Consider the following 112,866-nt stretch of genomic DNA (forward strand, 5'->3'; position numbering starts at 1 on the left):
GCGCCATCGTGCGCAGCTGTTCGGTGTTGAGCCGGTCACCGACGCCTTCGAGATCCGTGCGTTCATGGGCGTGACGCAGTGCGTCGCCCAGGATCCGGGCGTACTCGGGACCGTCCTCGGCCTGCAGGTGCGGAGCGCTTGTCATCTGCATCCCCCGATGCTCCGTCGGGCCCGGCAGCCCGCGTTGACCGGGCGATCGGGCGGAAACGGAGGAGAGCCTGCTACTGATGAGCCGATGGTAGAGCGCTCACGGCACGGGGTGACAGGGTGTTTCCGGAAATAGGCCCGATGATCGGTGCTGCCCGATCCAGAAGCCTCTTCCCCGCCGAAGGTCAGTCATGCAGGGGAAGTTGGACGACCAGTAGTTTTCCGGCCATGGTCACTCCGCCGTCCATGGCGACGGCGAGACCGTCGGCGTAGACGTGCGGGCCGTTCACCACCGGCCCCGAACCGTCCTCGCCGTCCTCGGTGCCGACCTCGCCCAGGAGGTACGGAATCGGGCTGTGACCATGGACGACGCGCTGTCCGCCGTACGTCGTCAGCAGCTCGCGCACCGCTTCGGCGCCGCCCTCGTCGCGGAAGGCGAAGCGCTTGGTGAGCTTGCGGAAGAGGTCCCAGCACTCGTCGGCGTCGTTGCGCGTGAGAATGGCGGTGATGGTGTCGTTGACGTCCTCGATGGTGGAGCCGTAGTCGAGGTAGGCCGTCGTGTCGGAGTGCATCAGCAGATGCCCGTCCTCCTCGACGACCGCGTCGAGCCGGGACATCCACTGGAGGTGTACGTCTTGGAGGCGGTCCATGTCGCTCTTCTGGCCGCCGTTGAGCAGCCAGGCGGCCTGGAAGGTGGCGGTGCCCGCGCCGGAGTTGACGGGAGTGTCGGAGAACCGCTTGGCGCCGATGAGCAGCAGCTCGTGATTGCCCATCAGGGCCTTGCAGTAGCCGCCCGCCGCTGCCGCCTCCGCGGAGAGCCGCATGACGAGGTCGATGACCCCGATGCCGTCGGGGCCGCGGTCGGTGAAGTCGCCCAGGAACCAGAGTCGGGCGTTGCCCGCGGCCCAGTTGCCGTCGGCGTCGATGAGGCCCTGGGCGGCGAGGGCGGCCACCAGCTCGTCCAGGTAGCCGTGGACGTCGCCGACGACGAAGAGCGGGCCGCGCCCCTCCCCGGTGACGGGGCGGGGTTCGGGGACGGTCTCCATCTTGACGGTGTCGCCGCGGTTGATGACGGGGAGGTCGCGCTCGGTGGGGGTGTACCCCTCCGGGGGCTCGTCGCCGACGGTCGCGTTGCCGGGGTGCGGCAGGTGGGGCGGCGCCGGAGCGTGCGGGGGCACGGAGGCGTGCGGGACCGGGGCGGGCGGCGCCGGAGCGTGCGGGGGCACGGGCGGGTGCGGCGCCGCGCCGGGCGTCTGCGGTGGTACGGGCGTCTGTGCGTAAGGCGGAACTCTGAAGTCACGCAACGTCGCCGTCCGCACCACGGGTTCCTGACCGGCCCCCTGAGTCATCGACCCCTCCACCACCGTCGCGCCGCCGTACACCTGACGGGCCCTGCCTGGTAGAGGTGGTCCGCGGTGTCGTGCGCCCATCATAGGAATGCGGATCGATCTGTGTGACGCACCAGGGGTGGTGAATCCGGGCGCACGTACGGTTCACCGGCCGATTGGTCCGAAAAGAGGCGATCAGTCCCTGCTCGGTGAGCGTGGCGCGCTGACCGTGGTGCGCGGCGGACGTCGTTGCGAGGAGGTCCGGACGATGAGCTCCGTCGGTATCACCTGCTCCACCGGCCCGTCGTGCTCCACGCCTTCGATGGCGTCGATGAGGAGCTGGACGACGGCCGTGCCGATGCGGCGGGGCTTGAGCGAGAGCGTCGTGATGGGCGGTTCGGTGGCCGCGTACACGGTGGACTCGCTGCAGCAGACCAGCAGCAGGTCCTCGGGGACCCGCAGGCCGTAGCGGCGGGCGGCCGCGAGGAGATCGGTCCCGTTGGGGTCGAAGAGCCCGTAGACCGCGTCGGGGCGGTCCGGACGGGCGAGCAGTCGGTCGGCGGCGACCGCGCCCGCGCAGGGGTCGTGCGCCGGGTAGGACTCGTAGACGGGATCCTGGCCGACCCGCTCGCACCAGTGGAGATAGGCGGTGGTGGAGAGTCGGGTGTACGTGTCGGTGGTGGTGCCGGTCAGCAGGCCGATGCGGCGGGCTCCGGCGGCGGCGAGATGGTCGAGGAGGTCGAGCACGGCGGCCCGGTGGTCGTTGTCGACCCAGGCGGTGACGGGGAGCGTCCCGGCCGGGCGGCCGTCCGAGACGACGGGCAGCCCCTGGCGGACGAGCTCGGTGACGACCGGGTCCTGGTCGGAGGGGTCGATGACGACGGTCCCGTCGAGCGCGACGTTCGACCAGACGTCGTGCCGGGAGGTGGCGGGGAGGATGACGAGGGCATAGCCCCGGGCGAGCGCCGCCGAGGTCGCGGCTCTCGCCATCTCCGCGAAGTACGCGAATTCGGTGAAGGTGAAAGGTTCATCCCCGTACGTGGTCACGGTCAGGCCGATCAACCCCGACCTGCCCGTGCGGAGGGTTCGGGCCGCTGCGGAGGGGCGGTAGCCCAAGCGCTCTGCGACCTCGCGGACATGGCTGCGGGTGGCGTCCGGGAGCCTGCCCTTGCCGTTGAGCGCGTCGGAGACGGTCGTGATCGAGACTCCGGCCGCGGCGGCCACATCACGGATCCCCGCCCGTCCTGGCCGGCCGCTGCGCCGGGGGGTCTCCGTCCGGCTCACCTGGTGCTTCCCTGCTGCTGTCATGGCGAGCCGATAGTAGGGCTCCGGGGGGCGGTCGGTCCGGTCGCATATGCACCCATAGGCAGGCACGTTTCTGCATGATCATTAACCCTCAAATGCCTTGCAATGAAAGGTTGTTGCGAACTCGGGCATCAGTGTGTCAGGTGTTGATGGCTGACGGCCTGCTGAATGGTCGATGTCTCGAAGAGGTCTCAACTCACCACTTCGGGGGACGCGCGCCACGGCGTGAGACACGGGCGCGCGCCGGAACCGGAAACGCTCCCCCCAGGGGGAGGCCCGCCGTGCGCACCATTCCCGGCACTGCGGGAGATTCCGCGCCCGGGCCATTCGCAGCGGCGCCCAATCCTCATAAGGTGAGCAGTATTGATGTGTACGACGGTCGAGGAGGACCTGCGGTGAGCGAGACGAGCCCCAAGCTGCGCGCCGAGCTGGACGGCGTTCCTGCCTATGTGCCGGGCAAGCCTGCGGCGGCCGGCGGACCGGTCGCGTACAAGCTGTCCTCCAACGAGAACCCCTACCCGCCGCTGCCGGGCGTCCTGGAGTCGGCGCTCGCCGCGGCGGGCAGCTTCAACCGCTACCCGGACATGGCCTGCACCGGGCTGATGAACGAGCTGTCCGACCGGTTCGGTGTGCCGCTCTCGCACCTGGCCACCGGCACCGGATCGGTCGGCGTGGCCCAGCAGCTGCTCCAGGCCACCTCGGGCCCGGGCGACGAGGTCATCTACGCCTGGCGGTCCTTCGAGGCCTACCCGATCATCACGCAGGTGAGCGGTGCGACCTCGGTGAAGGTCCCGCTGACCACGGGTGAGGTGCACGACCTCGACGCGATGGCAGCGGCGATCACCGACCGGACCCGGCTGATCTTCGTCTGCAACCCGAACAACCCCACCGGGACCGTGGTGCGCCGGGCCGAGCTGGAGCGGTTCCTGGACCGGGTGCCGAGCGATGTTCTGGTGGTGCTCGACGAGGCGTACAAGGAGTTCATCCGCGACGCCGACGTGCCCGACGGCATCGAGATCTACCGGGACCGGCCCAATGTGGCGGTGCTGCGGACCTTCTCGAAGGCATACGGGCTCGCGGGGCTGCGGGTCGGGTTCGCCGTCGCCCACGAGCCGGTGGCCGCGGCGCTGCGCAAGACCGCCGTCCCCTTCGGCGTCAGCCAGCTTGCCCAGGACGCGGCGGTCGCCTCGCTGCGCGCCGAGGACGAGCTGCTGGGCCGGGTCGGCTCGCTGGTCTCCGAGCGGAGCCGGGTGAGCGAGGAGCTGGTGCGGCAGGGCTGGACCGTTCCGGAGTCGCACGCCAACTTCGTGTGGCTGCGGCTCGGCGAGCGGACCCTCGACTTCGCCGCGGCCTGTGAGCGGGCCGGTGTGGTGGTGCGCCCGTTCAAGGGCGAGGGTGTACGGGTCTCGATCGGGGAGAGCGAGGGCAACGACCTCTTCCTGAAGGCGGCGGAGGCGTTTCGCTCGGAGCTGTAGCGACCCAGCGCCTCGGCGCCTGTACGGCCGGTGGCCCCGGACCTCGATCGACGAGGTCCGGGGCCTTTCGCGTACGGCCGGGCGCGCCTCCGACTGAAAGGGGTACCCCGGCGAACGGCCCGAAAGTGTGTGCGTAATAATTGCTTGTGAATGTGAACGCGTTCACAAGCGTGCCCCGTTTGGTCCCATGATCAGTGGGATTAAAGGGGCGGAGTGCCCGGTGTGGCCACGGCGACGTGGTGTCACCACGGCGACGTAAGGAGAAAGACGACGTGGACCTCGCTCTGGCGCCGGAGACCCTGGCGCGCTGGCAGTTCGGCATCACCACCGTCTACCACTTCCTCTTCGTTCCGCTGACGATCTCGCTCGCCGCGCTCACCGCCGGCCTGCAGACCGCCTGGGTGCGGACGAACAACGAGAAGTACCTCAGGGCGACCAAGTTCTGGGGCAAGCTGTTCCTGATCAACATCGCCATGGGCGTCGTGACGGGCATCGTCCAGGAGTTCCAGTTCGGCATGAACTGGTCGGACTACTCGCGCTTCGTCGGCGATGTCTTCGGCGCTCCGCTCGCCTTCGAGGCGCTGATCGCCTTCTTCTTCGAGTCCACCTTCATCGGACTGTGGATCTTCGGCTGGGACCGGCTGCCCAAGAAGATCCACCTCGCCTGCATGTGGATGGTCTCGCTCGGCACGATCCTCTCCGCCTACTTCATCCTGGCGGCCAACTCCTGGATGCAGCACCCGGTCGGCTACCGCATCAACGAGGAGCGCGGCCGCGCCGAGCTCACCGACTTCTGGAAGGTGCTCACCCAGGACACCGCGGTGACGCAGTTCTTCCACACCATCACGGCGGCCTTCCTGGTCGGCGGGGCCTTCATGGTCGGGATCGCCGCCTTCCACCTGGCGCGCAGGAAGCACATCCCGGTGATGCGGACCTCGCTGCGGCTGGGCCTGGTCACGGTGGTCATCGCCGGACTGCTCACCGCCGTCAGCGGCGACTCGCTGGCCAAGGTGATGTTCCGCCAGCAGCCGATGAAGATGGCCGCCGCCGAGGCGCTCTGGGACGGCCAGGAACGCGCGCCCTTCTCGATCTTCGCGTACGGGGACGTCAGCGAGGGCCACAACTCCGTCGAGATATCGCTCCCCGGGGTGCTCTCCTTCCTCGCCGACAACGACCCGAACTCCTACGTCCCGGGCATCAACGACATCAACAAGGCCCAGCAGGAGAAGTACGGCCCCGGCGACTACCGGCCCAACATCCCGGTCGCGTTCTGGAGCTTCCGCTGGATGATCGGCTTCGGGATGGCCTCCTTCGGCCTCGGCGTCCTGGGGCTCTGGCTGACCCGGAGGAAGTTCCTGCTGCCACCGGCGATGCGGACCGGCGAGGACGAGGTCCCGAACCTGGTCCTCTTCCGGAACAAGGCGCTCAGCCCGAAGTTCACCAAGCTCTACTGGCTCACCGCGCTCTGGACCCTGCTCTTCCCGCTGATCGCCAACTCCTGGGGCTGGATCTTCACCGAGATGGGCCGCCAGCCGTGGGTGGTCTACGGGGTCCTCCAGACCCGCGACGGGGTCTCCCCCGGCGTATCGCAGGGCGAGATCCTCACCTCGATGATCTTCTTCACGCTCCTCTACGCCGTGCTCGCGGTCATCGAGGTCAAGCTGCTCGTGAAGTACATCAAGGCCGGGCCGCCGGAGCTCACCGAGTCCGACCTCAACCCGCCCACCCGGATCAACGGCCACGACGACGAAGACGCCGACCGGCCCATGGCCTTCTCGTACTGAGAGCACAGGAGCTGAGAGATGGAACTCCACGACATCTGGTTCGTGCTCATCGCCGTCCTCTGGATCGGCTACTTCTTCCTGGAGGGATTCGACTTCGGCATCGGAGTCCTCACCAAGCTGCTCGCCCGCGACCGCAAGGAGCGGCGGGTCCTCATCAACACGATCGGGCCCGTCTGGGACGGCAACGAGGTCTGGTTGCTCAGCGCGGGCGGCGCGACCTTCGCGGCCTTCCCCGAGTGGTACGCCACCCTGTTCTCCGGCTTCTACCTGCCGCTGCTGATCATCCTGCTCTGCCTGATCGTGCGCGGGGTCGCCTTCGAGTACCGCGCCAAGCGGACCGAGGAGCGGTGGCAGACCAACTGGGAGAACGCGATCTTCTGGACCTCGCTGATCCCCGCGGTCCTGTGGGGCGTGGCCTTCGGGAACATCGTGCGCGGGGTGAAGATCGACGCCGACATGGAGTACGTCGGCACCTTCTTCGACCTGCTGAACCCGTACTCGATCCTCGGCGGGCTCGTCACGCTCTTCCTCTTCACCTTCCACGGCGCGGTGTTCGCCGCGCTCAAGACGGCCGGGGACATCCGGGTGCGGGCGCGCTCGCTGGCCCTGAAGCTGGGCCTGGCCACGGCGGTGCTCGCGCTGGGCTTCCTGCTCTGGACCCAGGCCGTGAGCGGTGACCGCTGGAGCCTGGTGGCGCTGATCGTGGCGGTGGTGGCGCTGGTGGCGGCGATCGGCGCCATGGCCAAGGGGCGCGAGGGCTGGTCGTTCGCGTTCTCGGGGCTGACGATCGTGGCGGCGGTGGGGATGCTGTTCCTGACACTCTTCCCGAACGTCATGCCGTCCTCGCTGAATGAGGCCTGGAACCTCACGGTCACCAACGCCTCGTCCACGCCGTACACGCTGAAGATCATGACCTGGTGTGCCGGCATCGCCACACCCATGGTGCTGCTGTACCAGAGCTGGACGTACTGGGTGTTCCGCAAGCGGATCGGCACCCAGCACATCGCCGACGCGCACTGATCCGCACCGGCCCCGACGGGCGGTGTTTCACGTGAAACACCGCCCGGCTCGCTTAGTTGACCCTGCTGGGGGATGTTTCACGTGAAACCGATCGATCCGCGACTGCTGCGGTACGCCCGGGCCACCCGCTTCTTCCTGGCTGCCGTGGTGGCCCTCGGCCTGGTCGGCGCCGCGCTGGTGATCGCCCAGGCGATGCTCATCGCCGAGATCGTGGTGGGCGGGTTCGAGGACGGGCTCACGGTCACCGAGCTCGGTACCCCCCTGCTCCTGCTCGCGGCGGTCGCCGTCGGCCGCGCCCTGGTCGCCTGGCTCACCGAGCTGGCGGCCCACCGGGCGAGCGCGGCGGTCAAGTCCGAACTGCGCGGCCGGCTCCTGGAGCGGGCCGCGCTCCTGGGCCCCGGCTGGCTGAGCGGGCAGCGCACCGGCTCCCTGGTGGCGCTGGCGACCCGCGGGGTCGACGCGCTCGACGACTACTTCGCGCGCTATCTGCCGCAGCTCGGGCTCGCGGTGGTCGTGCCGGTGGCGGTGCTGGCCCGGATCGTCACCGAGGACTGGGTCTCGGCGGCGATCATCGTGGTCACGCTGCCCCTCATCCCCCTCTTCATGATCCTGATCGGCTGGGCCACCCAGTCCCGGATGGACCGGCAGTGGCAGCTGCTCTCCCGGCTCTCCGGCCACTTCCTGGACGTGGTCGCCGGGCTGCCGACGCTCAAGGTCTTCGGTCGCGCCAAGGCCCAGGCCGAGTCGATCCGCACCATCACCACGCAGTACCGCCGGGCCACCCTGCGCACCCTGCGGATCGCCTTCCTCTCCTCGTTCGCCCTGGAGCTGCTCGCAACCCTTTCGGTCGCGCTCGTCGCCGTCACCATCGGCATGCGGCTCGTGCACGGGGAGCTCGACCTCTACACCGGCCTGGTGGTCCTGATCCTGGCCCCGGAGGCGTATCTGCCGATCCGCCAGGTCGGGGCGCAGTACCACGCGGCGGCGGAGGGGCTCTCGGCCGCCGAGGAGATCTTCGCGGTCCTGGAGACCGAGCCCCGGGGAGCGGGCACCGAGGAGGTTCCTGACTCCACGCGCCTGGAGCTGGAGGGGGTGACCGTACGCCACGAGGGCCGCACCGCCCCGTCGCTGGACGCCGCCTCCCTCACCGTCGAGCCGGGGGAGACCGTCGCCCTGGTCGGCCCGAGCGGCGTCGGCAAGTCCACCCTGCTGAACGTGGTCCTGGGGTTCGCCGTACCCGACGAGGGGCGCGTCCGGGTCGGCGGCCAGGACCTCGCGGAGCTGGACCTGGAGCGCTGGCGGAGCCGGATCGCCTGGGTCCCGCAGCGCCCGCACCTCTTCGCGGGCACGATCGCGGAGAACGTACGCCTCGCCCGACCCGACGCCGACGACGAGGCGGTGGTGGCGGCGCTGCGGGACGCGGGGGCGTACGACTTCGTCGCGGAGCTGCCCGACGGCGAGCGGAGCCTGCTGGGCGAGGACGGTGCCGGGCTCTCGGCGGGCCAGCGCCAGCGCCTCGCCCTGGCCCGAGCATTCCTGGCCGACCGGCCGCTGCTGCTCCTGGACGAGCCGACCGCGAGCCTGGACGGGGAGACGGAGGCGGGGGTCGTCGACGCCGTACGGAGGCTGGCGGCGGGCCGGACCGTGCTGCTGGTCGTCCACCGCCCGGCGCTGCTGGCGGTGGCGGACCGGGTGGTGACGCTGGAGCCACGCACCGTCGGCGTTTCCGATCCCATCGGGACGACCACGTCGCCCGGACTGCCCGTTCCACAGCCGCTCGCAGGGGGTGAGCCGTTGGACGCGCGGCCACCCGGGGATGTGCTGGAAGCGGCGGACCTGCTGGAGCCCGTGGACGTACGGGAGGGCGCGACCGAAGTCCTGCGGGAGACCGACGCCCGCCCCGGACGCGTCCTCGCGCGGGTCCGTGAGGCGGCCGGCGCGCAGCGCGGTCAGCTCGCTCTGGCGCTGCTGCTGGGCAGCCTCGCCGTGGGGTCGGCGGTGGGGCTCATGGCCGTCTCCGGCTGGCTGATCTCCCGCGCCTCCGAGCAGCCGCCGGTGCTCTACCTGATGATGGCCGTCACCGCGACGCGCGCGTTCGGCATCGGCCGGGCGGTCTTCCGGTACGCGGAGCGCCTCGTCTCCCACGACGCCGTGCTCAGGCTGCTCGCCGAACTCCGGGTGGCGGTCTACCGGGGCCTCGAACGGGTCGCGCCCGCCGGGCTGCGCTCGGTGCGCCGGGGCGACCTGCTCTCCCGGCTCGTCGCCGATGTGGACGCGCTCCAGGACTACTGGCTGCGCTGGCTGCTGCCCGCCGGGACCGCGCTCACGGTCTCCGTGGCCGCCGTCGGGTTCACGGGCTGGCTGCTGCCCGAGGCGGGCGTGATCCTGGCGGTCGGGCTGCTGGTCGCCGGGGTCGGCGTGCCGCTGGTCAGCGGTGCCGTCGCCCGCCGTACGGAGCGTCAACTGGCCCCCGCACGAGCCGCCCTGGCCACCCGGGTCACCGATCTCCTCGGCGGAACGGCCGAGTTGACCGTCGCCGGGGCGCTCCCGGCCCGGCAGGCCCACATGCGGGCGGCCGACGGCCTTCTGACCCGGATCGCCTCCCGCGCGGCCACCGCGACGGCCCTGGGCGGCGGGCTCTCCGCCCTGGTCTGCGGGCTGACGGTGGTGGCCGCCGCGTCCGTCGCCGTCCCCGCCGTGAATGGCGGCCGACTGGCCGGCGTCGCGCTCGCGGTGGTGGTGCTCACCCCGCTCGCAGCCTTCGAAGCCGTCGCCGGAATGCCGCTCGCGGTGCAGTACCGCCAGCGGGTCCTGCGGAGCGCGGAGCGGGTGTACGAGGTGCTCGACGCCCCCGTACCCGTACGGGAGCCCGCGGCCCCGGCCGATGCGCCCGCCTCGCCGTTCCCCCTGGAGGTGCGGGGGCTGTCGGCCCACTACCCGGGAGCCCGCCACAACGCCCTGGAGTCGGTCGACCTGACGCTGGTGCCCGGCCGGCGTATCGCGGTCGTCGGCCCCTCCGGCTCCGGCAAGACGACGCTCGCGCAGGTGATCCTCCGCTTCCTGGACGCGTCCTCGGGGACGTACAGCCTCGGCGGTGTCGAGGCGACCGGCATGGACGGCGACACCGTGCGGCGCTCCGTCGGCCTGTGCGCCCAGGACGCCCACGTCTTCGACAGCTCCATCCGCGAGAACCTGCGGCTCGCCCGTACCAGCGCCACCGACGCCGAGCTGGACGACGCGCTCTCCCGGGCCCGGCTGCTGGAGTGGGTCCGCTCCCTGCCGGAGGGGCTCGACACCCCGGTGGGCGAGCACGGTGCCCGGCTCTCCGGCGGTCAGCGCCAGCGCCTCGCCCTGGCCCGGGCGCTGCTGGCCGACTTCCCGGTCCTCGTCCTGGACGAGCCGGCCGAACACCTGGACCTGGCGACCGCCGACGCGCTCACCGCCGACCTGCTGGCGGCGACCGAAGGGCGGACGACCGTCCTGATCACCCACCGGCTCGCCGGAGTCGAGGCGGTCGACGAGGTGCTGGTGCTGGACGCGGGACGGGTGGTGCAGCGCGGCCCGTACGCCGAGCTCGCCGCCGAGGACGGCCCGCTGCGCAGGATGGTGGAGCGGGAGGCGGAGACGGTGGCGACGGGGGCGTGAGCCCGCGGGGGCCCTGGTGGATATACCCGACTTTCCTCCCCAATCACCACTAACTAGGCTCAGGTCATGGTAGAGCCGGACCCGCAGGACCCACTCGATGCCGCTACCCAGGCTGCCCGCAGCCTGCAGGGCCTCTCCAACGAGCTCACCGCCCGGGTCCCGCAGCTCCTGGAGGCGATGCGTTCGGTCGGCACGGGGCTTCAGCTGCACTCCACCCTGGACCGCATCTGTGCGACCGCGGCCGAGCTCGCCCACGCCCGGTACGCCGCCATCGGCGTCGTCGGCGAGCCGGGCGAGGGGCTCTCCGACTTCGTCACCCACGGCGTCCCGGACGACGTGGTCCGGGCGATCGGGCGCGGACCCGACGGCCACCGGGGCCTGCTGGGCGCGCTGATCCACGACCCCGAACCCGTACGGCTGGCCGATCTGACCGGCGATCCGCGGTCCGCCGGATTTCCGGCGGGCCACCCCCGGATGCGGAGCTTCCTCGGCGTACCCATCCAGGTCCAGGGGGAGGTCTTCGGCAACCTCTACCTGACCGAGAAGCAGGACGGCGGCGAGTTCAGCGACTACGACCTGCACCTGGTGCGGGTGCTCGCCACCGAGGCCGGGATCGCCATCGGCAACGCCCGGCTGTACGAGGCGGCGCGCCAGCGGGAGCGCTGGATCGACGGGTCGGTGGCGGTGACCACCGCCCTCCTCTCGGGCGGGGACGCCGACGACGCGCTCTCCGTCGTCGCCGAGCAGGCCCGCCACCTCGCCGATTCGGCAGCCGGGATCGTGCTGCTGCCCACGGAGGACGGCGGTCTGGAGATCGTCGCCGTCTCCGCCGACGACCCCTCGGACTCGCTCGGGGTGATCATCCCGGCCCGCTCCACGGTGGTGGCGAAGCTGCTGGCGGGCGAGGCGGTCTTCATCGAGGACTCGGCCACCGACAGCCGGATGGTCACCAGGCTGGCCGGCCGGTTCGGGCCCAGCATGCTGCTGCCGCTGCAGAGCGGCGGCCGGGTGCTCGGCGCCCTGGCGACGCCCCGGGCACGGGGGGCGCGCCCGTTCAGCCGGACCGAGCGGACGCTGGCCACCCAGTTCGCCTCGCAGGCCGCCCTCGCGCTGATGATGGCCGAGGCGCAGCGCGACCGGGAGCGGCTCGCGGTCTACGAGGACCGGGACCGGATCGCCCGCGACCTCCACGACCTCGTCATCCAGCGGCTGTTCGCCACCGGGATGATGCTGGAGAGCGCCCAGCGCAGGTCGGTGGTACCCGAGGTGCGGACCGGGGTGGGCCGGGCGGTCGACGAGCTGGACGTGACCATCCAGGAGATCCGTACGGCCATCTTCGCGCTCCAGCAGGAACCGGCCGAGGCCCCTTCGGGGCTCCGCACCCGGGTCCTGCGGGAGATCAACATGGCGGCGGTGCCGCTCGGCTTCAAGCCCTCGCACCGCTTCCTGGGCGCCGTGGACTCGCTCGTCGGCGAGCTGACCGGCAAGAACCTCGTCGCCGCGTTGCGCGAGGCCCTGTCCAACGCCTTCCGGCACGCCGGAGCCTCGGTGATCGACGTGGTGGTCGACGCCACGGCGATCCTGCCGGACGGCCGGGCCGCGGTGCGTCTGTCGGTGTCCGACGACGGGGTGGGCATCCCGGAGGGCGGTCGCCGCAGCGGTCTGCGCAATCTGGCGCGCCGGGCCGAGTCGCTGGGCGGGGCGAGCTGGTTCGGCCCGGGCATCGGGGAGGACGGGGGCGGTACGACGGTGGTGTGGGAGTCGCCGCTGTGAGCCGGCGGCCCGTCAGCGGGCGGCGAGAATCCGCTCGATGACCACGGCCACGCCGTCGTCCTCGTTGGTGAGGGTCTGCCCCGAAGCGGCGGCCAGGGCGGCGGGGTGGGCGTTGCCCATCGCGTACGAGGTGCCGGCCCAGCCGAGCATCTCGACGTCGTTCGGCATGTCGCCGAAGGCGACCACCTCGGCGGCGGAGATGCCGCGCTCATCGCAACAGGCGGCGAGCGTACTGGCTTTGGAGACCCCGAGCCCGCTGACCTCCAGGAGCGCGGAGGGGCTGGAGCGGGTGATGGAGGCCCGCTCCCCGGACGCCGTACGGGCCAGGGCGAGGAAGGCGTCCGGGGGCATCTCGGTGTGGTGGGCGAGGAGTTTGAGTACGGGGGCGCCGTCGCCCGCCGCGTCCTCGTGCAGCAGCTTCTCCGCGATCGCGACCGTGGCGCCCGGGTCCAGGTGGAAGGGCGGGTAGGACGGCTCGTAGTTGATGCCGGTGGTCAGCTCGACGGCGAAGGAGGTGCCGGGGGCGGCGTCGCGCAGGGTGTGCACGACGTGCAGGGCGGCCTCGCGCTCCAGCGCCCGCACGGTGATCAGCTCGCGGTCCGCCCGCAGATCGGTGACCACGGCGCCGTTCGCGCAGATCGCCAGCCCGTGGCCCTGCACATGGTCGCTGACGACGCCCATCCAGCGGGCCGGCCTGCCGGTGACGAAGAAGACCTCGATCCCGGCCTCCTCGGCCGCGGCCAGCGCGGCGACGGTGCGCGCGGAGAGCGTCTTGTCGTCGCGCAGCAGGGTGCCGTCGAGGTCGGTCGCGATCAGCCGGGTCACGGCAGGCAGAGGCGCATCGGTAGCTGAGGTCACCCCGCCATTCTCGCCCACCGGGGTGCACGTGCGTGCGGAGGGGCGCACATTTGAGTGAGCGCGCGCCTGATCTGCGGAACATTCCTGCGGCATATGCCGAGAGGATGCGAGTGCGTCATCGGGCGGGTCCTGCCCACGCCTCCGCCGGTCCAGCTCCATCCCCCGGAGGTCTGGTCACCTCGGTCAAGCCTCGTTCACCCATCGCGGCCTGACCTGCGCAACTGCGGCAAGGGGGGCAGGCAGGCCCACGTAGGCGCTTAGATCGGCTGGACGGCGACGCGAGCGCCGCCAGACGTGAGGTCGACACCGTGCACAGTGACCTCGACGCCGAGAACCGCGGTGGTGAAGGGCAGCGTGTCGCCACGGTAGCGCCCTCCTCGCGGCGTCGGCGCGGTTTCCCGGACCTGCTCCCTCGACGCATCCGTGGCGGCGGAAAGCCCGCGTATCGTCGGGGTCATGCGTCTGAGTACGGTGATCCTCCCCATCCACCCATGGGGCAAAGCACAGAAGACCTGGCGGCGGGCCGAAGACCTCGGATTCCACGCCGCGTACACGTACGACCACCTCTCGTGGCGGTCCTTCCGGGACGGACCGTGGTTCGGTGCCGTCCCCACGCTCACGGCCGCAGCGACCGTAACGCAGAGCATCCGTTTGGGTACGCTGGTGACTTCGCCGAACTTCCGCCACCCCGTGACCCTGGCCAAGGAGCTGATCTCCCTGGACGACATCTCCGGTGGCCGGATCACCCTCGGCATCGGCGCCGGGGGCAGCGGGTTCGACGCCACCGCGCTGGGGCAGGAGGCGTGGACCCCGCGCGAGCGTGCCGACCGCTTCGGCGAGTTCGTCCCGCTCCTGGACCGCCTGCTCACCGAGGACGCGGTGACCCAGCCGGGGACGCACTACTCCGCCGTGGAGGCCCGCAACATCCCGGGCTGCGTACAGCGCCCCCGGCTGCCCTTCGCGGTCGCCGCGACCGGCCCGCGCGGTCTGAAGCTGGCAGCCCGGTACGGGCAGGCGTGGGTCACCACCGGCGACCCGAAGCTGTACGAGACCGGCACCCCCGAGCAGTCGGTGGAAGCTCTCCGGGAGCAGAGCAAGAGGCTCGCCGCCGCCTGTGAGGAGGTCGGCCGGGACGCCTCGGAGCTGGACCGGATCCTGCTCACCGGGTTCACCCCTGACCGCAACGCCCCGATGGAGTCGGTCGACGCCTTCGTCGACTTCGCGGGCCGCCACGCGGAGCTCGGGTTCACCGAGATCGCCATCCACGCCCCGATCCCGGACTCCGACTTCGACATCGATCCGGCGGTCTACGAGCGCATCGCGACGGAGGCGCCCGCCCAGCTGGCCTGACGGCCGGGAGGGGTCACCCGCGGAGCAGCAGGAACTCCGGCGGTACGGCGTCGGCGAGCCAGACCCCGTTGGCGCTGACCCGGAACACATGGCCGGCGCGGTGCATGGCGCCCGCGTCCACAGTGAGCACCAGGGGGCGGCCGCGCCGGGCGCCGACCCGGGTGGCCGTCTCGCGGTCGGGGGAGAGGTGGACGTGGTGGCGGGCCATGGGGTGCAGGCCCTCGGCGCGGATCGCGTCCAGCACCCGGGCCACCGTGCCGTGGTAGAGGTACCCCGGCGGCTCCGCGGGCGGCAGGTCCAGGTCCACGGTGACGGTGTGGCCCTGGTTGGCGCGGATGCGGTCGCCGTCCACCGTGAAGCGGCGCTTGTCGTTGGCGGCGACCACGTGGTCGAGCTCGGCGCGGGTGATGGCGAAACCGTGCCGAGCCGCCGCGCGCAGCAGCGTCTCGACGCCCACCCAGCCGTTGTCGTCGAGGGCGATGCCGATGCGCTCCGGATCATGGCGCAGATGCTTCGAGAGGTACTTGGACACCTTGACGGTGCGACGTTCGTCCATCCCGCCAGAGTGCCTGTGGGCTGTTCATCGGTGCATCCGGATTTCTTACAGGATTCTTTTCGTCTTTCTTCGCACCCATGTTTGATCCACAGCCAACTCCACTTATCCACAGACTATTTCACGGTCCTGTGGACAACTAGCCGATGATTTAACCCTTTTCATCAACTTTGATGGCCATTGCGGGAGATGAGGCGAGAGCGTCCAAAGTGCGTGCCTGCACCTCCCGTTCGGCGGCCGCGGCGACGAAGGCCGCCACCTGGTCGGCGCCGACGAGATTCTGCACGGCCTGCGTTGTCCTCGCCGGAAGCAGCACCGGGCGGGTCTCGCTCCCTTCGATGGCGCCTTCTGGTGAGCCGAGGTGGTGATGGAGGTGCCGGGTGGCGAACACCCTCATGGCACGTGCCAGTTCGGCGTCCACCGTCTGCTGCGCGAGCGGTCGCAGCCGGCGCACCATCGACGCCGCCTCGGCCGCGTCGGAGTCGGTGGGCGGCCGGTGGCCGAGATAGCGGGCGAAGACGTGCTCGGTGGTGAACTCCAGGAAACGGGAGGCTATGTGTTCGACCTGGCCGCGAAGTTCCTTGAGATGGCCGGAGATCGCGAGCAGTGGGACGCCGGCGGCGTGCAACTCCACGGCCACCGACAGCTCTTGCGGGCTCGGTACGAGGAACTCGTCGGCCTTGCCCGGGACGCGCTCCAGCACCCCGAGCTCCACCGCCTCGGCGATCGCCTCGTCGTCCTGCGAGCCGCCGAACCTCGCGTCCAGCTCCTCGCGGGTGATCCGGTCGGCCTCCTCGTCGGTCCAGGGCCCGTGTACCTCGGCTACCAGGCCGAGCACCCCGCCCAGCCCCCGCCCCGCGTCCCACGCCTCCAGCAGCTCCTTGATGCTGGCCAGGGTGTAGCCGCGCTCCAGCAGGTCCGCGATCTGCAGCAGGCGGGCCAGATGCGCCTCCCCGTACACGTTGGCCCGCCCGCGCCGCTCGGGCGTCGGCAGCAGCCCCCGGTCCTGGTACGCCCTGATCGTGCGCACCGTCGCCCCGCTGGCGTGGGCCAGGCCCTCGATCCGGTACTCGGTGGCGCTCCGGTCCCCCGCCGCCTCGCGCCCGCTCACAGCGGCGGCTTCAGTCGGGCGATCCGCCGCAGCGCGCCGGGGCTGACCCGGGAGAGCAGCCGGGCACCGCGCGCCTCAGGAGTCACCGGCACCACGGCCCGGTTGCGCACGACCGCCTCCAGGATCGCGTCGGCCACCCTCGTAGGCGGGTAGTTGCGCCGCCCGTAGAGCCGGGTGGCCCGCTTCCGCAGCCGCTGCTCCTCCGCCGCGTCGGTCCCGGCGAAGCGGGAGGTGGCGGTGATGTTGGTGTTGACGATGCCGGGGCAGATGGCGCTGACCCCGATCGACTTCTCCGCCAGCTCGGCCCGCAGGCACTCGCTCAGCATCAGCACGGCCGCCTTCGACGTGCTGTACGCGGGCAGGGCCCGGGAGGGCTGGAAGGCGGCGGCCGACGCGGTGTTGACGATGTGGCCGCCCTGGCCCCGGTCGGCCATCTGCTTGCCGAAGATCCGGCAGCCGTGGATGACACCCCAGAGATTGACGTCGAGGACCCTCTTCCAATCCTCGCTCGTGGTCTCCAGGAAGGAACCGGAGAGACCGATCCCGGCGTTGTTGACCAGCACGTCGACGGTGCCGTACTCGGTGGCGACCTTGTCGGCGAGCTTCTCCATCGCCGCCTCGTCGCTGACATCGGCCGCCTCGCCCCAGGCCGCCGGAGCTCCGACCAGCCGGGCCAGCTCCGCCGTCCTGGCGGCCCCCTCCGCGTCGAGGTCCACGGCCACCACACGGGCGCCCGCCTCGGCGAACGCGAAGGCCGTGGCCCGCCCGATCCCGGAGGCGGCACCCGTCACCAGGACCAGCTGACCGCCGAACCGCTCCGCGTGCCGCCCCTTCGCCGTCGGCTGCTGGACCACAGGCCCCTCCTGGCCGCCCGACTCGTGGGCTGCGGCGAACTCACCGATCCACGCGGCCAGCTGGTCGGGCCGGGTACGCGGCACCCAGTGCTTGGCCGGCAGCGACCGGCGCACCAGGCGGGGGACCCACTGCTCCAGGTCGTCGTAGAGCCGCTCGGAGAGGAAGGAGTCGCCGGTCGGCGTGATGAGCTGGACCGGTGCGTGGGCGTAGGCGTCGGCGCGCGGCCTGCTCAGCCGGGTCCGGACGTTGTCCCGGTAGAGCCAGGCTCCGTGCGCCGCGTCGTCGGGGAGGGAGGCGGTCGGGTAGTCGCCCGCGGGGACCTTCTCCAGCCGCTGGAGGATCCTGGGCCACCGCTTGCCGAGGGGGCCGCGCCAGGCCAGCTCCGGCAGCACCGGCGTATGGAGCATGTACACGTACCAGGACTTGGCGCCCTGGCCCAGCAGTTGCCCGACCCGGCGCGGGGTGGGCCGGGCCATCCGCTGCTTGATCCAGTGCCCGAAGTGGTCCAGGGACGGCCCGGACATCGAGGTGGAGGAGGCGATCCGGCCCTCGGTCCGCCCGACCGTGACGAACTCCCAGGACTGCACGGACCCCCAGTCGTGCCCGACCACATGGACCGGCCGGTCCGGGCTGACGGCGTCGATCACCGCGAGGAAGTCGTCGGTCAGCTTCTCCAACGTGAAGCCGCCACGCAGCGGCTTCGGCGCCGTCGATCTGCCGTGGCCCCGGACGTCGTACAGCACGACGTGCCACTCCTCGGCCAGCCGCACGGCGACCTCGGACCAGACCTCCTTGCTGTCCGGATACCCGTGGACCAGGACCACCGTCGGCCGGCCCCCGTCCCCCAGCTCGGCGACGCACAGCTCCACGCCACCCGTACGCACCCGGCGCTCACGCGCTTCCGGCAGATTCACGCCGCCACCTTCTCCTCGGCCCAGCGCCGCACATGCGGCAGATCGTCGTCCAGCCAGAAAGCGCTCTGCTCAGGGTCCTCGGAGTCGGTGACGACCAGGATCTCCTCGAACTTCGCACCCGTACCCCGGAATCCGAGGTGCGGTTCGACCGCCCACAGGCCGGGCTGCGGGGGATGGTCGGAGAAGCGGTACGGGCTCCACAGCGGCGACCAGCCGTCCCGGTGCCCGCGCACCGCGTCGCTCACCAGACCCTTGAGGGACTGCGTGCCGAACCCGAACACACTGGGGGACCAGCGCCGTTCGGGGACGCGGTCCACCTTGTGGGCGATCACGCCGAAGGGGTACGCCCGGTGCCTGTTGGCGTACCCCTGCGCGGTCATGAGGCGTTCGACGTCCTCATAGATCTCACGGAGCGGACGGCGCTCGCGCACCTCCCGCAGGATCAGCTCGCGGTGCGCCTCCAGGTCGGCAAGGAGCTTGTCGTGGAGCGGGTTGAGGCCGAGACAGCCCGAGTAACCGACGTCGGCGGTGTATCCCTTGTAGACCGGAGCCATGTCCAGGATGAACGGCATGCCCGGCTCCAGCTTCCGGTCGGTCGGGAAGAACTGGAGCGGCACCTTGAACCCGGCGAACGCCGTCCGGTCACCGAACCAGGCGAAGGGAAGGTGGAACCAGTCCCGCACGCCCCGCTCCCGCAGCCACACGCGCTGCATCCGGGCCGCCTCGCGCTCGGTGACCCCTGGTCTGAGCTGACCGGCGACGGCCTCGGCGCAGGCGTAGGCGAGGCGCTGCACTTCCCTGAACCCCCGCAGCTCCGGGGCGCTGAACCCCCGCGGCTCCGGGGCCCTGAACGCCCGGGGCTCCGGGGCGTTTTCGTCCTGCACTGCCGAGACCATGCCACCGTCCGTTCCCTGCCGTGTGCGGTACGTGCCCGTAACGTGACACTGATGAATGTGACAATGTCCAGCGGCTACGTCAAGGGGTGTGCACGGCCCTGTGGACAACTCAGGGCCGGGATATGGCCCCCAGGCACCCGGAGCCCGGAACTCCTCCTTCGCGGGGTCCCCCTACGGGGCCGTACGCCTGGAGTCTGATGCCGATCCAGCCGTCAGGGCTGACGATCCCTGTGGCCCGCGCCACTACCGTCATATCCGTGACTGCCGTTATCGCTACCGAAGCCCTGAGCAAGCGGTTCCCCCGGGTGACCGCGCTCGACCGGCTCACGTTGGACATCGGACCAGGTGTGACCGGTCTGGTGGGTTCCAACGGAGCCGGCAAGTCCACGCTGATCAAGATCCTTCTGGGTCTCTCCCCCGCCACCGAAGGCCGGGCCGCGGTGCTCGGGCTCGATGTGGCGACCAGCGGTGCCGCCATCCGGGAGCGGGTGGGGTACATGCCGGAGCACGACTGCCTCCCGCCCGACGTGTCGGCCACCGAATTCGTCGTGCACATGGCCCGCATGTCGGGGCTGCCGCCGACCGCGGCCCGTGAGCGCACGGCGGACACGCTGCGCCACGTCGGCCTCTACGAGGAGCGCTACCGCCCCATCGGCGGCTACTCGACCGGCATGAAGCAGCGGGTGAAGCTGGCCCAGGCCCTGGTCCACGACCCCCAGCTGGTCCTCCTCGACGAGCCGACCAACGGCCTGGACCCGGTCGGCCGCGACGAGATGCTCGGCCTGATCCGCCGCATCCACACCGACTTCGGCATCTCCGTCCTGGTGACCTCGCACCTCCTGGGCGAGCTGGAACGCACCTGCGACCACGTCGTCGTCATCGACGGCGGGGCCCTCCTGCGCTCCAGCTCCACCAGCGACTTCACTCAGATCACCACCACCCTCGCGGTCGAGGTGACCGACAGCGACACCCACCCCGACGGCACCGACGCCCTGCGCCGGATCCTCACGGAGGCCGGGGTCGCCCTGGTCGGCCAGGACGGGCTCGACGCGGAAGGGCTGCCGGGCGCGGGCCACATCCTGCTGGTCGAGGCCACCGGCGAGGAGACGTACGACCTGGTCCGCGACAGCGTCGCCGGGCTCGGGCTCGGCCTCGTCCGCATGGAGCAGCGCCGCCACCACATCGCCGAGGTCTTCCGTACCGAACAGGGCGCGGCGGGCGCCCCCGCCGTCCCGGCCCAGGCCGCCACCGCGGGAGCCGGGGCCGGTGCCGTACCGCAGGCCACCACGCCTGCGCCGTACCAGCAGAAGGGGAGCGGTCGCGATGAGCACTGAGACCGGCACCGCGACCGGGCGCGACACCTCCCGGATCCACAACATCGGCTACCGCTCCTACGCCGGCAGGCGGCTCGGCCGGGCCTACGCCCGCCGTTCCCTGTACTCGCAGACCCTGCGCGGCTCCTTCGGACTCGGCCGTTCCGCCAAGTCCAAGGTGCTGCCCATGCTGCTGTTCGGTGTGATGACCCTGGTCGCGGCGATCCTGGTGGCCGTCTCCATGGCAGCGCCGGACGCCACCAAACTCGTCGTCAAATACACCTCGTACGCGATCTACCTGCAGGCGGTCATCGGCCTCTTCATCGCCGCACAGGCCCCGCAGGCGGTCTCCAGAGACCTCCGTTTCAAGAGCGTCCCCCTGTACTTCTCGCGGCCGATCGAACGCGCCGACTACGTGCTGGCGAAGCTCGCCGCCACGGCGTCCGCGCTCTTCATCCTCACCGGGGCGCCGCTGCTCATCCTCTATGTGGGCTCTCTGCTCGCGAAGTTCGACTTCGTCGACCAGACCAAGTGGTTCGGCCAGGGGCTGGTGTCGGTGGCGCTGCTGTCCGTGCTGTTCGCCGGGCTCGGCCTGGTGATGGCCGCCCTGACCCCGCGCCGGGGCTTCGGCGTCGCCGCGGTGATCGCGGTGCTGACCATCTCCTACGGTGCCGTCTCGACGGTCCAGGCCATCGCCTGGGAGACCGGTTCGCCCGGGGCCGTGGAGTGGCTGGGCCTCTTCTCGCCGATCACGCTGATCGACGGCGTACAGACCGCGTTCCTCGGCGCCACCTCCGCCTTCCCCGGAGGGGAAGGCCCGGGGGCCGGTACGGGCGTGGTCTACCTGTTCGTTGTTCTCGCGCTCGTCGCCGGCTCGTACGCCGTGCTGATGCGCCGCTACCGGAGGGTCGGGCTGTGACCACCATCGAGATCGACCACACCTCCCGCTGGTTCGGCAATGTGGTCGCCGTCAACGACGTCTCCATGACGGTGGGCCCCGGCGTCACCGGACTGCTCGGCCCGAACGGTGCCGGAAAGTCCACGCTCATCAACATGATGGGCGGATTCCTCGCCCCCTCGACGGGGAAGGTCACGCTCGACGGGCAGCCCATCTGGCGCAACGAGAGCGTCTACAAGAAGATCGGCATCGTCCCGGAGCGGGAAGGGATGTACGACTTCCTGACCGGCAAGGAGTTCGTCGTCGCCAACGCCGAACTCCAGGGCCTGGGGGGAGCGGAGGCGCAGCGGGCGCTGGCCACGGTCCAGATGGAGTACGCGCAGGACCGCAAGATCTCCACGTACAGCAAGGGCATGCGCCAGCGCGTGAAGATGGCGTCCGCGCTGGTCCACGAGCCCTCGGCGCTGCTGCTGGACGAGCCGTTCAACGGGATGGACCCGCGGCAGCGGATGCAGCTGATGGAGCTGCTGCGACGGATGGGGGCCGAGGGCCGTACGGTCCTGTTCTCCTCGCACATCCTCGAAGAGGTCGAGCAACTGGCCTCGCACATCGAGGTGATCGTGGCGGGCCGGCACGCCGCATCCGGTGACTTCCGCAAGATCCGCCGCCTGATGACGGACCGGCCGCACCGCTACCTGGTCCGCTCCAGCGACGACCGGGCGCTCGCGGCCGCGCTCATCGCCGATCCGTCGACGGCCGGTATCGAGGTCGACCTGACCGAGAAGGCCCTGCGCATCCAGGCCGTCGACTTCGGACGGTTCACCGAACTGCTGCCGAAGGTCGCCCGCGAGCAGGGCATCCGGCTGCTGACCGTCTCCCCGTCCGACGAGTCCCTCGAATCGGTCTTTTCCTACCTCGTAGCGGCCTGAGTAGTGGCCTGAAAGGAGCTGTGCACCGTCATGTACGACCCCACAGTCGCCCGGCTCACCTACCGGGCCCTGCTCGGCCGGCGCCGGGCCGCCATCCTGTTCGTCCTTCCCGCGCTGCTGCTGCTCCTCGCGGCGGCGGTCCGGATGTTCGCCGGGGCCGATGACCAGGTCGCCGCCAACGTCCTCGGCGGGTTCGCCATCGCCACGATGGTGCCGCTGATCGGGGTGATCGCCGGAACCGGGGCGATCGGTCCCGAGATCGACGACGGTTCGATCGTCTACCTGCTGGCCAAGCCGGTGAAGCGCCCCACGATCATCTTCACCAAGCTGATCGTCGCCATCGCGGTGACCATGGTCTTCTCCGCCCTGCCGACCCTGCTCGCGGGGCTGATCCTGAACGGCAACGGACAGCAGATCGCGATCGCCTACACGATCGCGGCGCTGGTCGCCTCGATCGCGTACAGCGCGCTGTTCCTCCTCCTCGGCACGGTCAGCCGCCACGCGGTGGTCATCGGCCTGGTGTACGCGCTGGTCTGGGAGGCGCTCTTCGGCAGCCTGGTGCCGGGTGCGCGGACGCTCAGCGTCCAGCAGTGGTCCCTCGCCGTCGCCGAGAAGGTGGCCGGTCAGGGCATGGTCACCTCGGACGTGGGGCTGCCGCTCGCGACGGTCCTGCTGGCCGCCGTCACCGTGGCCGCCACCTGGTACGCGGGCCAGAAGCTGCGCGCGCTGAAACTGGCCGGGGAGGAGTGAGCCGGGCACGCTGACGCCCGGACGCCTTCCACGCAACCTCCGCCCCTCTTCGGGCGGGGGTTGTCGTATGTGCGGGACGGATGCGCGCCTGGCCGTACGTTTGTCGGGTCGTCGGGCGATGTCGCTGTGCGGGCCGCCCGGATCGGGAGTTGCCCCGCCGGCGTCGGCGGGGCAACTCCAGGAGCCCGGGCCGGTGCTCTGCCGGATGTCGGAGCGGCTGGACAGCCTGGACGGAGCCCCGCCCCCGAAGGGCTGGAACCCGCCCCGGCCGGGGGAAGGCCCTGCCCGCCACCGCTGTGGTCCAGCGGCGGCGGGCAGGGGCCACGCTCCTACGGTGGTCGAGCCGCCGTCAGCGGGGTGCGGCGAGGGAGCCCGTGCGGAGCAGCTCCTCCAGGACCACCGCGATCCCGTCGTGCTCGTTGGACGCGGTGATCTCGTGCGCCACGGCCTTCAGGGTGTCGTGGGCGTTGGCCATGGCCACGCCGTGCCGCGCCCAGCCGAACATCGGGATGTCGTTCGGCATGTCACCGAAGGCGATGGTGTCGGCGGCCTTCACCCCGAGCCGGCGGGCGGCCAGCGAGAGGCCGGTCGCCTTGCTCAGTCCGAGCGGGAGGATCTCCACCACGCCGGCGCCCGCCATGACCACGTCGACCAGATTGCCGACGGCCGCCCGCGCGGCGGTGGCCAGGGCGTCGTCGTCGAGGTCCGGGTGCTGGAGGTAGACCTTGTTCAGCGGGGCGGACCACATCTCCGTGTGGTCGTCCACGAAGACGTACGGGAGCGGCCCCTCCTGCACCCGGTAGCCCGGGCCGACGAGCACCTCCCCCTCCAGGCCGTCGCGGCTGGCGGCCAGCGCCAGCGGGCCGACCTCCGCCTCGATCTTGGAGAGCGCGAGCCCGGCGAGCTGCCGGTCCAGGGTCAGCGAGGTCAGCAGTCGGTGCTCGCCCGCGTGGTAGACCTGCGCGCCCTGGCCGCAGACGGCGAGGCCGTCGTAACCCAGGTCGTCCAGGATGTACCGGGTCCAGGGGACCGAACGCCCGGTGACGATGATGTGCGCGGCACCGGCCGCCGCGGCGGCGCCCAGTGCCTCGCGCGTGCGCTCGGAGACCGTGTCGTCCCCGCGCAGCAGGGTGCCGTCGAGGTCGGTCGCGACGAGCTTGAAGGGGAAGGTCACTTGGCGACCGGTTCCAGGACCTCGCGCCCGCCCAGGTACGGACGGAGCACCTCGGGGACCCGGACCGAACCGTCGGGCAGCTGGTGGTTCTCCAGGAGCGCCACGATCGTGCGCGGTACGGCGCAGAGGGTGCCGTTCAGCGTGGCCAGCGGCTGGACCTTCTTGCCCTCGCGCATCCGGACGGAGAGGCGGCGGGCCTGGAAGCTGTCGCAGTTCGACGCGGAGGTCAGCTCGCGGTACTTGCCCTGGGTCGGGATCCACGCCTCGCAGTCGAACTTGCGCGAGGCCGACGCGCCGAGGTCGCCGGTGGCGACGTCGATGACCTGGAAGGGCAGTTCGAGGCCGGTGAGCCACTGCTTCTCCCACTCCAGGAGCCTGCGGTGCTCGGCCTCGGCGTCCGCCGGGTCGACGTACGAGAACATCTCGACCTTGTCGAACTGGTGGACGCGGAAGATGCCGCGGGTGTCCTTGCCGTACGTCCCGGCCTCGCGGCGGAAGCAGGGGGAGAAGCCCGCGTAGCGCAGGGGCAGCTTGTCCGCCTCCACGATCTCGTCCATGTGGTACGCGGCGAGCGGCACCTCCGAGGTGCCGACCAGGTAGTAGTCGTCCTTCTCCAGGTGGTAGACGTTCTCCGCGGCCTGGCCGAGGAAGCCGGTGCCCTCCATGGCGCGCGGGCGGACCAGCGCGGGGGTCAGCATCGGGATGAAGCCGGCCTCGGTGGCCTGGGCGATCGCCGCGTTGACGAGGGCGAGCTCCAGGAGCGCGCCGACGCCCGTCAGGTAGTAGAACCGCGATCCGGAGACCTTGGCCCCGCGCTCCATGTCGATGGCGCCGAGCGCCTCGCCGAGCTCCAGGTGGTCCTTGGGCTCGAAGCCCTCGGCGCCGAAGTCGCGGATGGTGCCGTGCGTCTCCAGGACGACGAAGTCCTCCTCGCCGCCGACCGGCACGTCCTCGTGGACGATGTTGCCGAGCTGGAGGAGCAGTCGCTTGGCCTCGGCGTCGGCCTCGTCCTGGGCGGCGTCGGCCGCCTTGACGCCGGCCTTGAGCTGATCGGCCTTCTTGAGGAGCTCGGCGCGCTCCTCGGGGGTGGCCTTGGGGATCAGCTTGCCGAGCTGCTTCTGCTCGGAGCGGAGTTCGTCGAAGCGGACGCCGGACGACCTGCGCAGCTCGTCGGCGGAGAGCAGGGCGTCGACGAGCGCGACGTCCTCTCCACGGGCGCGCTGGGAGGCGCGAACACGGTCGGGGTCCTCACGGAGCAGGCGAAGGTCAATCACCCCCCCAGGCTACCGGTGCTCGGATCTCGCACTCGAACCGATATTGCCGAGCGCGTCACTTTGACCGAATTGCCGGAATTGATATTTCTGGGGGTGAATCGCGAGGTGCGATCCGGGGCTTGTGCCTTGGGCGTGCATCCGGGCCTGCGTCAATAACGGCGGTTAACTCCCCTGAATAGGGCAGAAGGTGCAGGCTCTCCTGACGTACGAGCCTTTGGCGGAGGGGGAGTTGAGGGCGCTCTCCCGTGCGTTGTCCACAGGAGGAGGTGTTTCGGAATAGTTATCCACAGGCTGTGAAGAAGTTCTGTGGATGATGGAACGGAATGTTCCGGGAGCTGGACGAAGACGCGCCGATCCCCTGTCCTCGCGGTCGAAACCTGCCCCGCACGCTCATTCGAGTGGCAATTCGTCGCTCTGGTGAGTTGATCAAGGGAATTCGCGCGACCCGGGAGGGCTCGCGCCGAGAGGTCCTCTGTGGACGCATCGAGGGCCACTGCGTTGATTTGTCGACGATGTCGCATTGGGGTGTCGACTTGTCCCCAGGTCGAGAAGCCGTCCTGTGGATAACTCTGTGGGTGGATGACTATCCGTAGGTAGGCCCACAGCGCAGCGCACAGGGCAACCTGGAACGGAGCGAGCGGAGCTGCCCGGAGCGGAGTGCTCCGCTCGGGGACGGGCCGCCGCCGACCACCGTCAGATCCGCCCGTCCTGGCTGCGCGCCAGCCAGTCGGAAGCCTCGGTGAAGGCGCTGTCCGAGGTGCCCGCCCGCAGCGGCCGGACCTCCTCGGCGGATACGCCCGCCCGCGGGTACGAACCGAGGAACCGCACCTTCGGGCAGATCCGCTTCAGCCCCATCAGGGCCTCCCCCACCCGCCGGTCCGCGATGTGCCCCTCGGCGTCCACGGCGAAGCAGTAGTTGCCGATCCCCTCGCCGGTCGGGCGCGACTGGATCAGCATCAGGTTGACGCCGCGCACCGCGAATTCCTGGAGCAGCTCCAGCAGCGCACCGGGGTGGTCGTCGCCCAGCCAGATCACCACGGACGTCTTGTCGGCTCCGGTCGGGGCGGACGGCCGGGCCGGGCGGCCCACCAGGACGAAGCGGGTCTGGGCGTTCTCCGCGTCGTGGATCTCCGTGACCAGCGGTTCGAGCCCGTAGGTGGCGGCGGCGAACTCACCGGCGAACGCGGCGTCGTAGCGCCCCTCCTGGACCAGCCGGGCGCCGTCCGCGTTGGACGCCGCCGACTCCCACGCGGCCTGCGGGAGGTGGGCCGCCATCCAGTTGCGCACCTGCGGCTGGGCGGCCGGGTGCGCGGTGACCGTCTTGATGTCCGACAGCTTGGTGCCCGGCCGCACGAGCAGCGCGAAGGTGATGGAGAGCAGCACCTCACGGTAGATCATCAGCGGCTCGCCGCTGGTCAGCTCGTCGAGCGTGGCCGTGATGCCGCCCTCGACGGAGTTCTCGATCGGCACGAGAGCCGCCGCCGCCTCCCCGTTGCGTACGGCGTCCAGGGCCGCCGGTACGGAGACCATCGGGACGAGCTCGCGGGTGGCGGCTTCCGGGAGCGTGCGGAGGGCGACCTCGGTGAAGGTGCCTTCGGGACCGAGATAGGCGTAGCGCGTGGCTGACATACGCTCACCCTATTGCGCCGTACGGCGGGGGCCTCGCCGTCTCAGAATCCGGTCGGGGCTGAGGAATCCGGTCGGGACCCGGCGCCCCCAGGCCCACGAGGCGCCCAGCTTCAGGGCGGGCCCCTGACGTGCCCGGCATCTCACGACTCCAGCAGCCGCTGTCCCACGTACTCGCCCTCCGCCGCCCCGCCCGGCACCGCGAACAGCCCGCTCGCCTCGTGCCGGATGAACGGCGACAGCGCGTCACCCCGGTCGAGCTTGCGCTGTACGGGCACGAACCCCTTGAACGGGTCGGCCTGCCAGCAGACGAAGAGCAGCCCGGCATCCGGGGTGCCGTCCTCCGAGATCCCGTCGTGATACGAGAACGGCCGCCGCAGCATGGCGGCCCCGCCGTTCTTCTCGGGGGAGGAGATCCGGGCGTGGGCGTGGTCGGGGATCAGGAGCCGGCCGTCCGGGCCCGCCTTGTCGAGGTCCATCGGCGTGGTCTCGCTCCCGCCGCTCAGCGGGGCCCCGTCGGCCTTGCGCCGCCCGATGACCCGCTCCTGCCGGTCCACCGGGAGCTTCTCCCAGTCGTCCAGCAGCATCCTGATCCGGCGGACGACCGCGTACGAACCACCCTCCAGCCACTCGTGCGGGGTGCCGGGGGAGGCCGGCACGAACACCCGGCGCTCGAAGTCCTCGTCGGCCGGCTTCGGATTGCCTGTCCCGTCGATCTGGCCCATCAGGTTGCGGGCGGTCATCGGGCGGGCCGTGGCCCCAGGGGTGCGGTTGAAGCCGTTCATCTGCCACCGCACCTTTACTGTTCCCGCGCCCTCCTTCTGTACGGCCCGCAGGGCGTGGAAGGCGACCAGGGCGTCGTCGGCGCCGATCTGCACCCAGAGGTCGCCGTCGGAGCGCCTGGCGTCCAGCTGGTCGGAGGAGAACGCGGGCAGCGGGTCGAGTCCGGCGGGCAGCCGGGAGGTGAGGCCCGTACGCGCGAAGAACGTACGGCCGAAGCCGAAGGTGACCGTGAGGGACGAGGGCCCCGCGTCCAGCGCGATGCCGGTGTCGTGGCCGGGCCCGTCCGCCGAGCCCGCCGCCGGGCGGCCCGCCATCAGCTCCCTCGCCACCGCCGACCAGCGCCGCATCAGGGCCACGGCCTCCTTGCGGCCCGCGCCCGCCACCAGGTCGAAGGCGACGAGGTGGCCCCGGGCCTGAAGCGGAGTGGTGATCCCCGGTTGATGTTTCCCGTGAAACATCGTCTCGGTGGAGCCGACGCTGGTCAGAGCGGTCGGCGGATCGGAGCGGGTCGCGGCGAACCCGGCCGCCCCGCCCGCCGCACCGAGCACCAGCCCGGTGGCACCCGCCGCGCCCACGCCGCCCAGCAGCCGTCGCCGCGAGACCCCGCCCACCGCGGGGTCCGGAGTCTTTTCGCCGTTCTCAGTCCTGCTCACGTACTCAGCCGATCTTCACGTTCTTGTCGATGGTGACCTGGTCGATGTCGGAGGTCCGTACCGTCACGTCGACCTTCCACTCCCCCGCCATCGGGATCTGGACGCCGCTCGCCGCCCAGTGCCCCTCGGCGAGCCGGTCCGGCACGACCGGCAACGGGCCGATCTCCTGCGCCTCCAGGGTGAGGGCCACCTTCAGCTCCGGGACGTCCATAGGCTTGCCGTCGCGGCCGTCGATCCACACGTGCAGCTCGTTGGAGCCGGTGCGCCCGGGGTCGATGTCGATCCGGACGGTCCCCTCGCCGTTCCGGCCGCCGGTGTCGAAGGGCATGCTCAGGTTGACGGGCCCCGCCGCCGGCACGGATGCCGCGGTGGAGGCGCCCTTGGCCTCCTCCTCCGTACGGCCCGGCTCGGTCGACGTCAGCATGGTGGTGACGGCCAGCAGGACCACGGCGATCGCCGCCTCGGCCAGGACCGAGCGGCGCAGCCCGGAACGCTCCGGGTCGGCGTCCCGTATCCGCTTCTTCTTCGTGGCGGTCAGGACGGCCTGCTGGCGGGCCAGTTGGGCGGCGCGGGCAGGGTCGACGTCGCCGGCGGTCTCCACCGGATCGGCCGCGTTTTCGGGAACCTGGGAAAAGTCCTCGGAAGCCCCGGAAGCCCCGGAAGCCCCGGAAGCCTCGGAAGCCCCGGAGGTCACGGGGACATCCGTCAGCAGCCCCGTCCACCGGCGCGAGAACCACGCCACGGCGAGCAGGAGGGCGATCAGTGCGACCTTGAGGATCAGGAGCTGCCCGTACCGCGTCCCGGTCAGCGCCGACCAGGAGCCGACCTGCCGCCACGACTGGTAGATCCCGGTGGCCGCGAGGACGAGGACGCTGCCGAACGCGACCCGGGAGAACCGCCGTACGGCATCGCTCCCGATGTCCGGCGTCCGGTACAGCGCCACCAGGAGCGAGACGAGCCCGCCGAGCCAGGCGGCGACGGCCAGCAGGTGCAACACGTCCACCGGCATGGCGACCCCCGCCTGGATGCCGGTCGAGGCGTGCTCGGACATGGCCCAGGTGGCGGCGATACCCGCCGCGACGACTCCGCCGCCGACGGCCAGGCCGAAGGTGAGGTCCTTCTTCTCGACGGCGTCCTCGCGTCGGGCGTACGTACCGAACAGGACGGCGATGAACAGGGCTGCCGCGCCGAGCAGCAGGAGCCGCGAGACGAGGGCGGCGCCCGGCTTGGTGTCCAGGACGGCCTGGAGCCCGTCCAGGTCGAAGGCGTCGGCGAACTTGCCGCTGCCGGTGTACGGGTCGCGCAGCAGCAGCATGAGCAGGGTCGCCGCGGTCAGGACGATCCAGCCGCGCACCACGACCCGCTGCATCGGCCGGACGGACGCGCCCCGGGGCCAGCAGCCCAGGACGAAGGCGGCGCCGCCCACGAGCAGGGTGAACCCGGCGTACGCGGCGTACCGCGCGATGCCGTAGACGGTGCCGACCGGGCCACCGCCCACCTCGTCGGAGGGCAGGGCCACGGTGGTCTCGGAGGGGGCGCCGATGGAGAAGGTGAAGGCGCCGGAGATGGGGTGGCTGTCGGCGGAGACCGCCTGCCAGGCCACCGTGTAGGTGCCGTCGGGCAGGCCGGAGTGGAGCTCGACGCCGTACCGGACGGTGGAGCCGTCGGACAGGTCCTTCGGCTCGGCCCCGGTGTCGGCGCGCTTGCTGCTGGGGTCCAGGACCCGGATGGACCCGTCGCCGACGGCGATCGCCTCGGAGAAGGTGAGGGTGACCTCCTTCGGCGCGGTGGCCACCACCGCCCCGTCCTGCGGGTCGCTCCCGGTGAGGGCGGCGTGCGCGGACGCCGGCCCGGCGCCGGCCAGCATCAGCCCGAACACCAGGCTGACGAGGGCGGCGACGAGCGCGGCGGCGGTGAACGGCCGCCGTATCGGGGACGCTCCGGGGCGCGGGGCGGTGGCAGTCATCACGGTCGGACCCTCACTGCTTCTTCGGGTTGTGGGTGGTTTCCTTCACCGGCAGGTCGACCGTGATGGGGCCGGCCTTCTCGAAGTGCAGCTCGACGGAGACCTTCTCGCCCTGCTTGGGCTTCTTCTTGAGATTCATGAACATGATGTGGTTGCCGCCGCGTTCGAGGTCGAGCTCGCCGTTGGCCGGCACCTCGAACGACGCGACCTCGCGCATCCGCTGGTTCTTCGTCTCGTGGATCGTGACGTCGTCGGAGAGCGGGCTGGTCACCGAGGTGAGCCGGTCGGCGGAGGACCCGCTGTTCTGTACGACGAGGAAGCCTGCGGCCATGTCGCTGACGGGCTGCGGCAGATACGCGCCGACGACCTTCAGCTCGGGCTCGTCGCTCCCGGTGGAGCACCCCGCCAGCGCCAGCCCCGTGGTGAGGGCGAGGACGCCGGCGAGGACCGTGCGGCGGTTCACGGGTTCTCCCCCTTGATCAGCTTGGGGAGATCCTTCGCGTACTCCTCGGCGGTGGTGTCCTCGCCGTACAGCACGTATCCGCCGTCCGTCTTCGGGGAGAAGGCGACGACCTGTGCCCCGTGCATCGAGACGGGCTTGCCGTTCTTGTCCTTCGTCGCCGGCTCGATGCCGATGCCGATCTGGCGCGCCCCCGCCTGGATGGCGGGGAAGTCGCCGGTGAGACCGGTGAAGGTGGGGTCCTGGGCCGTGAGCCACTTGCCGAGCGAGGCGGGGGTGTCGCGCTCGGGGTCGGTGGTGACGAAGACGACCTGGAGCCTTTCCTGGTCGGCCTTGGGCAGGTCCCGCTTGGCGATGGAGATGTTGCTCATGGTCAGCGGGCAGACGTCGGGGCAGTGGGTGTAGCCGAAGTAGATGAGCGTCGGCTTGCCCTTGGTCGCCTCGCGGAGGTCGTACTCCTTGCCGTTCGTGTCGGTGAGGACGAGGTTCGGCTTGGTGAACGGCTGGTCGAGAACGGTCGCGGCCCGGGTCTTCGGCGAGGCCTCGACATCGGCGACCGACGAGGAGCCCGCCTTGTCACCGCTGCTGCCGCAGGCCGAGAGGGCCAGTGCGGCCGCGGCGGCGAACGCCAGGGCTGTCACTGCTTTTCTGTTGCGCATGAAGGGGTGTCCTGAATGTGGTGCGGGTGGTGGGACCGGCAGGTCAGGCCGTACGGCGACGGCCTGACCTGGGCGGGTGGTCCGTACGGGGGCGGCCGGACCGGGTGGATCAGACCGTACGGCGGCGGCCGGCGAGCACGCCGAACGCGACGCCCGCGATGCCGATGAGGATGCCGATGATGCCCAGGGTGCGGGCCGTGGTGTCGCTGGAGGAGGACGCGGCGTGCGTCTCCTTCTTGTCGCCCTCCGCCGACGCGGCCTGGTCGTCGGCCTTGTGGTCGTCGTCGCCGGCCTGGTCGGCCGCGCCGCCGTGGTGGTCCTCGGTCGCGGCGGTCAGCTTCAGGACCGGGGCGGGGCTGTCGGGCTCCTCGCCGCCCTTGGGCTCCTCGATCCAGCGGACGACTTCCTTGTTGTCGTACGTCTGGATGGCCTTGAAGACCAGCTGGTCGGCGTCCTCGGGCAGCTGGCCGACGGAGACCGGGAACTGCTGGAAGTAGCCGGGCGCGATCTTGGAGCCGTCGGCGGTCCAGGTCACCTTGGTGACGGCCTCGGTGATCTTCCGGCCGTGCACCTTCAGGGGCTTGTCGAGCTTGCCCTTGGTGATCGCGATCTTCCAGCCCGGCACGGCCTCGGGGGTGACGGAGGAGAGCGGGTGGTCGGCCGGGAAGTTCACCTCGAGCTTGACCGTGGAGGCCTGGTCCCGCTCGTTGGGGACCTTGAAGTTGAGGGTGGCGTAACCGCCCTTGGCGGCCTCGCCCTGCGGCTGGACGCTGACGTGCGCGGCGGCGGGGCCGGCGAGCAGCAGGACGGTGGACGCGGCGACGCCGGCGGCGATGGCGATACGGGAGACATTGGTGGCGCTCATGGCAGGAATCACTCCACGGAGGAAGAGGAATACGGAAGAGGAAGACGGTGGTCCGGCGCGCGGGTGTGCGACGGCGGCACGACACCTCGTCCGGTCCGTGGGGAATCCGGCCATGTCCGCGAGAGCCGTCCATGAGGAACGGCCCGTTGTGCACGGTGATGGTCCGTACGGCGGTGGGCGCAGGTGTCGCGTCAGGCTGCGAGGGCGTACGCGGCCGGAGGCCCGCGCCTGATCACCAGGTGCTGCAGAGGGTCCCCGGTGGCGGGTGCCGGATCGTCGTCGGCCGTACGCAGGGCGCGCGGGCCGCTCGCGAGCTGCACACGCGCTCCGGCGCGCAGGGCGTGTACGAGCGCGAGCGCCGCGCGCAGGGAGCGCAGCCGGGCGCCGGCCGCCAGTGCCTGGGCGCCGTACGCCGAGAGCCGGGCCAGCCGGAAGAGGGCGGCCTCGCCGCGCCGCAGCAGCCAGCCGGCGGCGAGCGCGGCCAGCAGGTGGGCCAGGAACATCGGCAGGCCCGGCAGCAGTGCGGCCACCGAGGCGTACGCCGCGCCCATGCCGGATCCACTGTCCGCAGCCGCCGCGGTGGCGGCTCCCGACGCGAGGTGGCTGTGGCCCGCGACCGTGGAGGGGTCTATGCCCGCCGTCGTGACGATGCGGTGGGCGTCGGCGGCGTCGATCTGCGCCGGCCCTGCACCGCACACCAGCCCGGCTGCGAACCGGATCAGCGGGCTCTCGCCGCTGCCCGGGGTCGCGGCGGCGGCGACGGCCTGAGCGCTGCCGTGGCTGCCGTACGCGAAGAGGACGTGCAGGGCGACCTGTCCGCCCGCCAGCGCACCCGCGATCGACGGCAGGGAGCGTTCCCGTCCGGCGAGGGCCGAGGCCACGGCGAGGACGCCGAGGAATCCGGCGAGCAGGGTCCACGCGGGGACGGGCGCCCCGGCGGCGAACGCGTGCCCCGCCGCGGACAGCACGACGCAGACCGCGGTGAACACCGCGGCCCTCATGAGCCGCAGACCGGCTCCGGCGTGTGCGACAGGCGTGGACATGGCCGGAACATCATCGCACTGCGCACCCTCTCGCGGTACGGCAGGTCCGGAAGTTCAGCCTCCGTCCCCAAGCGTGAGTCTCCGTCCGCAAAGTGCGCTTGTTGTGGCTGTTGGCGGGGGATGTACGGACTGTGGACGCACCGCTCCCGGAACCCGCCCCCGCCCGCCGCCTCCGCCGGGGTGGTCCCCGGGGCGGCCATACACCGGTGCGCGGAATATCCGCGTCCGCCGAATGAGGGCTCTCACAGCCGATCCGTGCTTACGAAGTGCCTTGTGCGGCAATACGTATCAGTACGTCGAGCCGCAGCCAGGAGGCTGGAGCATGAGCATCTGGTGGTCACTCCATTTGCGGCGCGAAGCTGCGAGCGTTCCGCTCGCCCGTCGTTTTCTGCTCGGCACCATGGAAACCGCGGGGGTGGATCCGGACATCTCCTTCGACCTCTCGGTAGCGCTCAGCGAAGCCTGTGCCAACGCCGTCGAACACGGCGGCGACCGGTCGGGCCTGGCGGAGCACGGGGATCGCGGAACCGAGAGGGCGCCGGCGGACTCCGGGCAGTACCGGGTCACGGCCTATCTGGACGGCGAGAAATGCCGTATCGAGGTGGCCGACTCGGGGCCGGGCTTCCCCGCCCGGCGCGCGCTTCGCCCAGCCGCGCACACCGAACACGCGGAGCACGTCGAGCGGGCTCAGCAATCGGAGCACGTCGAGCGGGCCCAGCAACCGGAGCAGGTCGAAAAGACGCAGCACCCGGGATTCGTGGGCGCGCAGCCCACGTTCGCCCCCTACATCCCGTGCGTCGCCGAGAGCGGCCGGGGGCTGGACCTCATCGAGCAGCTCGCCGACCACGTCCAGTTCGGCAACCGGCCGGGCCGGGGCGCGGTGGTCAGCTTCGACAAGGTCCTGAAATGGCGGGAGGGCGCGCTGCTCATGGTGTGAGCGGCGCGCCCTGTCATCAGGCGGAAGAGGGTCAGTCCTTCAGCTGAGCCATCCAGGCCTCGACCTCGTCGGCCCGGCGGGGCAGCTTGTCGGACAGGTTCCGGTTGCCGTCCTCGGTGACGAGGATGTCGTCCTCGATCCGGACGCCGATGCCGCGGTACTCCTCGGGCACGGTCAGGTCGTCGGCCTGGAAGTAGAGGCCCGGCTCCACGGTCAGGCAGACACCCGGCTCCAGGATGCCGTCGACGTACGCCTCGGTGCGCGCGACGGCGCAGTCGTGGACGTCCATGCCGAGCATGTGACCGGTGCCGTGCAGGGTCCAGCGGCGCTGGAGGCCGAGCTCCAGGACCTTGTCCACGGACAGGTCGCCGAGCAGGCCCCACGCGACGAGCTTCTCGGCGAGCACGCGCTGCGAGGCGTCGTGGAAGTCGCGGAAGGCGGCACCGGGCTTCACGGCGGCGATGCCCGCCTCCTGGGCCTCGTACACCGCGTCGTAGATCTTGCGCTGGAGCGGGGAGAAGGTGCCGTTGATCGGCAGGGTGCGCGTCACGTCGGCGGTGTAGAGCTCGTCGGTCTCCACACCCGCGTCCAGGAGCAGCAGCTCGCCGGCGCGGACGGCGCCGTCGTTGCGGACCCAGTGCAGGGTGGTGGCGTGCGGTCCGGCGGCGCAGATCGAGCCGTAGCCGATGTCGTTGCCCTCGATGCGGGCGCGCAGGAAGAACGTGCCCTCGATGAAGCGCTCGCTGGTCGCCTCGGCCTTGTCCAGGCTCCTGACGACGTCCTCGAAGCCGCGCGCGGTGGCGTCGCAGGCCTTCTGCAGCTCGGCGATCTCGAAGGCGTCCTTCACGAGGCGGGCCTCGGAGAGGTAGACGCGCAGCTCCTCGTCGCGTTCGGCCGTGACCTTGTCGGTGAGGGCGGCCTCGATGGACGCGTCATGACCGCGCACGTTGCGGACCGGGCCGGTGGCCTCGGCCAGTGCGGCGGCGATCTCGCGGACGTCCTTCGCGGGGATGCCCAGCAGCTGCTCGGCCTCGGCGAGGGAGTGGCGGCGGCCGACCCACAGCTCGCCCTGGCCGTCCAGCCAGAACTCGCCGTTCTCCCGGTTCGACCGGGGCAGCAGGTAGATCGTGGCCTGGTGGCCGCTGTCGCCGGTCGGCTCCAAAACGAGGACGCCGTCCTGGGTCTGGTCACCGGTGAGGTACGCGTACTCGGTGGAGGCGCGGAAGGCGTACTCGGTGTCGTTGGAGCGGGTCTTCAGGTTGCCCGCGGGGATGACCAGGCGCTCGCCGGGGAAGCGCGCGGAGAGCGCGGCGCGGCGGGTGGCGGTGTGCTCGGCCTGGGCGATCGGTTCGAGCCCGTGCAGCTCGGTGTCGGCCCAGCCCGACTTCATGTTCTCGGCGAGCTCCTCGGAGACGCCCGGGTACAGGCCGTTCTTCCGCTGCTTGATCGGCTCCGCTGCCTCGTTCTCTTCGGTCTCCTGCTCCGGGGTCTCCGGGATGAGCTCCTCAGACACGATGTGACTCTCCTTGATACGACACTGGACCACCACCCATCGTACGGGCGTACGGAAGGGGGCCCAGGGCCGAAGGACCTGTTACCGGGCCTGGTGCTCAGCGGGTCTCAGTCGAAGTGCGCGGCGAGGATCACGACGTCCTCGGTGGAGTCGCTCCGGTCGAGCCCGTCGGGCAGCATCGTGCGCAGGACGTGGTCGGCGACGGCGGCCGGGTCGTGCCGGCCCGCCTTGGGTACGGAGGCGGCGGCGGAGTGCAGCCGGGCGAAGGCGCGGTCCATCGCGTCGCCGGTGCGGCGCAGCAGGCCGTCCGTGTAGAGGAGCACCGTTTCTCCCGGCGCGGGGGAGAACTCCACGCTCGGCGCCTCCCAGCAGGCGAGCATCCCCAGCGGGGCGGAGAGCGTGGTCTCGACGAACTCGCAGCGCCTCTCGCCGAGCACCAGCGGCGGGGTGTGCCCGGCCCCGGCGAGCACGACCTTGCGGGCGGCGGGCTCGCAGTAGGCGAAGAGGGCGGTGGCGGTCCGCGCGGGCTCGGTCAGCCGGAGCAGGAGTTCGAGATCGGAGAGTACGGCGACGGGGTCCTCGCCCTCCATCACGGCGTACGCCCGCAGACTGGCGCGCAGCCGGCCCATGGCGGCCATCGCGCTCGGCCCCGATCCGCCCACCGAGCCGACCGCGAGCCCGAGCGCGTGGTCGGGCAGCGGCAGAGCGTCGTACCAGTCGCCGCCGCCTCGGGGGCCGGTCCGGTGCCGGGCGGCCAGCTGCACGCCGGGGATGCGGGGCAGCCGGCTGGGCAGCAGCCCCTCGGCGACGGTCGCGACGTCGGCGCGGGCGCGTTCCAGCTCGGCCAGGCGCGCCAGGTGCTCGGTGGCGTACCGCGCGTAGAGGCCGACGAGGTGGCGCTGCTTCTCCGACGGCTCACCGGGTTCGTCGTAGAGCCAGACTGCCGCGCCGAGCCGTCCGGCCGCCTCGGAGGCGAGAGGCAGGGCGTAACTGGCGGCGTAGCCGAGCCGGGCGGCGACCTCGCGGTGGCGGGGGTCCAGGTCGGGGTCGCCGAACAGGTCGGGGGTGGTGAGCCCGTCCACGGTGCCGGGGCGCCCGTCGAGGACGCGGCCCAGGGCGGTGGCGTCGCGTTCCACGGTCTCGATGTGCCCGAGATCGGCGTGGCTGAGCCCGAGTCCGAGGGTGGTGGACGGCGTCCCGCCGTCCGCCGGTTCCAGTACGAGGAGTCCGCGGCGGGCGCCCACGAGGGCGGCTCCGGCGTGCAGCAGCTCGTTCAGGGCGGCGTCGAGGGTGGCGGTCCCGGCCAGCCGCTCGGTGAGTTCGTGCAGGGTCGTGAGATCCGATACCCAGCCCGCGAGCCGGTCCTGGATGAAGGCTCCGGGCGCTGCCGGAACCTCTCTCAGAGGAGCGGCAGTGTGCGTTGAAACCGGAACTTCTGGATTGATTCCAGCCACTTTCGGCAGGTGTGGGGCGCTCATAGCAGCCAGCCTTTCGGCTGGTGCGATTCGTCGAATAGCATCGCAAACCCCCATGTGATTCTGCGCCACTATCAATGCATCCACATGTACACGCACAAGTAACCTGATGTCCAGCATTGTCCCCTGGAGGCTCGCCGGATTCGCTCCCCACCAGTGTTAGTCAACTTGGCCGAAAAATGCACCCTCCGGCAGCTATTTGCGGTCGACTGGGGCAGCTCACCAAGGGGTGTCCCCGGGAGGAAATCCCAGGGGCGGCGTCATTCCGGGCAGGCTGGGTACGTAAGTCGGCGACGCTCGGGGCAGACGCTCTCGGGCGGATGTGATCGCTCAGGAACCTGACAGCGGGTCCGGACGTCCTTACCCGTGACGGTCGCGATCAGTGACGGTCACGCCTCCGCCCCACGCGGCGGGGTTCGGGCCCGGTCGGCAGGCACGAGGCGCCCGTGGCGGGCGCCCCCGGCTCCACGCAGCTCGGCACCACCCCAGATCGGTTCCACTCGGATCGGTTCCACTCGGCTCGGCTCGGCTCACGCTCGGTACCGACGGCACGCCCGTCCCCGCAGAACCTGATGAGCACGTACGCACAGCGAAGAGACGCACACGCGATGTCCCACCCCGCGTGGCGTCATGTGGACTCGGCGTTCAACGGAAAGGAACGAGCGCTCATGCGCGAGATCCTCGGAAGGCGACGCAGGCTCCGGCTCCGGCGTAAGGAGGGTGCCGCCCGGCTCGACGCGGCCCTGACCTTCGCCACCGCATGGCACTGGCCCGTGCTCCCCGGAGCCGGAACCGCGCCGGCCGCCCTGCCCGACGGGCGTGGCCTCGGCTGCGCCTGCCCCGACCCCGACTGCGCCGTTCCCGGCGCGCACCCCTTCGACCCCGGACTGCTGGCGGCCACCACGGACGAGCGCATGGTGCGCTGGTGGTGGACCAACCGCCCCGCGGCCCCGGTGATGCTGGCGACCGGCGGCCGGGCTCCCTGCGCGGTGAGCCTGCCCGCCCTGGCCGGAGCGAGGGCTCTGGTCGCCCTGGACGGCATGGGCATGCGGCTGGGCCCCGTCGTGGCGACGCCCACCCGGTGGTCGCTGCTGGTAGCCCCGTACGCGCTGGAACGGCTCGGTGAGCTGCTGTACAGCAAGGACTGGGTGCCCAGTTCGCTCCGCTTCCACGGCGAGGGCGGCTATCTCGTCCTGCCCCCGTCCGAGACCGGCGCGGGCCAGGTGCGCTGGGAGCGGGCCCCTTCGCCGGGGGCGGCGGCTCCCTGGCTCCCGGATGTCGAGGCGGTCCTGGACGCCCTGGTCGAGGCGAGCACCAGCGCCCCGGACGGTGGCAGCCGGCTCGCGTACTGACGGGCGGGTGGCCCGGCTCCCACTCGTACGTCTCACTCGTACGGGTATGAGCCGGGCCGTATGCGCGGTAAACGGGCGCCGGACGGCCCGGCCGCGTGCCTCACGTCGATATCGTCGCCCCGAATGCCCGTGCGTCCGCGTCGTCGCGTACCCGCGTATCTGCGATTGCCCGCGCGGCCGGCAAGGGGGCCACCATGAATCTCCGCATGATCGGTCTCACGGCCGTCGCCGCGTTCGCGTGCCTGATTCCGATCGTTGCTTCCGCGGATCCCGGCGGTTCCCCGGCTCCCGTATCGACAGGTGAGGAATCTCCGGACAGTTCATCAGAAATGCAGGAGAAAAAGCTTTCTGATGACGCATCCGATAATGCGGGTGATTCCTCTTCTCCGCTTCCGTCGGCGTCGCCATCGGAAATGAGCCGCGAGGGCGCCGCCCGGTGCGGTCCCGAGCTCGTCTCGCCTGAGGGCGTCGAGGCGCAGACCTGTGTCATGACCGGGGGCGGTGAGACCTGGGCACGTGCCTACCACCGCAACACCTCCGGTGCGGAACTCCGTGCCGTCCTCACCTTGATGGGGCCGGGCGGGCGGACCGTGGAGCTGCACTGCGTCCTGGCGGCCCACGACGAGCCGGGCAGCTGCGAGACCCCGCGAAGCGCATCGGCGGGTGATCCCGACGCGTATACGGCGGTGGCGGAGTACGCGGGCGCCGGGCCGGTGGAGGAGGCGCCGCTGCTGCTCAGGGCCGGATCGCACCGTGCGCCGGGCGCATCGGACTGAGTGCGCGAGCGGTCGCGGCCGGCCGGTGGGGGCCGCGGCCGGAAACGAAGACGCCCGGTCGCTGGCGACGGGGGATGCACCAGCGACCGGGCTTTTAGAACGGTAACAAGAGATCTGCCGTTCGCAAATTCGATCTCGCCTATGAGGGCGGCGATTTACTTGTGAGTACGGTGAGTTGTGACACGGGTCACCGACTCGGCGTGGCTGTCGGCAGGGGTCCTGCGGGGCTCCGGCAGAGCCGTCGGCAAGGTCAGCTGAGCGTCACCTGGCGGTTGGTGAGCCCGCCGCGGGCACGGCGCTCCTCGGCGGTGAGCGGGGCGTCGGAGGCGAGCGCCGTAGCCAGCCGCTCGGCGAACGCGACGGCCGGCTTCTCGCACGCCTCGGCCCCCATCGAGCTCGGCAGGTCCCAGACGGGGACGACCAGACCGTGCGCCCGGAACGAGCCGACCAGCCGGGTGTCCTCGCCCAGCGAGGAGGTGCCGGCGGCGTGCAGCCGGGCGAGCGCGTCGAGGAGCTGCTCCTCGGGGTGCGGCATGACCCAGCGCAGGTGGTTCTTCTCCGGGGTCTCGCACCAGTACGCGGCGTCGGCGCCGGAGAGCAGCACCGTCGGGATCGCGGCGGCGTTCGCGCGCTCCAGGGAGGCGGACACCTCGGGGGTGGCGTTCTCCGCGTCGGGCACCCAGAACTCGAACCCGGTGTGGACGACCGGCTCGAACGCGGCGTCCGGGTCGAGCAGATCCTGCAGGCGCGGCCCGTCGGCCGGTACGCGGCGGGCGGTGACCGGCGTGCCGGGCTCGACCTCCAGCGCGCGCTGGAGCGTGTCCGCGAGGTCGCGGCTGAGGTCGCCGGAGGACGTGTCGTTCTGCAGGGCGAGGAGGACGGAACCGTCGTCGCGGCGCAGGGCGGGCCACGCCATCGGCAGGACGGTCGCCAGCGTCACCGACGAAACGCCCTCGGGCAGACCGCCCTTCAGCGTCAGTTCGACCGTGGCGGCGGGCACCAGCTCGCGCAGAGCGACCCAGTCGCACTCGCCCGCGAGTCCCTCGAACGGGCGGTGGACGAGCTCGGTCACGGCCTGGGCGGCGGCGCGGCCGTGACACGCCTTGTAACGACGGCCCGAACCGCACGGGCAGGGCTCACGGGCCCCGACGACCGGGATCTCACCGTCCCTGAGCTGCTGCTTCCCGGCCTTGGTCTGAGGGCGCTTCTTGGCCATGGTGGGCATTCTCCCGATTGCGACAGTGCGGACTCGGCGCGAGCCTAGCCGTCCGCGGCACCCTCGCGGCACAGGTGCCCGTCGCCCCACCCTCGCCGGGGCGCACGAAGTCGCCGGGCAACCACTTCAGGTGACCCGGCAGCCGTTTCAGCTCGCGTCGTCGAGGACATCGGAGAAGTCGAGCCCTTCGAACCCGGTGAGTCCGCCGACCGCGCCCAGCTCGGGCGGCTTCGGGCAGGGGACGTGGGCCCAGACGGTGACCTCGCCCGCCGAGTCGTCCCGTACACCCCACTCCTGGGCCAGGGCGCTGATGATGTTGAGCCCCCGGCCGCCGCGTGCCGTCACCGAAGGGGTGGCCGGAACGGGTCGGGTGGGTCCGCCGCCGTCCGTGACCTCCACGGTCAGGCCGCCGTCCGTGTCCACGCGCCAGGCGGCCCGGATGTCGCCGTCACCGACATCGGTGTGCCGTCCCAGCGGCCTGCCGTGCCGGCAGGCGTTGCTGAGCAGTTCGGAAAGAATGAGAACAGCGTCGTCCACGACCGCGTCCGACACCCCGTTGCCGCGCAACTGCTCACGCATCCGGTGCCGTGCCTGCCCCACGCCCACAGGGCCATGGGGAACGGTCATGCTCGACGACGCAGGCACCTCTTGTGCCACCACCAACGCCACCCCCGAGACCTCCTTTGCCCCACGCCACGGGTTGGATGCCCCACTGAGCTGCACCGGAAACCGGCCAAGGGGCTGCCGGTGACGCACTCGACACAACTGAACGCGCAGCGAATGCGCCGGTGTACTCCCCGTCATGGCGGCGCGAGGGTGCTGTCGCGTGGCAGTGGTGTGCCGTTCTGTGCTAAATGCGCCCCAATTGGGACAGAACCTGCTTCGGGCGGTTGGTGATTATCGCCTCGACGCCGAGTTCGGCGCAGAGCTCCACGTCGGCCGGTTCGTTCACGGTCCACACGTGCACCCGGTGGCCCGCCCGGTGCAGCCGCTCGATGTACCCGGGTTGGCCGCGCACGATCCGCATGCCGGGACCGGCGATCCGGGAACCGGCGGGCAGCCGTCCGTCGCGCAGCCGGGGTGACACGAACTGCATCAGGTAGACGGTCGGCAGGGCGGGCGCCGCGGCCTGGACGCGGTGCAGGGAGCGGCCGGAGAAGCTCATGATGCGGATGGGGGAGGGCTCGTCGGCCGACGGCGAGGCCAGCTCGAAGCGGTTCAGCAGCCGGAGGAGCCGCTCCTCGACCTGTCCGGCCCACCGGGTGGGGTGCTTCGTCTCGATGGCCAGTTGCAGCGGACGCCCGGTGGCCCGTACCTCGGTGAAGAGCTCCAGGAGCCGTTCCAGGGTGAGTACGGAGGTGAGCTCGCCCGGCACCGGATCCCAGTCCGGCGACTCCTCGCGGTCCTTCCAGGAGCCGAAGTCGAGGGCGGCGAGATCGGCGAGCTCCAAGGCGGAGACAGCGCCCCGCCCGTTCGACGTACGGTTCACCCGACGGTCGTGCACGCAGACGAGGTGGCCGTCGGCGGTCAGCCGGACGTCGCACTCCAGGGCGTCGGCGCCGTCCTCGATCGCCTTGCGATAGGCGGCCAGGGTGTGTTCGGGGGCGTCGTCGGACGCCCCGCGATGGGCGACGACCTGGATCGAGGTCTGCGGGCTGCGCTGCCGTGCGTGGGTCACCCGGGTCATGGTGTCACCGCCGTGGGGGTAGGCGAGCACGTGTCACCCTGGAGGACCGTTTTGTCTGATGTAAAGATTGGTGTGCGGATGCACAGGTCCTGCTTACAGTGGCCCGACGTGCTGTGGGAAAAGCTGACCGCAGACACGTGCACAGCGGATTTCTTGCCGAATGCCGACTGGATGCCGAGTGGAACCGAGGAGTAAAGAGCTGTGAGCACCGAGAACGAGGGCACCGAGGGCAACGCGGTACCGGCCGTGCCGTCCGTTCCGCCCGCACCTCCCGTGCCGGCCACCACTCCCGACCCGGCCGCGGACGCGGCCACGACTCCGGGATCTCCGGCAGCTCCGCCCGCTCCGGCGGCGGACGACGGCGTACGGGACAGGGCCACGGACGGCTCCGGTACGGAGGCGACTGCCCCGGCCCCCGCCCCGACCCCGCCCCCCACTCCGGCGCACGCGGACGCACCGCGCCACACCCCCACGCACCAGGGCGCTCCGGCTCACCCGGGCGCTCCGCAGGACTCCGCGGCGTACCCCGGCCGGCCCACGTACCACCAGGCCGAGCCTCACACGCCCCCCACCCCCCAGCAGCCGCCGCACGCCCCGTACGGGGCGGCGCCCGAGCCCCCCGCGGGCGCCGCCTCCTGGCCCCCGCCCCCGCCTGCGGTCCCCTCGTACGCGGGCGGCGGCGCGGCGCACACGCCCGGCGGCGGCATCGGCAACGGGAGCGGTCACGGCCCGGTCTGGGGCGCCCCGGCCCCGCAGCCCGGCCACGACCCCTCCCACGGCAACGGCAAGCGCCGGGGCGCCGGCGGCCTGGTCGCGGTGGTCGCGGTGGCGGCCCTGGTCGCGGGCGGCATCGGCGGCGCGCTCGGCTTCTGGGCCGCCGACCGCAACGACAACGGCTCCTCCGGCAGTTCGACCACCGTCGCGGCGTCGGACACCCCGAGGGACCTCAAGCGCCCGGCGGGCACCGTGGCCGGGGTCGCGGCGAAGGCGCTCCCCAGCGTGGTCACGATCGACGCGCAGGGCGGCGACGGCGAGGGCGGCACGGGCACGGGCTTCGTGTACGACAAGGAGGGCCACATCCTCACCAACAACCACGTGGTGGCCTCCGCGGCGGAGTCCGGCGAACTGTCGGCGACGTTCTCCGACGGCAAGAAGTACGCGGCCGAGGTGGTCGGCCGGGCGCAGGGCTACGACGTGGCGGTGCTGAAGCTCAAGAACCCCCCGTCGGGCCTGACGCCTCTCCCCCTCGGCAACTCGGAGAGCGTGGCGGTAGGCGACTCGACGATCGCGATCGGCGCCCCCTTCGGCCTGTCCAACACGGTCACGACGGGCATCATCAGCGCGAAGAACCGCCCGGTCGCCTCCGGGGACGGCTCCAGCAACAAGAACTCGTACATGAGTGCCCTGCAGACCGACGCCTCGATCAACCCGGGCAACTCCGGCGGCCCGCTGCTGGACGCCACGGGCGCGGTCATCGGCATCAACTCCGCGATCCAGTCGACGGGCGGCGGCCTCGGCCAGTCCCAGGCCGGCTCGATCGGCCTCGGCTTCGCGATCCCGATCAACCAGGCGAAGAACGTCGCCGAGCAGCTGATCAAGACGGGCAAGCCGGTCTACCCGGTGATCGGCGCGACGGTGACGATGGAGGAGAAGACCGGCGGTGCCGCGATCTCCGCCGAGGGCGCGGGCGGCACCCCTGCCGTCACCCCGAACGGCCCGGCGGCCAGGGCGGGCCTCAAGGCGGGCGACGTGATCACCAAGTTCAACGACACCGTGATCGACAGCGGCCCCACCCTGATCGGCGAGATCTGGACCCGCAAGCCGGGCGAGAAGGTCACCCTCACCTACGAGCGCGACGGCAAGACGGCCACGACCGAAGTCACCCTGGGCCAGCGCGAGGGCGACAGCTGACCGGCCGGACTGCCCGGTCCGAAATCGACGGAGCCCCCGCACAGAGTGCGGGGGCTCCGTCCGTTGACGGAGGCTGCTTACAGAAGCTGCTTCTTCTCTAAGTAGTAGGCGTAGCCGCCGCTCTCAGCGCCGGTGGCGACGGCCGAGAAGCCGAGAGGACCTGACTCGGTCGTGCCGATGCTCCGCTGGAAGATGGTGGAGCCGTCGCACGCGTGGGTACCCGCGGCCGACGCCACCTCCTTGCCCGCGAGGCGGAAGGTCAGTGCCACCTTGGCGCCACCCGTGCAGGTCAACGCGAACGACACGCTCAGCACGTCCTCGGGCACGGAGGCCAGTGTGTTGCCGAACTGCTGCTGCAGCACACCGTCCCCCTCGCCGAGGGACTCCATGTCGACGATGCCCTCATCCAGCAGGGACTTCGCCGCTTCTCACGTGAAGGTGTGGCTGCCGGACACGGCCCACGACACGGTCTGACGGGGCAGCAGCCAGGTCGACTGCGGCTTCCTCTTGTCAGGCATGAAGTGAGGCGACCCCTTGACGGTGTGTTTCGGCCGGTCGTTCAGCTCGGGCCAGACCATCGCGCTGAATTCGCCCTTGCTCGTCATGGGCTTTCCCCTTCGAACGTGAAGGTGAGTGTGTCGTCGGCGCCGACGACACGTCCGTCGTTCAGCACGATCATCGCGCCGTCGGCCGGAACCGGCTCGCCCGCCGGAGCGGCGGCACCCGAGCCGGCTCCTGCGAGCAGGACGGCGCCGGCGGTTATGAGAGGCGGCGCGGTACGCATGGCGATGCGGTTCAATCGTCCCCGTTTCTTATGGAGGTCGGGAGGACCCCTGGTCGGGGAGCCGAGACCGTCACGCTGAGCGATGTTCGGAGAAAGCTCTGGGCGCTCCGAGCGGTCTTCTTGCGCCGTTCCTACCGTGCTGCGCCCGAGAGGGGCAATCGCTAAGTGGCGCAGATCACGTACGGATCCGAATTGCGCGGTATGGGCCGGGAGTTGCCTCGGAGGAACCTCAGAGGGCGGAGAGCGCGACGGCTTCCCCCGTCCCGCAGAACGAGGGCCTCTGGTTGCCGTGCGCGTCAACGGCACGGCTTTGTCCTCATGCCCGCCGAGCAGCACCCGGAGCGCGACCTGGCAGACTCGTGGGAGGCGCCTGCGCGGTCGGCTCCAACCCCTATGGCCGACCTGTGGCCGGACTGCCCTGCACGGGGCGCCCAGCCGGTAGGCTGTTGACCGCTCCGCAGCAGGTGAAGCAGGGCGAAGGTGGGTTGCCCGAGCGGCCTAAGGGAACGGTCTTGAAAACCGTCGTGGCAGCGATGTCACCGTGGGTTCAAATCCCACACCCACCGCCACAGGTCAGCGAACGTGCTGACCAGAAGGGGCGCCCCTCCTCAGGGGCGCCCCTTCGTCGTGTGCCCTGTCTCACTCCGAACCGCACCTGTGCCGCTTTGGATCATCGCGTGTGGACCAGGTGTGGACCACAGTCCGACCAGGGTGACGCCCACTCCACTGGTCGGGCGGTCAGTCGTACCGGTCGAACAGCGGTGTGCGCTGGCTTCGTCGGGCCTGGTGGCTTTGAACGCCCTCAGGCGTCCGATGGAGCTGCCCGAGTAATGAGCCGAACGTCGGTGTTCATAATTTCGGATCTCTATGCACTGATCGGGTCACGGAATGTAGTATCAGTGCGCCCAGGGATCAAAGCCTGCCCGAGTTGCCGGACAGCGTAAGGCCCCCTGAACATGCCCGACCCCAACCCCAACAGGACACCGGCCAAAGCCGCTCCGGCCACCGGCGTGGGCGAGGCGCGCGCCGTATTTCCAACGGTCAGTGATGGGGCGGAAGTTGACGTGTTCCATGTTGACGGACGGATCGTGTTGGCAGCCCTCTTCCTGCTACGGTCATCCGTTCGCCGAGGAGGTCGTGATGAACGGATCCCTGCCCGTTGCTGCCCAGGTGGATCTACGCCGGCAGCCGGTTGAAGACGTGCTGGAGCGCGTGGAAGAGGCTCTACACGTGCGGTTGGTTCGGGAGGTCTTGGTGCGCAAGCGCCGTTCCTTGGGCGGCCGTACGGAGCGGGGCACGTGGGTGCGTATTGAGCGGCGGGGATTCGAGCGGATCGGCCCGCAGGGCTGGAACGGGACCGAGGCTGCTGCCGTACTGCAAGGGGTCGCGATGCCCGAGTGGTACCAGGGTGTGGCATGGCGCGAGCCGGGCGAACCGGTGATGTGGCGTGCGGATGAGCTGGAGCTGCTTGCATCGCCGTCTGTCGCCAAGGGCGCCCTGGTGCTCGAAGACCCGGGCCTGCCGGATGCGTGGAGGTCGATGCCCACGAGGAACCCGGCCCGGACCATGAGGACGTCCGGAGACGGCAGGTCGTCCACCCCGACCATGCCGAGCGGCCGGGTGTCCCAGGAAGACACACCCCATGTGCGGCACAGGCCCTCGCGAGCCGCGTCGACCAGGGCGGTGCAAGCGCTGCCGAGGAGGGCGTGGCCATCGGCCGGGGACAGGCCCGTGAGGCTCCGTTCGGGGTTGTGGAGGAGCACAGTGTCAGGTTCTCTGCCGAGTTCCTGGGCCGCCTTCTCGATGGCCAAGCGCAGCCGACTTGGATCGAGGGAATGCTCAGCACCTCCGGCGCCGGGGAAGAAGCCCACCTTCGTGGACAGGGCAAACTTCGGCAGCAGATCAGTAGCCGTCTCGGCCAGCACCGCGTGCGAGCGGAAGCCGAGGTAGGCAGCTGCGGTGTCCAGGGCGGTGACGCCGAGGTCGAGTGCGGCCGTCAGGATGTCGCGGTGGTGACGAGACCGGTGTAGGCCGAGGACAAGGCGGGGGTCAGCTCCGTGCACAGTTCCTCCTTCAGCAGGATCTCGGCGAGCTGTTCCACGTCCAGGCCGGTCTTGTCGGCGGCGTCGGCGATGTCGACGGGGTGGCCGCTCAGCAGCAGGGCGAGGGCGGGGTAGGCCTTGCCGGCGAACGTGAGCTTCCTGCCCGCGGCGAGGACATCCACGGTGTCGTGGCGCTGCTCGATCACGGGCTCGAAGTCGGTGACGCACACGACGGCCGCGGGCTTCCCGAACAGGCCGGTGGCCGGGACATGCCGGGCGGCCAGCCGTTCCCGCTCGCGCGCATCGAAGAAGTCCTGGGGGGTCAGTTTCGTAGCCATCTCGGCGACGGCGTCGGCCAGGAGCCGCTGCTGCCCCTCCCACTGGCCGGGGGAGTTCCAGCGGTCCAGGTCGTACCGGAACAGCTCCTGCGTGCGGGCCTGGTCGGCGAGCCAGGCCAGCCAGTTCACGCCGACGCGCTTCACGATGCCGAAGGTGGCGTGCAGGCTGTAGCCGTCGCCCTGGTCGTCCCGAGTGGCCTGGTGCCAGAAGCCGCGCGGGATGTGCATCACGTCGCCGGGCTCCATGACGCCCTGCCACACGATCTCGTCGCTGGGTTCGGAGTTGGTGGCGGAGTCGCGATACATCGGAGCCTTGCGCGAGCTACTGCGGACTTCCCAGCTCTTGCGGCCGGCGAGCTGGACGATCACGACGTCGTGGTCGTCCCAGTGGAGCTTGAAGCCGCTGGCGTCCTGCGTGGTCAGGTAGGCGTTCACCTGAACCAGCTCACGGGCCCACCACTGGAGCGCACGGCAGGTGGCTTCCATGGCCGGGTCGAAGAAGTCGACCTCATCCAGAACCATGGTGCAGCCCTCGCGCATCAGCGCGCCGACGCGGTGCATGTCGGCCATGGGGATGGCCTGTCCCCGCCGGGTGACGGAGGGGTGGATGTAGCGGCCGGGGTGCAGTTCGGCGCCGTCCTGGAAGATGCGGAACTGGGGTGTGGTGACGCTGCGGCGCATCACCAGGTCCAGCAGCTTCCTGGGGTTGAGCAGGCGATCGAGCAGCTCAAGATCCTCGATCGTTCCCCGGGCGAAAGCGGCTCCGAGTTCCCGGGGTCCGTCCCAGCCGAGGGCTTTCTCCATCGCGGTGACGAAGTGGTGGTCCACGTGTTCCTCCGGTCTGCGTCATGGGGGTGAGGGCCGGGGGCCCGCCGTGGATGGCGAGCCCCCGGTTGGTGCTGTGGCGTGCTGGTGGTGCTATTCCTGCGGGAGGTTCAGGCCGTCGCGGTTCTCGCCGTCGTCGCCCGCGGAGGTGCCGGTGGAGTCGGACTCCGCCGCCGCAGAGGTGAAGCGGTCCTGGACCTTGATCAGGCTCTCGACGCCGATCAGCAGGTCTTCCTTCTGCGCTGCCATGTGTGTCTCCATTTCCTGGAAGTCCAGGGCCGACGGGTGCCGGCCCAGCCCCGATGGGGCGTGCCTCACTAGCCCTGTTGTTTCCGGGCCGGTGAGGAGACAGGGGTGGCGCGAGGCCACGGATCGCGCGAACTCGGGATTCGTGCCGGAAGCCGGTTGCCGGTCAGCGGCCGGGATCACCAGCGATGGCCAGGGTGACCACCAGGACGATGACGGCCGCGGCGTAGAGGAGCACGGCGAGCTGTTGGCGCCAGCCCCACGGTGCTCGGCCACGTACCCGGGAATCCCGTTCTAAGGGGGCGTTCAACGTCGGAAGGCGGCCACTACGCCGCCCCCGGCGCGGTGGATGCCGGCTGAAGGGCACGGGCCGATGACGAGGTCCCGCCACAGCGGGGGCACTCGCACGGGGGGTAGCGGCCGGGGTTGGAGAGGATGTCGAACGGGTCGCCTTCCAGGACCCGTGTGCTCGGCGACCACGTCCGGCCCGAGTCCCGCGATACCCGGATGCTCATCAGGACGCGGGGCTCTATGCCCAGGTCAGGGGTTGCCCCGAGGGCCGTTCGCTCTGTGTCAGGAGTGCCCGCCGAATCGTTCAAGGCGGTCGTCCTCGGTCGCTTCGCCATGTCCAGAAGGATGGCGATCAGGACGACGTGCCAGAAAGGCCCAGCGGATTACCCAACTTGGGTAACATCACGGTCGGTTGAGACCTTGAAGCGATCCGTAGTCTTCCTCCGGAGCGTGCCCGATGCCCGAGTCACGTCGCACGAAGGAACTACCGGCAAGTCTGCTCACCGATCCCGAGATGATCGATGCGTGCCGCGTGCGCGACTTCGCGAGGGTCTTTCGCCTGGTCAAGGCACGCGCTGGCATCTACCCGTCGATGATCGCGCGCCAGTGTGAGCTGACGCCGAGCCGGGTGGGGGAGGTAATCGCGGGCCAGCGGCAGCTCCTCCACATGGACGTGATCGAGCGGATTGCCGATGGGTTGCGCATCCCGGGGCACATGCTCGGGCTTGCCCGACGGGAGTGGGAAACGCCAGTCGCGCTTGCGGTGGTAGAGCGAGAGCCACCGGAATTGGTGCACCCGCCTGCCGGGCTCAGGCCGCTTGCAGCCTTACCCGGGGTGGAGGTGGACAGCATCCTTGCCTTGGCTGCCGGTAGCAAGCCGAGCCCTTCCACTCTCCAGGCGCTCCGGTCCTCGATCGAGGACTACTGGCGACGCGACGACGAGCACGGAGGGGAGACCCTTCGACCGGCCGTCGTCGGCCAGCTGCGATACGTCGAAGGGCTGCTGAAGGGCCAGCGGCCGACGCCGATACAGAACGGCCTCTACGGCATTGCGGCGGAGCTGGCGCGGCTGACGGGTTGGACGTACTTCGACGCCCGGCAGTACCAGCAGGCCCGCGCGTACTTCTCGGAAGCTCTGCAACTGGCCAGAGAGATTGACGACCATCCGTTCATGGCCAACGTGCTGGCCTGCATGAGCTTGCAAGCGACCTACCAGGACAAGCCGGCGGACGCGCTTGCCCTGGTGTCTGCTGCCCAGGACCAGGCCCGTGCCGCCAGCGGGGCGACGCCGAGAGTGCGGGCGATGCTGGCCATGCGCGAAGCCTTCGCCCACGCGACCTTGGGGGACCGGAAGGCGACGCATACCGCGATCTCCGAGGCTCACAGTCAGTTCGAGCGCATCCACGAGGGCGACCCGGACCCGGCATGGGTGACGTACTTCGATGAACCGAAGCTCATCGTGGACACCGGCATTGCACACGGCCGTCTTGGCGAGGCAGCGATTGCCGAACCGCTGATCGCGGATGCGCTGGCGCGGGAGGATCCTGCGAACCAGCGTGGCCGGGCGTTCCATGCCTTCTGGCTGGCCCGCACGCAGCTCCAGCGCGGCAAGCTCGACCAGGCGTGCCACACGGCGATAGAGGCCCTGGTGCCTGCCGCGGCGGTGTCGTCCGAGCGGGTGGCCGGGCACCTTCGCGAGTTCTACGAGCAGCTTGCGCCCTATCGCGAGGTGCCGGCCGCGGTTGCCTTCGAGGCACGTCTACGAGCGATGCTTCCCCCGCAGGGTCAGCGAACCCCTTCGTCCATCAGGACGTAGAGGAGGCCGACCAGGGAGCCGCTGCTGACGATCTCGCGGCGGTCGATCATGCCCCGGATGTTCACCAGCGGGATCCACTCGACGCGATCCGACTCGTTCTTCTCGGTCGGCGTCCCGTCGTACGTGGCACCGTCCGCACGGAACAGGTGGTGCTGGGAGTCCGTGATGCCGTTCGCCGGTTCAGCGTAAAGCAGCGGCTTCATCGGGCCCGGACGCCAGCCGGTCTCTTCGAGGACTTCACGGGCGGCAGCCTCGCCGGGGGTCTCGTCCGCTTCCACCAGGCCCATGGGAAGCTCCCACGCCCACGCGTCCGTGATGAAGCGGTGGCGCCACATCATCAGGACTTCTTGGCGGTCGTTGATCACGGCGGCCACGGCCAGGTGGCGGAGTTTGACGACGTGGTGTTCCCAGCGGTGGCCGTCCGGCGTTTCGATGTCGGTGAGCCACAGGTTCACCCACTTGTTTTCGTAGATCGGACGTTCCCCGTGGATCTTCCACTGCATCGCTGCGACCCCTCTCGATCGGCCTCCAGCATCGCAGAACTAGGGCTAACTAGGGCTAACTAAGGCTAGGTTCAGTGAGGATTCATGTCATGCCGACGAGAACCTGAGTGCTGAGTAGCTGCGAGGGACCCTCAGCGCTTCCCAGCCAGGAAGAACTGACCGTCAGCCCCCAGACGTGCGACATGATGTTGCTCGCCGAGACGGATCCGTCAGGGGGGTGGCAATGGAGCCGCAAGTGGTTACGCCAGAGGAAGTCGATCCCGAGGAGACCGCGACGGCACTGGCTGAGGCACCAGAGAAGCCGGGGAACCTCACTAGGCTGAAGCTCAGTGCGTTGGGAAACCGTCCATACAAGTGCCCTGAGGTCATACCTGCCTGGTGGAAGCTGCGCAGCACGCACAGCAGCGTGTCTGGCCTGTTCGACACGCTGCACCTAGTCCGACGCGAGCGGTCGCAGCAGAACAAGGCCGAAACTAGGGGACGTCTCCACTCTGATGCCCAAGACCTGCTGCGTGCCGCCATTGTGTTCACCTCGGCTGGCGTAGACGCCTCGGTACAAGCCCTCATTGAGCACTCTGTTCCAGCGCTGATCACGCGCCCAGGTACGCCGAGGGACAAGTACGAGACGTTCGTTGAGGAACAGGCGAGAGCGCCGAAGGTCGAAGACAGCTTCCTAGCCGCGCTGAAGTCGCAGGATCCGCGACCGGAGCTGCTCAGCCTCTACGTGCAGAGCAAGACGAAGGCCAGCTTTCAGGGCAGTGGTGATCTTCGGACTCGTGCCGCATCCTCGCTCGGGATTACGAACCAGCAGGTACCCAGGGGACGCTTCACCTCGCTGGATGCCTTCTTCACGGCGAGGAACGACGTGGCTCACAGACTGGACATGGACAACGTCACCAGAGCTGATGCCGCACCTCCCAGGAAACTGCGCGTTCAGGAAGAGGTGCGCTCGATGTGCGACGAAGCGCTTCTCCTCGTCCGTGACCTGATCAAGGAGACCGCGGTGAATCTGGCCGCCTGCCGCTGAGAGCCGCAGGCCGGCGAGATCCCGGGACCCCACCGCCGCCGGTGAGACTGCGAGTCGCCTGGGCCAATGGACCAGGCGTGGACCGCCATCAGTGGTGAGGATCCCCAGGGGCAGGTAGAGAGCAGGTCAGAGACGCCATCGGCGCTTCCCGCAGCACTCTCTTGAAAACCGTCGTGGCAGCGATGTCACCGTGGGTTCAAATCCCACACCCACCGCAGGCGAGAGGCCCTCGACCAGTACGTATGGTCGGGGGCCTCTGCCATGCCGTTCCCCGCCGGGCACCGCTGTTCCCCCTGGTTTCCTGCTCCGTCGGGCACGGAAGGGGCACGCAGGGGCCAGGGCTAGGGCACGGCTTTGGAGCTGCCGGGGGCAGCACGTCAGCGGCTGATCGGGATCTCGTAGACGATCTCGCAGTGCGCTGCGGGCACCACGATGTCCGCTGTCTCCACGGGGCGGCCCTCGTCGCTGTAGTACGTCCGCCGGATGTGCGTCACGAGCGCGGCTTTCTGGATGCCGAGTAGTGCACTGTGCGCGACCGCCGCCCCGGCATGAGGCCCCGAAGCGGCGGTGGCTCTCATCAGCGGCCGGCTGCCGGCAGCCACGGCAGCTGGCGGATGTCCTCCTCGCTCAGCGCGCCCTCGTAGGCGAACACGCTGTCTACCGCGCCGTGCAGATACTCGCCCCATCCGTCGGCGGTGCGGCCCCGGCCGAGCTGGAGCCCGCCCGTGCTCTTCCAGGCGGCGGCGAAGTCGGCCGTACCGCCTTCGCCGAACTTCACCCCGTCCAGGTAGAAGGACACCTGCTTGACGGAGGCGTCATGGACGACGGTCACCCGGTGGCCGGGCCCGCTGTTGCCGTCCGGCGATTCGATCCGGCTCAGCACGGTCTCCGGCGCGCCCGGCGCGTCGGCGTGGGCCATCACCAGGTCCCAGCTGGAGCTCTCCGGGTCGAAGCGCACCTTGAAGGCGTCGCCGTGCTCGCCGCCCTGGGAGATCGCGGTCATCGGCGCCGCCGGCTCGTCGTCGGCGAGCCGGACCCGGACGCTGACGGTGAAGCTCCCCGAGGTGTCGACCACGGGCGCGTCCGTGGCGGCGTGGCCCGAGACGCCGTCGAGGCGGAGGTGGCCGTCGCCGTCCATCTCCAGCGGGAAGTCCTGCCCGCACTCAAGGTCCAGCGGGTCGCACGGGTCGTCGAGGCGGTAGAGCGAAGCGCCCGGTCCCAGCTTCAGCGGCGCGCCGCCGCCCTCCTCCGGGGCGAGGCCGTCCGGCGCGGTGTCGAGCGCCCAGTGGCCGACCCGCCGCGCGGCACGGGTGGCGAGGTCCTTCACCTCGGAGCCCACGACGATCCGGTCGTACGCGCGTACGTCACCGATCTCGCCCTGCCAGCGGTCCCGGTACCCCTGCGCGCCACGCGCCCGGCCGATCTGGAAGGCGCCCTCGCCCGCCACGGGGGTGACGGCCACATCCTCGCCGGCCGCGCGGCCGTTCACGTACAGCCGTGCCGTACCGGTCTCCGCGTCGTACTGGCCCAGCACATAAGCCCACGCGCCGGTCTCGGGAAGCCCGCCCGTGACCTGTGCCCCGCCGACGGAGAACGACCACTGGGGGGCGCCCGCGACCTGGGTCAGGCCCAGAGTGAAGGCGCGTGCCGTGCCCGCGTCCTGCGAGAGGACCGTACGGGTGCCGTCCACGCGTCCCGGCCGCACCCAGCCGCCGACCGCGAAGGTCTCCGCGGTGTCGGTGACGACCGGGGCGCCCGGGGTCAGGAAGCCGTGCCCCGATCCATCGAGCAAGGCGGTGGCGGTGAGCGGTGTGCCGGACGGCGCGGGCGCGCGGAAGGTGACGCCCGCACCGGCACGGGCGGCGGTACCGGTCTCCGCGGCGGCCGAGCGGGAGCCCGCCGCGTCGGCGAGCTTCCATCGCGCCACCGGGGCGGGGCCTTCCCCGATCCGGAAGGTGTAGCTGGTGCGCGGGCCACGGTTGCCCGCTCGATCCTGTGCCTGTACGGAGAGGGTCTGCACGCCGGCGCTCTCCGGCAGGAAGCGGATCTCGGCCGATCCGTCGGACTCGGCCTCGACCGTCTTCGACGGTCCGCCGATGAAGGAGTAGGCATAGGCCGTGACGTCGTCGGCCTGCGACGTGACGAGGAAGGTACCCCGGACGCCGACCCCGGGCGTCCAGGTGTTGTCGTCCGGGTAGTCGCCGGAGGTGACGACCGGGGCGTCGGGCAGGGTACGGTCGTACACGAACTGGCAGGGCGCCCCCGCCCCTTCGCTGCTCCAGGCCGACGCCCCGGCGTCGTTGACGGCACGCACCCGCCAGGAGATGACGGTCTCGTCGGGGATCTCGCCCGGCAGCTGCCAGCTGAACGGGGCGATGTCGGACATCGTGGTGGTGGTCATGGTCACGCGCTCCTCGGCGCCGCCCTCGCCCTGCCACCAGGCCTCGAACTCACCGCGCACGCTGCTCACTTGGCCCGGCTGTCCGCCGCCGGGCCCGTACAGCCGCGCCGTCAGCCGCGGGACGGATCCCACGTAGGGCCGCTCGTCCCCGGACACGCACGGTTCGCTGCCAGTCTCCAGGTCGGCGGTCAGCGGCTGTTTCGGCGGGAGCGCGCCGGACGCCGCCAGTACGGTGCCCGGCGACGCCAGCACCGTCCCGGCGGCGACCACCGCGACCGCAGCCGCCCGTCTCGCCCGAGCAACTCCCGTACGTCTCACCATGCGCGTATCCCTCCCCTGTGACGCCACCGAAGATCGTTGGCCGGGGGGAGGCTAGCAGCAGCGCACGCGGGCCGCTCCCGAGTATCGCCGGGGTGCACGCCACCGGGGCCGTCACCAGTAACGCTCCGCAACAGGTCCACAGAAGTTGAGCCTGAACCCGTTCTGGTTCTGGCTCAACTTCTGTGGGTGTGACGGAGGGTCGCCGCGTCAAGGACGACGAGCCAGAGTCTTCGACGCGAACAAGACCGATGGGGTCAGATGCCGGCGCATCCGTCGATGACGGTGCAGGTGAGGCGGATGCCGCCCAGGTAGGTGGAGATGCCGTCCTCGCCGTGCATGTGGGGCGCGTTCTGGAACCACTGCCGCCACAGGCCGCCCTCCTGGAGGAAACGGCTGGCCCGGTCGCTGTGCAGGACGGAGTCGGTGTACGCCAGCGCGCCCATGGCTGTCGGCTGGTCGTAGGCGAGGTCGGGCCGATGCAGGTAGTGATCCAGGTAGGCGGCGAGCAGGTCGGCGTCCCGCGCGGTGCCGAAACTCGCCAACGCAGCGCAGTAGGCCCCACCCGCGCAGCAGACCTCGCTCTCCAGCAGCAGCGCTCCCAGCCGCTCGCGGAAGTGGTCACGGCGCGAGACGGCGGCGAGCCATGCCGCGGTGCGCCGCTCGCGCCAACTGCCCTCGAAGAGGATGGTGAGCTCGGCGTCGGTAACAGCCCTCGCATCAGCGGCCAGGGCATGAACGAATGGCTCGTACTCCTCGCGCGACATGCGAAGTACCGCTCCGCCAAGCTTCAGGTAGCGGCGCGCAGGGAGGCAATAGCGGCGGTACAGGGCCTGTATCTCGGGGTCGTAGCGGATCACCACCCCCTCCTCTCGCGACGAGCGCGCAGCTGAGGGCGCGCGCCGGAGTAAGCCTGCCGTGGCCCTGAGACGCGAGGGGCGCCAACTGGGACCCAGGTCGGGTGAGCAGGGTTTCGACAGGACGCAGCGTCACTGCTCCACAGAAGATGAGCCAGAGCCGATACTCGTGAACAAAGCCAGAAGCGGCACCGGTGGGCCGCGCAGGAGAAGAACCGTCTCCCCTGGGAACACACGGTCGGGCTGGTTCCTGTTCGGTGCATCGACGTTGGCCGATAGGGTCGTGGCCATGGGGGGTGGGACGACTCGCAAGTGCGTTTGGTGCGAGAAGCGGTTCACGCGGCGTTCGTTGTGGCGGGCGAAGCGCTACTGCAAGCGGTGGCACCAATGCGTGCACTACGGCGCGATACTGGTGGGCTCCTTGTTCTCCTGAACGATCAGGTAGTGCACTGACCGGCGGAGCAAGCGCAGAGAGCGCCAGCAGGCTTCCGCGATGGCCCGTGGGGCACGTAGCGGGCACGATGACATGACGGTGTGAAAACCGTCGTGGCAGCGATGTCACCGTGCCGTCACCCCCGCCCCCGCGTCAGCCGTTCCGCCGAGGCGATCGCCGCACGGGCCTCCTGTTCCGTGAGGCCCGTGCGGACCGCTGCGCTGGTGAGGGCGTCGGCCAGGGCGTCGCCGAAGCCGTGTTCGTACGCGCGGCAGGCGGCCCAGAACAGGCGGGTGTTGCGCTGGCCTTCGTGTGCCGCCAGAACGAACTGGATCAGGCCCTCGCCCCGGCGGCCCGGGGGTTCCGGTGTACCCGCGCCGGCCATGGCGGTACCGACCGGGCGGCGCGGGGGTGGGGTGAGGAGGCGGAGGAGGGCGCGGGGGCAGGGGGCCGGGGTGAGGTGGGCGGTGCCGGGGGCCAGGCGATAGCGGCCGTGGGCGGTGATCGAGCCGGGGCCGACCAGGTAGCCGCCGGTCCCGCGGACGTCGATGCCGGGGGCGAGGCGGCCGGCCGAGTTGGGGACCGTGGTGTCGGCGGGGCCGGTGAGCCAGAGGTGGCGGCCGCCGCTCGGGGTGAGCACGGTGACCGTCGGCGGGATCGTGAACAGGTGCTGGAGGGCCAGCTGCCGGAGGGCGCCCACCGAGTCGTTGCCGTGCGCGGTGTCGATGTCCAGGTCGATGCCGATGAGGCGGTGCGGGGCGCGCCCGCAGGCGATGCCGTACCCCGTGGCCCGGGGCGCGGCGGCGAAGAGCGCTCGGACCGCCGTGGGGTCGGTGGCGGCGTCGTGCACTCCGTGGCCCGGCAGCCCGCACTCGCCCCGGCAGTGGACCCGCGGCTGCTCGCCGTGGTGGGGGGAGCGCAGCGCGGGGAGCTTGGTGGCGGACAGGGGGAAGACGGGGAGCCCGCGCCCGGCGGCGGCGAGGGCGTGGGCGAGGGCCAGGGTGGCGGTCTGCCGATCGGTGGTGGCCATGGCTACAGTTTCGTACACTCGTTCGAATAAGGGAAGTGGGGCCGGGCTTCGGCGGGCCGGGCTGCGTAGCCTTTGTCATGAGGAGCAGGGAGTGGTTCCGCGTGGCTCCCCAGCAGCCCACGACCGAACTCGACGCCCGCTACGGCTCCGCGCGCAACCCACGTCCCGGTGCGGGGAACGTCACCGCCACCGACTAGGCCGAGGCGCAGCGCCGGTTGTGTGACGCCGAGGCCCTCTGGGTCACCTCCGTCCTGCCGGACGGCCGGCGGCACGTCACGCCGCTGATGGCCGCCTGGTGCGACGGGACGCTGTTCTTCAGCGCCGGGCCGGGCAGGCGGAAGGCGAGGAATTTGGCCGGGTATGCCCCGTAGGCGCGGGTGCGGCGCCCGGCCGGGCCTTCGCTGTCGCAGAGGAGGTCTACCGTCTCTTCTTCATGCTTGCGAGGGAATCAGTGGGCAGGGCACGGTTCGCCGGGAATGTGCTGGGCAACTCTGGTCTCGCGACGTCGTGACCAGCACCGGGGCGGTCGGCCGACTTTCCTGGAACCAGCCGCACACGAACCAACTGAGGCCGGAATTCCGGTTCCTGGAGGAACTGACATGGCAAACATCCGTACATCCGTACCGCTCGTGTTCTCGCCGCAGTCGCCGCGCTGCCCCTGACCGTCGCCCTCTGCGGCGGTGTGGCCCTGGCGGACAACGGCTCCTTCGCGAACGACGGATCGAACGCGGCCGTGGCGACGATCGGCGGCAGTGGCGTCGGCGGCGACAACAGCGGCAACTCCGCGACGACGCAGCAACAGGCCGTCGGCTCCGGTGCGTCGAACCAGAACACCTCGGCCCAGGTGAGCGGTTCGGCCTTCACCGCCATCGACCAGTCGGACCACAGCGTCGACGTGAACTTCACCCCGTTCTTCTGGTGATACCCCCGGTGGTCACGCCTCTTCGGTGAGCAGGTGACCCGGGACCTTCCGGGGGGTGGGTTCCGGTCGTCCGAACGGCAGCCCGCACGGCGGCACTTCGGCGCCTCGTGCGGGCTGTCGCCGTTGCTCCTGACCCTTGACAGAGGGCCTGAATCTGACGGACAGTCAGGAATCGTTCCGGTGACGTGACTCGCCCCCTGGAGGCCCGCCGTGCACCTCGCCCCGACGGAGCGCCAGCAGCAGCTGCGTACCGAACTGCGCGCGTACTTCGCGGCCGTGCTGCCCGAGCGAGGAAGCCGGCGCGACGATCCTGGTGAGCAGCGGCGGCTGCTCCGTCGGATCGGCGCCGACGGGATGCTCGGCCTCGGGTGGCCTGTCGCCTACGGCGGGCAGGGGCGGGGACCCGACGAGCAGTTCGTCTTCTTCGACGAGGCGTACCGGGCCGGTGCCCCCGTCTCCATGGTCACCCTGAACACCGTCGGCCCGACCCTGATGAAGTACGGCACGGAGGAGCAGAAGGCGTACTTCCTGCCCCGCATCCTCAGCGGCGACCTCGTCTTCGCGATCGGTTACAGCGAGCCCGAAGCCGGTACGGACCTGGCGGCCCTGCGGACCCGGGCCGTGCGGGACGGTGACGACGGCGAGGACTGGGTGATCGACGGGCAGAAGATCTTCACCAGCAACGCCCAGCGGGCCGACTGGATCTGGCTCGCCTGCCGTACGGATCCCGAAGCACCCAAGCACCGCGGCATCTCGATCATCCTCGTGCCGACCGACGATCCCGGCTTCTCCTGGACGCCCATCGAGACGGTGGGCGGGCTGACCACGACCGCTACGTACTACGACGGGGTACGCGTTCCCGCCTCGAACCTCGTCGGGGAGGAGAACGAGGGGTGGGGGCTCGTCACCAACCAGCTCAACCACGAACGCGTCGCCCTGGCCGCCATCGGCATGCAGGCCGAGGACTTCTACGAGGAGGCCCTCGCCCACGCCCGTACCCCCGACCCCGCCACGGGGCGCCGCCGGGTCGACGAGCCGTGGGTACGTGCCCGGCTCGCGGAGGCGTACGCCCGGCTCGCGGCGACCCGGCTGCTGAACTGGCGGCTGGTCGGGGCCGTGGGGTCGGGCGCGCTGGCTCCCGGGGAGGCGAGCGGCGTGAAGTTCGCGGGCACCGAGAGCGCGGTGGAGGTGTATCGGATGTGCCAGGAGGTGGTGGGGGACGTCGGTCTTCTCAGGAGCGGATCACCCGGCTGCTTCGGCGCGGACGGTGGCGGTGGTGGTGGCGCCGGCGGTGGTGGTGAGCTGGAGCGGATGAACCGGGCCGCGCAGATCAACACCTTCGGCGGCGGCGTCAGCGAGGTGCAGCGCGAGATCGTCGCGACGATGCGGCTCGGGATGACGCGGGGCAAGCGGTGAAGCCGGGCGCCCAGGACGTGCAGGCCGATGTCTCAGATCCCCTGCACGAACGGCTCACCTCCTACGCCGGTCGTCCCGCCGCCACCGCCGGCACCGGCAAGGATCCCGTCAACCTGCCCATGATCCGCCACTGGTGCGAGGCCATGGGCGACACCTCCGCCGCCTACCGGGGGCCTGACGCCGTCGCCCCGCCGGCCATGCTCCAGGCCTGGACGATGCGCGGGCTCTGCGCGGACCCGGAGCCCGACGACGGCACGGGCCGCTCGGCCGCGTACGACGAACTCCTCGGGCTGCTCGATGGCGCCGGGTACACCTCCGTCGTCGCGACCGACTGCGAGCAGGAGTATCTGCGGCCGCTCCGCCCCGGCGACCGGATCACCTTCGACGCCGTCATCGAGGCCGTCTCCCGCCGCAAGACCACCAAGCTCGGCACCGGCTACTTCGTCACCACCCGCATGGACGTCCACGCCAACGGCGAACCCGCCGGGACGCACCGCTTCCGCTTCCTCAAGTACCGCCCCGCGCAACGGAAGACCGCGAAGCCGGAGAGCGAACCGCCTCTCCGCCCCCGACCCGTCATCAACCGTGACAACGCCGGATTCTGGGCCGGGGTCGCCGAGCACCGCCTCCTCATCCAGCGCTGCACCGGCTGCGCCACCCTGCGCTTCCCCTGGCTCCCCGGCTGCAACGCCTGCGCCGGCCAGGAGTGGGACACGGTCGAGGCGGGCGGTGAGGGCACGGTCTTCAGTCACGTCGTGATGCACCACCCGTCCTTCCCCGCCTTCGACCCGTCCGGTGAGGGCGGCCCGTACGCCGTCGCGCTCATCGAGCTCGCCGAGGGCGTCCGCATCCTCGGCAACGTGGTCGGGGTGCCGTACGACAAGGTGCGCGTCGGCCTGCCCGTACGCCTGGAGTTCCTCCGTACGGACCCCGATCTGGAACTTCCCGTCTTCCGGGCGAGCGAGGGCGGTTGAGATGGACTTCACCCCGAGCGAGGAACAGGCGGCGGCGCAGGGTCTGGCCGCGCGGATCTTCGGTGACCTCTCGACGCACGAGCGGCTGGTGGCGGCCGGAACGGGTACGGACGCCGGGCTGTGGAAAGAGCTGTGCACGGCCGGGCTGCCCGGGGCGGTGGAGGACATCGGGCTTCTCGGCCTGGTGCTGCTCCTGGAGGAACAGGGCCGGAGCACCGCTCAGGTCCCGCTGGCGGCGACGTGTGTGTACGGGCTCCTCGCGGTCGCCGAGCACGGTACGGCGGAGCAGCGGGAGCGCCTGCTGCCCGCCCTGCGCGACGGTACGGCGGTGGCGACGGGGGCCTTTCCGGCGCGGGGCGGAGTGAGGGCGGCGGACGGGGCGCTGTACGGGGCCGTGCCCTGGGTGCCGTGGCTGCGGGACGCCACCCATGTGCTGGTGGCCGACGCGGACCGGGCCCTGTGGATCGTGGAGGCCGGGGCGCCGGGCGTGACCGCGGTGCCCGTGGAGACTACCGCGCCCTGGTCGGCGGGGCGGCTCGGCCTCGACGGCGTACGGGGAGAGCCCCTCGGTACGGGCCCGGGGGCCTGCGCCGCGGTCCTTGCCGCGAGCCGGACCGCCTTCGCCGGGCTCCAGGCGGGCGTCTGCGCGGGCTCCCTCGTCCGGGCGGTCCAGCACACCACCACCCGCGAACAGTTCGGGCGGCCGCTCTCCACCAACCAGGGCGTCCTGCTCCGCGCCGCCGACGCCCACATGGACACGGAGGCCATCCGGGTCACGGCGTACGAGGCCGCGTGGCGGCGCGACCGGCGACTGGACTACGAAGCGCAGGCGTTGGCGGCCGCCTGGTGGGCTTCGGAGGCGGGGCGGCGGGTCGTGCACGCGGGTCAGCACCTGCACGGCGGCACCGGGGCCGACCTCGACCATCCGGTCCACCGGCATTTCCTCTGGGGGCGTCAGCTCGACGCGTACCTCGGCTGCGGTGCCGAACTCCTGGAGAAGCTGGGCCTGTTGATCGTGAGCGACCGGATGGAGGACACGCCATGACGGAGGCGCCTCGCGTCGGCGACGCGCTGCCGCCTCTGGAGATCGCCGTCACCCGCACCCTGATCGTGGCGGGCGCCATCGCCTCCCGGGACTACCAGGACGTGCACCACGACGCCGAAGTGGCCCGGGAGAAGGGCTCACCCGACATCTTCATGAACATCCTCACCACCAACGGGCTGGTCGGCCGCTACATCACCGACCACTTCGGGTCCGCCGCCGTCCTTCGGAAGGTCGCCATCCGGCTCGGCGTTCCCAACCACCCGGGGGATGTACTCCGGTTGACCGGCCACATCGTGGCCCTGGAAAACGTCGCCCTGGAAGGCGAAAACCGCATCCTTATAGAGGTCGCGGTCACCGGCGACAACCGTATGGGGCGTCACGTCAGCGGAAAGGCCACCGTCGCCATCACCAGGGAGGGCGGGACATGAGCGTCCGCATGGCCGACTCCCTCGGCGGAAGGGCCGCCATCGTCGGCATCGGGGCCACCGAGTTCTCCAAGAACTCCGGCCGCAGCGAACTCAAGCTCGCCGTCGAAGCCGTCGGCGCCGCCCTCGACGACGCGGGCCTCACCCCCGCCGACGTCGACGGCCTCGTCACCTTCACCATGGACACCAGCCCCGAGATCACCGTTGCCCAGGCCGCCGGGATCGGGGAGCTGTCGTTCTTCTCCCGCATCCACTACGGAGGCGGCGCGGCCTGCGCCACCGTCCAGCAGGCCGCCCTCGCGGTGGCGAGCGGGGTGGCCGATGTCGTCGTCTGCTACCGGGCGTTCAACGAGCGCTCCGGCCGCCGCTTCGGCTCGGGCGTCCAGCGGCGCGAGCCCACCGCCGAGGGCGCGGCGCTCGGCTGGAACCTGCCGTCCGGGCTGCTCACCCCCGCCTCCTGGGTGGCGATGGCGGCCCAGCGCTACCTGCATACGTACGGCCTCGGACCGGAGGTCTTCGGGCAGGTGGCGGTGGTCGACCGGCGGCACGCGGCGCGGAACCCGGCTGCGTACTTCCACGGGCAGCCGATCACACTCGCCGACCACGCCACCTCCCGCTGGATCGCCGAACCGCTGCGGCTGCTCGACTGCTGCCAGGAGACCGACGGCGGCCAGGCCCTCGTCGTCACCAGCGTGGAGCGCGCCCGCGACCTGCCCCGGCCGCCCGCCGTCGTCGTGGCGGCGGCCCAGGGGGCGGGCCGGTCGCAGGAGCAGATGACGAGCTTCTACCGGGACGGGCTGACCGGGCTGCCCGAGACCGGTGTGGTCGCCCGGCAGCTCTGGCGGAGCTCGGGGCTGGCCCCGGCCGACATCGACGTGGGCATCCTCTACGACCACTTCACGCCGTTCGTCCTGATGCAGCTGGAGGAGTTCGGTTTCTGCGGTCCGGGGGATGGCGGGGCGTTCGTCGCGGCGGACGCGCTGCCCCTGAACACTCATGGGGGTCAGCTGGGGGAGGCGTACCTCCATGGGATGAACGGCATCGCGGAGGCCGTCCGGCAGATCCGCGGCACATCGGTGAACCAGGTGGCGGGGGCGGCGAGGTCCCTGGTCACGGCCGGTACGGGGGTCCCGACGTCCGGGCTGATCCTCGGCGCGGACGGCTGAACCAGGCCGGACGGAGCCGGGCCGGACCCTTACGGCGGGGCGGCGGGAACCCTTAAGGCCGGACGACGGCCCGTCCACCTTCAGGAGGTGGAGGGTGAGCCGGCCCTACAACCTGAGGCGGACGGCCCTTCGGGACCTGGGGGCGATCCCCTGGGCGGGCCCCGCTCCTAGCGTTGAGTACATGACCACGCCAGTCTGCACGGGCGCCTCCAGGGCGGCCTCCGCCACCGCCGCCGGCCACCTCACCCACGCGCCGTACGCGTCGTTCTCCTCGTACGTCCGCGCCCGGGGCCCGGTCCTGCTGCGCACCGCGCGCTCGCTGACCGCGAACCCGTGCGACGCGGAGGACCTGCTGCAGACCGCGCTCGCCAAGACGTACGTCGCATGGGAGCGGATCGAGGACCACCGGGCGTTGGACGGGTACGTCCGCCGGGCGCTGCTGAACACCCGGACCTCGCAGTGGCGCAAGCGCAAGGTCGACGAGTTCGCCTGCGAGGAGCTGCCTGAGCAGGGTGGTGTCGCGGCGCCCGACCCGGCCGAGCAGCAGTCGCTGCACGACGCGATGTGGCGCGCGGTGCTCAAGCTCCCGGACCGCCAGCGCGCGATGGTCGTCCTGCGGTATTACGAGGACCTCAGCGAGGCGCAGACGGCCGAGGTGCTCGGGGTGTCGATCGGTACGGTCAAGAGTGCCGTCTCCCGCGCCCTCGGCAAGCTCCGCGAGGACCCGGAGCTGACGCCGGTGCGCTGAGACTCCCCGTTGCCCAGACGGTCCCCGCACGGCCCCGGGCAGGAATTTTCTCCCGCGAGTAGTGACATACCACGTGGTATGTGCGCAGAATCAGCGCAACCTTACTGCCGCGTAGCGCCCACCGGGAGGACGCCGTGCTCAGCACCATGCAGGACGTACCGCTGACTGTCACCCGCATCCTGCACCACGGGATGACGATCCATGGGAAGTCGCAGGTCACGACCTGGACCGGCGAGCCCGAGCCGCACCGACGCACCTTCGCCGAGATCGGCACCCGCGCGACCCAGCTGGCCAACGCGCTCCGCGACGAGCTGGGCATCGACGGCGACCAGAGGATCGCCACCCTCATGTGGAACAACGCTGTCCACGTGGAGGCCTACCTCGCGATTCCCTCCATGGGGGCCGTGCTCCACACCCTCAACCTCCGGCTGCCGCCGGAACAGCTCGCCTGGATCGTCAACCACGCGGACGACAAGGTGGTCATCGCGGACGGCTCGCTGCTGCCGCTCCTCGCACCGCTCCTGCCCCACCTGCCGAGCATCGAGCACGTGGTCGTCTCCGGGCCGGGCGACCGCTCGGCGCTCGCCGGGGTCACGCCGCGCGTGCACGACTACGAGGAGCTGATCGCGGGCCGCCCGACCACGTACGACTGGCCGGAGCTGGACGAACGCCAGGCCGCCGCCATGTGTTATACCTCCGGCACCACCGGGGACCCCAAGGGCGTCGTCTACTCCCACCGCTCGATCTACCTGCACTCCATGCAGGTCAACATGTCGGAGTCGATGGGGCTGACCGACAAGGACACCACGCTCGTCGTGGTCCCCCAGTTCCACGTGAACGCCTGGGGGCTGCCGCACGCCACGTTCATGAGCGGCGTCAACATGCTGATGCCGGACCGCTTCCTCCAGCCCGCTCCGCTCGCCGAGATGGTCGAGCGCGAGCGCCCCACGCACGCGGCCGCGGTGCCCACCATCTGGCAGGGCCTCCTCGCCGAGGTCACCGCCAACCCGCGCGACCTCACCTCCATGGCCAACGTGACCATCGGCGGCGCGGCCTGTCCGCCGTCCCTGATGGAGGCGTACGACAAGCTCGGCGTCCGGCTCTGCCACGCCTGGGGCATGACGGAGACCTCGCCGCTGGGCACCATGGCCCACCCGCCCGCCGGGCTGAGCGCCGAGGAGGAGTGGCCGTACCGCATCACCCAGGGCCGCTTCCCCGCCGGTGTGCAGGCGCGGCTGGTCGGCCCGGCCGGCGAGCACCTGCCGTGGGACGGCGAGTCGGCCGGTGAGCTGGAGGTCCGCGGCGCCTGGATCGCCGCCGCGTACTACGGCGGGACCGACGGCGAGCACCTGCGGCCCGAGGACAAGTTCAGCGAGGACGGTTGGCTGAAGACCGGTGACGTCGGCGTGATCAGCGCCGACGGCTACCTCACCCTCACCGACCGGGCCAAGGACGTCATCAAGTCCGGTGGCGAGTGGATCTCCAGCGTGGAGCTGGAGAACGCGCTGATGGCCCACCCGGACGTCGCGGAGGCGGCCGTCGTCGCCGTACCGGACGAGAAGTGGGGCGAGCGTCCGCTGGCGACGGTGGTCCTCAAGGAGGGTGCCGCCGATGTCGACTACGAGGCGCTGAAGGCGTTCCTCGCCGAGTCGGGCATCGCCAAGTGGCAGTTGCCGGAGCGCTGGTCGGTGATCCCCGCCGTGCCGAAGACGAGCGTCGGAAAGTTCGACAAGAAGGTGATCCGGAAGCAGTACGCGGCCGGGGAGCTGGACGTCACCCAGCTCTGAGGCCTCGTCGGCGGTCGCTTGTTTCACGTGAAACAGGGCGGGGGCGGTACGGGAAATCCGTACCGCCCCCGCCCTGTTCTGTGCACGCTCTAGTTGGTGCCTATCTTCGCCAGCAGGTCGACGATCCGGGACTGCACCTCGTCGCTGGTGGACCGCTCCGCCAGGAAGAGAACGGTTTCCCCGGAAGCGAGCCGCGGCAGCTCCGAGGGTTCCATCCCGGCCGAGGTGTAGACGACCAACGGGGTGCGGTTGAGCTGCCCGTTCGCCCGCAGCCAGTCGATGATCCCGGCGCGCCGACGGCGTACCTGCATCAGGTCCATGACCACCAGGTTCGGCCGCATCCGGCCCGCCAGGTCGACGGCCTCGCTGTCGGTCGCCGCACGGGCGACCTGCATCCCGCGCCTCTCCAGCGTCTGCGCCAGCGCCGCCGCGATCTCCTCGTGCTCCTCGATCAGGAGGACGCGGGGCGGGTGCTGCTCGCTGTCGCGGGGGGCCAGAGCCTTGAGGAGGACGGCCGGGTCCGCCCCGTACGCGGCCTCCCGGGTCGCCTGCCCCAGACCGGCCGTGACCAGCACCGGAACCTCGGCGGCGACGGCCGCCTGGCGCAACGACTGCAACGCCGTACGCGTGATGGGCCCGGTCAGCGGGTCGACGAAGAGCGCGGCGGGGAACGCGGCGATCTGGGCGTCGACCTCCTCACGGGAGTTGACGATCACCGGACGGTAGCCCCGGTCGCTGAGCGCCTGCTGGGTCGGTACGTCGGGGGCGGGCCAGACGAGCAGCCGGCGCGGGTTGTCCAGCGGCTCGGGTGGCAGTTCGTCGTCCAGCGGGCGGGGCTGCGGCCGGTTGGCGACCTCGACCGCACCGCCGGGCCCGTCCAGCGGCTCGGGGCCCTCGGCGCCCTCGTCGGGCGCCCCTATGGCGTACGCGCGCCCCTCGGCCACCGGAGGCGCCAGCAACTGGCCGGAGCCGGGGTTGGTGGGGTCGGTGGGCCCTTGACCCTCGGAGGGCTGGGGCTGCTGGGTGCCGTGGGGCTGCTGCTGCTGCTGCTGCTGCGCGGCGGCCGGGTCCGGGCCTGCGGCAGGCGGCGGGGCCGTGGGGCGCTCGCCCTCCGGCGGGGCGGAGAGCTTGCGGCGCCGGCCGGCGCCGCCGAGGCTGGGCTGCTGGTTCGGCGGGGTGGGGACGAGCTGGTTCTGCTGCGGGGTGAGGTGCTGCGCGAACGGCACCCCCTGGCCCAGCGTCCGCACGCTGAACGCGCGCCCCTGGGTGGAGTCCGGGTTGACGCCCGCCATCGGCTCCTCGGCGGGCAGCGGCTGCCGCCGGGCGTCCGGCAGTGGAACGCCCGTGCCGGAGTCGGCCGGGTGCGCCGCCGGGACGGCCGCGGTGCCGGTGGTGTGGGCGGTCTGCCCGTTGCCGCCCCAGGACCGGTCGTCCGGCGCGGGACGGGGGGAGGCCGGGGCTTGCGGTACGCCCCCCCAGGGCTGCTCGTCCGGTACCGCGTCGCCGGGGAGGGGCGTGTCCTGGTCCGGGGCACCCGACCAGTCGGCGTGCGGCGCCACGGGGTGGGCCTGCGGGGGCGTGTGGCCGGCCTCGGGGGCGGAGCGCCCGTGGTGGCTCTCGTCGCCGGACAGGGGTTCGGGGGCGGTGCCCGGTGCCGGGACGGACGCGGGGGCGGTGGCCGGTGCGGCGGCCGGGGACCGGTCCGCGTCGGCGGGCGGCAGGGCGAAGGCGGTACGCGGACCGGCCTCGGCGGCCGTGCGCTCCTGGGCGGCGGCCAGCGCTCGGCGGGCCCGACGGCCACCGGGCTGTTGGGCCTGGGCTTGCTGGTTGTGGCCGCTCGGGCCCTGGTCCGGGCTCGTTGCGCCGTTGCCGGCCGCGAGGGCGGGGAGCGCCGGGCGGTGCTCGCCCTCACGCCGTGCCCGCCGACCGGCGGGCGGCACCGGCTGCTGCGGATCCGCCGGTACGCCCTGCGGTGGCACGGTCTGCCCGCGCTGGGGGCGTCCGGCGCCCTGGGCGCCCTCGGCCGCGGTGACGACGGAGCCCTCGGACGGCGCGGCAGGCGCGGCGGAGGTCAGCGCGAGGGCCTGCCGCTGCGGCTGCTGCTGGGGTTGCCGCTGAGCGGTCTGGGGCGATCCGGTCTGGGGCGATCCGATCTGCGGCGGCCCGATCTGCGGCGGACCACTCTCCGCAACACCGTTCCCCCTGACCTCGACCCCGGCCCCGCTCTCCGCCGGGCTGGGCCGTCCGCGCCTGCGCCCCGACCCCTCGCCCTGCTGGGCCGGGATCAGCTCGGAAACCGCCTGCTCCTCGTCCGCGGCCGGACCTCGGCGAGCCCGGCGCCGCCCGGTCGGCTCGGCGACGGGCCCGTCCGCCGGGCCCTCCGCGGTCTCGGCCTCGGGCGCACCTCCGGGGATGTCCAGGAACGCGTCGGTCGACGGCCGACGCGCCCGGCGCCGCCCGCCACTGGTCACGCCCGGAGCCCCGACACCCTCGGACGGCGCGGGCGGCGTGGGCGGAGCCAGGGAGGTCTCCACCGGCACCTCAGGGGGCGCGATGGCGCCCGAGCCGGCGCCGATCGGGATGTCGAGGACGTACGCGCTGCCGCTCATCCCCGGCATCTCGTGGGTCTGGAGCACACCGCCGTGCGCCTGGACGATGCCGCGCACGATCGGCTCGTGCACCGGATCTCCCCCGGCGAACGGCCCGCGCACCTCGATCCGTACGACGTCACCGCGCTGGGCGGCGGCCACGACGACGGTCGAGTCGACGTATCCGCCGCCGGGGACGGCCCGGGTCTTGCCGGTCGAGTCGACACCACAGACGTCCGCGACGAGATGGGCGAGGGCGGTCGAGAGCCGGACCGCGTCGACCTCGGCCTCGATGGGCGGAGCGTGCACGGCGAACTGGGCGCGCCCGGGTCCGATCAGCTCGACCGCCCCGTCGATCCCGCCCGTCACGATCCCGTCGATCATCGCGGGGGCCTTGTGCAGCCCCTCCACGCCCGCGTCGAGGCGCTGGTAGCTCAGCACGCTGTCGACGAGGGTGGTCATCCGGGCGTACCCGGCGGCGAGGTGGTGCAGGATCTGGTTGGCCTCGGGCCACAGCTGCCCGGCCGGGTCGGCGGCGAGCATGGACAGCTCACCGCGCAGCTCCTCCAGGGGCCCGCGCAGCGAACCGCCGAGGACGGCGGTGAGCTGGGAGTGCTGGGCGCCCATGGAGGCGAGGAGCTCGGCCTGCCCCTCGACCTCGGCGGAGTACCGCTCGGTCCGGTCGGCCAGCTCGGCGGCGTGGGCCTCCTTGAGCGCCTCCAACTCGGCCGCGTGCGCTTCCTTCAGCGCCGTGACCTCGTCGGAGTGGCTGGTGGTCAGCTCGGCGACGACGTTCTTGTGCTGGGCGGACAGTTCTTCGTACGGCCTGCGGTCGGTGAAGGTCATCACGGCGCCGACGAGCTGGTCCCCGTCGCGCACGGGCGCGGTCGTCAGGTCCACGGGCACCTGGGCGCCGCTCTTGGACCAGAGCACCTGGCCGCGTACGCGGTGCTTGCGCCCGGACTTGAGGGTGTCGGCGAGCGGCGACTCCTCGTACGGGAACGGCTCGCCCTCCGCCCGCGAGTGCAGGATCAGCGGGTGCAGCTCCTGGCCGCCCAGGTCGCTGGCCCGGAAGCCGAGGATCTGTGCGGCGGCGGGGTTGACGAGGACGACGCGCCCGTCCGTGTCGGTGCCCACGACGCCCTCGGACGCGGCGCGCAGGATCATCTCGGTCTGGCGCTGCGAGCGGGCCAGCTCGGCCTCGGTGTCGACGGTGCCGGAGAGGTCCCGTACGACGAGCATGAGCAGTTCGTCACCGGTGTAGCTGGAGTGGATGTCGTTGTACGCGGCCTGGCCGCTGTCCAGGCTGGCGCTGGTGACCTCGACCGGGTACTCGTGCCGGTCGGTGCGGCGCGCGATCATGCGCGTCGGCTTGGTCCTGCCCTGCTCGTCCGCAGCCTCGGGCCGGCGCATCGATCCCGGGATCAGCTTGGAGTCGAACTCCGGCAGCAGATCCAGCAGTCCGCGACCGACGAGCGCGGTGCCCGGGGTCTCGAACATTTCGAGGGCGATGGCGTTGGCGTTGACGACCGTGCCGTTGCAATTGACGAGCAGGAGCCCGTCCGGAAGGGCATCGAGTATGGCTGCGAGGCGAGCAGTGCCTCGGGATGGCCTGCTGCTCACGACGACGCTTCCTCCCTGATTACCGCACCTTGCCGACAGCGGGCCCCATCTTGCCCCTCGGGCCGCAGACTGTCACTGGAGGAGTCTAAGGCCAGGGGAGGGCCCGAGGGCGGCGGATGAGGGGGAGCTCTCACCAAGGTTCTGTGCACGGCGTGTACGCCACCGGCCTGCGACGTGAGCGTCCGCGCACCCTGTGACGTGCGCGGACGCGGGACGGCGAAGGCCTTGCCGAAGATCGGCGAGGGCCTATCGGAGATCGGGGAGCACCGGAACCAGGTTGTTCCAGCGAGCGATCTCGCAGCCGTCGCCCCGGGTCACGGTGGTGTCCACGGCCCGGCCCTCCCACGTTCCGACGATGCGGGCGGAGGCGTCGCCGCCGTAGATCATGGTGCACATGGTGCCCTGGGGCGCCGGCTGGAACAGCTCCTGCCCCGCCCGGGTCGCCCCGACCTCCGCGAGCCGGTCACAGGCGCCCTGCCGCTCAGGGTGGGTGCCTCCGGTGGGCCCGCAGGTCAGCTCGAACGTCCCGTCGGCCCCGGCGACCCCGGAGCGCTCCACGGTCACGGTGAGCCGGGTCCGCGCGGCGGGCTTCTCCTGGCCCCCGCCGCTGCCGCCGTCCAGGAACGAGGGGAGCGGCGGGAGCGGCACAGGCAGCGGCCCGAGGGCGGGGAAGGCCGAGGAGAGGGGACCGGCGGTGGGCACGGCCGAGGGCACCGGACCGGTGGCGGTCGCGGCGGGGGCGGTGGTGGCCAGTGCGGCGAGCGATACGACGGCGGCGAAAGCGAGACGGCGCAACATGCGGGCTCCTGTATCTCCGCATCACGGACGACCGCGGATGCGACGGATGTCGAGGTGGGCGGTCGGCTGCTGGGCGGCGGGCCGACCGCTCGCGGCCGCACCCGGCCGCTACCGACCGGCGGAGGCCGAAGCCCCCACGCCTCTCTAACGCGTCTCCCGCCCGGACGTTGCGCCACCACGCCGAAGTGCTTTGCCCTGGCCCCCGCATGGCTAGTAACGTGAGCGGCGATTGGTGGCACGACGCTCGACTGTGTCATCATCTGCACGCACCCACTCGCGTTCGCGCGAGGTGTGTGGAGGAGGCGTCGCCTAGTCCGGTCTATGGCGCCGCACTGCTAATGCGGTTTGGGTCTTAAAGCCCATCGAGGGTTCAAATCCCTCCGCCTCCGCTCCACCCCGAAGCCTCGTGCCCCTGGCACGGGGCTTCGGTCGTTCCCGGCGCGGAGCCACGTGTGCGCCGTGGTCAAGGGGGCGGCCCAGATCTGCCCCAGAAGAGTGTTTCCGCAGGTCAGAGGTGGTGCGGGCAATGGATTTCGCGTCACGGCGCAGGTCATGTAATGTTGTTCCCGCAACGCCGACCAGGCAGAAAAGCCCGGAACGCCAAGCACTCGTAGCTTAACGGATAGAGCATCTGACTACGGATCAGAAGGTTGCAGGTTCGAATCCTGCCGAGTGCACAGCAAGTGAGAGGCCCCCAGGAGCAATCCTGGGGGCCTCTGGCGTTATCCGGCCTTCGCGGCCTTCGCGGCCCTCGGGTGCGGCAAGGGGGCCGGCTCCTGTGTGACGCCGCGTCGGCGGGTCGGCAGGCCGAGGGTCGGGTTGGCGACGCCCCAGGCCGCGCCCTTGCAGACCAGCTCCTTGTAGAGGGCGGCGGTCCGTCCGGTCAGGGCGGCGGGGCGGGAGCGGTCGTCGGCGGTGACGTACTGGATCAGGCCGTCCTTGCGGCCCAGCGAGATGCACTGGTTGAAGTAGCGCAGCGGGACGGTCGTGGGCTTCGTGCCGGTGAGGCGGGAGGCGATGGAGCCGGCGGCCTGCCAGGCGGTGGGGACGCCGGAGGCGCACGACATGCGCAGCGGCTTGTCGCCGGGGCCCATCACCAGAGCCGCGTCGCCGATGGCGTACACGTCCGGGTGCGAGACCGAGCGCATGGTGGCGTCAACCACGATCCGGCCCGTGCCGTCGGCCTCCAGCGCGGTCGCCCGCGCGATCGGGTGGACCGCCAAGCCGGCCGTCCACACGGTGACCGCGGCCGGGATGGTGGAGGACGCGGTGGTGACGTGGTCGGGCCCGACGGCGGTGACGGCCGTGTGTTCGTGCACGATGATGCCGAGCTTGTCGCAGACCTTGCGCAGGTGGCGGCGGCCCTTGGGGGAGAGCCAGTCGCCGAGCGCGCCGCGGGCGGCGAGGGCGACGTCGAGGTCGGGGCGGGCCTCGGCGATCTCGGTCGCGGCCTCCAGGCCGGTGAGGCCACCGCCGACCACGACCACGGACTGCCCGGCGCCCAGGCCGGCCAGGCGCTCGCGCAGCCGGAGTGCTCCGGGGCGGCCGGCGATGTCGTGGGCGTGTTCGGCGGTGCCGGGGATGCCGAGGGTGTTCCAGGCGCTGCCGAGGGCGTACACGAGGGTGTCGTACGCGAGTTCCTCGGCGGCGGCGCCCCCGTCCGTGATGCAGACCGTCCGGCGGTCCACGTCGACGGCGGTGACCCTCGCGAACCGCAGATGAACTCCCGTACCGGCGAACATCTCGGCGAACGGGCGGGCCTTGAGCTCCTGTCCGACCGCGAGCTGGTGCATCCTGACCCGCTCGACGAAGTCGGGCTCGGCGTTGACGAGGGTGATGGAGACGTCCTCGCGGCGCAGCCGCCTGGCGAGGCGACCGGCGGCGATCGCTCCGGCGTATCCGGCTCCGACGACGATGATGCGGTGCTGCGTGAGCTGCATGTCCTGACTCCTGTCTCGCGCGGTTTCGCCCCTTGAACCGGGCAGCCCGCTGTTTCCTGACAGGTGACGGTTGTGACCTGTGTCACAGGGTGGTCAGAAGGCGTGGAGCAGGGGCTCTCCGTGGTCGGTGGCCGCCCACCGCCGGGTCGCGCGTTCGAGCTTGTCGGGGTTGGCCTGACTGCGGAACGCGGCGATGCCCTCCGCCGTGATCTCCACGCACAGGACGCCGATGACCCGGCCGTCGAGGACGACCACGACGGCGGGGGCGCCGTTGGCGGTCGTGAGGTGGACCTCGGGGGAGCCACCGACGAGATCGCGCTTGGCCTTGCTCGGCTTGAACAGACCCCGCATGAACTTCGCGACCGCGAGCGCCCCCTCGAACGGCTTGGTGCGGGCCGGAACTTTCCCGCCGCCGTCGCCGATCGCGATGGCGTCCGAGGTGAGGAGCCGTACGAGCGGCTCGGTCTGCCCGCTGGTCGCGGCGGCGAGGAACTCCTCGACGATCCGCCGGGCGGAGGCCTCGTCGATCTCCGTACGGGCCTTGCCCCGTGCGACGTGCTGCTTGGCGCGGTGGAAGATCTGCTGGCAGGAGGCCTCGGTGATGTCGAGGATCTCCGCGATCTTCCGGTGCGGGTAGTCGAACGCCTCCCGCAGCACGTACACCACCCGCTCGTTGGGCGAGAGGCGCTCCATGAGGGCGAGGACGGCGTACGAGAGCGACTCGCGCTGCTCGGCGGTCTCGGCGGGGCCGAGCATCGGGTCCCCGGCGAGCAGCGGCTCGGGCAGCCACTGGCCGACGTACGACTCACGCCGGGCGCGGGCCGAGGTGAGCTGGTTGAGGCAGACGTTGGTGAGGACCTTCGTCAGCCAGGCCTCGGGGACCTCGATGCGGTCGATGTCCGCGGCCTGCCACCGCAGGAACGTGTCCTGCACGGCGTCCTCGGCATCGCTCGCCGAGCCGAGGAGGCGGTAGGCGATGGCCTCCAGGCGGGGCATGGAGGCCTCGAAACGGTCCATCTGGGTCCGTGTCAGAGCCATGGTCCGGATCCTATGCTCGCCGGTGCGCGGAGCCCCGGGGCGCCGCCCCTGAACCGCTATGCCGGAACGACCCGTTGGGCAGCCCTGCTGTCCCTTTCCGTCGTTACGTCGGTCGGCGCGGGAGACTGCGGTACGGGCGGGGAGCCCGGTGCGCCGCCCTTCTCGCCCCCGACCGGAGCGTCGGCCGTTGCGACGCCTGGTGAGACCCCCCTGGGCGCCCTCCGACGCGACGGCCGTCGCCGATGAGGCCAAGGCTGTCCTGGGCGGTGCGGAAAGAAGTCGGGGGCAAGGGCGTGCCGTCGGCTGCCGGGACCCAGGCGTGTGACGGACCTCGCCGGCGACTACGAGGCCTTCGTCGACGGCTTCGCCGGTACGGAGCGGGACACCGTACGGATCCTCGGCGTGGAGGGGAACACGGTCCAGGCGGAGCTGGAGGCGCTCCAGAGCGACGGCAGCCTTAAGGTCTTCGAAGGGACATACACGGTTCGCTCAGGTGTGATCATGGCGGCCGATGTACGCGAGGTGACGGCGGACGACGCGACCACGCCGAGCGACGGGCCAGGGGCGTCGCTCGTCCTATGAGAACTGCGACGCGGCCCAGGATGCCGGAGTCGCGCCTCTGTACACGGGTCAACCCGGGTATGGCGACCATCTCGACCGGGATGGCGACGGGATCGCCTGCGAGCCGCACATCCCTTGAGGCGCCGCGCCCGCCGCATCAGTGCCCGGAGCCGGGGTAGCCGGAAGAGCACGGGGCGTGATGGGCGCGCCCGGCTCGGAGGTTACCGATGGGGTCGCAGGGGCACGGCCAGGTGCAGCGGTGGCAGGACCGGTGGTGGGCGGTGGGGTTGCTGGTGCTGGTGGTGTGGGTCGGCATCCGGCTGGCCTTCGACGGATGGTCGGGATGGCCCGGCATTCTGGTCGGCGGGCTCGTCTACGCCGGGTTCATGACGTGGTACGTGATGCGGCGCCGACGCCGTGACGCCCGGGCGGTGGGGACCGATGCCGCGCGGGTGCCGGAGCTGGAGCGGCGTATCGCGAAGAACGGCGAGCTGCCCGAGGATCCGGCCGAGCAGGTTGCCATCATCCGGCTGATCCGGCGCCGGGAGGAGAAGCTGCGGCGCAATCGGTGGTGGGCCTTCCCGCTGCTGGCGCTGATCTTCTTCGGGATCCCGGCTCTCTGGTTCGCCGCCGGGAACGAGGCTGCGGGCCTGTGGGGGCTGGCGTTCGGTGCGGCGTTCCTGGGGTGGATGGTCTGGTTCAACCGGCGCTTCGTCCGCCGGATGGCCGGGATGCGGCAGCGCATCGAGGGTGTCGGCGGTGGCCTGGTGGCAGGCCCGGTCACCGGTTCGGCCGGTGGTGCGGAGGGGTTCGCTCACGGGGCCCGTTAGCCTTCGCGGAGGCATGAGGGCGGCGTCGTCGGGGCGTGGTGGAGAGAGTGGAGTCCGGGTGGCCTTCGGGTGGCGGTGTACCGGGGTCGCGTGGCCGGGGGACGAGCCGCGGCTGGGGTGGAGCAAGGGCGCCGAGCGCCGGGTGAGCACGCTCGCGTACGGGGCCGGGCTCGGGTTCCGCGCGGTGGGGGAGCGGCACTGTGTGGGGGCCCGGGGGAACGTGTGCCCACTGGGGGCCGTGGTGTCCGTGCGCAGTACCGGTGCCCGGTGCCCGGAGTGTGCGCGGCTGGACCGGGCCCACTCGGTGGCCGCCGACACGTTGCTGGACGACCCGCGGACGTACCGCGTCTACCTCGCCTGGTTCGGGCCCGGCCTGGTCAAGGTGGGGATCACCCGGGAGGAGCGGGGTGCCGCGCGGCTTCGGGAGCAGGGGGCCGTGGTCTTCAGCTGGCTGGGGCGCGGGCCCCTGATGGCCGCCCGGCGGACCGAGGAGGTGCTGCGCGCCGCCCTCGGGGTGCCGGACCGGATCCCGTACGCCAGGAAGCGGGCCGTACGCGGACAACTGGCCGGAGAGCAGCAGCGGTTGGCCGAGGTGGTGGAGTTGTACGGGCGGGCTGCCGAGCTCGAAGGGCGTGGGTGGCCCGAGTCGTTGGAGCGGCTTCCTCTCGACCTGGTCGATCACGGCGGGATCTTCGGGCTGGACCGTGCTCCCCGCGCCACGCGGTCGGTGCGTGAGCTGGTCGACGGGGGCGTGGTCGCGGGGCAGTTGGTGGCTGCCGCCGGCCCCGATCTTCATCTGGCCGTGGCCGGGGGCGGAGGCGGGGGCGGAGGGGGTGACGTGGTCGTGCTGGATACGCGGCTCATCACCGGGTGGGAGCTTGCCGCCGTGGATCCTGCCGCAGCGAACGACGTACGTGTCCCCCTCATCGACATCGGGGGCGGCGGCGTGCAGGGTGGGTTGTTCTGACCTTGCCCGATGAGGAGTTGTTGTCCGTGGAGGCCGAGAGCCATGACGTCGTGCGGTTCTGGGAGCGGCTCGGGCTGCCCGGGATCATCGACGTGCACACCCACTTCATGCCCGAGCAGGTCCTGCGCAAGGTGTGGGCCTACTTCGACTCCGCCGGGCCGCTCACCGGGCTGGAGTGGCCGATCACCTATCGGTACGAGGAAGAGCAACGGCTCTCTCTCATAAAATCGTTCGGGGTGCTCCGCTTCACCTCCATGCTCTACCCGCACAAGCCCGGCATGGCCCGCTGGCTCAACGACTGGGCCGTCGGCTTCGCCGCCCGGGTGCCCGACTGCCTGCACACCGCGACCCTCTTCCCGGAGGAGGGCGTGGAGTTGTACGTGAAGGAGGCCGTCGAGAACGGGGCGCGGGTCTTCAAGTCGCACCTCCAGGTCGGGGACTATGACGCCAATGACCCGTTGCTGGACGGGGCTTGGGGGCTCCTCACGGAGGCCGGGGTGCCGGTGGTCATGCACTGCGGGTCCGGGCCGGCGCCGGGGAGGTTCACCGGGCCCGAGCCGATCGGGCGGCTCCTCGCGCGCCACCCCCGGCTGCGGCTGATCGTCGCGCACATGGGGATGCCGGAGTACGCGGAGTTCCTGGCGCTGGCGGCCGCGTACCCCGGGGTGCGGCTCGATACGACGATGGCGTTCACGGATTTCAGCGAGGGGTTCACGCCGTTCCCGGCCGGCCAGAGGGGGCGGCTGGCCGACCTCGGGGACCGGATCCTGCTGGGGACGGACTTCCCGAACATCCCGTACCCGTACGTCCATCAGTTGGAGGCGTTGGAGCGACTGGGGCTGGGGGATGAGTGGCTGCGGGCTGTCTATTACCGGAACGCGGAGGCGCTGTTCGGGGTCCCCGCATAGAAGGGCGCCCGCTTTCTCAGGCAATTCACAGAAACGGGTCAGGCTTCTCTCACGGGCGCCTCACAGGCTGGTGCCCATGACGACGACCGCGCCCCAGGGGCGTACCGAACTGCTCAGGCCGGACCGTACGCCCGTGCGCGTGCTGGTCGTGGACGACGAGGCTCCGCTCGCCGAGCTGCTCTCGATGGCCCTGCGGTACGAGGGCTGGGAGGTGCGCAGCGCCGCCGACGGGGCCGGGGCCGTGCGTGCGGCCCGTGACTTCCGTCCGGACGCGGTGGTCCTGGACGTGATGCTCCCGGACATGGACGGGCTCGCCGTGCTGGGCCGGCTCCGGCGCGACCACTCCGACGTGCCCGTCCTCTTCCTGACCGCCCGGGACGCCGTGGAGGACCGGATCGCCGGGCTCACGGCGGGAGGCGACGACTACGTGACCAAGCCGTTCAGCCTGGAGGAGGTCGTGGCCCGGCTGCGCGGGCTGATCCGCCGCTCCGGTACGGCGCTCGCGGCCGAGCGGAGCCAGTCGACGCTGACCGTCGGGGACCTGGTGCTGGACGAGGACAGCCACGAGGTGAGCCGGGGTGGGGACGCGGTCCACCTGACCGCGACGGAGTTCGAGTTGCTGCGGTTCCTGATGCGCAACCCGCGCCGGGTGCTCAGCAAGGCGCAGATCCTGGACCGGGTCTGGAACTACGACTTCGGCGGTCAGGCCAACGTCGTCGAGCTCTACATCTCCTACCTCCGCAAGAAGATCGACGCAGGACGGACGCCGATGATCCACACCCGGCGCGGGGCGGGGTATCTGATCAAGCCCGGTGAATAGCCTGGTGAACAGCCCTGTGAACAGGCGCCTCGCGATGAGGGCGCTGCTGCGGCGGCCCTGGACCCTGCGGACCCGGCTCGTCGTGTCCGCCGTCTCCCTGATCGCCGTCGTCGCGGCCGTCATCGGGTCCGTGACCGCCATCGCCTTCCACAGCTACATGTACGGCAAGCTCGACGACCAGCTCCACTCCATCGCCGTACGCGCGGAGCGGCCGCCCGGCCCCGGGCCGCTGCCCGCGGCCCTGCTGAACGCCGGTCCGCTCGGCTTCGTCGGCGGGGGCGGGCAGCCGCTCGGCACGTTCGGGGCCCTCGTCGACGACGACGGGGGCATCACCGCGTCGAAGGTCGTCGAGGACAGCGGGCTGCGCTCCCAGGAGAGCGCGAAGCCTCTGACGGAGGCCCAGCAACGGGCGCTGGAAGCCGGCGCTCCGACCACCGGCGCTCAGGCGGCCGGGGCTCAGGAGACCGGCGGGAGCACCCGGAGCGTCGATCTGCCGGGGCTCGGCGGCTACCGCGTGGAGGCCGCCACGACCACCGAGGGCCGGACCGTCCTCGTCGGCATCCCCACCGCCGAGGTGAGCGGCGCGCTCACCACCCTGATCGTCGTCGAGGTCTGCGTCACCGCCGCCGGGCTCATCGCCGCCTCCCTCGCGGGCACCGTCCTCGTCGGCGTCGCCCTGCGCCCGCTGCGCAGGGTCGCCGCCACCGCCACCCGGGTCGCCGAACTCCCGCTGCACAGCGGCGAGGTGGCGCTCCTCGAACGGGTCCCGGACGCCGAGGCCGATCCCCGTACCGAGGTCGGGCAGGTCGGCGCGGCGCTCAACCGGATGCTGGGACACGTCGGTTCGGCGCTGGTGGTCCGGCAGGAGAGCGAGACGCGGGTACGGCAGTTCGTCGCCGACGCCAGCCATGAGCTGCGTACCCCGCTGGCCTCGATCCGCGGGTACGCCGAGCTGACCCGGCGCGCGACGGGGCGGGACGCGTCGGCGTCCGATCCCGTCACGCGGCACGCGCTCGGGCGGATCGAGTCGGAGGCGGACCGGATGACGGGTCTGGTGGAGGATCTGCTGCTGCTGGCCCGGCTCGATGCCGGACGCCCGCTCTCGTACGAGAGCACCGATCTGCTGCCGTCGGTCGTGGACGCGGTCAGCGATGCCCGGGCGGCGGACGCCGCCGCCACCGAGGCCGACGCCCTCCACCACTGGCGGCTGGAGCTGCCCGGTGAACCCGTGACCGTGCGCGCCGATCCCGCCCGGCTCCAGCAGGTGCTCGTCAACCTGCTGGCCAACGCCCGCACCCACACCCCGCCGGGGACGACCGTGACGGTCTCCGTACGGCCCTCCGTACGCGCCGGTCAGCCGGTCACGCTGGAAGTGCGGGACGACGGGCCGGGCATCCCCGCCGAGCTGCTGCCGCACGTCTTCGAGCGGTTCGCGCGCGGGGACGCCTCGCGTACCCGTGGGGCCGTCGGCGAAAGAGCCACCGGCTCCACCGGCCTCGGCCTCGCCATCGTGCAGGCCGTCGTCTCCGCACACGGTGGCCGTGTACGGGTGGAGTCCGTGCCGGGCCGGACGGTCTTCGCGGTCGAGCTGCCCGTGGAAGCCGGTCCGTACGCGCACTCACAGGTCGGGGACAGGCTCACCACACCGGTGTGACAGCGCGGTTGGCGAACGTCGGAGCCATGACCACCACCGACAGCCTCCGGAGCGGCCCCGGCGCCGACGGCCGCAGCAGCGGGAACCGCGGGGACAGCGGCGGCGGCCGCCTGCCGGTCAGGGAGCACCTCCCCGCCGGCCCGGCCGCCGCCCCCTCCGCCGTCCCCGTCCTCGACGTCGTCGTCCCCGTCTACAACGAGGAGAAGGACCTCCGCCCCTGCGTCCTGCGCCTCCACGACCACCTGTCGCGCACCTTCCCGTACGCCTTCCGCGTCACCGTCGCCGACAACGCCAGCACCGACGCCACGCCCGCCGTCGCGGCGGCGCTCGCGGCCGAGCTGCGGGGTGTTCGGTACGTACGGCTGGAGGAGAAGGGGCGCGGGCGGGCGCTGCGTACGGTGTGGTCGGACTCCGACGCCCCGGTCCTCGCCTACATGGACGTCGACCTCTCCACCGACCTGAACGCCCTGCTCCCCCTGGTCGCCCCGCTGATCTCCGGCCACTCCGACCTGGCCATCGGCTCGCGGCTCGCCCGGAGTGCGCGGGTGGTGCGCGGGTCGAAGCGGGAGTTCATCTCGCGCGCCTACAACCTCATCCTGCGCTCCTCCCTCGCCGCCGGATTCAGCGACGCCCAGTGCGGATTCAAGGCGATCCGGAGCGAGGTGGCCGAGCGGCTGCTGCCGATGGTGGAGGACAGCGGCTGGTTCTTCGACACCGAGCTGCTGGTTCTCGCCGAACGGGCCGGGCTGCGCATCCACGAGGTGCCCGTCGACTGGATCGACGACCCCGACTCGACCGTCCACATCGTGCGGACGGCCACCGAGGACCTGAAAGGGGTGTGGCGGGTGGGGCGCGCGCTCGCCGTGGGCGCGCTGCCGCTGGACCGGCTGGCCCGGCCCTTCGGCGACGACCCGCGCGACCGGGCGCTGACCGGGGTGCCGCGCGGGCTGGCCCGCCAACTCGTCGGGTTCTGCGTGGTCGGGGCCCTGTCCACCCTGTTCTACCTGGCCCTCTACTCCCTCTTCCGGCTCGGCGTCGGCCCGCAGCTCGCCAACGGCGGCGCGCTCCTCGTCTCCGCCGTCGCCAACACCGCCGCCAACCGGAGGCTCACCTTCGGCGTACGCGGCCGAGGCGGAGCCGTACGCCATCAGGCCCAGGGCCTCGTCGTGTTCGCGATCGGCCTCGCCCTGACCAGCGGCTCCCTCGCGGCGCTCGGCGCGGCCACCGGCTCGCCGTCGCACGGCACCGAGCTGGCCGTCCTGATCACCGCCAACCTAGCGGCCACCGTGCTGCGCTTCCTGCTCCTGCGCGCCTGGGTCTTCCCGGCCCGCGCCTGCCCTGACCCCGAGGACGTCCGATGACCACGACCGCCGTCGCACCCCCGATCCCGGTGCCCGCGCCGCCCGAACGCGCCGGCGGCCCCCGCTGGGCACGACCCGCGCTGTACGGGCTCCTCCTGGCCGTCGGCCTCGCGTACTTCTACAACCTCAGCGCCTCCGGTTACGCCAACTCCTTCTACTCCGCCGCCGTACAGGCGGGCAGCCAGAGCTGGAAGGCGCTCTTCTTCGGCTCGCTGGACTCCGCCAACGCCATCACCGTCGACAAGCCCCCGGCCGCCCTCTGGCCGATGGCCCTGTCGGTACGGCTCTTCGGGCTCACCTCCTGGGCGATCCTGGCCCCGCAGGTCCTGATGGGCGTGGCCACGGCGGCCGTGCTCAACACCGCCGTACGCCGTCGCTTCGGGCCGGTCGCCGGGCTGATCGCGGTCGGCGTGTTCGCGCTGACGCCGGTCGCCGCGCTGATGTTCCGCTTCAACAACCCGGACGCGCTGCTCGCCCTGCTGATGACCGTCACCGTGTGGTGCGTGCTGCGGGCGCTGGAGCAGGGGCGGACGACGTGGCTGCTGTGGGCGGGGGCGGCGGTGGGGCTCGCGTTCCTGACGAAGACCCTCCAGGCGTTCCTGATCCTGCCGCCGCTTGCCGTGCTGTACGCGGTGTGCGCCCCCGTTCCCGTACGGAGGCGGCTCGGCCAACTCGCCCTCTCCGCACTGACGATGGTCGTCGCCGGTGGTTGGTGGGTGGCGATCGTGGAGCTGATGCCCGCGTCGTCGCGGCCGTACGTCGGCGGCTCGCAGAACAACTCGTTCCTGGAGCTGACCTTCGGCTACAACGGGCTCGGTCGGCTGAACGGCGAGGAGACCGGGAGCGTCGGTGGCGGTGGCCGCGGTGGCGGTGGCTGGGGCGAGACCGGGGTCGGGCGGATGTTCAACTCCGAGGTCGGTGGCCAGATCGCCTGGCTGCTGCCCGCCGCGCTGATCCTGCTCGTGGCCGGTCTCTGGCTGACCCGTAAGGCCGGACGGACCGATTCCGCACGGGCCGCGTTCCTGGCGTGGGGCGGGGCGCTGGTCATGACGGCTGCGGTGTTCAGCTTCATGGCGGGGATCTTCCACCAGTACTACACGGTGGCCCTCGCCCCCTACATCGCGGCGCTCGTCGCCATGGGGGTGGCGGTGCTGTGGGAGGAGCGGGCTGCCTGGTGGCCGAGGGCGGTGCTCGCGGGGACCGTCGCTACGACGGTGATCTGGGCGTACGTCCTGTTGGGCCGCACCCCGGAGTACCTGCCGTGGCTGCGGTGGACGGTCCTCGTGGGCGGGCTGGTGGGTGCGGCCGGACTGCTGGTCGCGGGGCGGTTCGGCGGGCGGGGGCTGGTCCTCGCGGTGGTGGGGCTGAGCTTCGCGGCGTCGCTCGCGGGGCCGGCGGCGTACACCCTCAACACCCTGAACTCCGGCCACCAGGGGTCGATCGTGACCGCCGGGCCGTCGGGCGGGGGCGGTATGGGCGGACCTGGGGGTGGTGGCCGGGGCGGTCCAGGGGGCCCTGGTGGCGGTGACGACGGTGGGCAGCGCGGGGGGACGCAGCCCCCGGGCGGGCAGGCCCCCGGTCAAGGGCAGGCCCAGGGTGGTCAGCCGAACAACGTGCCCGGAGGAATGCCCACCATGCCTGGCGGAGTGACCCGCGAAGGCACCGGCACGGGCTTCGGCGAGGCTATGAGGGGCGGCGGAGGCGGCGGTATGGGCGGGCTGCTCAACGGCACGTCCGTCTCCGCCGAGGCGAAGGCGCTCCTGGAGAAGGACGCGGACGCCTACACCTGGACCGCGGCGGCCGTCGGCGCGCAGAACGCGGCCGGCTACCAGCTCGCCGCCGGGGACCCGGTGATGGCCATCGGCGGGTTCAACGGCAGCGACCCGTCCCCGACGCTCGCCCAGTTCAAGAAGTACGTGGCGGAAGGGAAGATCCACTACTTCGTCTCGGGCGGAACGGGCGGCGGAGGCATGGGCGGCGGCAACCAGACCTCGTCCCAGATCTCCTCCTGGGTGACGGAGAACTTCACCGAGGTCACCGTCGGCAGTGCCACCTTCCACGACCTGACGCAGCCGGTCGGCTGACGGCGGAGGGCGTACGCGGTCGGGTGGTCGGGACCGGTTCGGAACCCGGCCGCGTACGTCCGGAAGTCCCGCATCACCTGGGGTGCGACCGGTCCGGCCGGCTCCACCTGGGTGAGCAGGACGGCGACCGTCCCCGTGGACGGGATGACGTGGGCGGTGGTGCCGGAGCCGCCCTCGCCGCACCGGCGCCTCACCGCCCCCGCAGCACCAGATCCGCCACGACCGCCCGGTGGTCCGAGGCCGCGCTCTCCGGTACCCACGCGCGCCGCACCTGGGCGGCCCCCTTCGACACCGCCACGTAGTCGATCCGCTTGACCGGGTCCTGCGCCGGGAAGGTCGGCGCCCCCGGATCGGCGTCCGTCAGCTCCTCCCACAGCGGGGCCAGCTCCGGGGCCCCGGGTTCCGCGTTGAGGTCGCCGAGCAGGATCTTCGGGCCCCGGTCCTCGGCCATGATCCGCCGGGTGTCGGCGACCTGGGCGACGCGTACGGCGGGGTCCGGGCGGTAGTCGAGGTGGGTCACATACACGTGCACGGGCCTCCCCTTCACCCGTACGACGACCTCGCCGAACCCCGGGGCCGGGGCCGGGACCGGGTCGGGATTCTGGGTCGACAGACGGGTGATCTCGTGGTTCTCGGCGCTCACGATCCGGTACCGGGACAGCACCGCCACCCCGTACTCCGCCCGCGGCCCGCCCGGTTCGGTGGGGTCCAGGCTGTAGATCGGCGCGAAGTACACGTACATGCCCAGCCGCTCGGCCAGCTCTCCCGCGAGGTCGCGCCACTCGCTGCGGGGCCCCCAGTGCCGGTCGGCCTCCTGAAGGCCGATCACATCGGCCATGATCGCGCGCAGTTCGGTCGCCTGCCGGTCGAGGTCGAACGCGTTGTCCATGCCCGCACCGGCGTGGATGTTGTACGTGGCGACCCGCAGTGGCACGCCTGGGGAGGCCGCGGCGGCGGCAGGGGGCGCTCCGGGTGACGCGCCCAGCAGGGCCGCGGTGAGGAGCAGGTGAGGGATGCGGATACGGATGCGGCGACGCGGTGACATGGCTCTCCAGTCAGCAGGGATGGCGGCGCACAGGCCGTAATCGAGTTGTACGCCGTACAGGGACTGCCCTACGGTGTACAACGCGCACGTCCTCTACACCGTAGAACTCATCGATCCGTCAAGGCCGCAAGCCGCGCCGGAGACCCAGGAGCCCGCATGACGGCGCCCGCCGCACCGCGACCCGACCTCGCCCCCCATGGGCACCCGCAGCGCTGGCTGATCCTCGGCGTCATCTGTCTCGCCCAGCTCACCGTGCTGCTCGACAACACCGTCCTCAACGTCGCCATCCCTTCCCTCACCACGGAGCTGGACGCCTCCACCGCCGACGTGCAGTGGATGATCAACGCCTACTCGCTCGTCCAGTCCGGTCTGCTGCTCACCGCGGGCAGCTCCGCCGACCGCTACGGGCGCAAGAAGATGCTGGTCGTGGGCCTCGCCCTGTTCGGCATCGGCTCGCTGGCCGCCGGTCTCGCCCAGTCCTCCGGCCAGCTCATCGCGGCCCGGGCCGGCATGGGGGTCGGGGGCGCGCTGCTGATCACCACCACCCTCGCCGTCGTCGTCCAGATCTTCGACGACTCCGAGCGGGTCAAGGCGATCGGCCTCTGGTCGACCGTCAACTCCCTCGGCTTCGCGGCGGGGCCGCTCGTCGGCGGGGTGGTGCTCGACCACTTCTGGTGGGGCGCGATCTTCCTCATCAACATCCCGGTCGCCGTGATCGGCCTGGTCGCCGTCGTCCGGCTCGTACCGGAGTTCAAGAACCCGCGCGGGGAGCGGCCCGACCTGCTCGGCGCGCTGCTCTCCACGGTCGGGATGACCGCGCTCGTGTTCGCGATCATCTCCGGGCCCGAACACGGCTGGACGTCGGGCCGGGTGCTGCTCATGGCGTTCTTCGGGGTCGCCGTGCTCGCCGGGTTCGTCCTGTGGGAGCTGCACATCCCGCACCCCATGCTCGACATGCACTTCTTCCGGAACCAGAAGTTCATCGGCGCGGTGGCGGGCGCGGTCCTGGTTGCCTTCGGCATGGGAGGCTCCCTCTTTCTGCTCACGCAGCACCTTCAGTTCGTTCTCGGGTACGGGCCGCTGGAGGCGGGTCTGCGTACGGCGCCGATGGCGCTCACCGTGGTCGCCCTCAACCTGACCGGCCTGGGCGCCCGGCTCGTCCCGAGGATGGGGACGCCCGCCACGATCGCGGCGGGCATGAGCTGCCTGGCGGCAGGTCTCGCGGCCATCGCGGTGCTCGGGCGCGACGGGTACACCGGGATGCTGCTCGGCCTGGTCGTGATGGGCGCGGGGATCGCCCTCGCGATGCCCGCGATGGCCAACGCCATCATGAGCGCCATCCCCCCGGAGAAGGCCGGGGTGGGCGCCGGGGTCAACGGCACGCTCGCGGAGTTCGGATACGGGCTCGGCGTCGCGGTGCTCGGCGCGGTCCTGAACATCCGGTTCGCCGCCCTCGTACCGGCCGCCGTCGGGGCCGCGTCGCTGCCGGCCGCTCTGGCCGCCGCCGACGGCCCGGGGGAGCGCGCGACGATCAGGGACGCGTTCGCCTCCGGCCTGGAGACCAGCCAGCTGGTCGGCGCGGTCGCGGTGCTGGCGGGCGGTCTGCTCGCGGCGATGCTGCTGCGCCGGGCCGAACGGGCGGAGGCGGCGGCCGGGAAGCCGGAGGCGGCGGCATAGCATCGGAGGGGGCGCACATTGCGGACCGTAGGCGTCCGGTACGTCGGCCCTTCCGCAGCGCAGGGTAGGACACGGCGGCGCGGGGCAGTACAGGACAGGGCAGGGCAGGACCGCACAGGCGGTGGTGGTCCCCGCAAGACGAGGAGAGTGCGCCATGGTGTCCGCGTCCGACCGTGAGAAGAACCCCGCGCGGACCAGTGTGTGGCTCGACCGACGGACCCCTTCGCGGACCCGCAGGACCGAGTCCCCGACGGGCCTGGATCTGAACAGGATCACCGAGGCGTCGGTGCGGCTGCTGGACGCCGAGGGCCTCGCCAAGTTCTCCATGCGCCGGCTCGCCGCCGAACTGGACGTCACCGCGATGTCCCTCTACTGGTACGTCGACACCAAGGACGACCTCCTGGAGCTCGCGCTCGACTCGGTCTACGCGGAGATCGCCCCGCCCCGCGAGGACACCGACTGGCCGGAGCGGCTGCGCGAGCTCGCCCGCAGTTACCGCGAACTGATCGTCCGCCACATCTGGATCTCCCCCCTGGCCGGGACCTTCCTCAACATCGGCCCGAACTCGGTGCTGTTCTCGTCCGCCGTCATGGACGTCATCCGGGCCACCGGCCTGCCTCTGGAACGGCAGACGGGCGCGCTCGCGGCGGTCTTCCAGTTCGTGTACGGATTCGGCACCGTCGAGGGCAACTTCAAGGCGCGGTGCGACGCGACGGGGCTCACCCAGGACGCGTACCACCGGCATGCGATGGGCACGATCCGGGCCCAGCCGCACCTGCGGAGGGTCGTCGAGGCCTCCGACGACCTGATGGCGGCCCGGGGCGGCGACACGGTCGAGGAGATGCGCGAGCGGGACTTCGTCTTCGCGCTGGACCTGCTGATCGCGGGCATCGAGGCGATGTGCGCGCGGACGGGCTCCCCGACGACCGCCGCTCAGTAGCCGCGCTCCACGTCCACGGTCAGCCCGGGGCGCCGGCCCTTCCGCACGGCCTCCCAGCAGGCGGCGAAGTCCCTGGCCACGTCCTCGTCGGCGGTGATCCCCGCGGAGTGCGAGGTGATGACCGTACGGGGCAGCCGCCAGACCGGATCGCCGGGTGCGGCCGGCTCCTCGGGCAGCACGTCCAGCACCGCGCGCCGCACCCCACCGCCCCGCAGCGCGGCCTCCAGCGCCTCCAGATCCACCGTCGCGCCCCGCCCCACGTTCACGAACGTCGCCCCCCGCACCGCCGCGAACCGGCCCGCCCCGAAGAAGCCCTCCGTGGCCCCGGTCGACGGCAGGGCGGCCACCACCCACCGGGCGCCCGCCAACTCGCCCGCGTCCTCGTCCGCCCCGACCACTCGGTCGAAGCCCGGCGGAGGCGGCCCGGTCCGCGCGGTGCGGGCCACGCCCACCGTGCGCACACCACAGCCGCGCAGCAGCCCGGCGACGGCCCCGCCGATCCGCCCGGTGCCGTAGACGAGGGCGGTCTGCCCGGCGACCAGCTCGGAGGGCAGGCGGCGCCACTCGGCCCGGGCGTGCTGGGCGGCGTACTCGGGGACGTTCTGGCACTCGGCGAGCACCCAGCCCAGGACGTACTGGGCGATCCGCTCGCCCATCCGCCCCACGGTCCGGGTCAGCAGCGCCCCGGCGGGCCAGGGCCCGGCGGCGAGCAGGGGATCCGTACCGGCGTTGACGCTGTGGAACCAGAGCAGCCGGTCGGTACGCAGCGCGTCAGGCAGCGCGGCCCCCACACAGAGGAGAGGACCGCCGGCCGCCTCCCCGTCCCCCAGGGGCTCGGCGCCGCGACCGGTGATCCGCTCCAACTCCCGTACGAGAGAAGCGCTCAGCTCGGGCGCGACCAGCAGCCGCGCCCGCGCGAGGAGCTCCGGTCCGGGCGCCACCCGTATCACGTGCCCGGCGCCAGATGCGCCGGGAAGCCGCCGGTGGCGACGGGCCCCCAGCGTTCCGGGGTGACCCGGATGACCGACTTGCCCTGCTTCACCATGGCGGCCCGGTACTCGTCCCAGTCCGGGTGCTCGCCGGAGATGTTCCGGAAGTACTCGACGAGCGGCTCCACGGACTCCGGGGCGTCGAGCACCTCCGCCACACCGTCGACCTGCACCCACGGCCCGTCCCACGCGTCGGAGAGGACGATCACGCTGACCCGCTCGTCGCGCCTGGCGTTGCGGGTCTTGGCGCGCTCCGGGTACGTCGACATGACGATCCGGCCCGCGTCGTCGACCCCGCAGGTCAGCGGGGAGCCCTGGGGACGGCCGTCGGCCCGGGCGGTCAGCAGGATCGCCCGGTGCCGGGGCCGTACGAAGGCCAGCAACTCATCGAGGTCCACGGCGGTGTTGGTCGCGATGTCGGGAGCCATGGGCACCACTTTACGACCGGTCGTACGCCCGACCGCGGCAGCGAACCACGCTCCTGGCGGCAGCGAGCCACGCTCCTGCCGCTATCCGGGCGGTGCCTCGCCCTGTACCGCCTGGATGTCCAGCTCCACGCGCAGGGTGGTCCCGATGGCGGAGATGCCCGCCTGGACGACCTGGTTGTAGTTCATCGCGAACTCGTCGCGGCGCAGCTCGGCCGTGGCGTGGAAGGCGGCGCGCACCCCGCCCCACGGGTCGGGTCCGGTGCCGAGATAGGTCAGGTCCAGGTCGACCGCGCGGGAGACGCCGTGCATGGTCAGCTCGCCGTGGACCGTCCAACGGTCGGGGCCGGCCGGGGCGAGGCCGGTGGAGCGGTAGGTGATCTCCGGGTAGCGGTCCACGTCGAGGAAGTCGGGCGAGCGCAGGTGCTTGTCCCGCATGCCGTTGCCGGTGTCGATGCTGGCCGCGCCGATCATCGCGTCGACCCGGGACCGGGAGACGTCCTCGGCGATCGCGATCCGGCCGCCGAAGTCGGTGAACCGGCCGTGCACGCTGGAGATCCCCAGGTGCTGGGCGACCGCGCCGACCGAGGAGTGGGCCGGGTCCAGCGACCAGGCGCCCGGTGGCGGGAGCTGGACCCCGCCCTGGCGGGCCAGCACGATCTGCCCGCCCTCGATCCGGCCGCTCGCCGTGACGAGGGCGGTGGAGGCGGCGGGGGCGTACCCGACCGCCGTGACGATCACCGTGTACGCGCCGGCCGGCAGGGACCCGTCCGTGCGGACGGCCCCGTCCTCGTCGGCCGCGGCGCGCAGCACCTGGGTGCCGGTCATGTCGGTGACCGTCACGACGGCGTGCTGGACCGCCCAGCCGTCCCGCGTCCGTACCTGTGCGCGAAGTCCCATCCGTATCTCTCTCCTAGCTCCATGACCCTGGGTCACATGAGTCGGGCCCCGGGGCGGGCACGACAGGCCGTCCCCTGCCTGCCGTACCCGCCACCGGGGCCCGTTTCCGCCCGGTCGCGACAGCCTCTCCGCTGGAAGTGCCGTCCGACCAGGGGTCTTCGCGATCCCTTCACGTACTTGCTTGTTCACGCGTGTCCCTACAGGTGCACGCGTGAACGTACGGAAGGGAACAATTCCGCGGCGCGCTGTCACTCACCCGGGTGGGCGAGCTCGATGTCGTGCCCGTCGACGCCCGTACCGGTCACCGTCAGCGCGCCCGCCACCGGCGGGTAGCCGGTCGCGATGACCGAGTACTCGCCCGCGTCCAGGTCGGTGAAGGCGTACGCGCCGTCCTCGCCGGTCGTCGCGGTGGCGACCACGTTGCCCGCCGCGTCGATCAGCGTGACCCGGGCGTCGGCCAGCGGGCTCCGGGCGGACCCGGCCCGTACGACGCCCCGCACCAGCGCACCGGCCCGCAGCGCGGCCTCGACGCGGGTGACGCCCTGGCCGCCGACCTCCACCGGCAGCGCCAGCGGGCGGAACCCGGCGGCGTTGACCGCGACGGTCACGGGGCCCGGGACCAACTCGCCGAACGCGAACTCCCCGGCCTGGCCTGACGTCCCGGTGGCCAGGACGTCGCCCCGTACGTCGGTGACGATGACCATCGCGCCGTCCACCGGCGTACCGGACTCGGCGGCCCGTACGGTTCCGGCCAGTCCGCTCGTACCGGAGAGCAGGATGTCGAAGGCCAGCGGCTCCTCGCCGACGACCACCGTCGACGCCTGCGGCTGGAAACCGTCGGCGGAGGCGATCAGGACGTAGCTGCCGGAGCCCGGCGCGTCCAGCGTGTAGCCGCCGTCTCCCCGCGCGACGGAACGCCCCAGCTGACGGCCGCCCAGCGAGATCAGGGTGACGGCCGCACGGGCGACCGGAGCCCCTTCGGCGCCGCGCACGACACCCTGTACGGGCGTGCCCTGGACGGTCTCGTACGAGGTGACGGCATCGGCCGTGTCGACGGAGGTGACCTTGGCCGCGCCCTCGGAGACGAGTGCGGTGGCGCCGACGGCGGCCGGAACCTCCGTTTCCGCGGGAGCGGTCCCCGCCTGCGGGCCGTCGTTCCCGGCGCTGGTCTTCAGAGCGACCTCCTTGATGAAGAGCGTCACGATGAAGGCGACCAGGGCGCACGGGGCGGCGTACAGGAAGACGTCGCCGACACCGTGCCCGTACGCGGCCTCCATGACCACGCGGAACGGCTCGGGCAGCTTGTCCAGGTCGGGGATGCCCCCGCCGCCGATGCCGCTGTGGCCGAGCTTGGCGCCCTCGGGTCCGAGGTCGGCGAGGCCGTCCTTGACGTACTGCGTGACGCGGTTGCCCAGGACGGCGCCGAGCGCCGAGACGCCGATCGCGCCGCCGAGGGACCGGAAGAAGGTGACGACGGAGCTCGCGGAACCGAGGTCCTCGGGAGCGACCTGGTTCTGCGTCGCGAGAACCAGGTTCTGCATCATCATGCCGATGCCGAGACCCATGACGAACATGTAGATCGCGACGTGCCAGTACTCGGTGTCGTACCGGATCGTGCCCAGCAGACCGAGCCCCGCCGTGACCAGGAAGCCACCGGTGACCAGCCAGGCCTTCCAGCGCCCGGTCTTGGTGATGACCTGACCGGAGACGGTCGAGGAGAGGAAGAGGCCCGCGATCATCGGGATCGTCATGACGCCGGACATCGTCGGCGACTTGCCGCGCGCGAGCTGGAAGTACTGGCTGAAGAAGATCGTGCCCGCGAACATCGCGATGCCGACGAACAGCGACGCGATCGAGGCCAGCGTGATGGTGCGGTTGCGGAAGAGGCGCAGCGGGATGATCGGCTCGGCGGCCCGCGACTCGATGAGGACGAAGATCAGGCCGAGCAGGACCGAGCCCGCGACCATCACGTACGTCTGCCACGACAGCCAGTCGTACTTGTCACCGGCGAAGGTCACCCAGACCAGCAGCAGCGAGACGGCGGCGCTGATGAAGAACGCGCCGGACCAGTCGACCTTGACACCCTCGCGCTTGACGACCGGGAGCTTCAGGGTCTTCTGGAGCACGATGAGGGCGATGATCGCGAACGGCACGCCCACGTAGAAGCACCAGCGCCAGCCCATCCAGCTGGTGTCGGTGATGACGCCGCCGAGGAGCGGGCCGCCGACGGTGGCGACGGCGAAGACCGCGCCCAGGTAGCCGCTGTAGCGGCCGCGCTCGCGCGGGGCGATCATCGCGGCCATCACGATCTGCGCGAGGGCGGAGAGACCGCCGACGCCGATGCCCTGGACGACGCGGCAGGCGATGAGCATGCCGCTGCTGGTCGACAGACCGGCGACGACCGATCCGAGGACGTAGATGATCAGGGCTATCTGGACCAGCAGCTTCTTGCTGAACAGGTCCGAGAGCTTGCCCCAGAGCGGGGTGGTGGCGGTCATGGCCAGCAGCGAGGCCGTGACGACCCAGGTGTAGGCGCTCTGCCCGCCGCCGAGGTCGGAGATGATCTCGGGGAGGGCGTTGGAGACGACCGTCGACGACAGGATCGCGACGAACATGCCGAGCAGCAGCCCGGTCAGCGCCTCCATGATCTGCCGGTGTGTCATCGGCGTGCCGTCGGAGGCGCCGGGGCCGCTGTGGCCTCCGTGCTTGGCGTGGCCGCCCCGCACACCGGTCGGTGTGGTCGTAGCCATTGAGTTCCTTATCCGTGCGTATTTGCTTCTGTTACACAGGTGTACGGGTGTACGCGTCGTCGCCGAGCCCGTTCCGGCACTCGCCGGAATGGCTTCCGGGGGCACAGCCACCGGGTCCGCGACAGGCGAAGCTGTCGCGCAGCCGGGACAGCAGCGCGTTGAGCCGGCCGACGTCCTCGTCGGACCAGTCGGCGAGATTGCGGGCGAACATCTCGGTGGTCCGCCGCGTCAGCTCGTCGAGCTGCGCGTGACCGCCGGGGGTCAGCCGCAGGATGCGGGACCGCTTGTCCGCCGGGTCCGGGGACCGCTCGATCCAGCCGTGCTGGGCCACATGGCCCACGTGGCGACTGGTCACCGAGAGGTCCACGGCCATCAGCTCGGCGAGTCTGCTGATCCGCATCTCGCCGTGCCGGTCCAGGAGCGTCAGCACGGCGGCGGAGCCGCCGGGGCACGCGGGGGGCAGCGCGCGGGCGAGCCCGCGCTTGACGGCCCCCACCGCGCTGAGCTGGCGGGCCAGTTCCTCGTACCGACTCCGTGCGGCCACCGGTACCCCCCAACGCACTGATGCCTATGTTGTTGCTTAGGGCAACCATAGAAGCCGTTGGTTGCTACAGGCAAACGAAAAGGGGCTTGCAGAAGTAAAGGAACGCAAAAGCCTCCGTAGGGTCCGGGTCAAGCCCGTTCTCCCCGCGCTCCGCCGCTGGTCGGGCGGGGTGTCGGGTGGCCCGGGGGTTGGGTGGAAGGCCCGAGTTCGCTAGGGTCCTGCCCCATGGCACACAACCCCCACGCCCCTCAGCCGGGCCCCGAGGGCACCCCTGATCCGGCGGGCAGCACGCAGATGTTCCGCGCCTTCGTCGACGAGGGCGAGCCGCAGCGCCGGGCGCAGCCGGCCGCGACCTCGTCCGGGCCGAGAGTCGGGGTGATCGCGGCGGTCGTCGCGGTCGTCGTCGTCCTCGGCGCGGTGGCGTGGCTCGCACTGGGCTGACGCACCGACCACTGAACGACGTACGACGACCTACGGCGACGCACGACGAGGTACGACGACGTACAACGAGGCATGACGACCTGAACGCCCGTGAGGAGGACGGCGGACCGCGCCCGCGTGCCCGCTGCTCGCCCCACGGGCGTTTTCGGCTGTGTGGTCTAGGTTCACTCCCACGCAGCGGAGACGTCCTGGGTCTCGACGCGCATCCCCGGGGGCACGCGCCAGGACTCCACGCACACGGTGTACGTCTCCGAGCGCGTCGCCCCGGCCGCGATGGGCGTCGGCAGCGACTGGCTGGACCTGATCGTGGCCCAGTCGACGCCCAGGGCCCCGATGACGTGTGTGGCGAAGGTGACGGTCCCGGAACGGGCCGGGGTGCCGCCGGTGTTGCGGAACTCCACGGTCACCTTCTCGCACCACCGCTTGTCCGCCGGCGCACGCTGCGGTGCGCTCAGCGTCAGCGCGGCGGGGGCCGGGGGCGGGGCGGGACTGCCGGGCGGAGGGCTGGGCCGCGGGCTGGTCGTCCCGCCTCCGGCGCCGGGCTTGGACCCGCTGCTGGGGGTGGGGGGCTCGGCGGGCTCGGACGACTTGGGCGGCTGCGCGGGCTTCCCGGGCGGGGCGGGCTGCGCGGGCTTCCCGGGCCGGGCCCCTGCCCCGGGCCCGGCGGCCCCTGCTCCGGACCCGCCAGGCGCTCCCGTACGCGCTCCGCTCCCGCTCCGATCGGCCCCTCCCGGCCCGGGGCCCGGGAGCCGAGCCGAGGGACCTCCCGTAGGCCCGTCGACGGCGTCAGGGCCCCCGGAGCCTCCGGCGGGCGGTGAGGAGGCAGCCGGGGACCGGCCGGCACCTGGCCCCCCACCCCTCTCCGTACCGCTGCCGTCCAACGGGACCAGCGTCACCTTCCCCGAGGGCCCTGGGCGCCCCCAGGCCCCGCCCGCGGACCGCTCGGGCCCGCCACCGGCCGCGCCCACCGCCGCGTAACCCTCCCCGGGGCCGCCCCCGCAGCCGGTCAGGAGGCCGCCGGCCAGACACAGCGCGGCCGCCGAGGCGGCGATCACGGTGCCTCGGCGGCCGGTGGGTCCGCATGACTGACGAGTCTGACGTCGCATCGCGCCAGTGTGTCTGACGGCCCGTCAAATCAGAACCCTCGTGCACGGCTCACGATGCGCGACGTACCACTCACGACTCATCCCTCACGGCTCAGTCGGAGATGAGCCCTTCCCTGAGCTGGGCGAGGGTGCGGGTGAGCAGCCGGGAGACGTGCATCTGGGAGATGCCGACCTCCTCGCCGATCTGCGACTGGGTCATGTTGGCGAAGAACCGCAGCATGATGATCTGGCGCTCGCGCGGGGCGAGCTTGGCCAGCAGGGGCTTCAGCGACTCGCGGTACTCGACGCCCTCCAGCGCCGCGTCCTCGTAGCCGAGGCGGTCGGCGAGGGAGCCCTCGCCACCGTCGTCCTCGGGCGAGGGGGAGTCGAGCGAGGAGGCGGTGTACGCGTTGCCGACGGCCAGGCCGTCGACCACGTCCTCCTCGGAGACCCCGAGCGCCTTGGCGAGCTCCGGCACGGTCGGGGAGCGGTCGAGCCTCTGGGCCAGCTCGTCGCTGGTCTTCGTCAGCGCGAGCCGCAGCTCCTGGAGGCGCCGGGGCACCCGTACGGACCAGGAGGTGTCGCGGAAGAAGCGCTTGATCTCCCCGACGACGGTCGGCATCGCGAACGTCGGGAACTCCACGCCCCGTTCGCAGTCGAACCGGTCGATCGCCTTGATCAGGCCGATCGTGCCGACCTGGACGATGTCCTCCATCGGTTCGTTGCGGCTCCGGAACCGCGCCGCGGCGTAACGCACCAGCGGGAGGTTGAGCTCGATGAGTGTGTCCCGCACGTAGGTCCGCTCCGGACTGTCCGTTCCCTCGGGACCCGAGGCGGGGCCGAGCGCGGCGAGCCGCAGGAACAGGGAGCGGGACAGAGTACGGGTGTCGATGGCTTCCGGCGAGCTGGTGAGCACGGCGGGTGCCGGCACGCTCTTCGTGAGCGTGAGCACCTTCGAGCTGCCCTGTTCTGCGGACATGCCACCCCCTTGAGGTCGCGGACGGTCGCGGTGGCCGCGACCATCGGAGGAACGCAGCCCCCACCTGAATACCGGAGGCGGGGCTGCGGCAAACGCGCTTCGAGCAGAATGTCACATGTCGGCAACGCGCTGTAGTGACTTGTCGACAAGTCAGCGCTGAATCCGCCCTGGAAACAGGGGGTGTAGGGCTTTTATGCCGTCAGGAACGGTCTCTGGAAGGTCTACCCGTTCCGGTTACGCCTCGATCCTGTTTGCGGACCTCAGTCGGGCGAAGCTTCTGGCCAGAAGCCTTGACACATGCATCTGGGAGACGCCCAACTCGGCGCTGATCTGAGACTGGGTCAAGTTGCTGTAGTAGCGCAGGAGGAGGATGCGCTGTTCGCGCTCGGGAAGCTGGACGAGGAGGTGGCGTACGAGGTCGCGGTGCTCGACACCGGCGAGCGCGGGGTCCTCGTAGCCGAGCCGGTCGAGCAGCCCGGGCAGCCCGTCGCCCTCCTGGGCCGCCTCCAGGGAGGTCGCGTGGTACGAGCGCCCCGCCTCGATGCAGGCGAGCACCTCGTCCTCGGAGATCTTCAGCCGCTCGGCGATCTCGGCGGTGGTGGGGGAGCGCCCGTGAGCGGTCGTCAGGTCCTCGGTGGCGCCGGTGACCTGGACCCAGAGCTCGTGCAGCCGGCGGGGGACGTGGACGGTGCGGACGTTGTCGCGGAAGTAGCGCTTGATCTCGCCGACGACGGTGGGCATCGCGAACGTGGGGAACTGGACGCCGCGTTCCGGGTCGAAGCGGTCGATCGCGTTGATCAGGCCGATGGTGCCGACCTGGACGACGTCCTCCATCGGCTCGTTGCGGCTGCGGAAGCGCGCGGCGGCGTACCGGACGAGGGGGAGGTTCGCCTCGATGAGGGCGGCCCGGACGCGGCCGTGTTCCGGGGTGCCGGGTTCCAGGTTCTTGAGCTGCCCGAAGAGGACCTGGGTGAGGGCCCTGGTGTCCGCCCCGCGGGTCCTGGCGGGCGGGGTGGTGGGGTCCGGGGTCTCGGTCTGGATCTCCCCGGCAGGAGCGGCCTGGGCGCCCTGAGGGGCGGCCTGAGGGGCGCCCTGGGGCGGCTGGACGGACTGGGGAGGCACTTGAGGCGCTGTACTGGCCGGCACGGTGACGCCACCCCTTCGCGGTCAACTACGGTCAACTCATCCGTCAAAAGCGGTCATAGCATCACAAGACATGTCCACTGTGTGCAAGCACCGCAAAATGCCGTGTTGAGGTCATAAAGGTTTAAAAGGGATGAAGAAACCCCTCGCCTGAACGGCGAGGGGTCGGTCGGAACGGGTCCGACATCTGCACGCGGGAAGGATCGGGAGGGGATCAGAAGGGATAGTCCGCGATCACCCAAGTGGCGAATTCGCGCCACTGGCCCGCGGCGGCCTGGTGGGCCGGGTGCTCGATGTAGCGCTTGAGGGCGGCCTCGTCGGCGACGGCGGAGTTGATGGCGTAGTCGTACGCGATCGGCCGGTCGGTGATGTTCCAGGCGCACTCCCAGAACTCCAGCTCCGGAACCTGCCCCTCCAGCTCCCGGAAGGCGCGGTCCCCGGCGACGACGCGCGGATCGTCCCGCTCGACGCCTTCGTTCAGCTTGAACAGGACCAGGTGGCGGATCATCAGTACCCCTACTGTTTCGCTAATTCACCAGTTCGGTCATGAAGTCGCCGACGCTCTGAGCAGCGCTGGAGACGCCTTCGAACGCCACCCCTACGAGCTCGGTGGACCGTTTCGGGGTGGTGATGATCGAGTACAGCACGAAGACCACCAATATGTAGAGCGCGATCTTCTTCGCTTGCGCCACTGCCCTTGCCTCCCCGTAGATCCCGCCGGACGCCGCCTGGACCTGGCGTGCGATCGGCAGATTGTATCCGCACGTATGGCCGTATCCGGGGGCTGCTTGCGATCACTGATGCGCCCTTTGAGGACCTAGGCCCTGCCCATCGAGGCCTTTTTGCCCACCCGTACGGCTTCTGCGCCCCGGCGGCAGGATGGACGCGAGTCCTCCGGCCCTGGCAGGAACCGGAGGGCCGGAACAGGCCTCACCGCGGGGTCGCCGCCGCGCGACTTCCCCCCTGACCGCGACGGCCGCCCCGGAGGTCCTGTTCTCATCGGGGGAAGCGGCCTGTCCCCCTGACGCCGCTTCCCCCGACCTCACTCCGCCCACGTTGGTGACCCGGGCTCGATGATCTGCACCGCCCCTCGATGCACGCACTCTGCCGGGCACTGCCACCCAGGGGATCCGTGGCCATCCGCCTCAGACGGTTCTGAGCAGGCCGCGGAGGTTGGTCATGCGTGTCTTGATGTCGGTGGTCTCGGTGGTCTCGGTGGGGTTGATCGGGGTCTGTGGGAAAGACTGGAGCAGAAGCCTCAACCACACCTGCGTGCATCGCCTTTCCTCAAGCCAGTAGGACTCGCTTGAGCCGTGTGCCGTGGAAGCGGCACGCACGGTTCTGAGGGGGACCGCCGCAGCAATGCGCCCGGCTCCTGGACCTCGGGTTCGCCCTGTATGCCGGGGCGCGGCTGCCCGGCGTGCGGCTCATCCACCAGGACACCCCGGAAGGTGTCCAGGTCTGGGCGACCTGCGAGGACGGAGGCGCCGCGACGGCTGCCACGGGGGGAGGTGTGGCAGTACGGGCCCGGGTTCCTGTGGGAAGAGATCGAGCAGGCCTGGTGGGAGTACGAGACCGTCGGGCGGCCCGACGCCGAACAGTTCGGGCTCACCGTGACCGACCGGGGACAGCAGGTGTGGCTGAGGGAACCGCGCGAGGTCATCCGATCCAGCAGGCGGTAACCGCCGCCATGGCCGCAGATACGTGGGGCGCATGCCAGAAGGGGCGTCCGACTGAGATCAGTCGGGCGCCCCTTCTTCAAGCGGTAGCGGTGGGATTTGAACCCACGGTGACGGGTTACGCCACACTCGCTTTCGAGGTCTGTTCATCTCTGTCGGCGGTTCGTCCGCGAGCGTTCACGGCCGTTCGCCGCAGGGTCTCCGGCTCGGATCGCTAGGGGGCGCAACCAGCCGCGAACGGCCCCGTACGTAGGTGAACGAGACGGAAACTGAGACGGCCGCTTCACCACTGGCAGTAGGCCACAGCGGCATCGTCCCCTGACTTGTACCGGGGCCACCGCCGCCCGGTGGGGTCTGTCGCCTCGGTATCCCGCACGTCCTGGATCAGGCGGCGGGGGCCCTTGGTTCTGAGGGTGGTGAAGACGTCGTCCCAGCTCGCTGTCTGGTACTCCGTGACGAGGCGTGACACCCCGTCCGACATGACCGCTGCGTCGCGGACCTCCTTGAGCGGGGTGCTGCCCGCCTGGGCGTGCGCAGCCGCTCGTGAGTCCCCGGCCGCCACCCAGTAGCCGTCGGCGGTGTTCCGGACCTGCCGCTGCGCGAGGACGAAACGTTGCAGCGCCTCTCGGTGCCCCGGTGTGTGGGTCTCGTGCTGCTCCACTTCGGCTCGCATCTCCGGGAGTACGGAGTCGACGCGTAGATCGGTTAGCACCGTGAAGTCTCCATCCGCCGCGAGGACGATGGGGGAGTCCGCTAGCACTAGGTGATCGAGCACTTCATGCCTGCGGCGTAGAACGGCCACGGTGGCAGACGGGGTGCCCGGGTTCTTCAGGTCGCACCGAGGGTGGAGGTGGGCGACTCGTTCTAGGGCTTCAGCCAGGCCGTCGGAGAGCGACTGGTCTGGTTCCGCGAGAGACGCGAGCAACTGCCCCCCGAGATGTGCGACGTACCACGGGACTCCGTGGCTGCAACCTGTGCTGAGACCGGCGGTACTCAGCCCGTCAAGGACGATCGCCAGCGAAGGCGTGCCCGCCACCCAGTCTTCATTCGGGTTGGTTCCGCCCGGGAGTGTGTCAATGGATACGCGCATGATCAGCTCTCGTGTCGGTACAGCGGAGTGACCCTGCGGCTTTCGAGCACCTCAAGGGTCTTGGGGTCGTAGCGGCAAGAGATCAAGGTCGAAAATCGGCGAGTGCGAACCTCTCGGTACAGCTCAGCCAGGTTGTGTTGCAGGTAGTGAACGACCCCGTTGGCCCCAATGGCGTGGACACCCGCGATGTACAGGAAGGTGCCGCGCCCATCGAGACGAGGGAGCCGACCCAGGTATCCGAAGTCGCCTGCTGAGCCGTCCTCGTCCATTGGTGACCGGTACTCGGTGCCTGCCTTGCGGTCGACCAGGTGCCAGGCCGTGTCCTTCTCGAAGCGCAGGTTGTCATCCCCCTCTAGCACCTGGGCAACGATGGGGGACAGCCGTGGCCCGCAGACCACGATGTGGTTCTCGCGGTTCAAGTTCACGATGCCGGAAGGAGGGATCACCTCGTACCCGGCATCGAGCTTCATGCCGGCGAGCATCCCTCGGAGATGCTCGAAGTTGTTGAGGTCTTCCCTGGTGACAACCTCGCTCGGCTTCTGGTCGGGCCCCTTGCCGGCCTCGTACTTTCCGCCCAAAGAGATGGTCACCCGGTCCGTGCCGAAGAAGGCACGTTCCGGCGGGGGGCCGGCGGACGCTAGCTGTCCCACGCGGCCTCGGGACACGCCCAGCTCTTTTGCGATCTCTGCTTGTGTCATGCCGGCCGCTTGAGCCTCTTCGATGGCTTCGCGCCTTACTCGGGACAGCTCCAGTACCCACGACTGATAGGTCCCCATCAGGTCGATTGCGGCCTTGGCCCGCGCTACGGGCTGCGCAATCTCAGTGACCCGCGTCATGTCCTTGTCCACGGTTCTCCACTCCTCGCCTAGGGGGGCTATCGAACTGTACCGCGAGAGGGGGTTGCGCGCCGCGTTGGGTTTGCCTACGGTACCTATCAAGCGGTTTGGAAACCCCCCCTAGGCAGGCTCTTTGGGGGTGATCGATCCGTGGTTTGAGCTGCAAGAACGTCCGGAGGGCCCCGTGAAGCGGGTCCGAAGGAAGCGTCCGGTTCTTGAGAACTGAACAGTGAACTGAGGCGAGGTGAGAGCCCTCGCCCCCGTGGCGGCCGGGTGTGCCGTCGGCAGTGGTACGGCGCGTCGGCGCGGTACGCACGATCCTGCGGCCCTGGAGAACACCTTGGTGCCACCCGCAGTGAGCTGCCCTGCTGAGCGCCAGGCAGAGAGATGGCGCCCCACCCTCCGCAGCTCATGCTGCGGCCGGTTGCCTCCTCCGCCCGTCCGGCCCTCTGGGGTCGTACGGGCGGGGCTGAGGGGAGCCGGATTGCTGGTTCCAACGGCGAGAACCCCCGGAGCTGGAACTCCGGGGGTTCGTGGTGAGCCGTTCCTGTCAGAGAGGAACAGACCCGTGAAGAGCATCGCAGCACTTCAGGCCGTTGTTACGGCCACCCCGTTCGACGGTGAGCCGACTGACGCTGAGCTGGACGCGATCGAGCTGGAGATGCCGCTGATTCTGGCGGACGTCGCCTTGCTGGACGCGCAGATCATGACCATCGACCGCACGCCGACCGAGCTGGATGCGCGGCGTATCCGCCGGGCCCGCCGGCGGGTGCTGGCCGCCCGCCGGGACCTGGCCAACCGCACCGCCGCTTCGTCGCACGCCACGGTGTCGGGGGGTACGGCATGACCTACGGCGCGCGGTTGTCCAACAGCTTCCAGGGTGAGTGGGAGCTGTACGTCATCACCGACCGGATCAGCCTGGAGTGGCCCGAGCACTCGTTCGGGCGGAGCGGGCCGGTGCCCACGGTGCAGGAGCGGGTGGACGTACTGGCCCGGCTCGGTTTCGTCCTCGCGGATGGGGCCGAGTGGGAGTGGCAGGAGTGCCCCACCGGGGTCATGGACCGCGTCGAGCTGCTGGCGTCCGTGGACGTCCAGCGGAAGGACGGGGCGTCATGAACCGCTTCGGCAAGGGGCTGCTGGTCGCCGCTCTGGTCGGTGTGGTCGCGATGGCGTTCCGGGTGTCCTGGAACGCCCTGCGGGACGTCGCCACGGCGACCGGCGCCGACCCCACCGCCGCCACCCTCTACCCCTTCGTGGTCGACGGCCTGATGGCCCTGGCCCTGGTCGCGACCCTGGTCCTGACCGGAGATGCCCGCCGGTTCGCGCTGCGGGTGCTGGCCGCCTACACCCTGGCCTCCCTCGTCCTCAACTACGTCCACGGCCTTGTCCCGGAGCTGCATGACGAGGTGGTCGACTGGGGTCGACTGGCCGACTGGGACCCCGCCAACTGGGCCTTGGTCCTGCTCGCCACATCGCTGCCGGTCGGGTCGATCTACTTCGGCTCCGACCTGGTCGCCAAGGTGCTGCACCACCGACCGATCGAGACCCCGGCCGACTCCACGAATCAGGAGGAATCGACCGAGACCACTGTAAAACGGTCGACGGCTGACCTGGGAGTATCGACCCCCGCCCCGATCACCCCAACCCCGGCACCTGCGGCGCTGGAGGCCCCGAGGATGGTCGATCTGGTGAAGCCGACCGATCGGGTGCCGGTCGGGGCGGTGGCCGCTGAGTCGGCCCGTCCGCGTCGGGCGACCGGCCGCGTCCCCGACGCCGCCCGATCGGCTCGACCGACGCGCACCGCCGAACAGCTCCTGATCGAAGCACGGTCGGCTACGGCCGACTGGCCGGTGAAGGAGTTGACGGCCGAGGGCATCCGGCGGGCCGTGCGGACATCGCCGGTCAAGGCGCGGGAGCTGCGCGAGACCCTGCGCGCTGAGCGCGCCGCCGCCTGATGGCCGACGTCTACCGGTGGCGGCTCGCCCCCGATGGTCTGGCCACCCGCCGTCAGCTCCGCGCGCTGGGGCTGCGGCCGGGTGGTCAGGACGTCGTGGCGGAGGTCCACCGGCCTCGCCGCCGACGCGGCCCGCTGGTCGCCTACCTCTACCGCATCGAGCACGCCAAGCCCGTACGCCCCATGACCCCGGGCCGCGCCGCCGCCTTGGCGGCGGCGATGCTCGCCCGCCGAACCTGCCCCAACTGCCGGACCGACGTGGGGTATTGCATCCCGCGTTCGCTCGGCATGTGCGTCCCCTGCCACGACACCCCCGCCCCCTGCGAAGGGAACCGCCTTGTCCTTGCGTGAACGCCTCACCCGCACCCTGCACGCCGCCGGTCTCCGTCTCGCCGGAGAGCCCGGAGGTCGCGCCGCCAACGTCCTGACCGGCCTGCTCGGGCTCGGCCGGATCGAGCTGTGCACCAACCCGTCCTGCACCGACTGCGCGCCCGCCTCGCCCACCCGCTGACCGGAAGGACCCCGTCTGATGAACGCCGCCGAGTACCGCGCCGCCGCCGAGCGCCTCCTCGCCAAGGACCGAGACCGCTACCAGGCCATCACGCCCTACGACTTTCGCAAGGCCGAGATCCTCGCCCAGCTCGCCGTATCCGCCGCGACCTCCGAGGCCGCCGGGGCCCGTACCTCGCAGCCGACGAACGCCTGACGCACCACTGCCCCGGCCACCCGACGAACGCGGGGGTGGTCAGCCGGTTCGACTCCGGCCCGGGGCACTCCCGCACCACCCCGCATCCAGGGAAGGAACACGCGTGGACCACCTGCCCGAGCCCCGCCGACCGTCCGTCGTGAATCTGCCGGACGGCACCCCCGCCTACACCGACCACCTCCCCACCACCTACCAGTCGGCCAACGCGGTGCCGCAGGTGGTGCACGTCCACCAGGCCCCGCCGGACCGGACGGTGCAGCGTCTCGCGCTCGGCTCCGGCATGGGCGCCGGGATGGTGGCCGCCGGCGTCTACTTCGGCCCGCTGCTGGTCGGGGTGCTGACCGCGATCGCCGCGAACCTCGCCCTGCTCGCCCTGCTCGCCGCCGTCTGCGCCTGGGGCGTCGTCACCGTCGTGAAGTCGGTCGGCGGCAAGACCACCCCGACCGGCCGCAAGCGCCGCTGACCTGGAAGGAGAAGCCCGTGTTCCAGGCAGGTCAAGAAGTACTGATCGTTGCGTGTGAGGACGACTCGCGTGCGGTCGGACGTACCGGCCGGATCGTTGACGAGGTTCCCCCGGGACCGCTGACGAACGGCCGGTGGACCGTGCACCGGGTCGGGCTGCTGATCGGCCCCGTCCTGTGCCACACCCGCGAACTGCGGCTCGCCTGACGGCTGCCCGCCATCCCCGAACCCAGCGAGGTTCGGAGGTGGTTGGGGAGCCGGACAGTCCGGCCCCACCACGGGAGGTCACCGTGCACAGCTACACCCGAGCCGAGTCCCGCGAGCGCTCCAAGCTGTTCCGCAAGGGCTTCCGCCAGTCCCTCGCGGACTGCCTGGACCCTGACATCCGCCGCCGCATCGAGCGCATCGACGCCGCCGCCGCCGAGCGCGGACAGCAGGAACTGAACGCCCTGTACGAGGTGCAGGCCAAGGCCCGCCAGGACCTGGCCGCCGCCAAGGCCGTCGAGCGCACCGCCCCTCGCGCCGACAAGCCCGCCGCCCGGGAGGCACGCAAGCAGGCCGAGCAGCGCGTACGCCTTGCCGAGCGGGCCGTCCACAAGGCCGAGCGCACCTGAGCGGGGGCAGCCGGACCCGGCCAAGGAAACCGGCCGCCCCCTCCTTCACCCCACCCAGCAGCAACGAGCCGGAGAGGCACGTTCATCATGACCGAACCCGCCGTCCAGGCCCCCGCCATGGGGACCGTGCACCACCTCGACGACCACCGCCCCACCCCGCCGGCCGAACCGGTGGTTGACCTGACCAAGCCCGACACCGAGCCGACCACCCCGCAGACCCCGGCCACACAGCAGGGGTCGCGGATCGTCCGTACCGGCCGTGCCGTGCGCAGGGTCGCCACGCACGACCGCACGCGTTCCACCGCCCGGTTCACCGTCCGCCACGGCATGTACGTGGTCGGCGGGGGCCGGATCGTGGCCCGCCGTGCGTGGGAGGGCCGCACCGCCTCCCGCTACGAGCGGATGCTGCGGGCGGCGGAAGCCGCGGGGAACCTCGACCTCGCCACCGAGTGGGAAGAGCGCCTGTCCCGCTTCCGCGCCGCCCGCCACCAGCGCCGCATGGACCTGTTGTCGGCCCCGGTGAAGGCCGCCAAGGGCGCCGCAGCCGGGGCGGCCCTTACGGCCGGTGGGCTGCTGGTGCTCGGCATCTTCCTGGCCATCGCCAACAAGAACTTCGCCGACCTCGCCACCCCCACCCTCGCGTTGATCGAACTGGTCCGGTGGATCGTCGTGGTCATCACGGTCGTGTGGGGGCCGCTGGTCACCCTGGGACCGTGGGCCGCCTTACTGGCCCTGTGGGGTGTGGGGCGGCATCAGCAGGCGGCGCCGCAGTGGGTTCTTCCCGCCCGGTCGTCGGACGCTGGGGCTCCGATCACTCCGTCCGTCGTCGTCACCGCCCTGCGAGACCTGGGGATCGCCCCGTTGCGCAAGGCTGTGAAGGAGATGGGCGACGCCGGGGCCGCGATGCTCGGCCCCATCCGCATCGCCGGATGCGGTGTCGAAGTCGACGTCACCCTCCCCTCCGGCGTCGCCACCAACGAAGTGCAGAAGCGCCGACGGAAGTTGGCAGAGAACCTCGCCCGCCACGAACACGAGGTGTTCATCACGATCCCCCAGGCCGCACGCACCGTCCGACTCTGGATCGCGGACTCCGGCGCGCTGGATGAGCCGATCGGCCCCTCCCCGCTCCTCACCGACACCACCCTCACCGCCGACTACACCAAGGGCCGCGCCCCCTGGGGCCAGGACCTGCGCGGGGACGCCGCCCTGATCAGCCTCTACCAGCGGCACATGCTTATCACCGGTCTGTCCAACCAGGGCAAGACCGCCGCCCTGCGCGCCCTGGCCCTCTGGCTCGCGCTGGATGCCCGGGTGGAGTTCCGGGTGGCGGACCTCAAGGGCGTGGGTGACTGGGGCATGTTCGACGGCCTGGCCACCGTGCTGATCCAGGGGCCGACCGATGACCACGTCATCGAGGCGACGGAAATGCTGGAGGGTCTGGTCGACGAGATGGAGCGCCGTATCCAGGCGCCGCCCGGCACGGTGTTCACGCCGCTGATCGGGATCGTGGATGAGGCGCAGGTGGCGTTCATGTGCCCGGTGGTCGACGGCGAGAAGCGGCCCTACGGCGGCTCCAAGGCCACGTCCCGGTACTTTATGGCTGCCCGGAAGATCCACAACCAGGGGCGGGCGGTGGACGTGCTGCTCTTCCAGGGCACGCAGGACCCCACCGACCAGAACCTTCCCAAGCTGGTCCGTGAAGGCGCCCACACCCGCGCCTCCCTCGCGCTGGGGACGGAGTCGCAGGCTCGCATGGCGCTGGGCGACAAGGCTGTTGACGGCGGGGCCGCCCCGAACCTCCTGCGCCCGGGGCTGGACAAGGGCACCGTCGTGGTCGCGTCGGACGGGATCAAGATTCCCGCCGGGCAGGCCGCGATCACCGTGCGGACGCACTACATCAGCACCGACGACGCCGCCGAGATCGCGGAGCGGGCCAAGGCCCTGCGCGACGGCGTCACCACCCTGACCGCCGTCGACCGTGGTGAGGAGCGCGACCCGCTCACCGACGTGGCCGCCGTCCTCGCCGACGCGCCCCGGATGCGAACCAACGAGGTGCTCAAGCGGCTGCACTCCCTGGACCCGAAGGTCTACGGCAACCAGTGGACCAACGACCGGCTCAAGAGCCTGCTGGAGGCCCACGGCGAGGAGCCGAAGAAGTCCCACGGCGTCATGGTCGTCCACCGCGATCACGTCCTGCGCGCCCTCGCCAACCGCGACACCGACGGTTCCGCTTCCGCCTCCCAGTAGCGGGGAGGCGCACCCTCCCGAGGCGGGGAGGCGGGGAGAACTCCCCAACCCCCTCCCCGCACCGCCTCCCCCACGTTGATCAGCGAAAACACCGTTTCGGGGAGGCGGGGAGGCCCCGCAGGTCAGACCCCCGAAACCCCCTCCACACGCACCCCGACAGGGGGTGCGTTCGCCTCCCTGGCCTATCACTGGCAGGGATTCCGCTTCAACTCTCCAAGGAGTGCACCGTCATGCCCGAGACGTACCCCGACAGCACCGAGACCGGGGGCAGGTGGCCGACGCCGGAAGCGGCGTACGCCCTCGCCCCGAGCATCACCAGCGAGATCACCTGGGTCGCCTACACCGCGCGGGACTTCGGTCACCTCACCAACCCCCGCGAGTACTGGCTCCGCAAGGCCGCCGTCTTCGACCGCATCGCCCTCACCGAACACCAGCGCACCTTCACCGTCGCCGGAAGCACCGACAGCGACGCCGACGCGGCGGCCGACGACACCGCCCGCCGGCTGCTCGCCATCGACCACGCCGCCGGACTCGGACCCGGCGGCTACGCCAACGGCCCCTACCCGCCCGACCACCCCGACAGCACCCACAACCCGCGCGGCTACATCCGCCAGGAATACGCCCTGTGGGCCGACAACCAGTAGCTACGCCAAGGGCGGCCCCCCTCTCGCCAAAGACCGGGACCGCCCTTGTCCAGCAGCTCCCTGACGAGAACTGGAGACACCCAGCATGACCCAACACACCACCATCCGGCGAGCATCCGGCCACCGGCCGCGCTTACTCGACCTGTTCTGCTGCCAGGGCGGCGCCGCCAAGGGCTACGCCGATGCCGGGTTCGACGTGACCGGCGTCGACACCGCACCCCAGCCCCGCTACCCGCACCGGTTCGTCCAGGCCGACGCCATCGCCTACGTCCTGGAGCACGGCGGAGAGTTCGACGTCATCCACGCCTCCCCGCCGTGCCAGCACGACAGCGACTGCCAGCGCCTCCAGGGCAACACCCACCCCGACCTCATCGCCCCCACCCGCACCGCCCTCCATACCACGGGGCAGCCGTGGGTGCTGGAGAACGTACGCGGTGCCCTGCCGAAGCTGGACCGGCCCGTCATGCTGTGCGGGCCGATGTTCGGGGTGGAGACCTACCGGCACCGGTACTTCGAGACCGGCGGCGGCCTCACCCTCACCCAGCCCCACCACCCCCCGCACCTGGTCCCGCAGGCGAAGATGGGCCGCCCCATCCCGCCCGGCCACTACGGCCAGTTCGTCGGCAACTTCTCCGGCGTCCAGCACGCCCGCAACGTCATGGGTGTCCCCTGGATGAACCGCGACGGCATCCGCGAATGCATCCCCCCGGCCTACACCCACTGGATCGGCACCACCGCACTCACGTTCCTCGCGGCGGCCGGTCTGGGCGTGGCCGCATGAACGCGCGTGTGCTGCCGCTGCGGAAGCCGAACGGGCTGCGGGTGCTGGACCTGTGCTGCGGGGCCGGTGGCCTCTCGATGGGCTACTACCTCGCCGGATACGACGTGACTGGCGTCGACCTGCACCCCATGCCGAACTACCCCTTCACCTTCCACCAGGCCGACGCCCTCGATTACCTCGCCACCATCACGGCCACCAGGGAGATCGAGCGGTACGACCTGGTCCACGCCTCCTGGCCCTGCCAGAACAAGGCCCGCGTCACCGCCTGGCGCGGCAGCCGCGACGACCACCCGGACCTGATCACCCCCGGCCGCGAACTCCAGGCCGCCTGCGGCAGGCCCTGGCTCATCGAGAACGTCCCCGAAGCCTCCTGGGACGGCACACTGCGCCCCGACTACCTGCTGTGCGGCTCCCAGTTCGGCCTCAACGTCCGCCGCCACCGCGTCTTCGAAACCTCGTGGGGCGGCGGCGGTGACCTGGTGCCCCCGTGCTGGCACCACAAGGGACTGCTCGCCTTCGAGCACAAGGGTGAGCGGGCCTACGCGGACGCCATGGGCTGCACCTGGATGACCAACGTCGAAGCCCGCCAGGCCGTACCCCCCGCCTACACCCAGTGGATCGGCCACCAGTTCCTCACCCACGAAAGGACGGCCGCAGCATGAACACCCACCTCACCACCGCCCTCGACCTGGCCGCCCGGGGTGTTCCGGTCCTGCCGTTGCGGGCCGGGAAGGTTCCGTTCGGGAACTGCCCAGCCTGCCGTGACAACGCCTGCGGCGGCCGGCCGAACATGAAGACCCCCGGCCCCTGCACCTGCCCCCGCCCCTGCCACGCCTGGGCCGCCGCCACCACCGACCCCGCCACCCTCACCGCCCGCCCGTGGGCGACCGCGTGGGCGCAGGCTCAGGCCGTTGCCTACCACCCCGGCGGGGCCGGGCTGACCGTCGTGGACCTGGACGACGCCGACGCCGTCGTCTGGGCCCACCAGACGCTCCCCACCACCCGCATCGTGCTGACGACGCGGGGCGAGCACTGGATCTACCGGGGCGTGATGCCCTCCGCGAACCGCGTGCGGCCCGGCGTGGACGTCAAGTCGGCCATGTCCTACGCCCGGTGGCTCGGCCCCGGCACCGGCACCATGACCGCCCTGCCGGATGTCGTGCGCGGGCTGGTGGTGAAGGAAGAGACCACCTCCCCCCGGGGCGGGGTGGTCTCTTCACCCCCCGACCGAGCCGCGTGGGATCACCGGGTGGCCACCGGGTGCCGTCACACCGAGCGCTACGTCCGCACCGGCCTGGAGCGCGGTCTCGCCCTGGTGCGGGCCCGCAGGGAGAGCGGGGCCGGGTCGCAGGCGTTCGGTGTCGCGCAGTTCATCGCCAAGCAGCACGCGGACTGCCCCGGCCCCTGCGGCCTGGACGTCCTGGGACAGCAGCTCATCACCACCGCCGTGTCCATGGGCGTTCCCGAGCCGTACGCGGCCAGGGCGGTCACCAACGGCCTGGCAGGCGCCGCATGAACAACGCCTCCGAACCCACACCGGGTGGGCGTCAGCTCGGCATCGACGGGCTTCCCACCGCCCCCACAACAGCATCCCGGGCGGTGCGTGCGGTGGTTGGGCGTAAGTCGTCGGCCGTAGGCCGTCCGCTTCGTCTTGTCCGCCCTGACCCGCACCCGCCCACCACGCCCGGCCCCCGGCAGGTGTTGCGGTGCCTGGACGTCGTCGCGCCGCCGTCGTTCTCGGCTCTGGTGTCGGCCCGGTCCTGGTGCCGGTGCGGATACGAGCGCACCGCACGCGGCCGTTCCGGTGTCCTGGCCCTGATTGAAGCCCACACCGCCCACCCCGAGTCCTGCCCGCTGCGCAACCTGGAAGGGAGCAAGGCCGCATGAGCGCCGACCTGTGGGAGGGCTTCAACGACTCCCTGGACCCCGAGACCATCACCGGCCCCGTCTGGGATGAACCCGTCCCCCTCAACCCCCGCCGCGAACTCCCCACGTTCCCCGTGCACGCGCTGCCCGAGTGGCTGAGCGGCATGGTCGCCGGAGTAGCGGAGGAGACGCAGACCCCGGTGGACCTGGCCGGGTGCCTGGCCCTCGCTGTGCTCGCCACGGCGGCCGGCGGGCGGGCCACGGTTCACGTGCGGGGGCACTGGCGGGAGCCGGTGAACCTCTACACCGCCGTGGCCCTGCCCCCCGGCAACCGTAAGAGCGCCGTGTTCACCCTCATGACCGGCCCGCTCCTCGCCGCTGAGAAGGCGTTGGTGGAGTTGTCTGGTCCGCGCCGGGCGGAAGCCGAGACCACCGCCCGCCTGGCCCGTTCCGCAGCCGACAAGGCCGCCCAGAAGGCCGCAGCAGCCGAACCGGGGCTGCGGGACCAGCTCACCGCCGAAGCCGTCCACCTCGCCCAGCAGGCGGATGAGATGACGGTGCCCGCGAAGCCGCAGTTGGTCGCGGACGACGTCACCCCCGAAAGCCTCGCCACCCTGGTCGCGGACCAGGACGGGCGGATGAGCGTCATGTCCGCCGAGGGCGAGATCTTCGACATCATCGCCGGACGCTACTCCGGCACGCCCAACATGGGCATCTTCCTCAAGGGCCACGCCGGGGACATGGTGAGGGTGAACAGGCAGGGGCGGGACGCGCAGCACGTCGAAGCCCCCGCCATCACCATGGGCCTGGCCATCCAGCCCGAAGTGCTGGACGCCCTGGGCAGGGTGAAGGGGGCTGACGGGCGGGGACTGCTGGCCCGGTTCCTGTACGCCAAGCCCGTCTCTCTCGTCGGCTCCCGCAACCTCACCCCGAACCTCCTGCCGGAGGAAACCGCGGCTGCCTATGCGAAGCGGTTGGGTGGGCTGACGCTGGCGTTGGCGGACTGGACCGACCCGGCCGTCCTCACCCTCACTCCCGACGCCGACGCTGTCCTCTTGGCCTATCAGAAGGTGACCGAGTCTCGGATCGGGAAGGGCCGCAGCCTCCATCCGGTCATCAAGTGGGCGTCCAAGCGCGACGGGGCCGTCGCCCGCATCGCCGGACTCCTCCACCTGGCCACCCATCCCGACAACGGATGGATGGTCCCCATCGAAGCCGCCACCATGGCCAACGCAGTGGAGATTGGCGACTACTTCACCGCTCACGCCCTGGAAGTCTTCGACGCCATGGGCGCCGACCCCGCACAGGGAGCCGCCCACCAGCTCCTCACCCACCTCAAGGAACAGCGCCTCTCCGGCTTCACCAAGCGGGAGCTGTTCCGGGGCTTGTCGCGCGGTGACTTCCCCGCCATGACCGACCTGGACCCCGCGCTGATGCTGCTGGAAGAACACGGATGGGTCCGCCAGCAGCCCGCACCCGCGCGTACCGGGCGCGGTGGCCGGCCGCCGTCGCCCCGCTTCGACACCCACCCCAACGTCACCCCGCCACTCACCACCGGCTGACAGAACCCCCATTCCGCTGACAGAACTGACACAACCCCCGCTCTAACCCGCTGACCTGCACAAAGAGCCATGATCACGGCTCTGACAAAACCTCCGAAAACTCTGACAGAACCTCCCCGCCCCCGGTTTCCGACACAGCCCACACCGGCCGTGCCGGTGTCGGGGGCGCTCTGACAGAAACCCCTGCCCGGAGGTTCTGTCAGAGTTTTTTGAGGTTTTGTCACGACGCTGGAAACCGGAGTATCCGCAGGTCAGCGGGCTAGCGGCTAGGTTCTGTCAGTTCTGTCACGGATACCGGCCCAAGCCCCGAGGAAGGCACGTCGTGAGCACCGCAACAGACCTCGTTGACCCGACCCTCGTTCTCCTCACCGTCGAAGAAGCCGCACGTCGGCTCAGCGTCGGCCGGACCACCTGCTTCGCCCTGATCCGCTCGGGAGCACTGGAGTCGCTGACGGTCGGCAGTCTCCGCCGCGTCCCCGCCGACGCCCCGGCCGCGTACCTCGCCCGCCGCCGCGCCGAGCAGTACACCGCCTGAACCACTCCACATACACGGGGCGCCACCTCACCTGGTGGCGTCCCGTGCTCACACACACCCCGAAGGAGTCCGCCCGTGGCGGAAGAGAAGAAGCGCACCCGGCAGCCCAACGGGCGCTCATCCATCTATCAGGGCAAGGACGGCAAGTGGCACGGCCGCGTCACGGTGGGGATTCGTGACGACGGCAAGCCGGACCGGCGCCATGTCGAACGCAAGACCCGAGCCGCCGTGACGGCCGCTGTGCGTGAACTGGAGAAGCAGCGCGACAGCGGAGCCGTACGCAAGGCCGGGCGCGCCTGGACGGTAGAGGCGTGGCTGACGCATTGGGTGGAGACCATCGCACCGCTCGCTGTGAACGAGAACACCATGGTCGGGTACGGCGTCGCGGTCCGGAAGCACCTCATTCCTGCGCTGGGAGGGCACCGTCTGGACAAGCTTGGGCCTGAGCACATCGAGCGGTTCTACGGCCGGATGCAGGCCGATGGCCGTCGTGCCGGGACGATCCACCAAATCCACCGCACCTTCCGGACGGCCCTGAACGAAGCGGTCCGCCGGGGGCACCTCACCCGTAACCCGGTGCAGCTCGCCAAGGCGCCGCGTCTGAACGACGAGGAGATCGAGCCGTACACCGTCGATGAGGTAAAGCGCCTCCTTGTGGCCGCCGACAAGGGGCGGAACTCGGCACGGTGGGCCGTGGCGCTCGCGCTGGGGCTTCGGCAGGGGGAAGCCCTGGGACTGAAGTGGGCAGACGTGGACACGGCGCGGGGCGTCCTGATGGTCCGGCGAAGCCGCCGGCGTCCGCGCTACGCCCACGGCTGCAGCGACCCGTGCGGGCGTAAGGCCGGGTACTGCCCCCAGCGCAAGCGCACCAACCCGGAGACGGCCGACACCAAGTCGCGCGCCGGGCGCCGGGTGGTCGGTCTGCCCGCACAGCTCGCGGACTTGCTGACCACCCACCAGGTGAAGCAGGAAGCCGAACGCCTGGAGGCGGGTGACAAGTGGGCGGATGAGGGATGGCTGTTCGCCACCCCGGACGGACGGGGCACCTCGACCCGCACCGACTACGACGACTGGAAGGAGCTGTTGGCTGCCGCTGGGGTCAGGGACGGTCGTCTGCACGATGCCCGCCACACCGCCGCAACTGTTCTGCTGATCCTCGGTGTCTCCGAGCGTGCTGTCATGGGGCTCATGGGGTGGTCCACCACCGCTATGGCGGCGCGGTATCAGCACATGGTCGACACCGTGCGCACGGACGTGGCTCGGCAGGTCGACGGACTCATCTGGAAACCGGCAGGAGAGCGGCCGGACGACAATGACGACGGGGCCGCTGGGGTGCTCGTACCGGCCAACTGAGACGGAAACTGAGACGGAGGGCAAAGCGAAGGGTCCGGCTCATCGAGCCGGACCCTTCGTCTACCAGCGGTAGCGGTGGGATTTGAACCCACGGTGACGGGTTACGCCACACTCGCTTTCGAGGCGAGCTCCTTCGGCCGCTCGGACACGCTACCGAGAGAGAGCTTAGACCATCCCGGGGCGTGCACAGAAATCGGTTCTCGGGGGTGGGGCCGTGGCCGGTCAGAGTGTGCGGAAGAAGGCCGTCAGCCGGGTCGCGCAGTCATCCTCCAGGACGCCCGCGACGACCTCAGGGCGGTGGTTCAGGCGGCGGTCGCGGATGACGTCCCAGAGGGAGCCGGCCGCGCCGGCCTTCTCGTCATGGGCTCCGTAGACGACCCGGGCCACCCGGGACTGGACCAAGGCGCCCGCGCACATCGTGCAGGGCTCCAGCGTGACCACCAGCGTGCAGCCGGTCAGGCGCCACTCGCCGACCGCCTCGGCCGCCCGGCGCAGGGCCAGGATCTCGGCGTGCGCGGTCGGGTCGCCGGTGGCCTCGCGCTCGTTGTGGGCGGCGGCCAGTTCGGTGCCGTCGGGGCCGAGCAGGACGGCGCCGACCGGTACGTCACCGGCCGACGCCGCCCTCTCGGCCTCGGCCAGGGCGCGGCGCATCGGGGCCTGCCACGGATCGCGTACGGGGTCGGGGCCGGGCACAGGTACGCGTACGGGATCCGGGGTGGGCCGGGGGGAGGAGGAAGGGTTCGGCGGGCTTGCGGTCACCCGCGGACCTTAACGGACGG

General features: G+C 71.2%; 104 protein-coding genes, 4 tRNA genes and 4 pseudogenes (1 of these 112 only partly in view). 58 read left to right on the top strand and 54 right to left on the bottom strand.

Annotation, left to right across the window (positions count from 1 at the left end; translation table 11 throughout):
- The 3 genes from AMK21_RS07145 to AMK21_RS07155 form a co-directional block, all read right to left on the bottom strand.
- Nucleotides 1–151 carry the 5' portion of a hypothetical protein gene (locus AMK21_RS07145; RefSeq protein WP_073875244.1) on the bottom strand. The gene continues 671 nt to the left of window position 1, outside the view, so the window shows 151 of its 822 coding nt (coding positions 1–151); it begins with the start codon at nt 149–151; its stop codon lies beyond the left edge, outside the window.
- A gap of 181 nt (nt 152–332) precedes the next feature.
- Nucleotides 333–1,511 (bottom strand): metallophosphoesterase, encoded by a 1,179-nt coding sequence (locus tag AMK21_RS07150; RefSeq protein WP_267893900.1) that lies wholly within the window; start codon nt 1,509–1,511, stop codon nt 333–335.
- A 159-nt stretch (nt 1,512–1,670) separates the two neighbouring features.
- Entirely contained in the window at nt 1,671–2,783 is a 1,113-nt protein-coding gene (locus tag AMK21_RS07155; RefSeq protein ID WP_073875248.1) for a LacI family DNA-binding transcriptional regulator, read from the bottom strand.
- A gap of 392 nt (nt 2,784–3,175) precedes the next feature.
- Between AMK21_RS07155 and hisC the strand changes: the two genes are divergently transcribed.
- From hisC to AMK21_RS07180, 5 genes are all read left to right on the top strand, one after another.
- Nucleotides 3,176–4,255, top strand: coding sequence for a histidinol-phosphate transaminase (gene hisC, locus AMK21_RS07160; protein WP_073875249.1), 1,080 nt, complete (start codon nt 3,176–3,178; stop codon nt 4,253–4,255).
- A gap of 272 nt (nt 4,256–4,527) precedes the next feature.
- Nucleotides 4,528–6,039 carry a cytochrome ubiquinol oxidase subunit I gene (locus AMK21_RS07165; RefSeq protein WP_073875250.1) on the top strand — a complete coding sequence of 504 codons (1,512 nt, stop codon included), beginning with the start codon at nt 4,528–4,530 and terminating at the stop codon, nt 6,037–6,039.
- Nucleotides 6,040–6,057: 18 nt separating this feature from the next.
- Nucleotides 6,058–7,059, top strand: coding sequence for a cytochrome d ubiquinol oxidase subunit II (gene cydB / locus AMK21_RS07170; RefSeq protein WP_073875251.1), 1,002 nt, complete (start codon nt 6,058–6,060; stop codon nt 7,057–7,059).
- Nucleotides 7,060–7,140: 81 nt separating this feature from the next.
- Nucleotides 7,141–10,704, top strand: coding sequence for a thiol reductant ABC exporter subunit CydD (cydD, locus tag AMK21_RS07175; protein WP_073875252.1), 3,564 nt, complete (start codon nt 7,141–7,143; stop codon nt 10,702–10,704).
- A 66-nt stretch (nt 10,705–10,770) separates the two neighbouring features.
- Complete coding sequence (locus AMK21_RS07180; RefSeq protein ID WP_073875253.1) at nt 10,771–12,477, top strand: GAF domain-containing sensor histidine kinase; 1,707 nt, start codon at nt 10,771–10,773, stop codon at nt 12,475–12,477.
- Nucleotides 12,478–12,489: 12 nt separating this feature from the next.
- On the opposite strand, the gene AMK21_RS07185 is transcribed toward AMK21_RS07180, so the two are convergent.
- Together AMK21_RS07185 and AMK21_RS07190 are read right to left on the bottom strand one after the other, a co-directional pair.
- On the bottom strand, nt 12,490–13,302 hold the full coding sequence (locus tag AMK21_RS07185; protein ID WP_234421851.1) for a Cof-type HAD-IIB family hydrolase: 813 nt from the start codon (nt 13,300–13,302) through the stop codon (nt 12,490–12,492).
- Nucleotides 13,303–13,592: 290 nt separating this feature from the next.
- The gene (locus AMK21_RS07190; protein WP_073875254.1) at nt 13,593–13,793 is read right to left on the bottom strand and encodes a hypothetical protein; all 201 of its coding nucleotides are present in this window, start codon (nt 13,791–13,793) and stop codon (nt 13,593–13,595) included.
- Between AMK21_RS07190 and AMK21_RS07195 the strand changes: the two genes are divergently transcribed.
- Nucleotides 13,792–14,685 (top strand): LLM class flavin-dependent oxidoreductase, encoded by an 894-nt coding sequence (locus AMK21_RS07195; RefSeq protein ID WP_073875256.1) that lies wholly within the window; start codon nt 13,792–13,794, stop codon nt 14,683–14,685. The genes AMK21_RS07190 and AMK21_RS07195 overlap by 2 nt on opposite strands.
- 13 nt (nt 14,686–14,698) lie before the next feature.
- Here the strand turns inward: AMK21_RS07195 and AMK21_RS07200 are convergent, their stop codons facing one another.
- The 4 genes from AMK21_RS07200 to AMK21_RS07215 form a co-directional block, all read right to left on the bottom strand.
- Nucleotides 14,699–15,241: an RNA 2'-phosphotransferase gene (locus AMK21_RS07200; protein ID WP_073875258.1), complete on the bottom strand. Its 543-nt coding sequence runs from the start codon at nt 15,239–15,241 to the stop codon at nt 14,699–14,701.
- 148 nt (nt 15,242–15,389) lie between these two features.
- Nucleotides 15,390–16,349 carry a MerR family transcriptional regulator gene (locus AMK21_RS07205; RefSeq protein ID WP_073875260.1) on the bottom strand — a complete coding sequence of 320 codons (960 nt, stop codon included), beginning with the start codon at nt 16,347–16,349 and terminating at the stop codon, nt 15,390–15,392.
- Nucleotides 16,346–18,118: an SDR family oxidoreductase gene (locus AMK21_RS07210; RefSeq protein ID WP_073875262.1), complete on the bottom strand. Its 1,773-nt coding sequence runs from the start codon at nt 18,116–18,118 to the stop codon at nt 16,346–16,348. The genes AMK21_RS07205 and AMK21_RS07210 overlap by 4 nt, the downstream gene beginning before the upstream one ends.
- Nucleotides 18,115–19,014, bottom strand: coding sequence for a M24 family metallopeptidase (locus AMK21_RS07215; RefSeq protein WP_234421852.1), 900 nt, complete (start codon nt 19,012–19,014; stop codon nt 18,115–18,117). Before AMK21_RS07215 ends, AMK21_RS07210 begins: the two co-directional genes overlap by 4 nt.
- Nucleotides 19,015–19,211: 197 nt before the next feature.
- On the opposite strand from AMK21_RS07215, the gene AMK21_RS07220 reads away from it, so the two are divergent.
- From AMK21_RS07220 to AMK21_RS07235, 4 genes are read left to right on the top strand one after another with little or no spacing between them, the layout of a single operon-like run.
- Nucleotides 19,212–20,348 carry an ABC transporter ATP-binding protein gene (locus AMK21_RS07220; protein WP_234421853.1) on the top strand — a complete coding sequence of 379 codons (1,137 nt, stop codon included), beginning with the start codon at nt 19,212–19,214 and terminating at the stop codon, nt 20,346–20,348.
- Nucleotides 20,338–21,246, top strand: coding sequence for an ABC transporter permease (locus tag AMK21_RS07225; protein ID WP_073875264.1), 909 nt, complete (start codon nt 20,338–20,340; stop codon nt 21,244–21,246). The genes AMK21_RS07220 and AMK21_RS07225 overlap by 11 nt, the downstream gene beginning before the upstream one ends.
- On the top strand, nt 21,243–22,154 hold the full coding sequence (locus AMK21_RS07230; RefSeq protein ID WP_073875266.1) for an ABC transporter ATP-binding protein: 912 nt from the start codon (nt 21,243–21,245) through the stop codon (nt 22,152–22,154). Before AMK21_RS07225 ends, AMK21_RS07230 begins: the two co-directional genes overlap by 4 nt.
- A gap of 30 nt (nt 22,155–22,184) precedes the next feature.
- Nucleotides 22,185–22,904 carry an ABC transporter permease gene (locus AMK21_RS07235; RefSeq protein WP_018513726.1) on the top strand — a complete coding sequence of 240 codons (720 nt, stop codon included), beginning with the start codon at nt 22,185–22,187 and terminating at the stop codon, nt 22,902–22,904.
- 349 nt (nt 22,905–23,253) lie between these two features.
- Here the strand turns inward: AMK21_RS07235 and AMK21_RS07240 are convergent, their stop codons facing one another.
- From AMK21_RS07240 to AMK21_RS07280, 9 genes are all read right to left on the bottom strand, one after another.
- Nucleotides 23,254–24,078 carry an HAD family hydrolase gene (locus tag AMK21_RS07240; RefSeq protein WP_073875268.1) on the bottom strand — a complete coding sequence of 275 codons (825 nt, stop codon included), beginning with the start codon at nt 24,076–24,078 and terminating at the stop codon, nt 23,254–23,256.
- A complete protein-coding gene (gene serS / locus AMK21_RS07245) occupies nt 24,075–25,352 on the bottom strand; it encodes a serine--tRNA ligase (RefSeq protein WP_073875270.1) in 1,278 nt (425 codons plus the stop codon). The genes AMK21_RS07240 and serS overlap by 4 nt, the downstream gene beginning before the upstream one ends.
- 693 nt (nt 25,353–26,045) lie before the next feature.
- The gene (gene pheA / locus AMK21_RS07250; protein WP_018513722.1) at nt 26,046–26,981 is read right to left on the bottom strand and encodes a prephenate dehydratase; all 936 of its coding nucleotides are present in this window, start codon (nt 26,979–26,981) and stop codon (nt 26,046–26,048) included.
- Between the two features lie 140 nt (nt 26,982–27,121).
- Nucleotides 27,122–28,414: an iron uptake transporter deferrochelatase/peroxidase subunit gene (efeB, locus tag AMK21_RS07255; RefSeq protein WP_073875272.1), complete on the bottom strand. Its 1,293-nt coding sequence runs from the start codon at nt 28,412–28,414 to the stop codon at nt 27,122–27,124.
- Between the two features lie 4 nt (nt 28,415–28,418).
- Nucleotides 28,419–30,380 (bottom strand): copper resistance CopC/CopD family protein, encoded by a 1,962-nt coding sequence (locus AMK21_RS07260; protein ID WP_073875274.1) that lies wholly within the window; start codon nt 30,378–30,380, stop codon nt 28,419–28,421.
- Between the two features lie 13 nt (nt 30,381–30,393).
- Nucleotides 30,394–30,843 carry a copper chaperone PCu(A)C gene (locus tag AMK21_RS07265; protein WP_073875276.1) on the bottom strand — a complete coding sequence of 150 codons (450 nt, stop codon included), beginning with the start codon at nt 30,841–30,843 and terminating at the stop codon, nt 30,394–30,396.
- On the bottom strand, nt 30,840–31,499 hold the full coding sequence (locus tag AMK21_RS07270; protein ID WP_073875278.1) for an SCO family protein: 660 nt from the start codon (nt 31,497–31,499) through the stop codon (nt 30,840–30,842). Before AMK21_RS07270 ends, AMK21_RS07265 begins: the two co-directional genes overlap by 4 nt.
- A gap of 109 nt (nt 31,500–31,608) precedes the next feature.
- Complete coding sequence (locus AMK21_RS07275; protein WP_073875280.1) at nt 31,609–32,364, bottom strand: YcnI family protein; 756 nt, start codon at nt 32,362–32,364, stop codon at nt 31,609–31,611.
- A gap of 191 nt (nt 32,365–32,555) precedes the next feature.
- A complete protein-coding gene (locus AMK21_RS07280; RefSeq protein ID WP_073875282.1) occupies nt 32,556–33,407 on the bottom strand; it encodes a hypothetical protein in 852 nt (283 codons plus the stop codon).
- A 322-nt stretch (nt 33,408–33,729) separates the two neighbouring features.
- On the opposite strand from AMK21_RS07280, the gene AMK21_RS07285 reads away from it, so the two are divergent.
- On the top strand, nt 33,730–34,344 hold the full coding sequence (locus AMK21_RS07285) for an ATP-binding protein (RefSeq protein ID WP_073875284.1): 615 nt from the start codon (nt 33,730–33,732) through the stop codon (nt 34,342–34,344).
- Between the two features lie 31 nt (nt 34,345–34,375).
- Here AMK21_RS07285 and AMK21_RS07290 read toward each other — a convergent pair whose 3' ends face one another.
- A complete protein-coding gene (locus AMK21_RS07290) occupies nt 34,376–35,857 on the bottom strand; it encodes an aminopeptidase P family protein (RefSeq protein ID WP_073875287.1) in 1,482 nt (493 codons plus the stop codon).
- A 107-nt stretch (nt 35,858–35,964) separates the two neighbouring features.
- Nucleotides 35,965–37,335, bottom strand: a complete 1,371-nt coding sequence (locus AMK21_RS07295; protein ID WP_073875289.1) for a PP2C family protein-serine/threonine phosphatase — start codon at nt 37,333–37,335, stop codon at nt 35,965–35,967.
- A 665-nt stretch (nt 37,336–38,000) separates the two neighbouring features.
- Between AMK21_RS07295 and AMK21_RS07300 the strand changes: the two genes are divergently transcribed.
- Nucleotides 38,001–38,684 (top strand): bifunctional DNA primase/polymerase, encoded by a 684-nt coding sequence (locus AMK21_RS07300; RefSeq protein ID WP_073875291.1) that lies wholly within the window; start codon nt 38,001–38,003, stop codon nt 38,682–38,684.
- 413 nt (nt 38,685–39,097) lie between these two features.
- Nucleotides 39,098–39,460, top strand: a complete 363-nt coding sequence (locus tag AMK21_RS36820; RefSeq protein ID WP_073875293.1) for a hypothetical protein — start codon at nt 39,098–39,100, stop codon at nt 39,458–39,460.
- A gap of 250 nt (nt 39,461–39,710) precedes the next feature.
- Here the strand turns inward: AMK21_RS36820 and AMK21_RS07310 are convergent, their stop codons facing one another.
- The 3 genes from AMK21_RS07310 to AMK21_RS07325 form a co-directional block, all read right to left on the bottom strand.
- Nucleotides 39,711–40,676, bottom strand: a complete 966-nt coding sequence (locus AMK21_RS07310; protein ID WP_073875295.1) for a DUF5926 family protein — start codon at nt 40,674–40,676, stop codon at nt 39,711–39,713.
- A gap of 147 nt (nt 40,677–40,823) precedes the next feature.
- Nucleotides 40,824–41,432 (bottom strand): ATP-binding protein, encoded by a 609-nt coding sequence (locus tag AMK21_RS07315; protein ID WP_079181090.1) that lies wholly within the window; start codon nt 41,430–41,432, stop codon nt 40,824–40,826.
- Between the two features lie 94 nt (nt 41,433–41,526).
- A complete protein-coding gene (locus tag AMK21_RS07325) occupies nt 41,527–42,363 on the bottom strand; it encodes a glycerophosphodiester phosphodiesterase (RefSeq protein ID WP_199863138.1) in 837 nt (278 codons plus the stop codon).
- Between the two features lie 201 nt (nt 42,364–42,564).
- On the opposite strand from AMK21_RS07325, the gene AMK21_RS07330 reads away from it, so the two are divergent.
- Nucleotides 42,565–44,274 carry a S1C family serine protease gene (locus AMK21_RS07330; protein ID WP_073875299.1) on the top strand — a complete coding sequence of 570 codons (1,710 nt, stop codon included), beginning with the start codon at nt 42,565–42,567 and terminating at the stop codon, nt 44,272–44,274.
- A 77-nt stretch (nt 44,275–44,351) separates the two neighbouring features.
- Here AMK21_RS07330 and AMK21_RS07335 read toward each other — a convergent pair whose 3' ends face one another.
- Genes AMK21_RS07335 through AMK21_RS07340 form a run of 3 tightly spaced genes read right to left on the bottom strand, consistent with a single transcriptional unit; the run spans nt 44,352 to nt 45,073 of the window.
- A complete protein-coding gene (locus AMK21_RS07335) occupies nt 44,352–44,663 on the bottom strand; it encodes a hypothetical protein (RefSeq protein ID WP_073875301.1) in 312 nt (103 codons plus the stop codon).
- A 39-nt stretch (nt 44,664–44,702) separates the two neighbouring features.
- Entirely contained in the window at nt 44,703–44,879 is a 177-nt protein-coding gene (locus AMK21_RS35015; protein WP_158070701.1) for a hypothetical protein, read from the bottom strand.
- Entirely contained in the window at nt 44,876–45,073 is a 198-nt protein-coding gene (locus AMK21_RS07340; protein WP_143194845.1) for a hypothetical protein, read from the bottom strand. Before AMK21_RS07340 ends, AMK21_RS35015 begins: the two co-directional genes overlap by 4 nt.
- Before the next feature lie 464 nt (nt 45,074–45,537).
- Between AMK21_RS07340 and AMK21_RS07345 the strand changes: the two genes are divergently transcribed.
- Nucleotides 45,538–45,627 (top strand) — tRNA-Ser (locus tag AMK21_RS07345).
- A 546-nt stretch (nt 45,628–46,173) separates the two neighbouring features.
- Here the strand turns inward: AMK21_RS07345 and AMK21_RS37040 are convergent.
- The 3 genes from AMK21_RS37040 to AMK21_RS35020 form a co-directional block, all read right to left on the bottom strand.
- A complete protein-coding gene (locus tag AMK21_RS37040; protein WP_079181091.1) occupies nt 46,174–47,121 on the bottom strand; it encodes an aldo/keto reductase in 948 nt (315 codons plus the stop codon).
- The gene (locus AMK21_RS07360) at nt 47,055–48,266 is read right to left on the bottom strand and encodes a JmjC domain-containing protein (RefSeq protein ID WP_073875305.1); all 1,212 of its coding nucleotides are present in this window, start codon (nt 48,264–48,266) and stop codon (nt 47,055–47,057) included. The genes AMK21_RS37040 and AMK21_RS07360 overlap by 67 nt, the downstream gene beginning before the upstream one ends.
- Before the next feature lie 90 nt (nt 48,267–48,356).
- The gene (locus tag AMK21_RS35020) at nt 48,357–48,512 is read right to left on the bottom strand and encodes a hypothetical protein (RefSeq protein ID WP_158070702.1); all 156 of its coding nucleotides are present in this window, start codon (nt 48,510–48,512) and stop codon (nt 48,357–48,359) included.
- A 745-nt stretch (nt 48,513–49,257) separates the two neighbouring features.
- Here AMK21_RS35020 and AMK21_RS07370 point away from each other — a divergent pair.
- Entirely contained in the window at nt 49,258–50,616 is a 1,359-nt protein-coding gene (locus AMK21_RS07370; RefSeq protein WP_073875309.1) for a helix-turn-helix domain-containing protein, read from the top strand.
- Here AMK21_RS07370 and AMK21_RS07375 read toward each other — a convergent pair.
- A complete protein-coding gene (locus tag AMK21_RS07375) occupies nt 50,586–51,119 on the bottom strand; it encodes an NUDIX hydrolase (RefSeq protein ID WP_073875311.1) in 534 nt (177 codons plus the stop codon). The two genes, AMK21_RS07370 and AMK21_RS07375, sit on opposite strands and share 31 nt — an antisense overlap.
- Before the next feature lie 235 nt (nt 51,120–51,354).
- Here AMK21_RS07375 and AMK21_RS07380 point away from each other — a divergent pair, with 235 nt between their 5' ends.
- Nucleotides 51,355–52,146: a hypothetical protein gene (locus AMK21_RS07380; RefSeq protein ID WP_143194846.1), complete on the top strand. Its 792-nt coding sequence runs from the start codon at nt 51,355–51,357 to the stop codon at nt 52,144–52,146.
- Between the two features lie 377 nt (nt 52,147–52,523).
- Here AMK21_RS07380 and AMK21_RS07385 read toward each other — a convergent pair.
- From AMK21_RS07385 to AMK21_RS07400, 4 genes and pseudogenes are all read right to left on the bottom strand, one after another.
- Nucleotides 52,524–52,703, bottom strand: a pseudogene (locus tag AMK21_RS07385) (GntR family transcriptional regulator); the annotation flags it as partial.
- A 20-nt stretch (nt 52,704–52,723) separates the two neighbouring features.
- The gene (locus AMK21_RS07390; RefSeq protein WP_073875315.1) at nt 52,724–54,868 is read right to left on the bottom strand and encodes a LamG-like jellyroll fold domain-containing protein; all 2,145 of its coding nucleotides are present in this window, start codon (nt 54,866–54,868) and stop codon (nt 52,724–52,726) included.
- A 254-nt stretch (nt 54,869–55,122) separates the two neighbouring features.
- On the bottom strand, nt 55,123–55,725 hold the full coding sequence (locus AMK21_RS07395; RefSeq protein WP_073875317.1) for a DUF6000 family protein: 603 nt from the start codon (nt 55,723–55,725) through the stop codon (nt 55,123–55,125).
- A gap of 566 nt (nt 55,726–56,291) precedes the next feature.
- Nucleotides 56,292–57,185 (bottom strand): bifunctional DNA primase/polymerase, encoded by an 894-nt coding sequence (locus tag AMK21_RS07400; protein WP_073875319.1) that lies wholly within the window; start codon nt 57,183–57,185, stop codon nt 56,292–56,294.
- Nucleotides 57,186–57,262: 77 nt separating this feature from the next.
- Here AMK21_RS07400 and AMK21_RS33595 point away from each other — a divergent pair.
- The 9 genes and pseudogenes from AMK21_RS33595 to AMK21_RS07440 form a co-directional block, all read left to right on the top strand.
- Nucleotides 57,263–57,541 (top strand): annotated as a pseudogene (locus tag AMK21_RS33595) (pyridoxamine 5'-phosphate oxidase family protein); the annotation flags it as partial.
- Nucleotides 57,542–57,801: 260 nt separating this feature from the next.
- A complete protein-coding gene (locus AMK21_RS07405; RefSeq protein ID WP_073875321.1) occupies nt 57,802–58,107 on the top strand; it encodes a hypothetical protein in 306 nt (101 codons plus the stop codon).
- Nucleotides 58,108–58,317: 210 nt separating this feature from the next.
- The gene (locus tag AMK21_RS07410) at nt 58,318–59,523 is read left to right on the top strand and encodes an acyl-CoA dehydrogenase family protein (protein WP_073875323.1); all 1,206 of its coding nucleotides are present in this window, start codon (nt 58,318–58,320) and stop codon (nt 59,521–59,523) included.
- The gene (locus AMK21_RS07415) at nt 59,520–60,497 is read left to right on the top strand and encodes a bifunctional MaoC family dehydratase N-terminal/OB-fold nucleic acid binding domain-containing protein (RefSeq protein ID WP_073875325.1); all 978 of its coding nucleotides are present in this window, start codon (nt 59,520–59,522) and stop codon (nt 60,495–60,497) included. Before AMK21_RS07410 ends, AMK21_RS07415 begins: the two co-directional genes overlap by 4 nt.
- A gap of 1 nt (nt 60,498) precedes the next feature.
- A complete protein-coding gene (locus AMK21_RS07420) occupies nt 60,499–61,542 on the top strand; it encodes an acyl-CoA dehydrogenase family protein (RefSeq protein WP_073875327.1) in 1,044 nt (347 codons plus the stop codon).
- A complete protein-coding gene (locus AMK21_RS07425) occupies nt 61,539–61,970 on the top strand; it encodes a MaoC/PaaZ C-terminal domain-containing protein (protein ID WP_073875329.1) in 432 nt (143 codons plus the stop codon). Before AMK21_RS07420 ends, AMK21_RS07425 begins: the two co-directional genes overlap by 4 nt.
- Nucleotides 61,967–63,133: a lipid-transfer protein gene (locus AMK21_RS07430; RefSeq protein ID WP_073875331.1), complete on the top strand. Its 1,167-nt coding sequence runs from the start codon at nt 61,967–61,969 to the stop codon at nt 63,131–63,133. Before AMK21_RS07425 ends, AMK21_RS07430 begins: the two co-directional genes overlap by 4 nt.
- Nucleotides 63,134–63,314: 181 nt before the next feature.
- A complete protein-coding gene (locus AMK21_RS07435) occupies nt 63,315–63,881 on the top strand; it encodes a SigE family RNA polymerase sigma factor (RefSeq protein ID WP_073875333.1) in 567 nt (188 codons plus the stop codon).
- Between the two features lie 134 nt (nt 63,882–64,015).
- On the top strand, nt 64,016–65,668 hold the full coding sequence (locus AMK21_RS07440; RefSeq protein ID WP_073875335.1) for a long-chain fatty acid--CoA ligase: 1,653 nt from the start codon (nt 64,016–64,018) through the stop codon (nt 65,666–65,668).
- Between the two features lie 89 nt (nt 65,669–65,757).
- Here the strand turns inward: AMK21_RS07440 and AMK21_RS07445 are convergent, their stop codons facing one another.
- Both AMK21_RS07445 and AMK21_RS07450 read right to left on the bottom strand, forming a co-directional pair.
- Nucleotides 65,758–69,879, bottom strand: coding sequence for a PAS domain-containing protein (locus tag AMK21_RS07445; RefSeq protein WP_073875337.1), 4,122 nt, complete (start codon nt 69,877–69,879; stop codon nt 65,758–65,760).
- A gap of 246 nt (nt 69,880–70,125) precedes the next feature.
- A complete protein-coding gene (locus AMK21_RS07450; protein ID WP_073875339.1) occupies nt 70,126–70,677 on the bottom strand; it encodes an SSI family serine proteinase inhibitor in 552 nt (183 codons plus the stop codon).
- A 298-nt stretch (nt 70,678–70,975) separates the two neighbouring features.
- On the opposite strand from AMK21_RS07450, the gene AMK21_RS07455 reads away from it, so the two are divergent.
- Both AMK21_RS07455 and AMK21_RS07460 read left to right on the top strand, forming a co-directional pair.
- A tRNA-Ser gene (locus tag AMK21_RS07455) sits at nt 70,976–71,066 on the top strand.
- Nucleotides 71,067–71,281: 215 nt separating this feature from the next.
- Nucleotides 71,282–71,354, top strand: a tRNA-Arg gene (locus AMK21_RS07460).
- Between the two features lie 45 nt (nt 71,355–71,399).
- Here the strand turns inward: AMK21_RS07460 and AMK21_RS07465 are convergent.
- Nucleotides 71,400–72,617, bottom strand: coding sequence for an NAD(P)/FAD-dependent oxidoreductase (locus AMK21_RS07465; RefSeq protein ID WP_073875341.1), 1,218 nt, complete (start codon nt 72,615–72,617; stop codon nt 71,400–71,402).
- 93 nt (nt 72,618–72,710) lie between these two features.
- Nucleotides 72,711–73,655, bottom strand: a complete 945-nt coding sequence (locus AMK21_RS07470; protein ID WP_073875343.1) for an RNA polymerase sigma-70 factor — start codon at nt 73,653–73,655, stop codon at nt 72,711–72,713.
- Between the two features lie 321 nt (nt 73,656–73,976).
- Between AMK21_RS07470 and AMK21_RS07475 the strand changes: the two genes are divergently transcribed.
- From AMK21_RS07475 to AMK21_RS07515, 9 genes are all read left to right on the top strand, one after another.
- Entirely contained in the window at nt 73,977–74,237 is a 261-nt protein-coding gene (locus AMK21_RS07475; protein ID WP_073875345.1) for a hypothetical protein, read from the top strand.
- 37 nt (nt 74,238–74,274) lie between these two features.
- A complete protein-coding gene (locus tag AMK21_RS35820; protein WP_073875660.1) occupies nt 74,275–74,355 on the top strand; it encodes an excalibur calcium-binding domain-containing protein in 81 nt (26 codons plus the stop codon).
- 88 nt (nt 74,356–74,443) lie between these two features.
- Nucleotides 74,444–75,046, top strand: coding sequence for a hypothetical protein (locus AMK21_RS07485; protein WP_073875347.1), 603 nt, complete (start codon nt 74,444–74,446; stop codon nt 75,044–75,046).
- 58 nt (nt 75,047–75,104) lie between these two features.
- On the top strand, nt 75,105–76,013 hold the full coding sequence (locus AMK21_RS07490) for a DUF2797 domain-containing protein (protein WP_199863120.1): 909 nt from the start codon (nt 75,105–75,107) through the stop codon (nt 76,011–76,013).
- A gap of 26 nt (nt 76,014–76,039) precedes the next feature.
- Nucleotides 76,040–76,921, top strand: coding sequence for an amidohydrolase family protein (locus AMK21_RS07495; protein WP_073875662.1), 882 nt, complete (start codon nt 76,040–76,042; stop codon nt 76,919–76,921).
- Nucleotides 76,922–76,997: 76 nt separating this feature from the next.
- Nucleotides 76,998–77,741: a response regulator transcription factor gene (locus AMK21_RS07500; protein ID WP_073875351.1), complete on the top strand. Its 744-nt coding sequence runs from the start codon at nt 76,998–77,000 to the stop codon at nt 77,739–77,741.
- 34 nt (nt 77,742–77,775) lie between these two features.
- Nucleotides 77,776–79,395: a sensor histidine kinase gene (locus AMK21_RS07505; RefSeq protein WP_073875666.1), complete on the top strand. Its 1,620-nt coding sequence runs from the start codon at nt 77,776–77,778 to the stop codon at nt 79,393–79,395.
- 26 nt (nt 79,396–79,421) lie between these two features.
- Nucleotides 79,422–80,756, top strand: a complete 1,335-nt coding sequence (locus AMK21_RS07510) for a bifunctional glycosyltransferase family 2/GtrA family protein (protein ID WP_199863121.1) — start codon at nt 79,422–79,424, stop codon at nt 80,754–80,756.
- Entirely contained in the window at nt 80,753–82,840 is a 2,088-nt protein-coding gene (locus AMK21_RS07515; RefSeq protein WP_073875355.1) for a glycosyltransferase family 39 protein, read from the top strand. Before AMK21_RS07510 ends, AMK21_RS07515 begins: the two co-directional genes overlap by 4 nt.
- A 41-nt stretch (nt 82,841–82,881) precedes the next feature.
- Here AMK21_RS07515 and AMK21_RS35825 read toward each other — a convergent pair.
- Both AMK21_RS35825 and AMK21_RS07520 read right to left on the bottom strand, forming a co-directional pair.
- A pseudogene (locus tag AMK21_RS35825) lies at nt 82,882–83,013 on the bottom strand (serine hydrolase); the annotation flags it as partial.
- Between the two features lie 17 nt (nt 83,014–83,030).
- A complete protein-coding gene (locus tag AMK21_RS07520) occupies nt 83,031–83,885 on the bottom strand; it encodes an endonuclease/exonuclease/phosphatase family protein (RefSeq protein ID WP_073875357.1) in 855 nt (284 codons plus the stop codon).
- Between the two features lie 156 nt (nt 83,886–84,041).
- On the opposite strand from AMK21_RS07520, the gene AMK21_RS07525 reads away from it, so the two are divergent.
- Together AMK21_RS07525 and AMK21_RS07530 are read left to right on the top strand one after the other, a co-directional pair.
- Entirely contained in the window at nt 84,042–85,562 is a 1,521-nt protein-coding gene (locus AMK21_RS07525; protein WP_073875359.1) for an MFS transporter, read from the top strand.
- A gap of 154 nt (nt 85,563–85,716) precedes the next feature.
- Nucleotides 85,717–86,502, top strand: coding sequence for a TetR/AcrR family transcriptional regulator (locus tag AMK21_RS07530; RefSeq protein ID WP_073875361.1), 786 nt, complete (start codon nt 85,717–85,719; stop codon nt 86,500–86,502).
- Here AMK21_RS07530 and AMK21_RS07535 read toward each other — a convergent pair.
- From AMK21_RS07535 to AMK21_RS07555, 5 genes are all read right to left on the bottom strand, one after another.
- Nucleotides 86,496–87,443, bottom strand: a complete 948-nt coding sequence (locus tag AMK21_RS07535; RefSeq protein ID WP_073875363.1) for a D-2-hydroxyacid dehydrogenase — start codon at nt 87,441–87,443, stop codon at nt 86,496–86,498. The genes AMK21_RS07530 and AMK21_RS07535 overlap by 7 nt on opposite strands.
- 5 nt (nt 87,444–87,448) lie before the next feature.
- Nucleotides 87,449–87,919: a PPOX class F420-dependent oxidoreductase gene (locus AMK21_RS07540; protein ID WP_073875366.1), complete on the bottom strand. Its 471-nt coding sequence runs from the start codon at nt 87,917–87,919 to the stop codon at nt 87,449–87,451.
- Between the two features lie 81 nt (nt 87,920–88,000).
- Nucleotides 88,001–88,816 carry a YceI family protein gene (locus AMK21_RS07545; protein WP_073875368.1) on the bottom strand — a complete coding sequence of 272 codons (816 nt, stop codon included), beginning with the start codon at nt 88,814–88,816 and terminating at the stop codon, nt 88,001–88,003.
- Nucleotides 88,817–89,064: 248 nt separating this feature from the next.
- Nucleotides 89,065–91,566 carry an MFS transporter gene (locus AMK21_RS07550; RefSeq protein WP_073875372.1) on the bottom strand — a complete coding sequence of 834 codons (2,502 nt, stop codon included), beginning with the start codon at nt 91,564–91,566 and terminating at the stop codon, nt 89,065–89,067.
- A gap of 31 nt (nt 91,567–91,597) precedes the next feature.
- Nucleotides 91,598–92,110 carry a MarR family winged helix-turn-helix transcriptional regulator gene (locus AMK21_RS07555; protein WP_073875374.1) on the bottom strand — a complete coding sequence of 171 codons (513 nt, stop codon included), beginning with the start codon at nt 92,108–92,110 and terminating at the stop codon, nt 91,598–91,600.
- Nucleotides 92,111–92,335: 225 nt separating this feature from the next.
- Between AMK21_RS07555 and AMK21_RS07560 the strand changes: the two genes are divergently transcribed.
- Nucleotides 92,336–92,551 carry a hypothetical protein gene (locus tag AMK21_RS07560; RefSeq protein ID WP_018513656.1) on the top strand — a complete coding sequence of 72 codons (216 nt, stop codon included), beginning with the start codon at nt 92,336–92,338 and terminating at the stop codon, nt 92,549–92,551.
- A 164-nt stretch (nt 92,552–92,715) separates the two neighbouring features.
- Here AMK21_RS07560 and AMK21_RS36825 read toward each other — a convergent pair whose 3' ends face one another.
- From AMK21_RS36825 to AMK21_RS35320, 5 genes are all read right to left on the bottom strand, one after another.
- Nucleotides 92,716–92,958 carry a hypothetical protein gene (locus AMK21_RS36825; protein ID WP_308340472.1) on the bottom strand — a complete coding sequence of 81 codons (243 nt, stop codon included), beginning with the start codon at nt 92,956–92,958 and terminating at the stop codon, nt 92,716–92,718.
- 790 nt (nt 92,959–93,748) lie between these two features.
- Nucleotides 93,749–94,615, bottom strand: a complete 867-nt coding sequence (locus AMK21_RS07570) for an RNA polymerase sigma factor SigF (protein WP_018513654.1) — start codon at nt 94,613–94,615, stop codon at nt 93,749–93,751.
- 234 nt (nt 94,616–94,849) lie between these two features.
- Complete coding sequence (locus AMK21_RS07575; RefSeq protein WP_073875378.1) at nt 94,850–95,761, bottom strand: RNA polymerase sigma factor SigF; 912 nt, start codon at nt 95,759–95,761, stop codon at nt 94,850–94,852.
- 211 nt (nt 95,762–95,972) lie between these two features.
- Nucleotides 95,973–96,266: a Dabb family protein gene (locus AMK21_RS07580; RefSeq protein WP_030562785.1), complete on the bottom strand. Its 294-nt coding sequence runs from the start codon at nt 96,264–96,266 to the stop codon at nt 95,973–95,975.
- Nucleotides 96,267–96,285: 19 nt separating this feature from the next.
- Nucleotides 96,286–96,450 carry a hypothetical protein gene (locus tag AMK21_RS35320; protein WP_199863122.1) on the bottom strand — a complete coding sequence of 55 codons (165 nt, stop codon included), beginning with the start codon at nt 96,448–96,450 and terminating at the stop codon, nt 96,286–96,288.
- Between the two features lie 674 nt (nt 96,451–97,124).
- On the opposite strand from AMK21_RS35320, the pseudogene AMK21_RS07585 reads away from it, so the two are divergent.
- Nucleotides 97,125–97,440, top strand: a pseudogene (locus AMK21_RS07585) (methyltransferase); the annotation flags it as partial.
- Between the two features lie 280 nt (nt 97,441–97,720).
- Here AMK21_RS07585 and AMK21_RS07590 read toward each other — a convergent pair.
- Entirely contained in the window at nt 97,721–98,527 is an 807-nt protein-coding gene (locus AMK21_RS07590) for a protein phosphatase 2C domain-containing protein (RefSeq protein WP_073875380.1), read from the bottom strand.
- Nucleotides 98,528–98,529: 2 nt separating this feature from the next.
- Entirely contained in the window at nt 98,530–99,375 is an 846-nt protein-coding gene (locus AMK21_RS07595) for a sigma factor-like helix-turn-helix DNA-binding protein (protein ID WP_107429877.1), read from the bottom strand.
- Between the two features lie 556 nt (nt 99,376–99,931).
- On the opposite strand from AMK21_RS07595, the gene AMK21_RS07600 reads away from it, so the two are divergent.
- From AMK21_RS07600 to AMK21_RS07670, 17 genes are all read left to right on the top strand, one after another.
- On the top strand, nt 99,932–100,210 hold the full coding sequence (locus tag AMK21_RS07600) for a DUF6284 family protein (RefSeq protein ID WP_073875382.1): 279 nt from the start codon (nt 99,932–99,934) through the stop codon (nt 100,208–100,210).
- The gene (locus tag AMK21_RS07605; RefSeq protein ID WP_073875384.1) at nt 100,207–100,479 is read left to right on the top strand and encodes a DUF6303 family protein; all 273 of its coding nucleotides are present in this window, start codon (nt 100,207–100,209) and stop codon (nt 100,477–100,479) included. The genes AMK21_RS07600 and AMK21_RS07605 overlap by 4 nt, the downstream gene beginning before the upstream one ends.
- Complete coding sequence (locus AMK21_RS07610; RefSeq protein WP_073875386.1) at nt 100,476–101,318, top strand: DUF2637 domain-containing protein; 843 nt, start codon at nt 100,476–100,478, stop codon at nt 101,316–101,318. Before AMK21_RS07605 ends, AMK21_RS07610 begins: the two co-directional genes overlap by 4 nt.
- On the top strand, nt 101,318–101,668 hold the full coding sequence (locus tag AMK21_RS07615; RefSeq protein WP_073875388.1) for an RRQRL motif-containing zinc-binding protein: 351 nt from the start codon (nt 101,318–101,320) through the stop codon (nt 101,666–101,668). Before AMK21_RS07610 ends, AMK21_RS07615 begins: the two co-directional genes overlap by 1 nt.
- Nucleotides 101,655–101,828: a hypothetical protein gene (locus tag AMK21_RS35025; RefSeq protein ID WP_158070703.1), complete on the top strand. Its 174-nt coding sequence runs from the start codon at nt 101,655–101,657 to the stop codon at nt 101,826–101,828. Before AMK21_RS07615 ends, AMK21_RS35025 begins: the two co-directional genes overlap by 14 nt.
- Before the next feature lie 18 nt (nt 101,829–101,846).
- Nucleotides 101,847–102,023 (top strand): hypothetical protein, encoded by a 177-nt coding sequence (locus AMK21_RS35030; RefSeq protein WP_158070704.1) that lies wholly within the window; start codon nt 101,847–101,849, stop codon nt 102,021–102,023.
- A 103-nt stretch (nt 102,024–102,126) separates the two neighbouring features.
- Nucleotides 102,127–102,486 (top strand): DUF6251 family protein, encoded by a 360-nt coding sequence (locus AMK21_RS07620; protein ID WP_073875391.1) that lies wholly within the window; start codon nt 102,127–102,129, stop codon nt 102,484–102,486.
- Between the two features lie 17 nt (nt 102,487–102,503).
- Complete coding sequence (locus AMK21_RS07625; protein ID WP_073875393.1) at nt 102,504–102,692, top strand: hypothetical protein; 189 nt, start codon at nt 102,504–102,506, stop codon at nt 102,690–102,692.
- Nucleotides 102,693–102,775: 83 nt separating this feature from the next.
- Complete coding sequence (locus AMK21_RS07630) at nt 102,776–103,099, top strand: hypothetical protein (protein WP_073875395.1); 324 nt, start codon at nt 102,776–102,778, stop codon at nt 103,097–103,099.
- 117 nt (nt 103,100–103,216) lie between these two features.
- Complete coding sequence (locus AMK21_RS07635) at nt 103,217–105,346, top strand: FtsK/SpoIIIE domain-containing protein (protein WP_073875670.1); 2,130 nt, start codon at nt 103,217–103,219, stop codon at nt 105,344–105,346.
- A 230-nt stretch (nt 105,347–105,576) separates the two neighbouring features.
- Nucleotides 105,577–105,990 carry a hypothetical protein gene (locus AMK21_RS07640; protein WP_073875397.1) on the top strand — a complete coding sequence of 138 codons (414 nt, stop codon included), beginning with the start codon at nt 105,577–105,579 and terminating at the stop codon, nt 105,988–105,990.
- A gap of 85 nt (nt 105,991–106,075) precedes the next feature.
- On the top strand, nt 106,076–106,771 hold the full coding sequence (locus tag AMK21_RS07645) for a DNA cytosine methyltransferase (RefSeq protein WP_073875399.1): 696 nt from the start codon (nt 106,076–106,078) through the stop codon (nt 106,769–106,771).
- On the top strand, nt 106,768–107,433 hold the full coding sequence (locus AMK21_RS07650) for a DNA cytosine methyltransferase (RefSeq protein WP_199863123.1): 666 nt from the start codon (nt 106,768–106,770) through the stop codon (nt 107,431–107,433). Before AMK21_RS07645 ends, AMK21_RS07650 begins: the two co-directional genes overlap by 4 nt.
- On the top strand, nt 107,430–108,287 hold the full coding sequence (locus AMK21_RS07655) for a bifunctional DNA primase/polymerase (RefSeq protein ID WP_073875403.1): 858 nt from the start codon (nt 107,430–107,432) through the stop codon (nt 108,285–108,287). The genes AMK21_RS07650 and AMK21_RS07655 overlap by 4 nt, the downstream gene beginning before the upstream one ends.
- 367 nt (nt 108,288–108,654) lie before the next feature.
- A complete protein-coding gene (locus tag AMK21_RS07660) occupies nt 108,655–110,199 on the top strand; it encodes a YfjI family protein (protein ID WP_073875405.1) in 1,545 nt (514 codons plus the stop codon).
- A gap of 322 nt (nt 110,200–110,521) precedes the next feature.
- The gene (locus tag AMK21_RS07665; protein ID WP_073875408.1) at nt 110,522–110,734 is read left to right on the top strand and encodes an excisionase family DNA-binding protein; all 213 of its coding nucleotides are present in this window, start codon (nt 110,522–110,524) and stop codon (nt 110,732–110,734) included.
- 75 nt (nt 110,735–110,809) lie between these two features.
- A complete protein-coding gene (locus AMK21_RS07670) occupies nt 110,810–112,087 on the top strand; it encodes a tyrosine-type recombinase/integrase (RefSeq protein WP_073875410.1) in 1,278 nt (425 codons plus the stop codon).
- A 67-nt stretch (nt 112,088–112,154) separates the two neighbouring features.
- Here AMK21_RS07670 and AMK21_RS07675 read toward each other — a convergent pair.
- Both AMK21_RS07675 and tadA read right to left on the bottom strand, forming a co-directional pair.
- Nucleotides 112,155–112,242, bottom strand: a tRNA-Ser gene (locus AMK21_RS07675).
- A gap of 67 nt (nt 112,243–112,309) precedes the next feature.
- A complete protein-coding gene (tadA, locus tag AMK21_RS07680; RefSeq protein ID WP_073875672.1) occupies nt 112,310–112,738 on the bottom strand; it encodes a tRNA adenosine(34) deaminase TadA in 429 nt (142 codons plus the stop codon).
- Nucleotides 112,739–112,866: the final 128 nt, after the last annotated feature.

This window comes from Streptomyces sp. CB00316, from assembly GCF_001905595.1.
In the GTDB taxonomy this organism is placed as follows: domain Bacteria; phylum Actinomycetota; class Actinomycetes; order Streptomycetales; family Streptomycetaceae; genus Streptomyces.

What these genes read in the sequence shown, in the direction of transcription:
- AMK21_RS07370 (WP_073875309.1), top strand. Translation starts at nt 49,258, where the DNA reads ATGCCCGAGTCACGTCGCACGAAGGAACTACCGGCAAGTCTGCTCACC.
- AMK21_RS07260 (WP_073875274.1), bottom strand. Translation starts at nt 30,380, where the DNA reads ATGACTGCCACCGCCCCGCGCCCCGGAGCGTCCCCGATACGGCGGCCG.
- AMK21_RS07220 (WP_234421853.1), top strand. Translation starts at nt 19,212, where the DNA reads ATGCCGATCCAGCCGTCAGGGCTGACGATCCCTGTGGCCCGCGCCACT.
- AMK21_RS07390 (WP_073875315.1), bottom strand. Translation starts at nt 54,868, where the DNA reads ATGGTGAGACGTACGGGAGTTGCTCGGGCGAGACGGGCGGCTGCGGTC.
- AMK21_RS07375 (WP_073875311.1), bottom strand. Translation starts at nt 51,119, where the DNA reads ATGCAGTGGAAGATCCACGGGGAACGTCCGATCTACGAAAACAAGTGG.
- AMK21_RS07270 (WP_073875278.1), bottom strand. Translation starts at nt 31,499, where the DNA reads ATGCGCAACAGAAAAGCAGTGACAGCCCTGGCGTTCGCCGCCGCGGCC.
- AMK21_RS07195 (WP_073875256.1), top strand. Translation starts at nt 13,792, where the DNA reads ATGCGTCTGAGTACGGTGATCCTCCCCATCCACCCATGGGGCAAAGCA.
- AMK21_RS07660 (WP_073875405.1), top strand. Translation starts at nt 108,655, where the DNA reads ATGAGCGCCGACCTGTGGGAGGGCTTCAACGACTCCCTGGACCCCGAG.
- AMK21_RS36820 (WP_073875293.1), top strand. Translation starts at nt 39,098, where the DNA reads ATGAGCCGCGAGGGCGCCGCCCGGTGCGGTCCCGAGCTCGTCTCGCCT.
- AMK21_RS07520 (WP_073875357.1), bottom strand. Translation starts at nt 83,885, where the DNA reads ATGTCACCGCGTCGCCGCATCCGTATCCGCATCCCTCACCTGCTCCTC.
- AMK21_RS07550 (WP_073875372.1), bottom strand. Translation starts at nt 91,566, where the DNA reads ATGGCTACGACCACACCGACCGGTGTGCGGGGCGGCCACGCCAAGCAC.
- AMK21_RS07325 (WP_199863138.1), bottom strand. Translation starts at nt 42,363, where the DNA reads ATGACCCGGGTGACCCACGCACGGCAGCGCAGCCCGCAGACCTCGATC.
- AMK21_RS07435 (WP_073875333.1), top strand. Translation starts at nt 63,315, where the DNA reads ATGACCACGCCAGTCTGCACGGGCGCCTCCAGGGCGGCCTCCGCCACC.
- AMK21_RS35030 (WP_158070704.1), top strand. Translation starts at nt 101,847, where the DNA reads ATGAACGCCGCCGAGTACCGCGCCGCCGCCGAGCGCCTCCTCGCCAAG.
- AMK21_RS07280 (WP_073875282.1), bottom strand. Translation starts at nt 33,407, where the DNA reads ATGTCCACGCCTGTCGCACACGCCGGAGCCGGTCTGCGGCTCATGAGG.
- AMK21_RS07295 (WP_073875289.1), bottom strand. Translation starts at nt 37,335, where the DNA reads ATGAGCGCCCCACACCTGCCGAAAGTGGCTGGAATCAATCCAGAAGTT.
- AMK21_RS07425 (WP_073875329.1), top strand. Translation starts at nt 61,539, where the DNA reads ATGACGGAGGCGCCTCGCGTCGGCGACGCGCTGCCGCCTCTGGAGATC.
- AMK21_RS07580 (WP_030562785.1), bottom strand. Translation starts at nt 96,266, where the DNA reads ATGATCCGCCACCTGGTCCTGTTCAAGCTGAACGAAGGCGTCGAGCGG.
- AMK21_RS07540 (WP_073875366.1), bottom strand. Translation starts at nt 87,919, where the DNA reads ATGGCTCCCGACATCGCGACCAACACCGCCGTGGACCTCGATGAGTTG.
- AMK21_RS07300 (WP_073875291.1), top strand. Translation starts at nt 38,001, where the DNA reads ATGCGCGAGATCCTCGGAAGGCGACGCAGGCTCCGGCTCCGGCGTAAG.
- AMK21_RS35015 (WP_158070701.1), bottom strand. Translation starts at nt 44,879, where the DNA reads ATGACGAGCAAGGGCGAATTCAGCGCGATGGTCTGGCCCGAGCTGAAC.
- AMK21_RS07610 (WP_073875386.1), top strand. Translation starts at nt 100,476, where the DNA reads ATGAACCGCTTCGGCAAGGGGCTGCTGGTCGCCGCTCTGGTCGGTGTG.
- AMK21_RS07590 (WP_073875380.1), bottom strand. Translation starts at nt 98,527, where the DNA reads ATGCGCGTATCCATTGACACACTCCCGGGCGGAACCAACCCGAATGAA.
- AMK21_RS07515 (WP_073875355.1), top strand. Translation starts at nt 80,753, where the DNA reads ATGACCACGACCGCCGTCGCACCCCCGATCCCGGTGCCCGCGCCGCCC.
- AMK21_RS07235 (WP_018513726.1), top strand. Translation starts at nt 22,185, where the DNA reads ATGTACGACCCCACAGTCGCCCGGCTCACCTACCGGGCCCTGCTCGGC.
- AMK21_RS07560 (WP_018513656.1), top strand. Translation starts at nt 92,336, where the DNA reads ATGGCACACAACCCCCACGCCCCTCAGCCGGGCCCCGAGGGCACCCCT.
- AMK21_RS07650 (WP_199863123.1), top strand. Translation starts at nt 106,768, where the DNA reads ATGAACGCGCGTGTGCTGCCGCTGCGGAAGCCGAACGGGCTGCGGGTG.
- AMK21_RS07655 (WP_073875403.1), top strand. Translation starts at nt 107,430, where the DNA reads ATGAACACCCACCTCACCACCGCCCTCGACCTGGCCGCCCGGGGTGTT.
- AMK21_RS07275 (WP_073875280.1), bottom strand. Translation starts at nt 32,364, where the DNA reads ATGAGCGCCACCAATGTCTCCCGTATCGCCATCGCCGCCGGCGTCGCC.
- AMK21_RS07605 (WP_073875384.1), top strand. Translation starts at nt 100,207, where the DNA reads ATGACCTACGGCGCGCGGTTGTCCAACAGCTTCCAGGGTGAGTGGGAG.
- AMK21_RS07470 (WP_073875343.1), bottom strand. Translation starts at nt 73,655, where the DNA reads ATGGCTCTGACACGGACCCAGATGGACCGTTTCGAGGCCTCCATGCCC.
- AMK21_RS07335 (WP_073875301.1), bottom strand. Translation starts at nt 44,663, where the DNA reads ATGGAGTCCCTCGGCGAGGGGGACGGTGTGCTGCAGCAGCAGTTCGGC.
- AMK21_RS07430 (WP_073875331.1), top strand. Translation starts at nt 61,967, where the DNA reads ATGAGCGTCCGCATGGCCGACTCCCTCGGCGGAAGGGCCGCCATCGTC.
- AMK21_RS07285 (WP_073875284.1), top strand. Translation starts at nt 33,730, where the DNA reads ATGAGCATCTGGTGGTCACTCCATTTGCGGCGCGAAGCTGCGAGCGTT.
- AMK21_RS07500 (WP_073875351.1), top strand. Translation starts at nt 76,998, where the DNA reads ATGACGACGACCGCGCCCCAGGGGCGTACCGAACTGCTCAGGCCGGAC.
- AMK21_RS07215 (WP_234421852.1), bottom strand. Translation starts at nt 19,014, where the DNA reads ATGGTCTCGGCAGTGCAGGACGAAAACGCCCCGGAGCCCCGGGCGTTC.
- AMK21_RS07545 (WP_073875368.1), bottom strand. Translation starts at nt 88,816, where the DNA reads ATGGGACTTCGCGCACAGGTACGGACGCGGGACGGCTGGGCGGTCCAG.
- AMK21_RS07485 (WP_073875347.1), top strand. Translation starts at nt 74,444, where the DNA reads ATGGGGTCGCAGGGGCACGGCCAGGTGCAGCGGTGGCAGGACCGGTGG.
- tadA (WP_073875672.1), bottom strand. Translation starts at nt 112,738, where the DNA reads ATGCGCCGCGCCCTGGCCGAGGCCGAGAGGGCGGCGTCGGCCGGTGAC.
- pheA (WP_018513722.1), bottom strand. Translation starts at nt 26,981, where the DNA reads ATGTCAGCCACGCGCTACGCCTATCTCGGTCCCGAAGGCACCTTCACC.
- AMK21_RS07200 (WP_073875258.1), bottom strand. Translation starts at nt 15,241, where the DNA reads ATGGACGAACGTCGCACCGTCAAGGTGTCCAAGTACCTCTCGAAGCAT.
- AMK21_RS07155 (WP_073875248.1), bottom strand. Translation starts at nt 2,783, where the DNA reads ATGACAGCAGCAGGGAAGCACCAGGTGAGCCGGACGGAGACCCCCCGG.
- AMK21_RS07615 (WP_073875388.1), top strand. Translation starts at nt 101,318, where the DNA reads ATGGCCGACGTCTACCGGTGGCGGCTCGCCCCCGATGGTCTGGCCACC.
- AMK21_RS07310 (WP_073875295.1), bottom strand. Translation starts at nt 40,676, where the DNA reads ATGGCCAAGAAGCGCCCTCAGACCAAGGCCGGGAAGCAGCAGCTCAGG.
- AMK21_RS07570 (WP_018513654.1), bottom strand. Translation starts at nt 94,615, where the DNA reads ATGTCCGCAGAACAGGGCAGCTCGAAGGTGCTCACGCTCACGAAGAGC.
- cydB (WP_073875251.1), top strand. Translation starts at nt 6,058, where the DNA reads ATGGAACTCCACGACATCTGGTTCGTGCTCATCGCCGTCCTCTGGATC.
- AMK21_RS07645 (WP_073875399.1), top strand. Translation starts at nt 106,076, where the DNA reads ATGACCCAACACACCACCATCCGGCGAGCATCCGGCCACCGGCCGCGC.
- AMK21_RS07190 (WP_073875254.1), bottom strand. Translation starts at nt 13,793, where the DNA reads ATGACCCCGACGATACGCGGGCTTTCCGCCGCCACGGATGCGTCGAGG.
- AMK21_RS35020 (WP_158070702.1), bottom strand. Translation starts at nt 48,512, where the DNA reads ATGGCAGCGCAGAAGGAAGACCTGCTGATCGGCGTCGAGAGCCTGATC.
- AMK21_RS07525 (WP_073875359.1), top strand. Translation starts at nt 84,042, where the DNA reads ATGACGGCGCCCGCCGCACCGCGACCCGACCTCGCCCCCCATGGGCAC.
- AMK21_RS07505 (WP_073875666.1), top strand. Translation starts at nt 77,776, where the DNA reads ATGAGGGCGCTGCTGCGGCGGCCCTGGACCCTGCGGACCCGGCTCGTC.
- AMK21_RS07530 (WP_073875361.1), top strand. Translation starts at nt 85,717, where the DNA reads ATGGTGTCCGCGTCCGACCGTGAGAAGAACCCCGCGCGGACCAGTGTG.
- AMK21_RS07465 (WP_073875341.1), bottom strand. Translation starts at nt 72,617, where the DNA reads ATGCAGCTCACGCAGCACCGCATCATCGTCGTCGGAGCCGGATACGCC.
- AMK21_RS07400 (WP_073875319.1), bottom strand. Translation starts at nt 57,185, where the DNA reads ATGGCCACCACCGATCGGCAGACCGCCACCCTGGCCCTCGCCCACGCC.
- AMK21_RS07640 (WP_073875397.1), top strand. Translation starts at nt 105,577, where the DNA reads ATGCCCGAGACGTACCCCGACAGCACCGAGACCGGGGGCAGGTGGCCG.
- AMK21_RS07420 (WP_073875327.1), top strand. Translation starts at nt 60,499, where the DNA reads ATGGACTTCACCCCGAGCGAGGAACAGGCGGCGGCGCAGGGTCTGGCC.
- AMK21_RS07635 (WP_073875670.1), top strand. Translation starts at nt 103,217, where the DNA reads ATGGGGACCGTGCACCACCTCGACGACCACCGCCCCACCCCGCCGGCC.
- AMK21_RS07450 (WP_073875339.1), bottom strand. Translation starts at nt 70,677, where the DNA reads ATGTTGCGCCGTCTCGCTTTCGCCGCCGTCGTATCGCTCGCCGCACTG.
- AMK21_RS07180 (WP_073875253.1), top strand. Translation starts at nt 10,771, where the DNA reads ATGGTAGAGCCGGACCCGCAGGACCCACTCGATGCCGCTACCCAGGCT.
- AMK21_RS07510 (WP_199863121.1), top strand. Translation starts at nt 79,422, where the DNA reads ATGACCACCACCGACAGCCTCCGGAGCGGCCCCGGCGCCGACGGCCGC.
- AMK21_RS07225 (WP_073875264.1), top strand. Translation starts at nt 20,338, where the DNA reads ATGAGCACTGAGACCGGCACCGCGACCGGGCGCGACACCTCCCGGATC.